Below are 115,343 nucleotides of genomic sequence, written 5' to 3' on the forward strand. Positions count from 1 at the left end.
GCTTAAGAAAATCTAAAACTACATGGGTACAAAGCTGACGGGAACGATATCTCTATCTCAAGCAGAGCAAGCTCTTGCTTACTAAACAGTACATCTGTATGGGGGAACTTCAGTTTAGAAAGCTTAACGCTAGCTAAACAATCAAATATTGTAATAAGCGGAAAGGTCGCCCTTTCCGCTTAAGTCAGTGAAGTCTCAACAAGGTGTTTGATTGCAGGAAGCGTTATGACGAGATCGCTAACACCTAGATGTTGTCGATTTGCTTTCGGAGTGCTTCCAATTCCGCATCAACGGCTGAATCTGAGGAGGTGGTTGTTTTCTCTTCAGAGGCTGGCAAAGCTTGCTGTGAAACGGAACCGCCTGACAACTGCGCTTTCATCGCTGTCAACTCATCATCAACATCGCTACCGGATTCTAGTTGGGCAAATTGTTGTTCTAAGTCATTTCCCGTCAATTCATAGGCTGCCTGAGAACGAGCTTCCAATTCCATGACTTTTTCTTCCATCCGCTCAAAGGCACCCATTGCGGTGCTGGTGCCTAAACGCCCAACAGCGTTTTGCAGCTGCTCGTTGGCTTTGGCAGCACTCGCCCGTGCCTTGAGCATATCTTTCTTGGTCTTGGCTTCGGAAATTTTGCTTTCAAGAGCAATTAGATTCCGCTTCAGGGTGTCCACCTGACCACTCTGCTGCTCCAACTGACCTTTGAGTGAACCCGCTGTTTCGGCATTCGCTTTCTTACGAGTCAGTGCTTCACGCGCCAGGTTTTCATCTCCTTTTTGGAGTGCTAGTTGAGCGCGTTGCTGCCAGTTGTTGGCTTCTGTTTGGTTTTTGTTGTATTGCTGTTCGGTACGCTTTTGAGTAGCAATTGCCCTAGCAACCGCTTGACGCAGTTGAATCAGGTCTTCTTGCATATCAATAATCGCTTGCTCCAGAATCTTTTCTGGATCTTCAGCCTTACTAACCACATCGTTTAAATTGGCTCTGACGACTCTGCTAAGGCGATCAAATAATCCCATGACGCTTGTCTATCCTCTCGGAATGTATAAAGTAGGTGTAAAGCAGACTCGCTTTGCGTCAGTCTGCTGTGGTTGGGCTGAGGTTTAAGCAATGGATGTCCCGTCTCAAGTCTAAAGCGCTTCTTTGAATCATTTAAAACACTCATACCCAAGCTATCAAAACAGGACGCTGTTTAATCCAGTTTAAAAACTTCTAGCTGAAAAGTGCCAGATACTAACCAATTTCTCAAAGTGTCAACCGCAAAGCACTAAGTGAGTTTGAGAAGATTCCCCCAACGGGAGATGCCATTATCTTTTCCTCCGGCTTCCCCTGCTTTCTTCATCAAGCCCCATCAGTTTCGGAACGCAGTTTTTCAAGTTCTCCATCAATTTCATGATTTTTAACGGATGATGCCTGATTAGACGGTAATTTTGCGGGTTCTGTGCCTGCCTTCAGGTTGGCTTTCAGTGCGGCTAGCTCATTATCAACCTCACTGCCAGCTTCTAGAGCGGCATATCGTTTTTCGAGTTCATTGCTTCCCAATTCTTCTAGTGCTTCGGACTGGGCTTCGAGCTGCATCACTTTTTCTTCCATCCGTTCAAAAGCAGTCAAGGCATTACCCGTTCCCACATTGCCCAGCATTTCGTTAATTTTTTGGGACGCTTGAGCGGAGCGTGCTCTGGCAATATATAAGTCTTTTTTGGTTTTTGCCTCGGAGATTTTACCTTCTAACGCCCGCATATTTTCCTTCAGCTTGGTGACAACATCCGCTTCTTGCAATAGCTGCGATCGCATTGCTTTTGCTGTCTCTTGGTAGGATTTCCGTCGCGTTAGAGCTTCCCGTGCCAGGTTTTCATCACTATTGGAGAGTGCTAGTTGAGCGCGGTTGTACCACTCCTGCGCTGTCGATTCAGCTTGAGAGGCTTGTCGTTCCGTGCGTTTTTGGGTAGCGATCGCCTGCGCCACAGCCTGCCGCAGCTGAATCAAATCCTGCTGCATATCTTCTACAGCTTGCTCCAGAACTTTCTCTGGATCTTCCGCTTGCCCAACTAGACTGTTGAGGTTGGCGCGAATCACTCGCATTATGCGATCGATCAATCCCATGGCAGATCTCCATTCACGTTGCGGGTCGGGGGAATCTTTAACATCATGGTATCTCAGGGTCAAGACCCCGTTTAACTTTTGGATGAATTACTCAAGTTGATAGCTTCAAACCCCTGAATTTCCCATGGATGCTCTGCTATAAGGGCTTGAGCTTGCCAAACCCCGGCGACCGAATCAGGCTGTCACTGATTAACGGCATAACTCCTATAGGACTTACACAGCGAATCTACTTGTGGGGTGCGTTAAATAACGCACCCTACTACATCTAGGGACGATAAATCGAGGCAGAAATTCCTTGCTGCTGGAGTTGAGCAATCAGACTTTTTGCCTCGGCTTCAACCTTAAAGGCTCCCATCTGTACACGAGTACCTTGTGGGAAGTCCCGCGTATAGGCATCTGGAACAATTGTCCGGGCTTGCTGTAGCGCACTCTCACTACCATCGTTGAGCAACACGTAGTAGTAATTATCCTTAGATGGTGTGGCGTTAGCTGCTACTTGTACTTGAGAAGGAGACGCTTCTGGCTGCTGCGTTACAGACGGTGATGCAGGTGCCACAGAACTTTGTGTTCTTGCTTGTGGTACAGATGTGGGTGATGTTGGTACGGGTACAACGGATAGTGGCGGCGGCACAACTCCCGACTGTGCAGCAGGTGGTAGCAGTGTTGAAGATAAATCTGAAGAACGTCGAGGAGGCACTGGGCTAGGAACAGCGCTAGGAGCAACTGGTGTCGTCACAGGACTAGGCAAATCGGGAAGTGGGGGAATCGGGGCTGCTGAAGGTGTTGGTGGCGGACTAGCTTCTAATTGACTGAGGTTACTGATATTCACGTCAACGAATTCATCAGAAGCCAAATCAGGACCCTTCACAACGGGTGTCTCTTTCGCTACTTCGCTGTTCGTTACTGTTGTCTGTGTTGGGCTTTGAGCTATGGTTGCTGTCTTTTTCTCGGCGGATTTATTGAAACCCAGAATACCGAGGGTAGAGGGATTTGTAATGATGTAGGCAACTGTAGCGCTTGAAAGCAGTAACAGCAACACTGAGCCAACCCCCAATGGAGTCAGCAACCTATCCGTAAAACGTTTTCTTGGCTGATGAATATCGGCTTCTTCTTCCCCCAGACTCCGCAGCAATTGTTCTGAGGATTCCAGATAATCTTCTGGCTGTGCTGGCTCAGCGGCAAAATTGGCTAAATCGCCTTCAATATCGGCTGGTTCCCTAGGAGGAGTAAGTTGCTCATTCGCGCTTCCCTCAGTTGTCAGGGATGAGGCATTTTGTGGCGTTGTCTGTTGTGAGTTGGCATTCTGTTGAGCTATTGGCTCGTCTTGTGTCTCCTTTGGAGGGGCAGCATCTGGTGTCTGATTACCTAATGTTAGGGGAAATGGCATCAATTGCGAGGGAGGAAGCCTCCTCGATGCTGGTAGCGGCGGAGTTTGCTCTCCTCCCTTATCAACCGGAATCAACTCAATGGGTTTACGGCTTTGGTTACGACCTAAACCACGAGTCGGTGTGATTGGACGCCCTGAGCGTTGACGTCGGTAACGTGCTAGTTCTTCTTCTAGCTGTACATCAAAACTGCCGAGAGCAGCTTGTAAGGTGGGATTGATTGAGGGGCGTGAGGATTCAACTGGGGTGTTTTGGCTCATTATGAGGTCTTTAGGGTTAAGTTTTTGATTCAAATCCTGCAAAGGAGTTTCTCTTGCGTGACGCTCGCTGTCAGTTTTTTAATGGCTTTTGGGTTGTGATGCAATGGAGATAAGAAGAAAACTGGCTTTTTGCTATTGGTCTAGGATTTAGTGTAGATGCGCTGCCATCATATGAGATTGCTCCAAACGATAAGGCTCCTGGATGAGTATAAACAGGATTTAGGCTGAAATCTCTCAATAATATATTAGGTTCGGTCGAAAATCAGCCGCAGTGGCAAGAACCAAAACAACTTCAATACTTAATTCGCGGCTGGCTGAAATCGCGGGTAATGCAGTGGCGCAGCAGAGGCGATCGCACTCGTTCTCTAGAGATGTTCTTTATGTTGTCACGTCTAGCTCGGCTTGGGCACAAAACCTGAAATTTAAGCATCGTTCAATTTTGAAGAAGCTGAATGCTCGGCTATCTAGCCCACTTTGCTCCCAATACCATTGCCCCATACCGCTTGGAGAACTCAGCGCTGGACGGTTTGTAGCCTTTGTTCAGTAAAGGTAAAGGATTGGTAAGGTTACGCTCCTGACTGATTTGGCAAGATGAAAGCAAGTTTCTCTAAGAATTGTTCGTACTCCAGTTTTTTTTACTAACCATTGGTTTTAACCCAATTACTTGCCAAAACTTTAGTAACTTGCTATACATATTTCCTTGTGTTTTAGCTTGATCCCCATAACGTTTACGGATAAAACAGCATCTTTCTTCAGAGGCATAGTTAAAATTGTGTCTTTTCTTAAACACAAATGTATCTCTGTATAACAGAAAAATAAAGAAAATCTAAAACTATTATTTACTTCGGGGATCACTCTAACCTAGACAGGCTCAATGTTTGCTAGCTCTAAACTCCTAAATTAGGAAGTAGGAGAATTGAATGTGAAGAGGAGATGAAGATAATTCCTGAGAATAACTCCAATGAAGACATTAAATTTTCCAACTTCTGCCTGCCGGTATTGCCGCCATTACGATGTCGAGGGACGACGTGGAGGGACGTGTCAGCAACTCGGTGTATCGGTTAGGGGAAACTGGAAAGCGTGTTCTTTAGCCTTACCCCTGTTTACACCATCTTGGGAAAGCATTGAAGAGATTTTACAGGATGAAAAGCTGATACTAAAAGAGGCGTTTTCTGTAAATTGCTCACTTGGTAGCACTGAGGTAGCAGTCTCTGACGAGCAAACTATTTCTGCTTCTGTAAAGCTGACGGCTGACGTAGTACTTGTATAAACTTCGCTTTAGAAGGGTGAATAGGCAGGCTATCACTCATTGATTACTGCCTTAATGGTGAAACGGTTGAGGGCGATTGATGAACAAGAGTTGAAATCTGAAGTAATCATTGTTTAGGGTTGTAAGTTAATTGAACCTTAATCTTTAAAAACAGAAAAATTTAATCCAACCATTTCACTAAATCTTCAATAATTCCTAATCGCACTTCTACTTCAAAGCAGGTGCGATTTTTAATAGTAGGGTTAGTAATGTCTCCTCGGAAATTCACTAAAACAAGGAAGTGTATTCCAAAAGACATGACATCGTATCTCTGAATTGCTAGAGTGCGAACAACGATGTGCCTTTTTTTTTGGAAGACAAGAAATGGTCAAACGTCCAATCAGTCGTTCTCTCCTCATTGCGGCTGTATGTCTTGTCTTCATTGCCCTTGCCCCAATTGTTGTACTACTTACCAGGCAGCCAACTATGACATCTGCGCCCCAGTTGCTAACTGACCCATTTTTGCAGCTGCCAACAGAGACTTCAGTACGAGTGGTATGGTTTACGGAATTTGAGGGTTCCCGCCATAGTGTTGCCTATGGACAGGGACTCACCCGTAGTGCGATCGCAACAACAACCAAACTCAGCCGCACTCGCGAAGATCAGTTATCAAAAGTAGGGGAACAGACACAAGAAGGTCAGATTTACAAACAGCCAACGATGCGGGACATCTGGCGTCATGAGGCAGAAGTGACAGATTTAAGTCCTGGCGATCGCGTTCCCTATCGAGTGACGAGTGTGCAAGATAATGGACAAAGTGTAAGCAGTCGCCAATTTACCCTTGCGCCTACACCAACCTCACAAACACCACTGAAAATTTTACTGACCTCTGATCATCAACTGATGCCGATGACAGCGGCAAATATCCAGAAAGTTGCTCAAACCATTGGGAAAGTTGATGCCATTTTCTTCGCAGGTGACTTGGTTAATGTTCCCGATCGCGCCTCAGAATGGTTTGATGATAATCGCGGTGGTGCTTTCTTTCCCACTCTTCAAGGTCGTGCGAACTACAAACTGGACAAAGATGGTGTCAAAGCCTCCTACACAGGCGGTGCGTTGATTCAATATGCGCCACTATTTACAGCAACTGGCAACCATGAAGTAATGGGACGTTTTGACAAGGTTAGCAACTTAAACGAACAGTTTAACGACCCCTACCCTCGTGCTGTGGCAGAAGCTATCTATCAGAAAAATGCCAAGGAGTGGAATACTAGCAACAACCCAAACTTGCGCGAATTTTGGCTGAAAAACAATTCCTTTAATACCGACACCTACAACGAGATTTTCTCGCTACCCCAAGATAATCCAAAGGGACAGAATTACTACGCCGTGACCTTTGGGGACATCCGCTTAGTTGTCCTGTACATCACTAATATTTGGAGAACACCCAGTTTAGATGCTGAGGCAAGAGGTAGGTTTCAGGAACGGCAAGAAGACTTAAACAACCCCCTGAACTGGGGATATGGACAGCATATCTTTGAACCAGTAGGTCAGGGTAGCGCCCAATATAACTGGCTAGCCGAAGAACTCAATAGCGAAGCCTTCCAGCAAGCCAAGTACAAAATCGTGATGTTTCACCATCCCCCACATTCTCTGGGTGACAACATTGTTCCAGCTTATACTGACCCCGTGCAGATCGTTGAGCGGAATCCAGACGGAACAGTCCAAGCAGTACGTTATGAGTACCCTAGGGTGGCGGATTACATTATTCGTGATGTGGTGCCACGGCTAGAGGCATCGGGTGTGCAACTGGTATTTTATGGACACTCGCACGTCTGGAACCGCTTTATCAGTCCGAATGGGACACACTTCTTGGAAGCGTCGAATGTTGGTAATACCTATGGTGCTTTCACTGGTAACAAAACGCGATCGCTACCCACTGACAATAAGGCAGATTATGCAGCAATAGGTGACCCAAATGGTCTTGAACCGGTGATGCCGACGCTTGCGCCACTTCTGGGAGAAGACAATCAGCCACTACCTTATATAGCGAGTAACGAAGTCTCAGCGTTTAGCCTCTTAGACACAGGCACGGGTACAGTAAGCAGTTATCGCTTCAACACACTCCAGCCAGAATCAGAGGTTGTGAAATTTGATGAATTTAGAGTCGCTCAACCTATCAAATCAAGGAAAACATTTAGCAACGCTGTAGCGCTTGTTGCAATTATCACACTGATTCTTCCAATTCTAATCATTGCCGCATGGCTAATCGGGATTGAGCCTAAAGCCTTGGCAGACTCGACGTTGCCGCGATGAAGATACTTAAAAAGTAATTAGGAGTCGAGAATTGGGGTTTAGATGGGGTGCTTGAAGCTGGAATATAGTTGTAGAGCGTAGGAGTTTTGACGACGGAGTAATCTTCATGTACGCTCTCATTTCACGCGACAAAATTCAACTGCCACCGGGAACAGTTGTGCGAATGCTCGGTTCCTGGCAAGACTATCGTACTTTATGCGAAAGTCGGGGAGATTCATCCATTCCTCGGCTCAAGTACCGTCCTGGAGAAATCTTGCTGATATCCCCTCTACCCAAACATGGACGTGATGCCCATTTGGTCGCTAATGTAGTCACGGCTCTACTTGATGCCTCTAACCGCAACTATGAAGCTTTCACTCCGATCACAATGGAGTTGCCAGAAGAAGGTGGCATAGAACCAGATTACTGCTTCTATATCGATAATTGGCAAGCAGTAGTTGGGCGCGATCGCTTGGAGTGGGGTACCGATCCGTCTCCTGATCTCGTGATTGAAATTGATGTCACTACCTACACCGATGCTAACGATTATGCCCTGTATCAAGTGCCAGAGGTCTGGTTGCTAAAACGAAACCAACTTGCCATCTACGGTTTACAGGACAGCAAATACCAACTACAAGCTACTAGTCGCTACTTTCCTGACGTTGATTTGCAGGCAATTGTAGCTCAATGTTTAGAAGCGGCAAAGGAGCGTGGCACTGGAGTTGCCATCCGAGAGTTGCGCCAACGCCTGTAAGCGCGATGTAAGGAAGACGTTTAGCAATACTGTTGCACTTGTTGCGATTGTCACACTGATTCTGCTGATTTTAATCATTACGGATTGGCTCATCGGTATTGAGCCGAAAAGCATGGCAGACTCAATGTTGCCGCGATGAAGAGACTTAGGGTTGCCTACAACTCTGACGCTAAGAGCCGCCCTTCAACTGGCTCATATTCATCCTCTAACAACCATGTTTGAGCTTCATCATAGGTTGTACTACTAAACACGACTTTATAATCCTCAGCCGGATCATGTACAAGGTACCTCCCAGATGAATTACCTACTAATAACAAGATGTAGGGAGGAGAAAGCATCGGGTCAATCCAGACTTCAACAAAATTCCAGTCACTCTTGGCTGGGTCGAGTGCGCGGGATGGCGTGGTATCGATTTTCTGCATCAATTTTCACCTCTCCACAGAATAACGGAGTGCTTGAACCATCTTCAGGGTTAATTCGATAACCAATTGCTTCAGCAAAGAATAAGCTGTAACGCTCATATCCTCGAATGACCTGTGTAAACTCTCCTTTCTCTATGATGGCTTGAGCAACTGTCTCCATTGTGGTTTCATTGTTGAAAACGTGAGCAGATCTACCTCGTCTCAGCAACCGTTGTACTTGTGGTATGCCAGGTAAATGCTTAGCGATGTGTCTAGAATCGAGGATAATCTCACGCTCAATGCCACTCATGAACCTGCCAAATTGACTTTTCTGAGCCTATCACGTTGATTCATCAGAGGCGGTGCGTTAAGCGCGTTTGAGTTGAAAACAAAAACGGTATTCTTAACCTAACTACCAACGCTTTCCTCACCCCCCTGCTAAACGATAGGATGAGTTATCCTGCCGTGAAGACAGATGAACTTTCTTGAGAAACTGAATTTAGCGATCGCCCAAAATCAAAGCTTACTATTTGTGGGACTCGATCCAAATCCAGAAATGATGCCGAGGCGCTACTGTGAATCAGGCAGTAAAATCAGCATCATTGATAGCTTGTGGGACTGGCTACAATACCAAATCGCTCAAACCGCTGATTTAGTCTGTGCTTATAAACCTACTCTCGGTTTTTATGAAGCATTGGGTTCCCCAGGACTGGAACTGCTGCACAAGACTCTAGAGGCTATCCCTTCCCATATCCCAATTATTTTGGATGCAAAGCACGGTGACCTCAACACTAGCACTGTCTTTGCTCGAACTGTTTTTGAAGATTGGCAAGTCGATGCAATTACCCTCAGTCCTTATCCAGGACAAGACCATGTTGCATCCTTTTTAGTTCACCCAAATAAAGCGGTATTTGTCCTGTGCTGTACTTCTAATCAGGCAGCGATCGCATTACAGCAGTATCCCACAATTGACTCTCCGTTTTACTTACAAGTGGTGAAGGAAGCCAAAACCTGGGGAACTCCTGAACAATTAGGGCTAGAAGTGGGAACCACTAATGTAGATGTCCTAGGACGGATTCGTGCTGAGGCTCCTGAACGAGTTATCTTAGCACGTAGCATCTGGGCAGAGGGCGGCAGCGACCTCAATCAAATCCTGACAGTAGGATTGAATACCAATGGTAACGGTCTACTTATCCCAGTCCCCTTGGATATGTTAGTTAGCGAACATCCAGCCGAACAAATTGACTCCCTACGCCAATCCGTTAACCAAACTAGAAACCAGATTATTCGAGAAGGGTCTACCTGTGACCTATGGATGCCTGATGTTTGTTTGCTCAATCAGCATCCTTATCAAGATTTGATTTTGCAACTGTATGATATCGGTTGCATCTTGTTTGGCGAATACGTCCAAGCCTCAGGGGCGACATTTCCCTACTACGTTGACCTGCGTAAAATCATCTCTAACCCCCAAATCTTCCATCAAATCTTAAGCGCCTACGCGGATATTCTCAAAACTCTCAACTTTGATCGCATCGCTGGTATTCCCTATGGTTCATTGCCAACAGCGACTGGTTTAGCGCTGCGCCTCAATCACCCAATGATTTTTCCTCGCAAGGAAGTCAAAGCGCACGGGACTCGCCGCGTGATTGAAGGCAACTTCCATCCAGGAGAAACGGTAGTGGTGGTTGATGACATTCTTATCAGTGGCAAAAGTGTAATGGAAGGTGCAGACAAGCTTAAATCAGCTGGATTAAAGGTCGAGGATATTGTGGTGTTTATGGATCATGAACAAGGAGTCAAGGATAGATTGAAAGCGAATGGCTATCAGGCGCATTCGGTATTAACCATTTCTGAAATTACCGAAACGTTGTATCAAGCGGGTCGGATTAATGAGGAGCAATTTAAGGCACTGGCGGAAAGCCATTAAGCGATCGCGTATTACTCCCCTGCGCTAAAGATCTGCTGTACTGTCAAGTTCAACTGTGGAAACGTGCGTGATTCAATTCGGTCATTTCCCCTAAACTGCTGACAAGAGTATTCGCCTTTGACTAACTGGTAAACACTCAAGGTAGGTTGTTTTTGGTTACCAATGTAACGCTTGCCGCCTAATCCTAGATAGTCTGCAATCCAATATTCTTGGATACCCATCGTCTCGTAATCTTCTAGCTTCCGGGCGTAGTCATTTTCCCAGTTAGTACTGACGACTTCCACTACCAAGGGTATAGATGTTCCTTGAGTGAGCGTTGCTGCTTTTTTCCACAGAGGCTCACTCTTAAGAGCATTGTGGTCTACGATAAGCACATCCGGTAGATAACCCGTCTCCCAACTCGGTGCTTTAACTAATGCCCGTGTGGGGAAGCGGTAGGGCAATCCCTCTCTTGTAGCTTCCAGAATCAGTTGTCTGGAGAGAAATTCAGTAACTTCCTCGTGTTTACCTGTTGGTTGCATTTCTACAACTTGCCCATCAATGAGTTCGTATCGCCCATCCTCTGGATACCAAGTAATGAACTCGTCAAATGTTACCTGTTTCGATATGGCTTGAATCATGGTCATCGCTCCTTTCCCCATTAAGCCAAGAGTAACTTATACGATTATCTACAGCAGATATAGCAGCAAACCCTCAGCTATCAGCTTTTTGGTTTTCCTTGCTTCTTTTGAGTTTCACACACCTGGCGTTGTACCTCATTCATCCAACTGAGAACCACTATAAGTTACTTAAGCACGAAGAGGTAAAACAGCAACAACCTCTCTATCTTCCATATACCACTGGCTTTCGTGAATGTATTTAACGTCACTGACTTCAAGTTCTCCATAAACCTCATTTTCTGAAGTCCGAACTAAATCTTTAAGTTCAGTAAAACACTGATAGCCAACTGGATCGAGAATGCGTCCTAAAGAGATATGCCCAAGATTCGATTGCTGCAACGATGCCCAAGGGAGTTTCTGGCGAAGGCGATCGCGCAATTCATCAAATTCTCCATAACCTTTGACGATGATTGTCCCATCGGTTGTGATTAAGAATCCTCGATAGGAGATTCTAAAACAAGGTTGATGACACACCACTTCTCTCAGAACATCTGGAGTTTTTCGCAGACAATCTTCTGTAACGTCTTCATCCGGTCGTTTGATAATGAAAAGTTCCCAATGATAATTTTGGGGGAGAACCTTGTAAAATCGTGTATTTGCTGTAAATCTTTCACTTATCTGCTGAGTAAGAGTTTGAAAATTTTGGGTTAACTGATTCGGGAGAGGTAGCCCAACAACAAGAGTCCAGACTTCAAATCTTCTTGGAATAACTTGTTTTGTTTCTAAATGGAAAAGATTACGAGAACGAGTCAGTGAATCAACAGAAAAATCTGAAAGTTCTTCAAGCTTGTTTTGAATTTGTTGATAGCGTCCCTCTAATTCCATATAAACTAGCAGTTTAGGCAAATGTGCATATTACTTGTCTATCCTACTTGGAACTATTGAGTTCATGGCTTTTTCAATTTCCCTCGAACAGGAACTCGCACGGTGGAACGAGGTCATCCGAAATTACCCGAATGACCCTAAAGCTTACATTCGACGAGGCATGGTCAACTTCAAACTCGCTAATGTTTCAGAATCCATTCAAGATTTTGACCAAGCAGAGAAGCTTGACCCAACTGTCTCACCTTATCTGTGGCAGCGCGGACTATCGTACTACTATGCCGAAAGATTTGAGGAAGGCGCAGCACAGTTTGAGTTGGATCTAAATGTAAATGCTCAAGATGTCGAGGAAACCGTCTGGCGATATCTCTGTATCGCTCAAGTTAAGGGTACGGTAGAAGCGCGACAAGCCTTGTTAGCCGTTAAGAATGACCCACGACCGATTATGAATAGCGTGTATGACCTGTATGGGGGAAATTGTACTCCAGAGGATGTCCTTGCTGCGGGAAAGAAATATGGCAGACATGGCAGGTTTTACAGTCATCTCTACATCGGTTTGTACTATGAAGCCGCGAAAGACTTAGGGCTAACTGATGAAAGCAGCAGCACTTTGCGATCGCGTTTTTATATCCTCAAAGCCGCTAACGAATACAAGCTTGATGATTATATGTGGTATCTAGCTTGCGTACACAAAAAATTACGAGGCTGGCACTAAAAACTATTAGTACTTATGAACATTAACCCAGATACGATTTGGGATGACCTTCAAACAATTCGACAAACTAATCCTCTCATCCACAACATCACTAACTACGTCGTGATGAATAATACGGCGAATGCCCTCTTAGCATTAGGCGCTTCACCCATCATGGCACACGCGATAGAAGAGGTAGGAGATTTAGTGAGGATTTCTAGCGCATTGGTCATCAATATAGGTACGTTGAGTGAAGCCTGGATAAAAGCGATGCAAAAGGCAATGCTTTTTGCTCAAAAACTCAACAAACCAATTGTTTTTGACCCAGTTGGTGTTGGTGCTACGAGTTATCGAACAGCAACAACTCAGAAACTTTTTGAACTAGTTCCACCAACTGTGATTCGGGGTAATGCTTCTGAAGTTTCTGCAATTTTGGGAACAGAAGCTGTCTCTAAAGGTGTCGATAGTACCCAAGAATCGGAAGCAGCTGTAGCGGCAGCAAAGAGGCTCTCTCAATCTTATAAATGTACGGTAGTAATTAGTGGAGCCAAAGATTATATCATCAAGGCTAACCAAGTCATAAAGCTAGAAAATGGTCATCCCCTGATGACAAAAGTGACAGGTATGGGTTGTACCTCAACAGCGATAATCGGAGCGTTTCTAGCCGTCAATTCAGATAGCTTAATCGCAGCAACTCATGCTATGGCAGTGATGGGAATCGCAGGTGAGCTGGCGGCAGAAAAAGCGGCTGGTCCTGGTAGCTTACAGATGCACTTTTTAGATGTACTCTACAGTTTGAAAAAATCTGATATTGAAGACAGATTACAGCTAAGCACAAATTGAAGCGTTACCTTTGAGAATACCAGTGAATCAACTACCCCCAAAAACTCAGTGAACTCGGTAAAGGTACCGAGTTCACGCTTAGACTTATTCAACAAAAAATCCAACTAAGGTTTACAGATGCTCACAGCTTCAACTAATCAGACTTGTGTATTCCTCCATTCCTAATTTTTAAGGGTGGTTTGGCTCTCTGTTTTAACAGTTTTGCTAGCCTCATTGCTGGGTCCAAGCTTTGGGAAATTTTCACCAATCTGTTAAAACACGCGCCGTCCGCTTCTAATCTCTACTACCAAGTTAAAGTAAGCTGTAAGAGGCTCAGGGTGGGAGGCACAGCCCTGAATACCGATTTCTTTATGTGCCTATCTTTAAGTTAGCAGGACTTTTGAAAGAAGGCGAGAGTTGTTTAAAGAAGTTTATTTAACTTAAGCTGTCCTTACAGATTGATTGAAGAGGAAGAAGATCGATCGCTTCTCTACAAATCGTTGGCTTGAGATCGTTCCATCTGTAGCACCTAGAATCAGTCCTGTAGTGAACAACCTGAAATCTTGAATTACAAGATTTCGACAATGCCTCGCTGACCATCAATCCGCACTCGCTGACCATCTCGTAGCAGTTGGGTCGCATTCTGGATATCCATCACGGCAGGGATGCCATACTCCCGCGCCACAATTGCACCATGAGAAAGCCGTCCACCCACTTCAGCGATTAAACCACCAGCACGCGCTAGTAGTGGTGCCCAACCAGAATCTGTGTAAGGCACGACAAGAATAGTTTGTCGGTCAATGTGGGTAACGGCTTGCAAGTTGGTCAGAACCTTTACCAAGCCCTCTACTTGCCCCGCACTGGCACCAATTCCTTGCAGTTGTTGAGCTGAGTGGGATGAGGCGGAGAAGGTAAGGGGAGAGGGAGGCTCATTGCCATAAAACAGAGAAGGTACACTGGCTAGTTGGTGGTGCTGTTCGAGTTGCGATCGCCTTTTTTCCACGATTTGAGGCAGTTTTTCTCGCAGTTCCTGGTCTGCATCGGCAATTAGACGACGAATTTCTGAGAACTCTAAGAAAAAAATATCTCCAGCTTCGGAGAGTAAACCCGATTGTTGCCAGCTTGTTTCTAACGCGACAAAGCTGTAGCGTAGGTGTGCCAACAACTGGGAATAAACCTCTGTGACTCGACCCTTAAGGTTTAGTCGTGCCTGTACTAACTGTGCCTTCCAACTCTGGTCAGTTGGTTGTGCTGACGGAGGTGGTGGATAAGAAAGAAGCTGAGTGAATAATTGCCGAACAGGTCGGGGGTCTTCTTTCCAGGTAGAAACAGCAATATCGGTTGCGACTTCGCTGAGGTAACCATAGTGGTCAAGAAACTGGTCAAACTGTTCCAAAATGCTTTGACCATCTGGGATTTCTGCCAGATTAGCAAAGAGAGCTGCCCCACTTTCATAAACATCGGGTGAATGGCGTAGTAAGTGGCGAGTATCCTCTGCTAGCCGTGTAAGTGATCGCAAACTGGCAACCTCCGGTGTCTGGCTATTATCCAATTCCGTATCCTGAACCCGTAATATTGCTTGCCGAAGTGAAAGACTCAGAGGAGCAAGAATACTGTAGTAGGTTGCTCGCTTCAACTGCTCCAAAATTCCGTCTACTCGTTCTAGGATTGCTGTTGGAGACAGGATAGATACAGGTTGAGTTGTTAGTTGGCTGAGGATAGGAGCAAATTGCTTTTGGTAATCCGACTCAAAATCCGTTTCTAAACTCCATTCTCGACCCAACAGCCGCAATAACCCTGGCAGATTTTGCAGAGTAGAACGGGTCGGTGGCTTGGAGAACTTTGCTCCCCTGGTCAAAAATTCCAGGCTTTCCGGTGGCAAACCCATGCGCCGAAAAATCTGCCCTAGTAGTGTGGCATTGAAGTAGGCACGGGAATAGTGCAGTGTCGCTGTTTCATTAAAATCCAATCCCTGCGCTCTTGTCCCTAAAACAACGGTAAAAATCTCTCCCCACACGCCACAAGTCAGGGGACGATTAATCGACCAAGTGAGAGGTCGAATCAAACCAGGAATGACCTCCGCCGCAATCTTGCGTGTCCAAATCGGTTGTAGGGTAGTTATCGGTCGTGCTTGCAGTAGCCACAACTGCTGACCGTCATAACTCCATTCAATATCTTGAGGAATGCCGTGGTAGCGGTCTTCCAACTGACGTGCTAGAACAGCTACTTCCTGAATTAATGCCGGGGGTAAATCACCACTCCCTTCAATTTGAGCAGTGGGTAGGGGGGAGTCGGGAGTAGTGGAGGAATCCCCATTAGTTTGGAGTTTTGATTCCTGGAGATACACTTGGTAGTGGTCTGGTGTGACTCGACCGGATACCACCCTTGTTGCGTCTCCTGGTAATCCCTCAATTACTACTGCGTCACCTTGTTGGGAAATTGGGTCACGGCTGAAGGCAACACCCGAAAAAACGCCTTGGACTTGTTTTTGAATCAGCACTGCCATTGAGTCTTCTGGCGATTTGCTTTGGACTCGCTTAGCTTTAGAGGGATTCCGCAGGAGCAAGTCACGCCGATACTGAACGGCGGTAGGGTCATGGTAGGAAGCCAGGACTTGAGTAATTGCTTCTTGCAATGCAGGTCTACTGGTAACATTCAAAATGCTTCGATATTGTCCTGCGGCTGATGCTTCCTCTGAGTCTTCCCCAATCGCTGAAGACCTCACAACCAAAGGTTCAAAGTCAGATACAGGAAGGTATTTGATTAATGGTTCCGGGTCATCTCCGGGTGGTAGTACCCATCCAGTCGCTACTGAGTAACCCCAGCCCTTAAGTTGAGATAGAGTAGCCGCTTTTTGTCCAACTTTGCTGGAATCTAGCTTAGAGTCAAGAGAAATAATTGCCCGTTCGCCTCGAAAAAAACGAAACATTTGTTGAGATTCTGCCTTTCCTTCCTTTGAGGGAAGGTCTAAATCATCAGGAATTTTTTGATAAATCCAAGCCAGTACTCCACCCAATGCGATCGCGGCAACAATTCGGGCAGGGTCTTGGGGGTGTAAGAGTGCCAAGATTAAGGGTAATAAAATAAGGACACCGAAACGTCCGCTAGTGCGATTGCGGAAAATAGTAAAGCCAACTCCACCCATTAAAAATACAAACAACGCCGCAACCCAGTCATGAGCTATGATGCCCCAGACAACATTAGTTGTACCTGCTCCTTTGCCAAGTTGGTAACGACCCATGACTAAAGCAATCAGAGCAATCAACTCCCATGCTGGTTCAGTGGGAAAGAAGTAACGCGCTAGTAAAACGGCGGCAATTCCTTTTGCTGCCTCCGATAAAACAGCCAAAATGCCAACCCAGCGTCCACCGTGGTAAAAGGCGGCTGAGACTGAAACATTGCCAGTACCCACTTGTGCTAGCCGTCGCCGGGTTAGAGCATAAGTAATCCAGGAAATCAGGGGGAGTCCACCAAGAAGCGGACAGACGGTAAAGATGAGCAGAGACCCCCAAACCTGTGTTAGCGTCATGGACTCCTCGAATTGCTTAATTTTTCTTTCATCCTACAACTGGCAAGTTAGGGTGAGGCTCATTATTGCCAACGTCGCCGTCAATATGATTAAGGTAAGAAGTAGCGGCTAGTGCGACGCGATCACTCTTTTGCTTGCAAGTGTGATCACTAGTTAAAAAGCAAATTAGAGGTAGACCATGACTCTAGAAACGGTTAGACTGCAAATTCCTTTTGAATCATTAGTAGACGCGATCTCATCACTAGGACTTGAAGAAAAGCGCAGACTTTGGCAACTGCTAGAGGAAGAAATTGCCCAAGCAGAAGAAGATTTATTAGAGGAAGATCCAACTATTCAAGCTGAAATCGAGGAAGCTCGAACTGCGTACCAGACAGGAGACTATCAAACTATTGAAGAGTACATGGCTAATCGGTCTGGGAAAACTCCATGAACTATACAGTAATTGTTCCCAAACCTGTACAAAAACAACTTGATAACCTACCAGATGATACGCGCGATCGCATTCTTGAGAAGATTGTGCTATTGGCTGAAAATCCGCGTCCGGAGGGAGTTGTCAAGCTAAAAGGCTATGACAATGAATATCGCATCCGCATTGGTGACTATAGGGTGCGATATGAAATTGACGATGAAGAGTCTATCGTTGTATTGCTTCACTGCAAACATCGGAAGGATGTTTATAGGAACTGATAGGGTGATCGCATTCATAATTGGCCGCTAAAAAGCGATCGCTCTTTACTCATAAGCTACCTCAATCACTTCTCATCTACGACCGACTCATCATTATTGCTGTCAATCGTTCCATCCAGAATACTTTTGAATAATTCATCAGGGCTAACACCCCGTTTTTTCGCTATATATTCCAGCATTTTTTCAATTTCAGCTTTTCGCTCTCTAATCCGAAAGCTGATTATTCCCGCCGCTTGAGTTGACTTGCTGCGATTGTTCAGCCAAGCCCAAACGCGAAGCCAATCATCATCGTGTTCACCTAATGGCGGTAGTGTGATTCTTTTTGGCATACTTCTATCGCATCGCTAATAATTCCTCTATACTGATGCTGTATAGATGCCAGTTAGATGCAAATTGCATAAACTGGTAAAATTCAGATAAAGCTAGAAGCCAGTGCGTCCCGTGGAAAGTTCTGCACTGGCTTTGGCTCCCATCTCAAAGGAGACAAGTTAATTATGCCTTACAAAGATCGCCTAAATGGGTGGTTGGTTGTTCGTTTGCTTACCAAAATGCAATGGGTCGTCGTTGGTCGCTTCCGTAGACATTCTGATGCAGAGGGACATTTGCAGGCTCTTCGTCGCCTCATGCCTGACGCTCAATTGGTGATTGTGTTTGACTGCGATGTGGATGAAACGCGATCGCAACATTTAGCGATTAGCAAAGCAAAATAGCATCTCTGTTTCCAAACCAATCACAAAAACAAAAAGCGCCCTCTTTTGGAGAGCGCTTTATTTGTTATCTAGGTGCTAAGAATTAGCCGTTGATAACTGGAGCTGTCAGAGCAACCGGAGTCGCTTCACCAGCAGCTAGGTCTAAGGGGAAGTTGTGAGCATTACGCTCGTGCATGACTTCCATACCCAGGTTGGCGCGGTTCAACACATCAGCCCAGGTGCCAATCACACGACCCTGTGAGTCGATGACTGACTGGTTGAAGTTGAATCCGTTCAGGTTGAACGCCATCGTGCTGATACCTAGAGCGGTGAACCAGATACCGATGACAGGCCAAGCCGCGAGGAAGAAGTGCAGTGAACGGCTGTTGTTGAACGAAGCGTATTGGAAGATGAGACGACCGAAGTAGCCGTGAGCCGCAACGATGTTGTAGGTCTCTTCTTCTTGTCCGAACTTGTAACCGTAGTTCTGGCTCTCGGTCTCGGTTGTTTCACGTACCAGTGAGCTGGTTACCAAGCTTCCGTGCATTGCACTGAAGAGTGAACCACCGAATACTCCAGCAACACCTAACTGGTGGAACGGGTGCATCAGGATGTTGTGCTCAGCCTGGAACACGAACATGAAGTTGAATGTTCCACTGATTCCCAAAGGCATTCCATCAGAGAAGGAACCTTGTCCGATTGGGTAGATGAGGAATACTGCTGTTGCTGCTGCTACAGGTGCGCTGTAAGCTACGGCAATCCAAGGACGCATCCCTAAGCGGTAGGAAAGTTCCCACTCACGTCCCATGTAGCAGAATACGCCGATGAGGAAGTGGAAGATTACGAGCTGGTAAGGACCACCGTTGTAGAGCCACTCGTCTAAAGAGGCAGCTTCCCAAATTGGGTAGAAGTGTAAGCCGATGGCGTTAGAAGAAGGAACAACTGCACCGGAGATGATGTTGTTTCCGTAGAGTAAGGAACCAGCAACAGGCTCGCGGATACCATCGATGTCTACGGGGGGAGCAGCGATGAAGGCGATGATGAAGCAAGTGGTAGCGGCTAGCAGTGTTGGAATCATCAACACGCCGAACCAGCCTACATAGAGGCGGTTGTCGGTGCTGGTTACCCAGTTGCAGAACCGTTCCCACACGGAGGCGCTGCGTTCGCGCTGTAATGTGGTTGTCATTGGTTTATTAGTGCTTTGTTTTGATGTTTTTGCAGAGGTTTGATGTCTGCGTATAAATACCTTAACTCCTTTATTTCGTTTTGTAAAGTTCTTAAAGGAAATTTCAGATTTTGGGCATTACCTTAACCGGGTGGCCATTTCATGTGGCGTCCACCCAAGATGTGTAAATGTAGATGGTCAACGGTTTGACCGCCATCGACACCATTGTTAATCACAACGCGATAGCCATCTTCCAGACCGACTTGCTCTGCAACACGCTTGACGGTTAAGAGGAGATGTCCCATCAAGGCGTGGTCTTCCGATTCGGCAGCCGCCAATTGAGGAATAGGCTTTTTGGGAATTACGAGAATGTGAATAGGTGCTTGCGGGGAGATGTCTTTGAAGGCAAGTACTAAGTCGTCCTCATAAACAATGTCCGCTGGAATTTCGTGACGGATAATTTTGCTAAAGATAGTTTCGCTCATGCTGCTCTTTCCAAATGGCATTGATTGCAGTTACTCAGGCTGCTAGGTGCAATTCTACGTGGTGAGCGTCTGGGAAGAAACTAAATACAGTAATTTCCCGGTTAAATTGCCAAGATTGCAAGCACTATACTCACAAGTCAAGTGTCAAGGGATATAGATATGCTTGCAAGGGTTTGGAGTGCTTCTATTGTAGGGATTGATGCCGTGAAGGTGGGTGTTGAAGTTGATGTTTCCGGGGGACTACCGGGAATCGTGGTTGTGGGTTTACCGGATACAGCCGTTCAAGAATCGCGAGAACGGGTGAAGGCGGCACTGAAGAATGCTGGCTTTGCCTTTCCGATGCGGAAGATTGTGATCAATTTGACACCTGCTGACTTACGGAAAGAGGGGCCAAGCTTTGACTTACCGATCAGTGTGGGAATTATGGCCGCATCCGAGCAAGTGAGTGCTGAGTTGCTAGGAGATTATTTATTTTTAGGAGAAGTCTCTCTGGATGGGAATTTGCGACCCGTTGCTGGGGTATTGCCCATTGCGGCAGCAGCAGCGCGGTTAGGGATTGCTGGTTTGGTTGTCCCTGTTGACAATGCGCGAGAAGCAGCCGTTGTCCAAGGGTTAGCCGTTTATGGGTTTAAGGATTTATCGCAGGTTGCTGACTTTTTGAATGAGCCAGAGCGTTACTCACCGATGCAGATTGATGGGTTGCAGGAGTTGGCTCATTCCACGTTGACTGGACCCGATTTAAAAGATGTTAAAGGTCAAGCTCACGCTCGACGCGCTTTAGAAATTGCGGCAGCTGGGGGACACAACTTGATTTTTGTTGGACCTCCTGGGAGTGGGAAAACAATGCTGGCGCGACGACTACCTGGGATTTTACCCCCGCTCTCCTTTGAAGAAGCCCTTGAAGTGACGCAAATCCACTCAGTTGCGGGGTTACTGAAAGATAAAGGAACATTAGTAAGCGATCGCCCTTATCGTAGTCCTCACCATTCGGCTTCTGGTCCCTCGCTCGTCGGTGGTGGTAGCTTTCCACGACCAGGGGAAATTTCCCTTGCTCATCGAGGGGTTCTGTTCCTTGACGAATTAACTGAGTTTAAGCGTGATGTATTAGAATTCTTGCGCCAACCTCTAGAAGATGGTCACGTCACGATTTCCCGCACCCGTCAATCAGTGCTATTTCCTGCTCAATTTACCCTAGTCGCCAGTACCAATCCCTGCCCCTGCGGTTATTTCGGCGATACGATTCAAGGCTGCACCTGTTCGCCTAGGGCTAGAGAGCAATACTGGGCAAAGCTTTCGGGTCCGTTGATGGATCGGATCGATCTGCAAGTGGCAGTGAATCGCTTGAAGCCGGAAGAGATTACGCGACAACCAACTGGGGAGGAGTCAGCACCTGTACGAGAACGAGTACAAGCTGCACGCGATCGCGCCCGAACTCGGTTCAAGAATGATTCAGTGGTGCGTTGCAATGCCCAGATGCAGAGTAATCACCTACGCCTTTGGTGTCAACTGGATGATACCTCTCGGAACTTACTCGAAGGAGCAATTCGCAAATTGGGGCTATCTGCCAGAGCAAGCGATCGCATTCTGAAAGTAGCGCGTACCATTGCTGATTTGGCAGGAGATGATGAACTCAAAACACATCACGTTGCAGAAGCAATTCAGTACCGCACAATTGACAGAATGCAATGATGGTAACGCGTAAAAGGGTTGAGCGAGGATGCATCTCAACTCCTGCGTTCTATCAAGTCTAAGGAATCCATGAGGCGTTAACCCGACCTACAGCCTTCTTTGGCATCCTCATTCGCTATATCAGGAGTATGAAGAAAAAGCAGGAAGAATTTATACTTCTACCTGTTGATAAGTGCCAAACTCAGATGTTTTTGCAATCGAAGAAGTACAGCTTTGAGTAAACTAGCCATACTTTTGGGATGTGCGATCGCCCAAACATTAAGACATACACAGGTACTTGCCAGCCAAAACAGGATGTAAGTCGGAGCCATGACTACTCCAATCATTAACCAAGTCCAGACATGCAGTACCATCACCAAAGCCGGGATACAGGCAAGTACAGCCGCTTGGCGCACCTGAGATTGAGGGCGGTGTAGTCCTGTGAAAACTACCGTCCGTATCGTAAAGAGCAAATTGGCAGGAACCAAAAATGCACAAATGGCGATACAGTTAGCGCGTGAAAACTCAGATAATGCGTTGAAGTCGAACATTCACCAATTTGGATGAGTACTTTTGCTAGTCTATCTCTATGATAGAAGTTCACAACATGGGACTTTTATCCAATTCGGCGGAAATCACTACCCTAAGCTGCTAGTTAGCGTGGAGAGTTAAGGGCTGTTCTTCAAAAGCGATCGCTGATGTCGAACTTAGACTGACAGTGAGTTGTACAATATGACGGTTGTATTCTGCGACACAGGCAGTGATCGAGCGCTACACCCTGCCCGAAATGGGCGAATTGTGGACGGAAACCTACAAGCTCAAAACCTGGCTTCAGGTAGAAATTGCCGTTTGCGAGGCACAAGCCGAACTGGGTGAAATTCCAGAGGCGGCAGTTGAGGAAATTAAACAGAAAGCGAACTTTGACCCCAAGCGGGTGCTAGAAATTGAGGCGGAAGTCCGCCACGATATGATCGCCTTTCTTACGAATGTTAATGAGTATGTCGGCGATGCGGGTCGTTACATCCACTTGGGTTTGACAAGTTCCGATGTTTTGGATACTGCTCTTGCTCTGCAACTTGTCGCAAGTTTAGACATTATCCTGGAACGATTGGAGCAACTTAGTCAAGCGATTCGCTTCCAAGCCCAGAAGCATCGCGATACGGTGATGATTGGTCGTTCTCATGGGATTCACGCTGAACCGATAACCTTTGGTTTTAAGTTGGCAGGTTGGTTAGCAGAAGTGTGTCGGAATCGCGATCGCCTTGTGCGTCTCCAGCAACAAATTGCGGTTGGTAAAATTTCGGGCGCAGTAGGAACCTACGCCAACATTGACCCGAAAATCGAAGCGATCGCGTGTCAGAAATTGGGGCTGCGACCTGATACGGCTTCAACACAGGTAATATCACGCGATCGCCATGCTGATTATGTACAGCAGTTTGCCCTTTTAGGAGCAACAATTGAACGCTTTGCTGTTGAAATTCGTAACCTGCAAAGAACAGATGTCCTAGAAGTCGAAGAATTCTTCTCCAAAGGACAAAAAGGCTCCTCAGCAATGCCTCACAAGCGCAACCCGATTCGTTCAGAACGACTCACCGGGATGGCGCGAATCCTACGGGGACACGCCGTTGCTGCGTTAGAAAATGTTGCTCTTTGGCACGAGCGAGATATTTCTCACAGTTCTGTTGAACGAGTCATCTTACCAGATGTTTGCATCTTGACTCACTTCATGTTGGTAGAAATCACCGATTTGGTGAAAAACCTGTTGGTTTATCCAGAAAACATGAAGCGGAATATGAATCTTTACGGTGGCGTTGTCTTCAGCCAACGGGTGTTACTCACTCTAGTAGCAAAGGGAATGAACCGGGAAGAAGCCTACAGCATCGTGCAGTCTTGCGCTCATGAAGCTTGGAATAAACCAGAAGGTGATTTTCACGCTCTCATTGCCAAAGATGCTCGTGTGACTAGTCAGTTAACGCCAGAAGAAATTGAGGCGTGTTTTGACCCGCAACACCACTTGAAGCACTTAGATGAGATTTATCAACGCTTAGGCATTTAGCAAACCAAGGCTTACTCACTTTGAAACTAAGGTGAGTAAGTCCTAAGTTAGGATTGCTAATTTAGCTGTAGCAGAAAGCGGTCAGCTATCAGCTTTTTTGTTTTCCTTGCTCTCTCTAGTTTTCACACATCTCCCGTCGTACCTCATCCAAGTGAAAACCGCTCTATAAATCCCAACTCACTAACAACCAACAACTATTAGTGTTCTAGGCAAAAATGAAGATGTTACTGTAGCCCATGTCAAGTCCCGCAGATAAGGTTGCTACCTGTACTTGTTCAATTGCGCCTGTACCATCTGCATCAAAGAAGAGCGCACCACTGTTGCTGTCATAAATAAAGCGAGTGCTTGCATCCCCAGCAGCTGAACCAAAGGTAAATTGCTCAGAACCTAGCAATGCACCAGCAGTGAGTTCCCCACCAAAACCACTAGCAGAGAAACAGAGTTTATCCTCAGTCACTTGGAAATCAGTGATGGTGTCTACTCCGGTTGTGCTGTACCAACGGAAGAAACGATCCGCCCCATCGCCGCCAGTTAGGAGATCGTTATCTAAACCGCCAACTATGCGATCGCTACCTGCATTCCCTAAGAGCGTATCACTTCCAGACTTACCTATTAGTGTATTGTTGGCATCATTCCCGGTAATAATGTTGTCGAGTTCATTGCCTATGCCATTGATATTATCGGTTCCCGTTAAAGTTAGATTTGCTTCACCTGCTGGCAGAGTGGTGCTAACAGAAGACAGCAAGGGATTAGTATCCCATTCAAAAGCGGCAAACCGGGTGAGGCTACCAAACGCTTCAAACTGACCGAAACTATTGTCGCTCATTAAAATAAGCGATCGCGTTCCATCAGGCAACGTTGGACCAAAGGTCATCCCTTCAAAATTGTCAGGGGTAAAACCTAAAGACGAGAATTCTGGAGAAAGTAAATTAGCAACTAAGGTTTTCTCTACAGGTATAATGCCAGGTGCATTACCAATATCGTCAAAAGCACTAATATCTGTTGCACCCTCTAAAGACACCTGATACAGCTTTAAGCTAGGTAAAACGTTGACGACAGAGCGCTCCATCACGAGCAGTGTGTTTTCATCTATCGCTAGGATTTCAGAAATGCCAGTAGCGTTGTCAGTGTTGTAAAGATATTCTGCTCCTGCTGAATTTGTCGTCAGGTCGTAGCTCAAGATGCGGCAAGCACTACCAGCATTGAATGTTGAAGCCGTACCATCCTGTTCGAGAGCATTTTCTGTTGCTGCAAAGAGAAATTGTTGGTCAGGGGTAATCGTTAGACCTTCAAACCCTCGATTATCCCGAATCCCAAATGTTGTGTCGGCTGAGGCGGTAAACTTCTCAGGAAGAGCCAGTGTCTGATTTTGTAGTCCTGTGTCTACGTTGAATTGATTCACAAATGGCTGAGCGATTGGCGAACCGAAAACACCTTCTGACGAGATGAAAACATTGCCGCCATTGGTGACGGCGATGCCCTCTGTATCAGAAACATTGGCAGCAAAGGGAGTACCGTTTGGGTTGGATAGGAATGTTACATCTGTGAAATTAACCGCTTGTGGAGTACCTGCACTTAAAGTACTTAGGTCAACTGTGAGGGAGTAGAAGCGGACGGGACCATTACCATTGTTGCGGCTATCGGAGACGGCGTAGTAAACGTTATTTGCTGCATCGTAGGTAATCCCGGATAACCCACCGACTGTGGTTCCGTCAAACGTTGTTGTTGAGTCAAAACTTGACTGACCGATAAATGTAAGTGCCATTCCTAACGTCCCTTATTAATATTGAAATTAGCTAACCTAAGTTATCTTGGTGTGATCGCCTAATAAATTCTAGTTTTTTCCTCTTTTCGGAGAACGGCAAGAATTTCTGTAAAAATTCACACAAAATTGTCCTGAACTTCACAATTGCTTTAAGGGCATCAGTCACAAAAAATAGGGGCACTGTAGAGTGTGTCCCTAGATGTGTCTTGCATTACTATGCAAGCTGTAAGTTTGAGGGGCTTGCTTAAGCGGTCACGCATTTAATTTGTATTATGCACTCTGGGCAAAGGGTTAAAGGGCAAGGGAAAAACCTTTTCCCCTTTAACCTTTCACCCTTCACCTTTTCCCTAACACCGATTAGTTAAATAGGTGATGCGAGATGCACAAGAGCTTAGTATCTACGGTTTCCCAACCACTTAGCGGCAATAGCACCCAGAATCGCTCCCACAAGAGAATTGCTGAGAAACTTGACAATTCCAGGTTTTTCAGCCACCACGTTCTGGAAAATTTCGGGATGATTGTGATAAGTGAACGTCGCAACTTGGCTAACATCATTCGCATTCATGCCGTTGGCATGACAGCTAGACAACTTCAGTTGCTCTTCTAAATCGCGATCGCTTATGCCTATTCCTTTTAGTTGCTTGAGAAATTCACTGGCAACATCATGGCGTTCGCTTGACTTAATTTGTGCGATCGCCTTTTTTAGTTCTGGCTCCATCTCACTGGCAGGAATATGATTTGGGTGTAGAGAACCTCCAAACGCTTGCGGTCGTTCATTTACTGAAGAACACTGAGTCAAATCATCAAAATTTTGATAGTCCTGTTCTGGAATGGCTGAAACCGTTTCCTCCAAAGACTCCGTATCACCACGAGCCAAATTACTCAAGATTTGGCGGTTATATTCTTCATCCTTTGTCATGATTTTTATCTCTGTGTACATTTTAAATTTTTTAAAAAGGTGTGATTATGAGCGAACTATTGAACTAAAAGGGGTTGAAATCTTTTCTTTTTTTATCCCGCGCTCACCACTACTTTAGTATTGGTAAGCACTAAAAAAGAGGCAAAGCTGTAAAGAATTGACAAATTTTCGGGGTAAAATTTACAGCAGCCTCCTGAAACTTCAGTATTTTCCTATTACCCAAGCCAAACAAGAAGAGGGTCTAGATAATTGAAAAACTATCTAGACCCTCCGACATTAGCTAGTAATACAACTATTCAAGTGCTTCTTTTGCTTTGTCTTTTAAGTCTTCAGCGGCATGACGGGCTTGGCTTTCAGCCTGCTTAGCTTTACCTTCTGCCTTATCTTCAGGGTCACCAGTGATATTACCTAAAGCTTCTTGAGCCTTGCCTTCAAGGTTTTTACCTGTAGCTTGCACTCTATCTTCAGTACTCATGTTTTTCTCCCTATTCTTTAAATTGAATACATTTTGAAAAAGGTGGGCAAAAGTTTTGCAACTTTGTTTGCCTTATGTATCGAATTTATCTGAAATTCTTTACCTCTTCGTCCATCCGTAGAAGTATTCGTCAAAAGCCTCTCTTCTTCCTAAAAGCGCAGATTTAGCCAAGCAACAATCAGCTTTCCGTGATGAAGCGTAACATTAACAAGTTTGTGACAGTTGCCTATTCAATCTTTACAAAAATTATAAATTCCACTTACAGATCGAGAGAGAGATAAGCTTACAACGGCTTAAAATTACACAAACAATTAAGCGTGCCTGTAACTCTACTTGGGTGCTATCTTGCTTATCTCCAAAGAGAAAAAGTTTTGACAACAAAGCAAGATGCTAGTGGAACAAGCACGCTGATTAATTAAAGTTAGTTGAATTTAATCTAAATAACCCATGATATCTTCAGCACCATCAAGGTAATTTGAAGCGATAGGACGATTCCCCATGATCATTGCTGTCTCGGAAAGTTGAAGACTACTGGTAGCGATTGGCCGCTCTCCGGAGAGGGTAATTGTATCCCATACCTTAATATGGCTAGCAACAATTGGGCGCTCTCCCATCGCTGAAATTGTTCCAAGAACCTGAATATTACTAGAATCAATGGGGCGGTTGCCCGGTAGAGGAGTTGTTAAAGCAGTCTGAGAGGATGTCTGTATAGCAGCTTCTTGTAAATTTGCTGGGACTGGCATGGCAATAACTTGTGCTCCGTTACTCGCGTTTACACTCGGCTTTTGTGAGGTTTCTACACTATCTACAGCTACTGGGCTTTTAAGGTTTACTTCCTGACTCTTTTTACTCCTACGACTACTCGTACTACTGGAGTTGTTGGCTTTGGCAGTAGCGCTATTGCTCATAAATCGATACCTGTAATCTCTAACAGACTTTCTTCAGGAGCGGGAGAATCACGAGTTTTTACTCTCGATTATTTTTTCCGCTCCGAATTGTTAGAAATATTATAAAGGTAAAGCTATCTTAAGTAAAATATACACAATCCTATAAGTCTGTAAATATTTGTAAATATAGACTTAACTCTACTATCTCTATCGACAAATTTCCCACCCACTTAGATGCTAATTCGCTTAGCTAGTGTCGCAAGGTCAAATCAAGACGCAAGAAGCATACGCCCAAGTTTATAGTTGGTGCAGCAGCCTCGTGCCGTTCTCAAACGTAAACTGGCTATCTGAATCCTCTTATTTGAGCGCCATTCTTCTTAAGTTGGTGCCATTCAATGTAAATGAGAGAGCAGCTAGTTACTGTTGGAACTGAGATTCCAGAGCCATCTGCATCGATAATTGTGTTGTTAATGTCGTTTCTGTCTTGCTATTTGGATCTTTAATGCTCATCTCATTATTGGAACTAATCGACACATTAGAGCGACTGGGCATAGCTGCATTCAATGGCATGATCATCTGTCCTTGACCTTGAGAGCTAAGGGATTTTAAGGTAAAGTCTGCACCTGCTGGTGTCCCTGGTAGAGTCAAGTTTTGAGTATTTGCGTTCTGTTCTAGGGTGACGTTAATCGTGGCAACATTATCTTGTAGATCCACCAACTCATAAACCGTAGTCTGGGATAAGTTGATTCCCGATAAGTTAAGTGATGAGGTAACCCGCCATTTAGCACCTTTCCCGATCGCTTCTGCGGGAACTGGTGAAGAAAATTGATCGAGGGAATTTGATAATTGCTCAAATAATTGTTCGGTGATTGGGTCACTTCCCTCTGGGAGATCAAAGTTGCCTGATTTGACTTGTCCTCGATTATCAGTAATGTAAGTGCCATTAAGACCGACTAGCTGTTGGATTGTCGATCGCATACTCTCAAGTAGCTCTGGTGGGACAGCGCTATCAGCGACAACATCAGCGTCGGTGTAGGCGAACTGTAAGTGAATATCCCCATTCGGATCGACCTGAGTGACTGTAACATCCATCTTCATCACACTTGTCGGGATTTTGAACTTGGGGACAGCTTGACCTCCTACGGAGCTTGCTGCGTCCATTGTTGTGGTGATGCTGACCGTTTGCTTGGTGTTAGCGGGTGGTGCAAAACGCAGTTCCTGTCTGGGTTCTGCCCCTGTACTCAAGAGTTCTACTTGTTGAGTTGGCGTAGCGGGGCTAGTTTGGGGATTGTTAGTTTGCGTCATTACAAACGGCGTTTGGGCGCTGACAGGTGCAGCGACAGGCTTGAGTGCGCCTCCGGTAAGGAAAAGACAAACAGAGCTTGCGAATAGTATCTTTTTCATGAGTTTAGTTTATGGAGAAAGCTCATTTATCGAGTGTTAGCGCTCACATTCTAGCTTTTGTACCTTTGGGTGTTGGCATTGGCAAATCTCAAGGAATGTGGATGCGATCGCGTTAACGCAACGTTCTTTTAACTGCTAATAACTGACCACTAACTGCTACATTGCAGAATGCTTAAGCAATAAAGTGCAATTACCGCAGTGATAAGAGTCACAGGGTTATGTTGAGAATTTTAAAACTCTAAGCGTTAGTGACAGGATACGATATTCTTGCTTTATTTGTTGCTCACAAACCTTCAAAGCCTGGATGAGCAGTGGTTCCCTGACTGAACCTTTTCTTTGGCTAAGGAAATATTACTAATATTTACGCTTGAAGATTGAAAGAATACCAGCGATAGAAGTTCTATACTCTGACGCGCCTGATAGTAATAGTGAAGTTTTTTGAGTTGCTAATTCCTTAGTTGACTTATTTTTACTGTATTACTTAGGATTAGTGTTACTAATAGTACACTCCTTTAGCCAGAGGAGATGTAGTAGAAATCCAAGTAATTTAGTTAAATGTGGAAATTTTTGAGTAAATTCCTTGGTTCCTTATTTATTAGTGGTAGATGTTTTAGGTGGAGATATGAAGCTCGACTTCTATAGATTCTCATTTGCCGAGGCAGGGGAATGAATTGTTGATATTACTTTTACGGAAAATAGTATAAGGTAATGCGAACTCAAAATTCTAACCACCAAACAAATAGTAGTCAGATCAGGGCTTTTTATGCTCAAAAGCCAGAGACGACTAGGGAAGATTCTCAATCTAATTCTAGCAACCAAAAAAGGTTTCCCTTAGGAACTCAAGAAACTATATGTAATTTTTTCTTATCACAGGTCAGAAAACAATCACCAGATTGGCTTTTGCAGCAATTTGATAACTTATTTATTTCCCAGGCTGAAAGAGTTCCAGCAGACATTCATCATGCGTTGTATGCAATTATTAGCTTAAATCAAAAAGATATCTTTAATAGTACGATAATTCGGTCTTGTTATATTTTAATCAACAACTGGAGTGCTGCTAGACATTATCAACACATACAGCAACTCGTTCAGCTTTTTGCACAAGTACCAGAAGTATCCAAAAATCAAATCTTATCTCCAACTCAGCAACGTATAAGAGGCTGGTTAAAGGATTTCTTTCACAGCCAGGATTATCAAGAACTTAATCTATTTGTTTCTAAATACACTAGTCGAGAAAAATCTCGTTGGAGTAACCGTTATGCTTCTTATTTACTAACTGCTCAGTATCAAGATACTAACAAGCCGATAGAACAACGAGAAGCCGCCAAACTAGTCGCTCATCAGCTAAAGGAGCAGTTCAAGCTTGATTTAGCGATGTACACCGCTTATACACCAAAGGTAGCCGCGTCTATTAAACGATACCAAAACCCAACGGTTTTAGGTGCAGATGTTCTGCGTTTAATGCAGACTATTCTAACTAAACGCGGGATGTTTAGTTATATCAATTTTGCCAATATTTTCAGAAAACAAGTTGAGGGAATTAGCTATAAAAACCTTAAGGAAAGCTTTCTCAAATATTTAGTATTTTCTATAGAAAAATGTGAATTATTAGAATTAGTGGAAATCTATCTTATAGAGCATTTAGAATTGCTTTATCAAAGGCATGAAAACCAAAATTGGGACTCTTATTTGCTTCTAAGAACTTGCAATCGAACCATTGAATTATTGACAACTCAAACCAAGGGAAAACCTTCTAAAATATTTAGTTTATTAGTAATTCAGGGTAAATCTTTAACCTTGTCTATTCTTCTTCTTAAAATAATTTTAGTTAGCAAGAACAGCTATATTCATTTAGAATCCTGCATTGGTTATTTAATTCAATATTATGAAGATGAATCAGAATCCGAATGTCAGTGGTTAATTAATTTTCTAGAAGTCTTAAAAATTACTTTGACTGTTTATGCTGAGAATATTCGCTACAACTTGGTAAGCGTTGAAACTGAGCAGCCCAAACAGGAGGCAGGTGATGATTTTAGTTCTTATCGGGTTTTTTCTCAGGTAAAGCCAGAACCGAAAAATAGGGAGGTAGGGAAGTAGGAAGGAGAGCATCCCAATTGTGCAAATACATTTTCTTGTGGGAGAGGCCGGAAAGCCTGTCAAAGCTAAAGGGCGGGCAGGATGCCCACCCCACAATAAATTATCTCTGCAAAAATGAGATGCATCCAAGTGAATGCATGTTATTCCACCAACTGTCTTAGTACATACGGTAGGATACCTCCATGACAGTAGTAATCAACCTCGATCGCAGTATCGAGCCTTAGAAGCACTGGCACCTCTTTCTTCTCTCCTGACGGGTACTCGATCAAGAGGGAGAGAGTCTGGCGGGGAGCGATGCTACTTTCCAAACCCTTGAGGGTAAATAGCTCCTCCCCGGTTAGCCCCAAACTAGCGGCGTTCGTTCCCTCCAAGAACTGGCAGGGCAAAACTCCCATGCCTATCAGGTTGCTCCGGTGAATTCGCTCAAAGCTTTGGGCGATAACTGCTTTCACTCCCAGGAGACTCGTTCCCTTCGCTGCCCAATCCCTGGAACTGCCAGTGCCGTATTCTTGTCCCGCAATGACTACAAGGGGAGTATTAGAGGCTTGATACTGCATTGAAGCTTCATAAATCCCCATCTGCTCACCGCTAGGATGATGGACGGTTACGCCTCCTTCAGTCCCAGGAACCATTAAATTTTTGATTCGCACATTCGCAAAGGTGCCACGAACCATCACATGATGATTGCCACGACGAGAACCGTAACTGTTGAAATCTTCGACAGCTACTCCATGCTCCTTGAGATAGGTTCCTGCTGAAGAACTCGGTTTAATTGCACCTGCGGGACTGATGTGATCGGTGGTAACTGAATCTCCAAATATCGCAAGAGGTCGGGCATTAATAATATCAACGACCTTCTCAGGCGACATACTGAACCCTTCAAAATAGGGAGGCTCCTGGATGTAGGTGGAGGCGGTGTCCCATTCGTACACTTCGCCGCCAATGGGACGAATTTCATCCCAAAGCTGATTCTTGTGTTCAACACCCTTGTAGAGGCTTTGATAAGTATCGGGGTCTAACGCTGATGCGGTATGTGCGCCGATTTCCTCTAAAGTCGGCCATATTTCCTTCAAATAAACGTCCTTCCCCTCCTTATCTTTTCCCAGAGGTTCGTTTAGCAAATCAACCAGCATACTTCCTGCGATCGCATAAGCGACCACAAGCGGAGGACTCATCAGGAAGTTGGCTTTGATATTCTGGTGTATCCGGGCTTCAAAGTTACGATTGCCTGAAAGCACACTAGCTGCAACAATATCCTTTTGCTGGAGAAGCGCCTCGATCGCAGGCTCAATTGGGCCGGAATTTCCAATACAGGTCGTGCAACCATACCCCACCAAATTGAAGCCCAATTCATTAAGATAGGGCTGCAATCCCGTTTTCTCCAAGTAATCCGTCACCACACGCGAACCTGGTGCCAGCGAGGTTTTCACCTTAGGATTCACATTCAGTCCCCGCTCTACTGCTTTCTTGGCAACCAAACCGGCCGCAAGCATTACACTGGGATTGGAGGTATTGGTACATGAAGTAATCGCCGCAATTAGTACATCTCCATGAGCAATTTCAAGCTCAGTTGTTGGAAACTCCTCCCGAATCGCCTGCTCTTGCTCGTCCGGCAGCATCTCCTCGATTCGGTCGGGAGTCGGACGATTGGTCATCATCTCGATCTCGGTGATGGCGCTTGTGTCTTTCGTACTTTGGTTTCCAGCACCCATCGGTACTGTCTCAGATGCCTGTTCGCCTCCACCCTGATGCGATCGCTCTATATCAATATCTTGGGTGTTGCTAAACTTTACGCCGATCTCGGAAGCGGGTTTACTATACCCTGTTGCTGTCTGGGATTGCAGCGTCTCAAGGAAACCCGGTTTGACATTTTCCAGAGCAATTCTATCCTGAGGACGTTTTGGGCCAGCGATCGAAGGAGTCACTTCAGCCAGATCGAGTTCCACTACCGTGCTGTACTGGCATTCACCCTCTTGAGGAATCCCAAACATTTTTTGAGCGGTGTAGTAGTTTCGTAACGCATCTACCTTCGCTTGGCTGCGTCCGGTTGCTGCCAGATAGTCACAGGTTTTTTCGTCAATCGGGAAGAAGCCAATTGTCGCGCCATACTCAGGAGACATATTGCCAATTGTTGCTCGGTCTGTCACGGACAAGGAAGACGCTCCCTCACCATGAAACTCTACAAATTTACCGACAACCTTCGTCTTGCGAAGCAGTTCAGTAATATGAAGCACGAGGTCAGTGGCTGTGACTCCCTCCCGAAGCTTACCCTTCATGCAAACGCCTACTACGTCAGGAGTAAGGATGTAAACTGGCTGTCCCAGCATGGCGGCTTCTGCTTCAATCCCCCCAACTCCCCAACCGACTACACCGAGTCCATTAATCATTGTTGTATGAGAATCTGTCCCAACAAGGGTGTCAGGGTAGTAAATTTCGTCCTTCTCAAGCACTCCTTGGGCGAGGTATTCCAGATTTACCTGATGACAGATTCCGATTCCCGGTGGTATGACATTGAAGCTCTTGAAAGACTGCTGGCACCACTTAAGGAACTCGTAGCGAGAGATATTCCGCTTGAATTCCATCTCCAAATTAAGGTTAAATGCATCAGCTAGACCTGCAAAATCGACCTGTACTGAGTGATCGATCACAAGGTCTACAGGCACAAGCGGTTCAATAATTTCGGCAGGTTGCCCCATTCGGGCTACAGCCGATCGCATCGCTGCCAGATCGACTCCCAGAGGAACTCCGGTAAAGTCTTGAAGCAACACCCTCGCAACGATAAACGGAATCTCGGCTGTGCGATCGGCGTTTGGCTGCCAGGAGGCTAAGGTCGTAATGTCTGACTCTTGAATTTTATTTCCGTCGTAATTCCTCAGCAGCGACTCAAGAATAATCCTCAAACAGACAGGGAGTCGGGAAACCTCTCCAATTCCTGCCTCTTCAAGCTGAGGGAGTGAGTAGAAACGTCCCTCTTTAGAGGAGGACACGGGAAACATTTGGAGAAATTCAGTACGATCGAATCCCATAGATGGAATCACAACTGGGCTTTTATTAGATGTCATGCTCATCGGTAGTCACGCGCTCTGGTAAATGTTGGATATCAAGGAATAAAAACTAAGCGTATTTTGTAAGTCGTCGCCATGTAATGAGCATCCTATCGAGAGTACTTTTTAAAATAAGTTCACAGAAAACAGACAAGAACTGGGAACAAAAACCCCTTACCTGTCCAGTTCAGTTGTTAGTGAAAACTTATCTTAACTAAAATGATTTTGTTTCTATCAATAGATAGTTTATCTTACTAAGTTTCTGTACCTTTTGGCAGATAACTCCTATGTTTTCATTTTCCCTATGAGTTGGGTAGATTCTCTTGCAACACTTTGCTGGTCTACTTCAGAGGCTCTTGGTCTGTACCTGTTGATTAGCGTAATCCACAAGCACTCTCCTTGAATGGAAGACCGATTAATCAGGGAATAGTAACAATTTAATTGACATTCCTATTATGTACTTGGGTACTTCGTCAGCATTCAGGCAATCGGTGATACCAATAATGTCTAGGTTTATTTATGTAATGCATGGATAAAGACATTTATGGTTCAATGCATCTTCTATCTTTTGAGATAATTTTTCCAAGTTATTGTGTTATTCGTAAGTGCGGTTAAAAATCGAAAAAGTTATCAAATATACGGATAGATTTATCTAAATTTTGATACAGATACAGATTAGTAGTAAATTCATGGCTCTAACTACAGGGTCAACCTCTTTTGTAAAAAAAGCCGTTAAAAAAGACCTTTAGAGAAATCTAATCAACCTCAATCAGTTGGCGAATCGCCTGTAAAAGACCCAGTTCTAGAGTCAATTCCACGTATTGGATTTGTCTTACTGCGCCTGGGTCAAATCCCTAAGTTTACTGGAGAAGTCTATGTCCAAAATCACTACTCAATTATTAAATCGTCTGGATGATTACTATCAACAAATCAAAACAATTATTCTTTCACGCCAGAATCCCATCACAGGTTTACTACCTGCTAGTACTGCCGTTACTGCTCACGGTGACTATAACGATGCCTGGGTGCGAGATAACGTCTACAGCATTTTATCGGTGTGGGGTTTGGCGCTAGCTTACCGCAAACTTGATGAAGATAGAGGACGTATCTATGAACTCGAACATAGCGTCATCAAGTTGATGCGTGGGTTGTTGTACGCGATGATGCGACAGGCTCATAAAGTTGAGCGATTTAAATATAACCAGGCGATAAAAGATTCCTTACACGCTAAGTACGATACCCATACAGGTGACATCGTTGTCGGTGATGGAGAATGGGGACATTTACAAGTTGATGCAACCTCGCTTTGGCTGCTGATGCTTGCCCAAATGACCGCTTCGGGGTTGGAGATTATCGATACCATTGACGAGGTGAACTTTGTCCAAAATCTAGTTCACTACATCGGACGTGCCTACCGAACTCCCGATTATGGCATTTGGGAGCGGGGCAACAAGATTAATAATGCCCATCCCGAACTGAATGCCAGTTCTATAGGCATGGCAAAAGCGGCACTGGAAGCAATCAATAAATTAGATTTGTTTGGTGTCCGTGGTTCTCAAGCTTCTGTTATCCACGTCCTACCTGATGAAATTGCTCGTGCCCGAATTACACTGCAAAACCTGTTGCCGAGAGAATCTAACTCTAAAGAAGTTGACGCGGCTTTGTTGAGCGCGATTAGTTTTCCTGCATTTGCGGTGGAAGATGAGGAGTTAGTGGAACGCACACGCTTGGAAATTATCAACAAACTGCAAGGACGATATGGTTGCAAACGTTTCTTGAGGGATGGACACCAAACAGTTTTGGAAAATTGCGATCGCTTGCACTACGAACCTTGGGAACTACAACAATTTGAACATATCGAGTGCGAGTGGCCATTGTTTTTCACCTACCTACTTCTGGATGGCATATTTCGGGGAGATGCAGCGCAAGTTAAAGAATACCAGGAGCGTTTGGAGTCAATAGTCGTTGAACGCGATGGTTTACGTCTCCTACCAGAGCTTTACTACGTTCCCCCTGAGAATGTAGAGGCAGAGAAAGCAAATCCTCACAGCCAACCCCGTTTGCCGAACGAAAATATCCCATTGGTTTGGGCGCAAGGGTTGTATCTGCTGGGTCAGATGCTGAGTGAGGAGTTATTGTCCGTTGGAGATATCGACCCACTGGGACGTTATTTACGTGTAGGGCGGCAACGGGAAGTCGTCGTCCAAATGGCGCTGCTGGCGGAAAATGAAGACTTGCAAGCCAAGCTGGAAGTCTACGGTATTGAGACACAAACACCTGAGCAGATAGAGCCGATTCAGGTGCGTCACGCAGGGGAGCTGTCAGCCGCTTATACCCAGGTTGGGCGCAACGACAAGCTGGGTATGAGTGGACGTCCGGCGCGGCGTTTGCGGAGTCTGACAACATCAAGAATCTATCGTCTTCGGGGCGAGACAATGGTGTTCCTGCCGTGCATTTTAAACCCGCAGCAGTTTTACCTAACGCTTGACTACCATTTCCTGGTGGAACAGATTAAAAGTGAACTGGCTTATATCCGGGATCATTGGAATCCACCGGGGCGTCCGACAATGACGCTGATGTTGACCCAGACGATGTTGGAGACGGGCAGCGAGGCGTTGTTGGCATTGATGCAGGAACTCAAAGACGGTCATTGTAATGGTGTAAAGGTCAAACTAGGGCGGCTAAATCAGCTAATGCTGAAAGCTGGAAGTGAACGAATTGATTTTCTGCACGACTTTGAATTTTCTAAGGAGTCGGTCAAAGATACCATGTCAAGACGGTATCATTTGGCTTGCGCGAGTGAGAAAAACTTGCCATTGAACTATACCCAAGAATTTCAGATCGAGTCTGAAACCGAGGCGGCAACCTTGCTTTCTCAGTTGCGTGAGTCTCTTAACCTGTATGAGCAAATTCAGTTGTTGCAGAGGTTAACCCGTCTGTGCGGTCTTGAGTTTGACACAGGTTTTGGTGGCTGGGGGCAATCGGTTACGGTGGCGGACTTGCTCGATGAAGTCTACACAAAGGCAGGTCATACCGGAGTTTGGGCAGTTATTCGTCAAGCTGCTGGGCTGCGGCAGATGGTCGATCTTTGTTTGTCTGACATGGTGACCAATCTGCTGGTGCGCGGCAAGCAGGTTTCTGTCGGCAGGTCTTACAGTGAGGCATCGCTGATTACCAGCCCGATGCCTAACAACCAAATTATGGAAAAAATCCAGGAGTTCTGTCGTGAGGATATTAGAGATCAGGTTCTGACTCAGGAAATTCTGATTTATCTCGGTATGTTAATTAGGTCGGAACCTTACCTGTTCAAAGGTCTACTGACGCTACGTGTAGGTTATTTAATTCTCTTGATTACCAGCGAACTGGCACGGGAGTTGGGTGTCACTCAGGATGAAGCCCATCAACTGTTGATGGAATTTACACCGTTTGAGGTAACTAGGCGGCTACGTTCCTGTTTAGCTGGGTATGCAGGGATGAGTCAGCTATTACGTCAGCAAGAATCGCTACAGCTTAAACAAAACGAGAGTGAAATTGATTGGGTGGTACAACCAGCAACACAAGATGAAACAGTGCCAGAAGGAGGCTGGTTGCGTTATCGGCAACAGCAGGGAAGTATGAACCGCCTGCCACCGGACTTTTTCAAATGTGTTTGGCGCTTGATGAAACACGGCAAAGGCGTGTTGATTGGCGATAAGCTAGAGCCTCGTAATCGTCTAGATAGTGACTTTTTGCTGGCACAGATGACACCTGGGGAAAAGAATTTTGCCCTGCGAGTGGAACATCTGCTCAATAAAATTCCAGCACCACAGTACAGACAAGTCAATGTTGAGACACTGATAACATTGGCTCAAGTATGCGATCGCAACCCCGACTTGCAAATTAAAGAATATATCGTGCTGGATGTGCTAATTGGTCATGCTGTGCGACTAGCATGGCTGGAACGCTATCCTGAACGAGCTAACTACTATGATGAGGACAAAGCCGCTGCATGGTCTTTGTTTTACGACACGTCTCCTCGCGAATGTGCAAGCTTTTACATCAAAGCGTTCCGCTTCCTCACCGAAGTTAGGCAAGTCAGTGCCGTGAAGAGTTGATACTAAACTGTTCATGGGCATTCACGCTCATGAACAGCTTGGTATTAAGAGTACTCAAGCCGCTTCAGGAAAAAGAGGTAACGGCAAAAGGATTTGCGCTCCTAGTTGACGGGGAGTGGCGCTTTCAGTTATTCATGGGCTTTTAGTCAAATGTCATCCTTCTAACAACCGTTGCACCGAAACCACAACGTCGGGAAATGCCAGGGGACGAATTTCTCCAGCCGTGAGGATCGATTCTGATGCGTAGTCCCCATTAACAGGGTCACGAAACACCTTGAGGTGTCTATTCTTTAAATTCATCACCCAATATTCAAGAATGGAGGCTGAAGCATATGCCTTGCGCTTGATATCTAGGTCTTTCGCTAGGCTGGTGTTAGAGAACTCAATCAGCCAGAAAATGTTTTCTGGGTAGGGATGGTGTTGCAAGTACTCCCTCCCTAGCGGTTGAACGATCGCAATATCCGGTTCGGGTTCGGAGGCGCTATCGGGTATCGTGATGGGAGCAGCTTCGCGGATTTTAACGCGAGTTCCTAACAACTCTTTCAAATAGTCTTTTGCTTGTGTCCGGTAATAAGCATGGGGTTCTCCCTCTGGGGGCATTTCTATGATTTCTCCGTTTAAAAGTTCGACGTGACGACTTTCTAAAAGACCGACTTCAATCATGCGGTGATAGTCGTGTAGTGTCCATTTGGCTGTCGTTACGGTCATCACAATGTCCTCCAGATACTGGGGATTTATTTAATTTTGACAGTTTTACTAAGTTCGCCGATATTTCTCAGTTAGAGTTTGCAACGAAAGGCACGTTGAAGAAGGGAAATGCTAACGCATCCAAATCTTTGCTAATCTCATCCTCTAGCATTCATCACCCGCTCACTCGTTAAATCCAAATTCGGCAGCATCGGCGAGACAATTCGTTCATTCCCCTGAAAAACCCGCTCCTCATACAATCCTTCAACCCACTCCAGCACAGTAAGCCACCCTTGCATCGGGTCAACAATCCAATACTCCGCAATCCCCCGCGCCGCATACTCAGAACGCTTATAACGATAGTCTCGGTCTACGTTTTCCTTGCCCGGTGACACCACCTCAACCACCAACAGAGGCGGCGGCATATCTATCATTACCGTAGACCGTCTCGCCCCTTCTAACTCCGTTGCCAGTTCCTCAGAAAGCACCATCAAATCCGGTAACCGCGTCGTTGCCCGTGAACCACTCACCACAAGTTCTGTCTTCATCGTCAATCGATAGGGAGGAATCCCCTGTTGCAGAAAACAGGCAAATAAGAATGCGGCAATCCGCCTATTGAGTTCACTTTCTGGAGGCATAACTAGCAACTCCCCATTCACCAACTCATAAAGGGTATCTATGCCGTCGTCATAGTTAAGATACTCCTCAAGCGTCATTTTCTGGGATGCAATAGTCATAATTGCCAAGCCTCCTGCAAAGACATAGCTGCTCTTACCATATGTTTGATAGAAGCTTAACTGCCAGCGTTTATTGTGGCTTAACAACATAGTCAGTACGAATCTCTTCCACCTTGCCAGCTTTTGCCATCGCTTGATGAATCAATGCCGCCGCTTCAGCACGAGTGATGAGGATGTTTGGGTTTAGTTGTTGGCGATTGGGATGATTGACCACAATCCCTGCTTGTGTCGCTGCTGCCACAGCATTGGTTGCATACTGAGGAATTTGAGCAGCATCTTGATAAACCTGCAAAACTTGGTTAGGAGCCGCAGGTGCAGGTAAATCCAGCCCACTATTGAGCGCTAGCAAGGCTTGCAGTTTGGAAATTTCTTGTTGAGGTCGAAACACCTCTCCAGGATAGCCGCGCATAAATCCTTTGGTGGTCGCTTGCCGAATTGCTGATGATGCCCAGAACTCGTTAGCAACATCCTTATAGTTTGCGGTGTATCTTGGAGTGCCTACAACGTTTCCTTCACTAAACGCTTTATCTAACTGAGCCGCGAATGCTGCCCTTGTTACTGGCTCGTCAGGGCGGAAGGTTCCATCAGTATACCCAGCAATGACTTCTCTCTGGGTTAGTGATTCAATGTATGGACGTGCCCAATAGTCTTGAGGAACATCTGAGAAACCCTTAACTGGAGTAGCTGGAGCTTCCGCTTCCTCTGCCTTTGCTGCTGGGGCGGCTCCCACTATTAAGGGACCCACTGCTCGCGCTCCTACTCTTCGTGGTCCTACTATTGTTGGTGACGGTGACGGTGTCTCTCTTGCTATTGGAGTGGGTAACGTTGCTTCTGGCGCAGGGCTAGGACTGATTAAAACTCCTGGACTGGTTGGAGTAGTTGTTGATGAAGGATCTAAGGCTTCAAAACCAAACCGATTGTCCTTTTGACCAAGCAACACAGCCAAAATTGTGCCAATCACACCGAAGGCGACAACAACACCAATTAACTCATCGAAACCTAGATTAGACGAACGAGGGTCACGAGGCGGTAAATTCGTCATCGGCACTTCACCTAATTAGCGGCAACAATGTCTCAATTCTAGTGACGGACTTGCATTCCGGCTCACTTGCTTCCGGTTTTAGTTTAGCGGTAAAGTGCTTCTTATTGAAGCTCTCCGTTCTAGCTAGCACTAGAGTACAAGAATTCTTGAGAGATGTTGCACTCACTCGGTTTGGATTAAGTCTACAAATCAGACAAATGGGTTACCCCAATCCAGCACCCTGAAGATTATGATTTTCGACCAGTCAGAGTTTGAGCTTCGGTGTGAGTGGGGTGAGCAAGGCGTGGCAAAACTTGCCGCGATTAGTGATGTTGTAGTTATTGTCGATATCCTCTCTTTTTCAACGTCTGTTGAAATTGCGACTAATCGGGGAGCAACAATATTTCCTTACCGATGGAAGGATGAATCTAGCGTTGATTATGCCCTATCTGTGAATGCCGAACTCGCAAGTCAGAAGCGTCAAGCTAACAATGGCTACTCCCTCTCTCCTGTCTCACTGGTTGATATTCCGGATGGAACCAGACTTGTCTTACCATCACCCAATGGTGCTTCTCTGACTTTACGCACCGGGCAAACACCGACACTAGCTGGCTGTCTGCGTAACTGCAAGGCTGTCGCAGATTTTGCCCGAAGCAATGGAACCAATATTGCTGTTATCCCTGCTGGCGAACGCTGGGAAGATGGAAGTTTACGTCCAGCTTGGGAAGATTTGATTGGGGCGGGTGCAATTCTCAGCTACTTAGATGGAAGACTCTCACCAGAAGCAGAAGTCGCTGTAGCAGCATTTCAGAATTTGAAAGGTAATCTTGTCACGGCTTTGGAACAATGTAGTTCAGGTAAAGAGTTGGTTGCGCGGGGATTTGCCAAAGACGTTGAACTTGCCGCCGCTATCAATATCAGTAGTTGTGTTCCGTCATTGGCTGATAACGCTTACCGCAAAAATGGGTCTAAAGCTTGCGTTGATGCTGCATAGTGATTAACTGTTAGATTACTTGCTCTCCACTAGCTAAGCGAGTCAGTTAACCTTGATGTCAAGTTTCACCAGCTCTTCCCGTCAGACCTACACGATGCATCCCTCGTCAGCTAAGCCTTCCATGTTTTGTTAAGAAAGATGCGATTAATGCATAGGGGCTAGGGGGGATCTAAGGGGCGAGAAAACACGCCCTAGCCTCTACCCTATGAAGAATGCGATCGCCACAAGCGGTAATGTGGGATTAAGGGAGTTAGCGATCGACAACGAAAACAGCACAATGGCTTCAAACGCATACGACTACGACGTAATCACAATCGGTGGCGGACACAATGCCCTGATTACCAGCGCCTACCTAGCTCAAGCTGGCTACAAAGTGGGAGTGTTTGAGCGCAGAGATATTATTGGGGGCGCTGTCTCTACCAAGGAAATTGTGCCAGGATACCGCTTCGATCTTGGTGGTAGCGCACACATTCTAATTCGCTTAACACCGATTGTGCAGGAATTGAAGCTAGAGGATTACGGGCTAGAGTATATCGAACTAGACCCGATGTTCTTTGCCCCGTTTCCCGACGGCGATGCGGTATTCTTCTACCGGGATGAAGCAAAAACTATTAATCATCTAGAAGCAAAATTTCCCGGACAAGGCGAAGCTTACGCCCGTTTCCTAAACGATTGGCGACCCTTGATGATCCAGATCAAAGACTACTTCTTGAGTAGTCCTAGCCCATTCGAGTTGGGCAAGAAGATGATTCGTGGTAAGTCTAAGCAGGTGGGTTGGTTCAATACGTTCCAAACGCTGTTTAGACCATTTGGTCAAGTCGTCGATGATTACTTCACTGAAGAGAAGATTAAGGCACCATTAGTCTGGATGGCTGCCCAATCTGGCCCACCACCGACTGAATCGCTGAGTGGCCCATTTGTGCTTTGGCAACCGCTTTACCATGAAGGCGGTGTCGCCCGACCGAAGGGTGGTTCGGGAATGCTAACGCAAGCGATCGCAAAACACATTACCGCTCATGGTGGAGAGGTACACTTAAATGCGCCTGTCGAGAAGATTCTTGTAGAAGACGGACGTGCAGTTGGCATCCAAGTTGAGGGACAGACTTACACTGCACGGGTAGTCATTGCTGGAACCCATGCGATCGAAACATTCGGTAAACTCTTACCTCCCGAACACCGACCCAGAGGTGCAAAAAGAATGCGGACAGGTAATGGCTTTGCCGTTATGCTACGTCTGGCACTAGATTCTCCGATCTCCTACATAGCCCATCCGGGTAAAGATGCACGGGTTGCCTTGCAACTACTTTGTCGCGATCGCCAGCAAATCAACACCGCTTTCAGTGACTACCAAAAAGGTGAACCCGCACAAGACCCGCCCATCTTTGCAATGAGCTTCAGCGGTGTCGATGATACACTAGCTCCACCGGATGGTGAAGTGTTATGGCTGTGGGGACAATATTTCCCTTACGAACTCGCCTCCGGAAACTGGGATGATCGGGCAGAGGAAGTGTCCAAGAATATTCTAGATACCTTTGAGAAGTATGCTCCTGGAACCCGTTCCAAGATAGTTGGGCAATTATTCCAGCATCCCTTATGGTTAGAGCGTGAACTTGGGTTGTACCGAGGTAATGTCATGCACTTGGAAATGAGCATGGATCAGATGTTTATGCTGCGCCCTTTCCTCGGTATGGCTAACTACAAAACGCACCTTAAGGGGCTGTACCTCACTGGGGCAAGCACACATCCAGGTGGCGGAATTATGGGCGCATCAGGTCGTAATGCTGCACGGGTGGTACTCAAAGACTTGGAGCGTAAGAAACTCTGAGCTTCAGGGGATGGCACACGCCATGCACGCCTACATGAAGGCGAGATTCCCGACTTCTCAAAGAAGTCGGGAATCTGAATCATTTCGAGTGTTATTAACTTGAAAAATTGAAGTTTTATTAAGTTTCATCTTCCTCAAGAGACAATCATTAGGAGTATTTCTAAATACTGAGACTTCATACCTCTTCCCTACTTCTAGATTTGAACTAAAGGAAGAGGCTTTAAATGATGCTTATAGGGAGTATGAAGCGATAAACGTCTAAGAGTATATACCTATGGTTTCTCAACCCTATGCGGTCTGTCGGCTTCTTCTTCTAGTTTTTTGTGCTGTTCTTGGCATCGGTTTAATTCATATAGTTTACCTTTTTGCCCTGTTCAACTATTTAACTTTTTAACAGCTTACGAATCATTGATATCTTCAGTTGTTCTACCCTCATCTTCGGTCGGGCTACCTACCTCTTTAATTGGGCTACGAGTACTACTCGCAGTAGTTTGCTCGTTTATGTAGTTTTGGGCGGCTTCGATTGCAGATTGAGTTTTATCGTAGCCTTCATTCCCAAAAAAAACATAGTTTTCTTCGTCGTTTGAATTAGAGCAGTGATAGCCAAAACTACCAAATTGATTTTGGTAAATTTCGATTTTCCAGTTTTTGTAAGAGTGAGTTCCAAGGGTGTTCAGGGTTTTCTATTTTTGTTAACTAAGGCTAACTTTTTTCAAGAAGAGTATCAGCTTCAAATGCTACAGGTTTTACAGAAACTATCTAGTTTATTATTTAAATTGAATATAACTTTTTAATATAACCAAGGATTTGAGATATGAATCAGAACACTGGCGAACCAAACCCTATCAACAAACTTGCGGCTAAGCTCAAAGCTGAAGTTGATGAGGTTGAAGCTAAACAAGAGGAGCTAGAAGCTAAACAAGAAACGCTCAAAGTTGAGCATAGTAAGATTCATCACGCAACAGAAGAAGTTAAAGCTGAACAGGCTAAGGTTCAGCGTAAACGTAGCGAGCTTGAATATAGGCTCCAAGAAGTTAGAAATGAAGTTTAAGACGAAGGGCACTCAGCTATCGTTGTTTTGAAAACTCCCCGTTAAACCTGGTGGGTTTAACGGGGAGATATTATCTAATAACTAACACCCATGCTCAGCAGAGCTTAAAGAAGGCAACCGCTAATGGTGGCAGGGTAATATTCAGCGAATAAGGTCGCCCATGATAGGGGATTTCCTCAGCTTGTACCCCACCTAAATTACCCAAGCCGCTACCACCGTATTCGGAGGCATCGCTGTTGAGCAATTCTTGCCAGAAGCCACCAGCAGGAACACCGACTCGGTAGTTGAAGCGAGGTAAGGGTGTAAAGTTGCAGATTATCAGCACTGTCCCTGTAGGATTTGGGTTCCAAGCTTCAGGTTCTAGGCGAGTTGGTGATATCTCACCTTTGACTCCCGACACCTGAATACTGCCTTTGCGAATTAAGCTGATGGTGCTGTTTTGTGAATCGTTGCAGTCAATCCACTCAAACCCGGAGGGGTCGAAGTCGAGTTCGTGAAGTGCGCTTTCTTGTCGATAAGTGCGATTCAGGTCAGCTACCCATTTTCGTAAACCTTCATGCATGGGATTCTCCAACAGATGCCAGTCTAAGCTACTGTCGTGTTTCCACTCCTGCCACTGCCCAAACTCGCCGCCCATAAATAGCAGCTTCTTCGCAGATTGAGCGTACATATAGCCAAAAAGCGATCGCAAATTGGCAAACTTCTGCCAGTAGTCTCCCGGCATTTTGTCAATCAATGAACCCTTACCATGCACCACTTCATCATGGGACAGCGGCAAGACAAAGTTTTCGTTGAATGCATAAAGCATCCGAAAAGTCAAGGAGTTGTGATGGTATTTCCGGTGAATTGGGTCATTGCTCATGTAGTTGAGCGTGTCATGCATCCAGCCCATGTCCCACTTCATCCCAAAGCCTAAACCGCCTAAGAAGGTTGGGCGAGATACCATCGACCAGGATGTAGACTCCTCAGCAATCGTCACCGTATCAGGGAAGCGCTGGTAAACGGCTTCATTGAAACGACGTAAGAATGCGATCGCTTCTAGATTTTCATTAGTGCCATGCTGATTCGGTATCCATTCCCCTTGCTTGCGGGAGTAGTCCAGGTAGAGCATAGAAGCCACCGCGTCCACCCGTAACCCATCAATATGGCACTTGTCTAACCAAAAGAAAGCACTACTGATGATAAAGCTGCTGACTTCATTGCGTCCGTAGTTAAAGATCGAGCTACCCCAGTCAGGATGGTAGCCTTGACGCGGATCGGCGTGTTCGTAAAGGTGTGTTCCGTCAAAGTATGAGAGTCCATGCTGATCCGTGGGGAAGTGAGACGGCACCCAATCCAAGATCACACCAATATCATGCTGGTGTAAGTAATCCACCAAATACATGAAATCTTGAGGCGTTCCGTAACGGCTAGTCGGCGCAAAGAATCCTGTCGTTTGGTAACCCCAAGAACCAAAGAAGGGATGTTCTGTAACAGGCAGAAACTCAACATGGGTATAGCCCATCTGCTGCACATACTCAGTCAGCTTCGGCGCAAGTTCTCGATAACTAAGAGAACGATTGCCGTCTTCAGGGACTCGCATCCATGAACCTGTATGCACTTCGTAAATTGCGATCGGAGCATCCAAAGCGTTATGCTTCTGACGCTTTTCCATCCACTCGGAATCCTTCCAGGTGTACTCGCTATCCCAAACTACCGAAGCCGTTTTGGGGGGTACTTCATACGCTAGTGCAACGGGGTCAGCTTTCTCTACCTCATAACCCCCTTGGGAAACGATGTGGTACTTGTAAATAACACCTTTGCTAATTCCAGGAATAAAACCTTCCCAAATTCCGGTGTAGCCTCTAGCCGTCAACGGGTGGCTATCCCGATTCCAGCCATTAAAGTCACCTTTGACAGAGACGTAAGCCGCATTGGGTGCCCAGACAGCAAAGTAAGTTCCTTCAACCCCATTGTGTGTTAGCTGGTGAGAACCTAGCTTTTCATACAAGTTAAAGTGAGACCCCTCATTAAATAGGTAGAGGTCGTCCTCGGTAAGCAGCGTCACATTAGTGCTAACTGCTGATTGAGTAGTAACCATGATTTATTTCCTCCTTGTTTTAGCGGTTAGCTATCAGAAGAGCGATAGTCTTTAAAAGCTGATAGCTGATAGCTTCTTAATCTGAAAATTCCAGTAATTGGAGAATCCGTTGAAGTGGGATTTCTGCCCAATCGGGGCGGTTATTGAGTTCGTAACCCAACTCATAAACAGCTTTTTCCAACAGATAAGCATCCAGCAGCACTTGCAGTTCTTGCGAAGACTTAGGTAAGAAAGTCGCTTCTGCGGCTGTGAGTAGATAGCTATTGAGGAAAGCACTGGCAACCCAGCCATACCAAAACTGCGCCCATTGCTCCATTGTTGGGAGACTTTCAGGGCGAATCATCCCACTATCGACTTCATTGCGGAGTGCTTGGTTGACCGCGTAGTTGAAGGATTGCAGCATCCCGGCGACATCTCGCAGAGGACTCCGCTTCATCCGTCGTTCACTCATCGGACGAGCAGGTTCTCCCTCAAAATCAATGATGATGAAGTCTTTACCTGTATAGAGAACTTGCCCCAGATGATAGTCTCCGTGATTACGGGTTCGTTGTCCTGTAATTTTTAGGTTCAAGATTGACCCAAACCGATCCATCAGTTGTTCCTGACGGTTAAGGACAGTCTGCCCCAAGTGTTGTGTTTCTGCTGGCAGTTGTGAAAGCCGCTTTTTCAGCAACAGTAAGCTGCGCCCTGCCAGGTTACGCATGTACTGATAGATCGATCGCTGGTAGAACGAGGTAAAGTCTTCAGGGGCAAAATCAGGATTCTCTAAATCAGACGCTAATGCCAAGTGCAGTTCAGCGGTGCGCTGACCTAAAAGTTCACTACTGGCTAAGTAAGAACCAATGATTTCCTTCGCAAGATCAGGAATCCCAACTGACAAATCAGAGACGAGGGCGTTGGATGGCAGTTCTACTTGATTGATATCAATTTGTCTGACCAACACTTGCTCGAAATAGTCTCGTAGACCATCCAGTGTATAAGACCAAGCATCTCTTGTATCTGGGACAAACTCTTGTAATATCCCAAGTGTAATCGGTTGGCTTCCTGGACGACGGTACTCCAATGCCCCAGCGACGGAGGCAAAGTGTTGGGTAAGTTTTTTCCCTGTCAAAAAGCGCCCAATTTCCAAGTCTGGGTTGAGACCTTCCTCAACTTTACGGAAGAGTTTGAGGATGAGCTTTTCGCCGTAAACTACTGATGTATTGCTTTGTTCTCCTTTGAGCAAGCGAGGTTCAAGCTCTAAGGCTTCTATGGGGAATTGCGCGATGACATCAGTGGTCGTTGCGAGTAGTTCACCAGCACTTCCCTTGTAGCGACGTGCTGATGCGATCGCTTCTAAGGGGAACGCCAAGAAGTCTTTGTCTGCTAAAGCGTCTACTAATAGCCCAACTTCATTTGTTCCCTGAACCTTAATTTGTGCGATCGCTTGATCGTAGTGGCTTCCATCACGCTCACTACCACCACTCTCTTGCTCTTTGGCGGAATCACTAACGCTAACATAGGCAATTGGCAGGATATACGTTTCAGGCAATCCTTCTGTATAGTCCACCTGTAGCCAAATGATATAAGCCTCACTGTCTCGGTACGGTACTGGCACTACCTCAGTGATTTGTGTCGTTTGAATTGTCCGGGCTTTCCCACCAAACCAACGACGGGTAGACAGGTATCCCGGCAAAACTCCAGCCAACGTTGTTCTTGATTCACTGGCAAACACATTCTGCCATTGACCACTGACAACCAGATTCGGCAGTTGGGCTTGTGGTCTGCGTAGCGGCGAAGCTTCCTCTTGCAACTCTAAGGTAAACCAGTAGAATGCATGAGGGCTAAGGCTGAGGAAGTATGGCGACTCACCAACAGGTGGGAACTCAGTGCGACCAAAAATTTCAATCGGCATCATCCCTCTGAATGCCGATAAGTCTAGTTCCACCGTTTGGACAAAGCGCGACAAATTCACTACGACTAGGATATTTTCACCATTGTAGGAACGAAGGAAAGCCAAGACTTTGCGGTTTTCTGGATAGAGAAACTCAAATGTCCCACGACCAAAGGCTTGGTAACGTTCCCTAGTTGCAATCAGGCGTTTCATCCACCACCAGAGGGACTGCGGGTTAGCGCGTTGGGTTTCAACGTTGATCGATTCGTAGTGATACTCTGGGTCAACAGTGGGGGGTGCGTATAGCTTTTGGGGATTCGTGCGACTAAAGCCTGCGTTGCGATCGCCACTCCACTGCATCGGGGTACGGACACCATTGCGATCGCCTAAATAAATGTTGTCTCCCATCCCGATCTCATCCCCGTAGTACAGCACCGGAGTACCAGGGAAAGAGAGCAATAAAGCATTCATCAATTCAATCCGGCGGCGGTTATTCCCCATCAACGGAGCCAAACGGCGACGGATACCCAAGTTAATTCTTGCCTGGAGATCTTGAGCATAAACCCGATACATATAGTCCCGGTCTTCATCGCTCACCATTTCCAGGGTCAATTCATCATGGTTGCGGAGGAACAATGCCCACTGACAGTTATCGGGAATTGCAGGAGTTTGTTGGAGAATATCAATAATTGGGAAGCTATCCTCCATCTGCAACGACATGAACAAACGCGGCATCAGGGGGAAATGAAAGTTCATGTGACATTCATCCCCAGCGGCATAATATTGAACCGCATCTTCTGGCCATTGATTCGCCTCAGCCAGAAGCATCCGATTTGGATATTTTTCGTCTACACGCTTGCGTAGCTGCTTCAAGAACGCATGAGTTGCTGGCAGGTTCTCGCAGTTTGTCCCCTCCTGTTCGTATAGATAAGGCACCGCATCCATGCGTAGCCCATCCACTCCCATCCCTAACCAAAAATCGAGGACATCAAATACTGCTTCCCGCACTGCTGCACTTTCATAATTCAAATCTGGCTGATGCGAGTAGAAGCGATGCCAATAATAGGCTTTGGCAAGCGGGTCCCAAGACCAGTTAGAGGTTTCAAAATCTTGGAAGATAATGCGTGCCTCTTGATATTTTTCGGGAGTGTCACTCCAGACATAAAAATCTCGCTCCTTACTACCCTTGGGTGCCCTACGTGCCCGTTGAAACCAAGGATGTTGGTCAGACGTGTGGTTAATAATTAACTCAATAATTACCCGAATCCCTCGTTGATGAGCCGCCTCTAAAAGCTCTTTGAAATCTTCTAAATTGCCATAGATCGGGTTAATACTCGTGTAATCAGCAATATCGTAACCATCATCTCGCAGCGGACTAGGAAAGAATGGCAACACCCAAATTGCAGTGATGCCTAAATCTTTCAGGTAATCAAGCTTTTCTGTCAGACCCCGAAAGTCGCCAATACCATCATCATTACTATCAGCAAAGGCACGAACTGGTACCTCATAAATGATGGCATCCTTGAACCATAAAGGGTCATCATTCAATATCGAGTGATGAGTTTGCATGGATACTTTTTAGATTTTAAGTTTTAGATTCAGGGGTATATTGCACTGGCTAGGTTCATTTGTCCAACTGTCAATAGAAGTAATTATTTAGACTGAGAACCTATCTGAAAATCATTTCAAGGGTAGTAACTCCACGTAGTTTCAAATACTGCCATCTATTTTTCAAAGTGTTATTCTGGCTTATTTCTATAAACTATCTGGCACTCGTAAAAATCAAAGCTTTCATCCTTAGTAAGTTAAGTTCTGAACCGAACTGGGAGGAATAGGTCTAAGTCTTAGCTACAAACCTATTCCTTTAGAAAGAGATAATTGCAATGAAAAAGCTAGTCGTTACTGTCTGACCACGAAGATATGAGCTGGAGTTACATGGGGATTGAGTTCCACATAGTTATACTCACCCCACCACGTATATTGGGCATCGTTGAGCAAATCGAACAAGTAATAGGGCTTGTCAGGCTTGAGACCCAATGACCCTAGGGACAAATGAATCCAACCGGACTGAGTATAGTGGGGATCGAGGTTCACAACCATCAGCATCAGATCCTTCAAATCCTCAGTCTGCTTGCTGTAGCCGATTATCTGCTCATTATTGACTGAGTGAAATCTCAGCCCCTTGTCACTCTGCAAAGCTGGATGATCTCGACGGATATGATTGATCCGTGAAATCCAACTTTTAATGCTGTAAGGACTGTCTAAGTCCCAATCCCGCATTTGGTATTTTTCCGAATCCAGGTATTCTTCACTTTTCTCCCGCAGGGGTCGGTTTTCACAAACCTCATAAGCGGGTCCGTAAATGCCGTAGTTGGCTCCTAATGTCGCGGCTAGAGCTAACCTCAGCTTAAAAGCAGGTTGTCCACCGTGTTGGAGAAACTCAGGGAGAATATCTGGGGTATTCGGCCACAGATTCGGTCGGAAGAACTCGCGCACTTCAGTTTGTGTCAATTCCTTGAAGTACTCGGTTAACTCCCACTGTGTATTGCGCCAGGTGAAATAAGTATAGGAGTGGGTAAAGCCTAGCTTCGCCAAGCGGTACATCACCTTGGGACGAGTAAAGGACTCCGAGAGGAAAATGATATCGGGATACTCTTGCTTGATTTCCCCAATCATCCACTCCCAAAAATTAAACGATTTAGTATGAGGATTGTCTACCCGGAAGATACGCACGCCCTGGTCAATCCAGAACAGTACAACGCTTTTTAGTTCTTCCCATAGGTTCTGCCAGTCTTCCGTTTCAAAGTCGATTGGGTAAATATCTTGATACTTTTTCGGCGGATTTTCCGCATACTGGATTGTCCCATCGGGTCTGTGCTTAAACCACTGGGGATGTTCCTTCACATAAGGGTGGTCGGGGGAGCATTGATAAGCTAAGTCTAAGGCGATTTCGATGCCATACTCAGCCGCTTTGGAGACAAACGAGCGGAAGTCCTCTAACGTTCCTAATTTTGGGTTGACTGCCTTGTGTCCGCCTTCTGGGCCACCGATTCCCCAAGGTACCCCGACATCCTCTAGCTCAGCTTTAGTTACGTTGTTTTTGCCTTTACGGAAGGTGATGCCAATTGGGTGGATTGGTGGGAGGTAGAGAACATCGAAGCCCATATAAGCGATGTAGGGCAGACGAGCTTCGCAGTCTGAGAAGGTGCCATGCTTGCCAGGTTCTCCACAGGAGCGCGGAAACATTTCGTACCAAGTGCTGAAGCGGGCTTTCTCTCGGTCAACGGTAATTTGGAGTGTTTTTTCGTAAGTTGTTGCGAGTTCTCGGTCGGGGTACTTGTCTACCAGGGCAACTAACTCCTGTGCCAGTGTATTGTCTGGCAGAAGTGCAGAGTTCTGTTTTTCTCCAGCCCGGAGTTTTTGTGCCCAAGCTTTCAACTGTTGGGCATCATTACCCGATGCTCGTTTACTCGCTTGTTCAACCAGTTCCGCTCCAATTAGCCAATCAACTGACACTTCCTGTCCTGCGTCCAATTTCTTTGCCATGTCTCGCCGCCAGGACTTAAAATGGTCAACCCAGCCCATGACAGTGTAGAGATAGCGTCCCTTCTCAGAAACGGTGAATTCTCCTTGCCAACGGTCATTGACTAAAGGAGACAAGGGTGTTTCTAGCCACTGTTCGGAGGATTCCGGACGGTACAAAATGACACCTGCGATCGCATCGTGACTATCACAGAACATATCGGCTTCAACATGGACTTTCTCACCGATAGTTCGCTTAATCGGAAAACGACCCCCATCAATTTCTGGGGAGACTCCTTCAATCTGAACTCTTCGTCTACCCTCGGTAGGCAGCATTTACAGCACCCTCCCCATCTAGTTGATTAAGTTTTTTGAAATTATAGGAATCAAGAAATCTATTTGACTCTTTCTATAGGTGGAATGAACCGTGATAGCCCAAAGGGCACCTTATTGCTTTACCAAACGCGATCGCATCACTCTAAAGGGAGGTTTAGAGTTTACGTTAAATGATCTAGCTACCCTAATTTTTCTTTTCTCAGATGAATTAGCTCTGCCCACAACGAGGGCAGGGTGCAATCCCCACACCGCCTGCACAAGGGTTTTTGAGTGGACATTCAAAATTACAAGCTTATAGCGAGAAATAGTTTATTGATGATTCCTACAATTTCTACGATTCCAATTCAGCATCTAGCTTCAGGCGATCGCCTTTCTATCCAAGTCTATAAGTTTATTGGCGCTCAACCTGGGAAAAAGGCATACCTACAAGCCAATCTCCATGGAGCAGAAATTGTTGGTAATGCAATTATTCATCAGCTAATTGAGTTTTTAATGGCTCTTGATGATACTCAGCTTACAGGAGAAATCTGGCTCGTTCCTGTTTGTAATCCTTTGAGTACCAATCAGCGAACTCATTTCTTCTCGACAGGACGTTATAACATCTATAACGGGAAAGACTGGAACCGAATTTTTTGGGATTATGAAAAGGAATGCGAAGATTTAGAAGACTTTGCTAAGTCTCAACTTTATCTTGAACCTGCTGAGATTAGACAAAACTATCTTGCACGAATTCAGTCTAGCTTTGAAAAGCACTTTGAGAAAATCCAATCTCCTGCTGGAGTGCCATTTAATCAGCGATATCGCTATCACTTACAGTCTCTATGTTTAGATGCTGACTATGTTATTGACATTCATAGTTCGAGTAACCAAGCACTAGACTACTTATATTGTTTCCAAAGTCGGGAGGAAAGTGCTAAAGCTTTTCTACTAGATTATGGAATTCTTATGAATGAATATGATGGAGATACCTTTGATGAAGCGTTTATGAAGCCTTGGTTAGCCCTGGAGAAGAAACTAGTAGAGTTTGGTAAAACTATTCAATTTGATATTGAGTCTTGGACACTGGAATGTGGTTCTGGGATGCAAATGAATCGAGAGTCAGTCAAACGAGGTGTTCAGGGCATAAAAAACTACCTAGCCCAAAAGGAAATATTAAAAATCCCAGAGTTTCCTATAGCAGAGACAGCCGAACATGCAATTAAGTTCACTATAAAAAGTCAAGTTAAACAATACTACGCTCCGTCAGGTGGGATGATTCAGTCAAGAGTCGAGTTGGGAAGTTTTATTCAAGCGGGACAACTACTATACCAAATACTGAGTTTTAATAAAAATGGAGAATTACCTATATTAATTGATATCTTCGCCGAAGCGGAGGGTTTAGTTTATGATGTTTCGACTAATTATGCTGCAAATGAAGGAGAGTATGTTCTCTCTGTACTGTAGTAATAGCGGTTTATAGATAGATGAGATACAGCGGGAGGTGTGTGGAACTTAGAGACAGCAAGGAAAGCCAAAAAGCTGAGACGGCTCTAAATTGCATACCTTGATGATGAGACAAAAACTCTTATTCGTAAAAGCTCTCTGCCTTCTGCCTTGTCTCCTCGATAATGCAATTTAAATGCAGATTAGCGTATTTCGTTTGTGCGATCGCATTTATTTTGCTGCTGAATAGGAATCTGAATTAAGATAGCAGCTCCCTGATTGGGTGCAGAAATACACTGTAGTTGACCCCCGTGTTTTTCCACAACAATCTTATAACTAACCGTCATTCCTAAACCTGTACCTGAGCCAATCGGTTTAGTGGTAAAAAATGGATCGAATAATTTACGATTAATATCTTCTGTCATTCCTAAGCCATTATCACCAATCAGAATTATTGCTTGATTGGAGTCTAAAACCTCGGTACAAATCAAAATCGTACCAGAGCGATTTTTAAGGTCTTTAAGAGAGCGCTGTTTATTGTATGCCTCAATCGACTCGATCGCATTCGTCAGGATATTCATAAATACCTGATTGAGTTGTCCGGGATAGCACTGGATTTTCGGAAGGTTGCCGTAGTCTTTGATGACTTGAATAGTGGGCTGTCCAGGGTGTTGAGAATTTAGACGATGCGAGAGAATAAGTAGGGTGTTATTCAGTCCTTCGTGAATATCCACCCGCTTCATCTCGGCTTCATCAAGTCGTGAGAAGTTACGCAGCGACAAGACAATCTGATGGATGCGTTCTGAGCCTGTTTTCATTGAGGATAGAATTTTGGGCAAGTCTTCCTTGATGAAATCGAGGTCAATTGTATCGAGCTTGGCTTGAATTTCTGGGGTCGGGCGAGGGTAAGAGTTTTGATAGAGTTGAATTAGACTGAACAAGTCTTCGGCATACTCTTTGATCGGGATAACATTGCAGGAGATGAAGCTAACAGGGTTGTTAATTTCATGAGCAATACCAGCAACTAGCTGCCCCAAAGAGGACATTTTTTCGCTTTGAACGAGTTGGGTTTGAGCTTGTTGGAGTTCACTGAGGGTAAGTTCTAGCTTTGTCGCTTGCTCAACGGCTGTAGCTGTAGCAAGGCGACTTTGTTGCAAAAGTTGGGCTTGGTCAATTGCGATCGCAATTTGATCACCAACCGCTTGCAGCATTTCTACTTCCGTATCACTCCAGAATCGGGGTTTACTGATATGGCTGCAACAAATCACCCCAATTTCACCTGACTGAGTATGAATCGGTATGAGCAAGACAGCGCTATAGCCCAGAGATAGGAAGAAGTTGCGTTCTATGGATTGTGTAAATTCCTGGTATTTCCTATGGTGATAATCTTAATTTCTGGATTGTTCGCTTTTGCCATCAACGTCTGAATCTCTGTAATAGGTACACAGTTGTTGATGAAGCTGGCTAAGTCAGGATTCTTGGCTTCCTGAACAACCTCCCAGTGTGGCGGACTCGTATCAGGTCTATGCCAGAAAAAGAAGCAACGATCAAGCTGCAACAGATTGCGAATCTCAAGTACTGCTGTCTCTAAGATTGTCTCTAGGTCGAGAGAGTTACGAATTTGGCTAGCCAGTCGGTTGAGGAGTGTTTCCCGATTCGCTAATTCTCGATATCTCGCTTCTGATTGTCGTAGTTCCTCTTCCTTCTGCTGACGTTCAGTGATATCAATTGTTGCAATCCGGTTGATCTGTTCGAGACTTGCGCTTAAATCATCTGGATGTAATAGATCGGGTAAGATATTTGCTCCCATTGTTGCTTTTAGCGCTACCCCTTGGGTAATCGCTTCTGGGATGTAACCTAGCGTTTCTGCGATTTGACGATTGCTGTAGATGTTACGCTGTTCAATCAGGTCGTAGGTGTACAAAATATTAGGTGTGGTTTGAGCAATTTCTTCCTGAAAATGCTTACTTTCTCGTAGAGACTCTAGGGCTTGTTTATGCTCAGTAATGTCATGAGCAACGGCATACATGAGTTTTTCTGGAGCAAATGGCACAACTGTCCAGGAGAGCCATTTATAGGAACCATCTTGGCAACGATAGCGGTTTTCAAAGCTACTTACCGTTACACCTGCTAGTAGTTTCCTCACGTTAGCCAATGTTGCAACACGCTCTTGAGGATGTACTAAATTGAGGAATGGCGTAGAAAGAAGTTCTGCCTGAGTATAGCCAAGTGTTGTTTCAAAGGCTGTGTTAAATCGCTTAAAATACCCGTCAAACCCAGCGATACAAAACAGAGCAAACGACAGGTTGAAGAAACGCTCAAATTCGGTTTGTGTCTGTTGAAGTTCCTGCGTGTCGTTTGCTACTCCTTGAACTAAGGGGTTCACAGACGTTGTCAATCCGCCAACTTTGACTGAAGGCAGAGGTTGGGAGGCAGAGGGCAGAAGGTTCTGTTCACAAGGGGATTGTGATTCCTTTTGTAGGGCAAGTTGGTTTTCCTCTGTAACCCGTCGGGCAACTTGGGTTGTTGATTTTAGAGGATAAGCGATCGCTCGACTTGCATTGGTAGTGATAGCCACAGCAATCATTACTGACAGCAATGTAGCAGTGCGAATAATTTGTAGTAGTAGCGCCTCTATCCGTTCTAATATGATCGCCGCTTCTTGCTGTTCCTGTTGGGAATGCTCAATAAGTTGGGTTAATTCCTTTGTCAAATTGCTAAATGCGATCGCCACCTGATTCTGATTAAACTCTAACAGCGACATCCGAGCCACTTGAGTTGTCTTCAGATTAACCTTGAAAGGATTAATGTCTAGCCAATTTGCTTCTAGCTTCTGTCTATCCCTATCTACTAAGCCCTCATATTTTTGTATCCAATACTTTAGAGCCGATGTTTCTAATAATGTTTTTTTTACGGTTTCTGATTGAGTCAAGTTAATTTGCAAATAATATTCATTTAACTGTTCTAATTCTTCTGCTACTTTTGACATTTTTGCATGAATCAGTTGAATATCAAACTGTTTTCTCTGATGTAATTTATTACTCAAATCTTGTTGAGCTATTCGAGTTTCTAGTACAGAAATCTGTAACTGTCTCAAGAGATGTTCTTCGGCTTGATCTTGGGTAAGCTTTGCTGCTGTCTGCTCTCGGTAGGACTCACAAAAGCTCAACCCAATTACTGTTGCCAAGAGAATGATGGCAACCACAAAAGTGTATCCATAGCTGATTCTCGGCTTGATGCCCAAGCGACTGAGCAACGGCTGTAATCTATTGTTCACAAACTTATTAAAAGGATGACTATAGTACCAGAGCAGACTAGGGAACCGGACTTCACCTTCTGTAGAAAAGCCTGAGTTAGGAAATATCATGAAACAATTTATTAGTTCTTTTAAAGATCATAAGCACTAGCATTTGTCAATATAACTACTGACAAAAGTTTTTAAGATAATTGTGTAATTCCGTAATTACACGTAAATTAAGGTAACCCTAGACTTTTTATTCTAATAATATCTAATCAAAATGGCGTGAAACTATCCGATAGAGCGGAGAACTTTACGATACCTTTAATCTTGATCAGCATTATCACAGAGATTACAAAGATTACCTAAAGTTTAAAGATTAAAGTAACGTTTTTATTCTCTCCAACTGGAAAAACTCAAGATATTAAGATTAATTACAACTAATATATTTAGGAAATATTTAGACTACTAACTGTTAGTAAATTGGTGTAGATTTAGGTTATATTTCGCTTTGAGTCACCAGAGAGAAAGAGCCAAGCTAAGACTTCTAAGATATCTTCCCTTGACCCATTTGCTTCGTCCTTTACTTACTGTGCTACTGCCAAACCATCAGCACGGGGTTCTGAACCCGCAACGAGAACTCCTTGATGACGCAAGATGATTTGACCTTTGCCAAACTGCCCACCGTCCGCACTAATCTGCAACTCATGACCCCGTTCAGCTAGTCCTAGAGCAACGTGATCAGGTACACTTTGCTCTAAGAGAACCCGTTTCCCAGAGATAAAGCGCCATCTGGGTGCATCAAGAGCAGTTTGAGGATTCATTGCGTAGTCTCCAAGGTTCACGACAACTTGCAAATGACCCTGAGGTTGCATTGGGCCTCCCATAACACCAAATGGCCCTAGTGGTTGACTATTTTGGGTGAGAAAACCAGGAATGATCGTGTGGTAGGCGCGTTTAGCAGGTGCAAATTGATTAGCATGACCTGCTTCTAACGTAAAACCAACGCCTCGGTTTTGTAGCGATATGCCTGTCCCAGGAACAAGAATGCCACTGCCAAAGCCTTCATAGTTGGACTGGATGAAGGAAACCATCAGTTCGCCATCAGCAGCAGCCATGTAAACAGTTCCACCTTTTGGTAAGCCAGGTTTAGCAAGGGGGATAGCCTGTTCCTTGATAAGCTGTTGACGTTCAGCAGCATAAGCTTTGTCTAGAAGCTGTTCAACTGAAACGGACATAAAACGAGGGTCAGTGACCTGTTGATGAGCATCAGCAAACGCTAGCTTCATGGCTTCAATTTGCAGATGGTAGCTTTCTACGGAGTCACGAGGATACTGGCTGAGGTCAAAGCCTTCTAAGATATTTAAAGCAATCAACGTGGCAATGCCTTGAGTGTTGGGAGGAATTTCCCAAACGGTGAGATCGCGATAGTTGGTTGAGATGGGTTCTACCCAATCAGCTTGGTGTGCAGCGAAGTCAGCCGTGGTCAAAAAGCCACCTGTATCAGCCGCAAAATTAGCGATCGCATCAGCGATTTCGCCTTGATAAAAGCTTTCACCACCACTTTGTGCGATCGCCTTTAAGGTCTTAGCATGAAGTACGCTGCCCCACACGCTTCCAGCTTCCGGTGCGCGATCGTCCGGAAAAAAGACTTCTTTAAATGCCTGAAACTCCGCCCCCTTGAGTGGTAAATAAACAGCCGCCGCACGCTGCCAAGCTGTTGCCGTAACAGGCGATACCGGGAAGCCTTCCTCTGCGTAGCGAATTGCTGGTTCAAATAGCTGCTCAAACGGCAGCTTGCCCCAACGTTTTGAAAGTGATGCCCAAGCTGATACCGCTCCTGGTACAGTAACGGGAAGCCAGCCAAGTGAGGGAACTCGATCCATCCCCACGAACGACTCAAGCATGAGGTTTTGGGGACTTTTACCAGAAGCATTGAGTCCATGAAGTTTCCCATCCCACACCAAGGCAAAAGCATCTGAACCAATGCCGTTAGACGTGGGTTCAACAACAGTTAATGCGATCGCCATTGCCAATGCCGCATCCACCGCATTTCCCCCAGCCCAGAACATCTCCATCCCTGCCAGAGTCGCTAGAGGTTGACTTGTTGTCACAGCATACCGCTGCCCCATAACCACCCGTCGTGCTGAAGGGTAGGGGTAGTTATTGAGATTTCTCACGTTCATTTAATCACCGTTGAGCAAGGGACTGGGGGATGAGCCAAATTTAGTGTGTCAACAAATCGAGTTTACTATCGGCGTAGTTGAAAGCCGCCTATAGACCTCGTCACCCCTTCAGCCTCGTTACTTTACAGAAACTTCATAAGGAATGTTTTCTGTATCACTTTACACGTTTTTTGACTCAGTGATAACGTCTAAAAGCGGTCAAAAGTCCATGAAAATACGTTAAATCCAGGTAAAGATTACGTAAATTTTAGGTAAAAACTGCATCCAGATTCAAGAAACTCCGAACTTGTACTGAAAAGCTCTTCACACATCACTCATGGCAGACTTTCAACTCCAAATTTTGCACGCCTCTGACATGGAAAGCGGAATTCCCGCTCTAGAGGATGCAGTCAATTTCTCAGCCGTTGTTAATGGTTTGAGAGACACGTATGACAACACCCTCATTCTGTCGTCGGGTGATAATTACATTCCTGGCCCCTTCTTTTCTGCAAGTAGCGATCGCGCCCTGCGGGATGTTCTAGGTCGTGAAGGTGTTGGACGCGCTGATATCCAGATTTTGAATGAAATTGGCTTCCAGGCATCTGCCTTTGGAAACCATGAATTTGACTTAGGCACATCAACCGTTGCCGACTTGATTGGTAGTAGCAATGGCTATGTCGGAACGCAGTTCCCCTATCTCAGCTCCAACCTGGACTTTACCACGGACAGCAATTTGGCTCGGTTTGTTGTTGAAGATGGACAAGCTCCCCAACCCAACAGCATTGCTAGTAGCGTTATCCTTACCGTGGGTTCAGAAGATACCAACGACAACGGTGTCCTGGATGATGGTGAAGACACTGATGGTGATGGCACTCTCGATCTAGGAGAACGGATTGGTGTTGTTGGTGCAACCACTCCCACACTGCGTTCTATCTCCTCTCCGGGTAATGTCGGAGTTTCTCCTGCTGATCCAACAGACTATGCTGCCTTAGCGGCTGAGATTCAGACGAGTGTTGATGAGCTAACAGGTACAGGCATCAACAAAGTTGTTCTGCTGGCTCACATGCAGCAAATTAACATCGAGCAGACTCTGGCAGGGCTTCTGCAAGATGTGGATGTAATTATTGCAGGTGGTTCCAACACCTTACTCGCTAACCCTGATGACCCCCTGAGGAGTGGAGACACTAGCGCAGGGACATACCCAATTGAGCTTACTTCTGCCATTGGTCAACCAACGTATGTGGTCAACACGGACGGGAACTGGCAGTATGTGGGTCGCTTGGTGCTGGACTTTGATGCGAACGGCATTATCACCAACATTAGTGAAGATAGTGGCGCTTACGCAACGGATGATTTAGGCGTTGATACGGTTTATGGTACCGATGTCAATCCTGAAGAGGTTGCTGACCCAGAGGTTGTTGCCATTACCAATGCTTTGAGCGAAGTGATCAATACCAAGGATGGCAACATCTTTGGTGAAACAGAGGTATTCCTCAATGGAACTCGGAACGATGTGCGGACTCAGGAAACCAACTTGGGGAACCTCACGGCTGACGCTAACCTTTTTGCTGCCCAACAAGTTGACTCCACTGTTCTCCTTTCCCTGAAAAATGGTGGTGGCATCCGGGACAATATTGGCGCAATTGAGGCGGCTCCCGGTTCCACAGATCCTAACGATTTTGACAGGCTCCCACCACCAGCGAATCCTCTGGCAGGTAAGGAGGAAGGAGATGTTTCTCAGCTAGATATTGAGAACTCGTTGCGCTTTAACAATGCCCTGAGTTTAGTAACCGTAACAGCGGAGCAACTCCTTGAGGTACTAGAGCATGGCGTTTCTGCGACAGAACCAGGGACAACACCTGGTCAGTTCCCTCAAGTGGGTGGTTTGGCTTTCAGCTTTGATGCAGCCTTGCCAGCAGGAGAGCGTGTTCAGACTGTGGCAATTAAGGATGCAGAGGGGAACCTAATTGAGACGGTTGTTGAGAATGGGGAAATCGTCGGCGACCCGACGCGCACGTTCCGGATGGTGACTTTGAGCTTTCTGGCTCAAGGTGGCGATGGCTATCCCTTCCCTGAGTTCGGCGATACGCTAAACCAAGTGGACTTGGTAGACCCAGGAGTACGGACAGGGACAGCGACGTTTGCTGACAATGGTACAGAGCAGGATGCTTTTGCGGAGTACATCAATCAGCTTGGCACCTTTGAGAGCGAAGATGTCGATCCGTCTCAAGACCTGCGGATTCAAAACCTTTCAGCGCGGGAAGATAACGTTCTGGAAGCTCCGAATATCCTCAACGGGACTACTAATAGTGAGACCTTGATTGGTTCTAGCGATCGCAACGATGTCATCAACGCAGGTGGTGGAAATGACCTCGTGGCGGGTGAATTAGGGGATGACCAGATTTTTGGTGAAGACGGTGATGATGTGCTGCGGGGCGACCTCAACAGCCGCGAACCTGGCGGTACTGTTGGGGGTGATGACCTAATCTATGGTGGCGCAGGTAATGACCGAATTGGTGGTAAGGCGGGTAATGATTCCCTCTACGGTGATGAAGGCGACGACCAAATCTATGGTGATGCTGGCGATGACCTGATTCGGGGTGGTTTAGGTAATGACATCCTTGTTGGCGATGACTTCTCCGGTGGCACAGGGAGCGATACCTTTGTGCTAGCGGCAGGTGAAGGCACTGACACAATTCAAGACTTCAAAGTTGGTGTGGACTTCTTAGAGTTGGTAGAGGGTTTGAGCTTTGGGCAATTAGCGATCGCGCAAGAGGAAAGCAATACCTTGATTCGCTTCAATGACGAAACTCTAGCAATCTTAACTGGAGTGAATGCTAGTGACTTATCAAATGCCACGTTCACAGTAGTTTAGTCAAGTTATTGAGTTCATAGATAAGAGCTAGGTGATCAAACTATCTCCTAGCTCTTTCTAGATGGTTATTCACAACAACTGAAAGCTGAGCCTGACAAAGCTTTCCTTCTGAATCAGTCCAGTACCAAAGCTGAGAGTACCTCGGCATCTGGTGCAAGGAATTGCACGCTCAAACTTATAGGTTATTTCACTCTCAAAAAGTATCTATGACAGAATCAATCAGACTCACATCAATTGGCACTTATGAAACCGGTATTTTTAACGAGAGTGCCGCTGAAATTCCTGCTTATGACCCGATTAGCCAACGCCTATTTGTTGTCAATGCCAACAGCGCTAGCGTTGAAGTTCTAGACCTCAGCAACCCTAGTAGTCCTACAAAAATTAATGAGATTGATGCCACTGACTACGGCGGTATAGCGAATAGTGTTGCGATTAAAAATGGTGTAGTTGCTGTAGCCATTGAGAGCGAAAATACACAGGAATCGGGTCAGGTTGTATTTTTCGACACGAATGGCAATTTTTTGAATTCTGTTACAGTTGGCGCACTACCCGATATGCTGACCTTCACTCCAGATGGTCAGAAGGTGCTAGTTGCTAATGAAGGAGAACCCAACGACGACTACACCGTTGACCCAGAAGGTTCCGTCAGCATCATTGACATCTCTGGAGGCGTTGCCAACGCTACGGTTACTACCGCTGACTTCTCGGACTTCAATGCACAAATTGATGCCTTGCGGGAATCCGGAGTGCGGATTTTTGGACTCGAAGCAACGGTGGCTCAAGACGTAGAACCAGAGTACATTGCCATCTCCGAAGATTCCACCACAGCTTGGGTCGCGTTGCAAGAGAATAATGCCTTGGCGGTGCTGGATATCAACAGTGGACAAATCACTGATATCTTGCCTCTGGGATTTAAAGACCACAACGCCTCTGGTAATGGTTTGGATGCCAGTAATCGCGACGATGAGATTAACATTCAAAACTTGCCTGTCTTGGGGATGTATCAGCCCGATGCGATCGCAACCTTTGAAGCCAACGGCGAAACCTTCATTGTCACAGCGAACGAAGGAGACAGCCGCGACTACGATGCTTTCAGTGAAGAAGCACGAGTAGGCGATTTAGACCTCGATCCAACTGCCTTCCCTAACGCCGATGCCTTGCAAAACGATGAAGCACTAGGTCGCTTGACTGTGACAACCGCCAATGGCGATACCGATGGCGACGGTGACTTCGACCAACTTTATGCCTTCGGTGGTCGTTCCTTCTCGATCAGGGATGCCCAAGGCAATCTCGTTTACGACAGTGGTGATGACTTCGAGCGCATCACTGCCCAACTCATCCCAGAAAACTTTAACTCGAACAATGATGAAAACGATTCCTTCGATAGTCGGAGTGATGACAAGGGACCAGAACCAGAAGGTGTAGTAACAGGGGTGATTGACGGACGCACCTATGCCTTTATTGGCTTAGAGCGTGTTGGGGGCATTATGGTTTATGACATTAGTAATCCCACAACTCCCAGCTTTGTGCAATACATTAATAACCGCGATTTCAGCGGCGATCCAGAAGCAGGAACGGCGGGAGACCTTGCACCAGAAGGCTTGACCTTTATCTCTGCCGAAGATAGCCCCAATGGTAAGCCGTTGTTGGTTACGGCGAATGAAGTCAGCGGTAGCACGAGTATTTACGAAATTAATGAGTTTACACCTATCTACAACATCCAAGGTGCGGCGCAGACTTCACCTTTAGAAGGCAACTCAGTGACAACGATTGGAATTGTCACGGCGGTAGATTCTAATGGATTTTACCTACAAGACCCAACTGGGGATGAGAATAATGCTACTTCTGATGGCATCTTTGTCTTCACAGGGTCAGCACCCACTGTCAGTATCGGTGACGAGTTGCAAGTTGAGGGTACAGTTAGTGAGTTCACTCCTAGCAATGCTGCCTCAGGGAGTCTTTCCACGACTCAGATTAGCAGCAACCCGACGATTACGACCCTATCAACTGATAACTCGCTACCCACTGCCGTCATCCTTGGTGCAGAGGGTCGGACACCACCAACTGAGATTATCGATAACGATAATTTAGAGGTATTTGACCCAGCCGAAGATGGCATTGACTTCTACGAAAGCTTGGAAGGAATGCGAGTTGAGGTTCAAGATGCTGTTGCCGTCAGTCCTACCAACCGCTTTGGCGAAATATTCACCTTAGCGGATAACGGTGTTGATGCGACAGGTGTCAATGACCGAGGCGGGATTACAATCAGCCCAGAGGATTTCAACCCAGAACGAATTCAGATTCAGCTCGATCGCGATCTGCTTCCAGATTTTTCTGCACCTGTTAATGTGGGAGCGGCGCTTGGTGATGTCACGGGTGTTGTTGGCTACAGCTTTGGGAACTTTGAAGTTCTGGCGACGGAGGAATTTAGCCCGACGGCTAGTGACCTGGAACCAGAGACGAGTAACTTAGTTGGTACAGACGATCAGCTTACAATTGCCAGCTACAACCTTTTAAACCTCGACCCCAAAGTGGAAGATCGAGCATTGGTGAACGGAAGTGGCGATATTGACGACGACCTTAGTGAAGGTCAGTTTGATGCGATCGCGTCTCAAATTGTCGAAAATCTCAACTCACCTGATATCATTGCCCTTCAGGAAATACAGGATAACGATGGCGCAGAACAAACGGATGTTGTTGATGCCAGCCTTACCTACCAAACTCTGATTGATGAGATTGTTGCAGCAGGTGGACCTCAGTACGAGTTCTTTGATATTCCCCCAGAGGACGACCAGAGTGGTGGTCAACCGGGGGGTAATATCCGCGTCGGGTACCTGTACAATCCTGATCGCGTTGACTTGATTGAAGGTTCCGGTGTACGCCTTGAAGACCCCAACCTTACCGATGGTGATGCCTTTGAGGATAGCCGTAATCCTCTAGCCACTCAGTTCTTGTTTAATGGTCAAGAAGTCTCAATTGTCAACAATCACTTCACCTCGAAAGGTGGCAGTAGTCCTCTGTTTGGTGATATTCAGCCTCCCATTAATAACGGTGAGGAACAACGGGAAGAGCAATCTCAGATTGTCAATGATTACGTTGACGAAATCCTGGCAGATGACCCCAATGCCAATGTAGTTGTGCTGGGCGACTTGAACGAGTTTCAGTTCTTCTCTCCCATACAAGTCCTCAAGGGTGGTGAAAATCCAGTTCTCACGAACTTGACTGAAACCATACCAGAGGAGGAGCGTTACTCCTACATCTTCGAGGGAAATTCTCAAGCACTTGACCATATTCTAGTTAGCGATAACCTTGCTGCTAGTGCTGAATACGACCCCGTTCATGTCAATAGCGAGTTCACTAACCAGGCAAGCGACCACGATCCAGTTCTCTCCCGCTTTGAACTAGCAGTTCCCGATGGTGTCCTCTGGGGAAGTACGGGTTCAGATGAACTCGTTGGCACTCAGGAGGATGAGACGCTTTATGGTCGTGCTGGTGATGATACCGTAGCTGGTGGTCTGGGTGACGATCTTATCTTTGGTGACGAAGGGGAAGATGTGCTACGCGGCGATCTCAATAGTCGTGACCCAGGCGGTACATTTGGCGGCGATGACACAATCTACGGTGGCGCTGGCAATGACCGGATTGGCGGGAAAGCAGGCGACGACTCCCTGTTTGGCGAAGCTGGCGACGACCAAATCTATGGTGATGCTGGTGATGACCTGATTCGGGGTGGTTTGGGTAATGACATCCTCGTTGGCGATGACTTCTCCGGTGGCACAGGCAGCGATACCTTTGTGCTAGCAGCGGGTGAAGCCACTGATACCATCCTCGACTTTCAAGTTGGTATTGACTTCATTGGCTTAGCAGATGGATTGAGCTTTGGTCAGTTAGCGATCGCGCAAGAGGAAAACAACACTTTGATTAGTTTCAATGACGAAGCTCTAGCGCGTCTAACTGGGATTCAAGCAAGTGCGCTGATTGACAGCGCTTCTACTACTTTCACGGTAGTCTAGTGGAGCTATCAGCATTGGCAGAGGTTTTCCTCTAGCACAAGAGTCTTTAGTCCGCAGTCTCTAGCCTCTTTGAATTGTGGTTGACTTTACGGTAGCTATTTGTACGTACAACGGAGAAAGTCGTTTGCCTAAGGTTTTAGAGCGATTGCGAATTGCCTTAGGTAACGTTACTTCTCCTTCTGCTTTTATCGCCTTGACTGATAGCGCGTTCTGCTTGGCTACTGAGGCATCAGGCAAAGTCAGCACTAATACAGCCGAGTTAACGGCTTGTGACTTGGCTACTGCTAGGCTAAGGCAAACGGCATTCGATAAAGGTCATTCTTTACAGCTTGACGCTCAAGAACAAACGCTAATACCGTCTCAAGACAAACATTTCTCCTGGGAAGTGATTGTTATCGATAACAACAGCAATGACAATACTGCAAAAGTTGTCCAAGACTATCAATCCAATTGGTCTAAAGAGTATCCCCTGAGATATTACTTTGAACCCACTCAAGGAATAGCTTTTGCTCGACGCCGCGCCATCAAAGAAGCTCAAGGGTCTTTAATTGGCTTTTTGGATGATGATAACTTACCAACTCCTAACTGGGTTTATGAAGCTTATTGTTTTGGTCAGTTGCATCCTCAATCTGGAGCTTATGGTAGTCAAGTTCACGGAGAGTATGAAAGCGAACCTCCAGAAGATTTTCAGAGAATATCGTGTTTTTTAGCAATTGTCGAACGCGGTCAAGAACCTTTTCGATATGACCTTCGCAACGGTCTACTTCCCGTGGGAGCAGGACTTGTCATTCGTAAGCAAGCCTGGATAGATTGTGTTCCTGATCGCCCTTTTTTCAAAGGAGTATGCACGACATCTCTCTTATCAAAAGGGGAAGATTTAGAAACGTTGTCTTACATCATTCAAGGAGGATGGGAGATTTGGCATAACCCTCAGATGTGTATTTATCACCACATACCCCATTGGCGGTTAGAAAAAAGGTATTTAGCGAAACTCCTGCAAGGAGTAGGTTTGAGCCGATATCCGATTCGGATGTTACGCTTTCGAGTCTGGCAGAAACCCTTGGCTTTGCTAGCCTACTGGGTCAACGATCTTAGAAAACTTATTCTTCATTTCATCAAGTATCGCAAAGCTTTAAAAACTAATACTGTTGCTGCTTGTGAAATGGAACTTCTCTTAAGCACTCTTGTGAGTCCTTTTTACTATTGGCAATTTTTTTTGGGTGAAAAGTAATTTAAAAATCATTTCTTCCTCTATGAGCGAGAGAGTACCACCCATTTACTTTTATATTCCTCAGCTTTATTGGCCTTCCACCATGCCAGTAAGTGCAGATGAAAACTGGAAATGCTTTGGTCTTGGTATCTACGCTTGGACTGTACAAACTTACCTTCGCTTAAAGGCAGATAGTTTTCCTTGCGAACTGGTAAGCGAGTTGCCTGCTGAAGGAATTGTTTTAGTGCATCGCAACGCCTTACGAGCACATAACGATAATCTCAAGCCAACGCCAAATATACTACTAATTTGCCTGAAGGCTGAGCTACCAGCGTATCCCTACGCTCAGCTCCATGTCGTACAAAATTCTCTAGAAAGTAAAACCCTTAAGAATAGTTACTATATACCTCACTGGTCTCAGCCAGCCTTGATTCCTCGCAATCTTGCAAGAGGCGATCGCTTTGAGAATATTGCTTTTTTCGGTCACGAAGTCAATCTAGCACCAGAGCTACGAGATTCTTCTTGGGAAAAACAGCTCAAGGCGATGGGGTTGAATTGGTATCCGATACTCAATCGCAACCACTGGAGCGACTACAGCCAGATTCATGATCGTTGGAATGACTATAGCGAGATTGATGCGATCGTGGCAGTACGTAGTTTCGATCGCCAACAACTCTATCTGAGTCGCAACTACATCAGCAAGCCTGCAACAAAACTGTACAATGCCTGGTTAGCTAACGTACCTGCGATTGTAGGTGCTGAATCTGCCTACCGTGCTGAACGCCAATCCTCCCTCGACTATCTAGAAGTGACTTCTCCTGCCGATGTCATTTCAGCCTTGCAACGACTGCAAAGCGATCGCCCTTTTCGCGGTGCCACAGACAATCGCACTTTACGTCTAGAAATGGTGAAAAATGGGCAACTTCGCGCTCAGTCCTTACTGCCTTCAAACATTACTGCTAGGTGGCGAAACTTTTTAGAAGCGATCGCTATTCCAGCCTATTACCATTGGAAAGCCAAACCTCACTGGTTTCAAAAAATAACCCTAGACCGTAACTATTTTACTTTCAATATTAATCGAATCCAACATAAAATGCACGTTGTGTTATTAAAATTATCAACATCAAAGCATAAGAATTAATGAAACTTTTTTACTACAGCCGACCTGATGGGATGAGTAATTTTGGTGATTCTTTAAATCCTTGGTTATGGAATCAACTACTTCCTGATGTATTTGATGAAGATGAAACAACAGTGTTTGTAGGTATTGGAACTCTGCTCAATAATCTATTACTCAAGCGATTATCAAATGTTCGCAAGATAGCAATCTTTAGTTCCGGAATTGGTTATGAAAAAGGTTTGCCTAACATTGATAATTCCTGGACTATTTACTGTGTGAGAGGTTTACTATCTGCTCAAAAGCTTGGTTTGCCAGCTAAATTTGCCGTCGCCGATGGAGCTATCCTCGTTAGACGCCTATTCAAACCCACTGGTGGCAAAACTAATCGTTTTGCCTTCATGCCTCACGTTCATCATGCCAATTATGGGAGCGAGTTTTGGAAATTAACCTGCGAGCAAATAGGATTTGGATATATCGATCCACGCTGGCCAATCGAGCAAGTATTATCTGCCATTAGCCAGACAGAGGTTCTTCTTGCCGAAGCGATGCATGGTGCCATTGTTGCCGATGCGCTTCGGGTTCCTTGGATTTCAATAGTTACCAGCTCCCGAATTTTAAGATTTAAATGGCTTGATTGGTGTTCTTCAATTAATGCAGAATATAAACCCAGCTACATTGCTCCCCTAAGTCATTTATACCCGCCAACAGCACGAGGCATCCGCTCCTCTCTCAAAGCAACCCGTCATTGGGTTAATTGGCTTAAACAGGATAAGTTCCGCTCTTTAAACAAGATTGGGAGCAGCCAGCAAACAATGATAGCAACGCAGTTAGTTAATATTGCCAAAACTGCCCATCCAACTTTAAGTAATGAGTACCACCTTAACCAACTCACTCTTGAACTAGAAGAAAGGCTAGACAAATTTAGGGATAATGTGATGGCGGGAAAGTATCATTAAGCTGGCTTATCGCAGTTCTCACTTGGGTGAAATACAAGCCTGATAGTTTTTTTGTTCATAGTTCATGACAATCAAGATGCCGTGATGCACGATGCGCCAGTCCCTCGATGCGATTTTCATCGGTGCTGGTGAGCGATCGCGCTCTTCAAGATTCTGACCCTTAAACATAGCTTTACGAAGCCTTTATCAAGACTTGTGAAAGTATTCCTATATTCACTTAAGGTCACTTATTTAGGATATTTTGCAGAAGTAGCTAATTCAGAACTGTAGCCGGGGTAACGTAAAGTCTCCTCAGAGACACCAAAGCCTGCATTACCTGATTTTCACTAAGCCATGAATTTTGGTTGCCAAAAGCCGCTAGAGGGAAAGGGCAACAGACCTAACGGCAAATGAGGCTTGCCTTAGAGCACTAATTAGGGCTTGCTGTTGCCAGTCCAGCGCCGAATTCGCGCTATGTCCTAGCACGGCATTCGTTTGTCTGTTTCCAAAGCTTGCTCAAACCTTATAGCAGATGGGCGATCGCAAATAGGAAATCTTTTCTCTTCAAAAAGCGCAAGCGTTGCATCCCGCTCTTGGTTATCGTCTGCGTTCAACACAATTATTAAACCTTTATTGTTCCAGGAACTCCCATGTCAGAGGTAGATTCGATTCGCTTTGCAACATTCAACGCCTCCCTCAATCGCAACAGCGAGGGGCAACTGATTACAGACCTATCCACTCCAGATAACACTCAGGCTCAGACAGTTGCCGAGATTATCCAGCGCAATAATCCAGATGTCTTGCTCGTCAATGAGTTTGACTTCGATGCAGGTGGTGAGGCAGCCCAACTCTTCCAGGACAACTATCTCTCTGTCAGTCAGAATGGCGCAAACCCTATTGAATATCCCTACTTCTATGTCGCTCCCTCAAATACAGGAATTGCATCGGGATTTGACTTGAACAACAATGCCACAGTCGTAACTACACCTGGAGCGCCTGGATATGGAGACGATGCCTTGGGGTTTGGCAACTTCCCAGGTCAGTATGGCATGGTCATCTACTCCAAGTATCCAATTAATACCGAGAACGTTCGCACCTTCCAAAATTTCCTGTGGCAGGATATGCCGGGTGCCCTACTGCCCGATAATCCGAATACACCAGAAGCCAACGACTGGTACTCCCCTGAAGAACTAGAAGTCTTTCGCCTTTCCTCCAAGAGCCACTGGGATATTCCCATTGAGGTCAATGGCGAAACCATCCACGTTCTGGCAAGCCACCCAACGCCGCCGACCTTTGACGGACCCGAAGACCGAAACGGTCAGCGCAATCACGATGAGATTCGCTTCTGGTCAGACTATATCACCCCCGGTGAAGGCAGCTACATCTATGATGATGCAGGTGACTATGGTGGACTCACACCTGGGTCAAGCTTTGTCATCATGGGCGACCAAAATGCTGACCCGAACGATGGAGACAGTGTTGATAATGCCATCCTACAACTGCTCGATAATCCTCTAATCAACACCAGCATCACCCCAAGCAGCGAGGGAGGAACCGAACAGGCAGCGTTGCAGGGAGGTGCCAACGCTAGCCACATCACCGACCCAGCTTTTGATACAGCAGACTTTGCTGATGGCGCTCCGGGAAATCTGCGAGTCGATTACGTTCTGCCCTCACAAAACCTGGAGATTATCGACGCAGCAGTGTTCTGGCCGGAAAGTACCGACCCTCAGTTCCCCCTAGTCGGCACATTCAACCCCAACGTTCCTGGCGGCTTCCCCAGTTCTGACCATCGCTTGGTGCGGGTCGATGTCACGCCTGAGGCTTCTACTTCCGATTTCAACCGCCAGAGTGTTAGTGATGTGGAATTTATCGGAGAAGTGACCTTCCCAACAGGGTTCACCTTTGAGGGTACTCAGGTAGGCGGTTTATCGGGCATTGCTTATGATCGCTTCAACAATGTCTTCTATAGCATCTCAGATGATCGGAGTCAGTTTAATCCAGCGCGGTTCTACACCCTCAACATCGATCTGAGTGACGGTAGCCTAGATGATGGGGATGTCACCTTTGAAGACGTGACCACCATCACGGATGAAAACGGTCAGCCATTCGCGCCAAACAGCCTCGACCCAGAGGGAATTGCTTTCACAGAGCGAGGGACGTTGTTTATCTCCTCCGAAGGGGAACGGTCTACCACTCAGTTGCTCGACCCCTTTGTTAACGAGTTTTCACTCCAAGGGCAGCAGTTTAACGAGTTGCCCGTACCGGATAGGTTCAATCCCGCAGGCATAGGCGCGAACGACCCTGGTATCCGCAACAATCTAGCCTTTGAAAGTCTGACAATTAGCCCCAATCAACGCTTTCTCTTTACCGCAACAGAGAATGCTCTAGTGCAAGATGGCCCTGCGGCAACGCTGACCAACGGCAGTCCGTCCCGAATCTTGCAGTACGACTTGCAAACTGGAGAAGCGGTTGGTGAATTCTTGTACATCACCGACCCCGTTGCCGATGTGCCTAATCCGGCAGGTAGCTTCAGTACCAATGGTTTAGTTGAGATACTAGCTCTGGATAATAGTGGTACGTTCCTCAGTCTAGAGCGATCGTTCTCCGTTGGCGTAGGCAACAGCGTCAAGCTATACCAGACCAGCATTTTGGGAGCTACAGATATCAGCGACCTGGATAACGTGAACCCAGCCGAAATCGATGCAGTCGCCCAGAAGAGCTTGCTGCTTGACTTCGCTGATTTGGGGATAACGTTAGATAATCTTGAGGGCATCGCCCTTGGTCCGACGTTGGAAGATGGGCGGCAATCCCTGATTGTGGTTGCTGACAACAATTTCAGTAACACTCAATTTACCCAAGTCTTAAGCTTTGCACTGGATATTGATACAATCGCTGGAGCTGAACCTATCCTTGGGAGTGACGCGAATGACAGCCTCTATGGGGATAACGCGAACGACACGATCCAGGGTCGTGGTGGCAATGACCAAATCTTCGGCAGCGAGGGTGTTAACACGCTCTTTGGTGACAATGGTGACGACCTGATTTACGGTGGTTCGCAAGCTGATACTGTTACTGGCGGAACGGGTAATGACACCATCTACACCAGCGAGGGCAACAATACTGTGTTCGGTAGCGCTGGTAACGACATCATCTACTCTGGCTCTGGCAGCGATCGCATTGATGGTGGCACTGGCAATGACACGATTTGGCTGGCGGGTGGTCAGGACACAATTGTCCTGGCAAGGGGTAATGGCGTTGATACGATCAACAATGTCCAACTGGGTCAGACTCAAATTGGTCTATCGGGTGGTTTGACTTTTAGTGATTTAGCGATCGCTCAAGCTGATGGTGCTACTCTCATCAGTGCAGGTAACGAACTTTTAGCCTCTTTGATCTGGGTACAAGCGAGTAGCCTTAGCGCTAGTAACTTCGTCACTGTTTAGTACGCTCTCAAGAACTAGACTAGGCATAGTGTTTAGACTTTACCCTAAGGAATGTATAAGCTATCTTACTTATCCATTGTTTGGGGTAATACTGTCTAGACGGCTTTCCGCTCAGACCGATTTGACCAACGACGCTGCAAAAAGGCGATCGCTTCGGGTTCGTGAAGATTAACCTGAGCCACACCATCAACTAGCAGTAACCATCTATCCCCATTCTGCTGCAATTTCCAGCTTGTAGTTCTCAGCTTTGGAACAATCTGCCAATTGTTGTGCAGATCACGTTCGCAGCTAAAACCCCAGGCTGAAGCTTGGTTTAATACACTCTGATCATTGATTACTTGCATGTAGGTAATGAATCCTAACTTCCCAGTTGTCTACATGACCTTAGATTGACCGTCATACATAGGTAATACTGTCTATCAGTAGAAGTGTATTTGAGGTATATCTAAAGCAATATCTTTAACTAACTGGATTCGCTGTAGCAGTTAGCGGTCAGCTCCCAACCATCAGCCTTTTTATTTTCCTAACTATAACGCTAGTTTCAAAGCCTTTAACTGCACCTCATTTAACAGGAAACGGTCATATCAGTCAGCTTTGGGAAGGGGAATCTCGATTATGAATTCTGCACCTTCTCCTAGCGTTGAGACACAGTGGAGTCTTCCTCCGTGTTTTTCTACCACAATTTGGTAACTAATTGCCAATCCTAAGCCTGTACCTTTACCAAAGGACTTGGTTGTAAAGAAAGGGTCAAATAACCTGTCGTATACTGTCTGGGTCATACCAGGCCCATTATCTGCAAAACGGATTGTCACCTTGTCATTTGTTGCTTCTGTACGAATCTCAATCTTAGGAATGTCTTTGTCTATTCTTTCTGTTCCCTCGTGATTGATTACTGACTCTTCCAACGCCTCAATTGCATTGCTGAGAATATTCATAAAGACTTGATTTAGTTGCCCTGGATAACACTCCACGAGTGGCAAATTACCGTACTCTTTGAGTATCTGGATACCTGGAAATTTCGAGGTTAGCTTCAGTCGATGCTGCAAAATTAACAGGGTATTGTCTAAACTTTGGTGCAAATCAACGGCTTTCTTTTCTGCTTGATCCAAATGGGAGAAGTTGCGTAAACTCCTGACAAGCGTGGCAATGCGCTCTGTTCCCACTTGCATCGAATTCAGTAGTTTCGGTAAGTCTCTCATCACGAAATCTAGATCAATTTTTTCCGCCTTCTCCTGAATTTCAGGTGCTGGATTTGGATAGTGCTTGATGTAAAGATGTAGCAACTCTAGCAAGTCGTCGATATAGTGAAGTGCATAAACGAGGTTGCCGTCGATAAAGCTCACCGGGTTGTTGAGTTCGTGGGCAATACCCGCTACCATCTTGCCCAAGCTGTACATTTTTTCGCTCTGAACCAAACGCATTTGAGCCTGCTGCAACTCAGATAAGGTTTGTTTTAGCTTGGCAGTACGTTCCTCTACTCGTTTTTCTAGGTCAACCGTAAGCTTTTGTAAGGCAGCTTCTGCTGCGGTACGCTGTTCAACTTCTTGCTTAAGTTGGGTATTTTGCCGTTCGAGAGTCTTTGTCAAGCTGTACAGTTTCAGTTGCACTCTGACTCTGGCGAGTACCTCTTCTTGCTGAAAGGGTTTGCTGACATAGTCTACTGCTCCCAAATTTAGACCTTTAATTTTATCAAGGGTGTCATCAAGGACAGTCAAAAAAATTATGGGAATTTCTTGCGTTAGCGGGTTCATCTTCAGGCGACGGCACGTTTCAAACCCGTCAATTCCTGGCAGTAGTACATCTAATAGGATGAGAGTTGGTAGCTCATAGCCTACCTGTTCCAACGCACTTTCACCATCAATTGCGATCGCAATTTCAAAACCTGCATCCGTAAGAGTTTTGGACAGCACTTCTAGATCAGCCGGACTGTCATCAACGATTAAAATCAGGTCAGTCTCTTGGGTTGGCGTCATTGCTACGTCCTGGTAGGAGACTTATGAGTTTTGAGAATTTGTTACAAATAGCAACTCAATAATCTCTCGCTAATATTCTAACTGGTACAGTTCGAGGAACTGGCGAATTTTCTTGACCTGAAAGCCTTTGGTTAGCTGGCGCAGATGTTGGGTAAAGGGAATAAACTTTTCATCAACTCGTTCGAGTTGTTCAAGATAGTTTAAAAGACTTGGTAATCGACCTTTTTTAACTAAGTCCAATAGGATAGCTAATTCTTCATGAGAAGGGGCTATTAAGTCATTTACGTTATCTTTTTCTTGCCCATTTTCTATTGGTTTTGTTGAATACGGATTACTGAACTTAGAGGAATTCTCGTAAATCCATTCCAAATTTAAATGCTTCTTGAGCTTTTGAAGAAGTTCATCAACCTGCACGGGTTTAGGAAGAAAATCATTTCCGCCTGCATCTAAACTTGTGTATTGGTCAATATCATACACGCTGGCTGATGAGACAATAATAACGACATTCTGTAAGAGCGCTGATTGTCGAATGTGCTTCATCAGCTCAAAGCCATCCATCACAGGCATCGCTAAGTCTGTGATCATCAGATCTGGGTTCAATTGTGCCGCTTTCTCTAATCCCTCCTGACCATTGCTAGCTTCCACCATTTCAAAGCCAATTGATTCCAACAAATTGACGATAACTGAGCGGTTTTCCCAGCGGTCATCTACCATCAAAATTTTAGGTTTTTTTCCAAGAATGCCGATGATTCTTCCCCAATTGAAACTAACGGCTGCCTGTGTCCAGTCGTCGGCTTGCGGTAACTCCAAATCAAAGAAAAACGTACTTCCTTTACTCGGTTGGCTCTTGACTTGGATAGCACTACCCATTATTTGAATAATTTTGCTACTGATTGCTAATCCCAGCCCTGTACCTTGTGCCTGAAGATTGCGATCGCCTACTTGCTCAAAGGGTAAAAATATCTTTTCGATCTGCTCCTGGCTCATGCCGATACCTGTATCTTCAATTTGAAAGTGAATTTTGACATTTTTTGTTGATTTGTTATTAGTTATTTGTTGCCTGTGATTATCTAGTGATAGCTGATGAACAAAACCGACCTTAAACGTTACACCACCCACGTCGGTAAATTTGATTGCATTATCCAGTAAGTTGATAAGTACTTGCCTCAAGCGTTTTTCATCGGCATGAATACCAATCGGTAAATCAGAAGTAGCCTGGTAAATAAAAGAAATTTCTTTTTGTTCAGCTCGAATCCGGCAGATTTCCACAACGCCCTGTAGGAGAGAAGGAAAATGAAAATCTTTGGGATGAAGCGCCATTTTTTGGGCTTCAATCTTTGATAAATCTAAAATTTCATTGATGAGGGTTAAGAGGTGAAAACCCGATTGAGAAATAACACTGATGCCATTTCGCTCACACTCGGTTAGCGTTTTTGAACGTTGCAGAATTTGGGCATAACCCAAGATGCCATTGAGAGGAGTTCGCAATTCGTGGCTCATATTAGCCAGGAATTCGCTTTTTGCTTGGTTAGCGGCATCAGCAGTAAGTTTTGCTTCCTTGAGTTCAACCGTTCGTTGCTCAACTCGGATTTCTAGCTCTGAAAAGGAGGTTTTGAGCTGTGCTGCCATGTGGTTGAACGATTGAGAGAGAACCTCCAACTCCGCCACACCTTTAACTTCTACGTTTTGGTCTAATGCACCAGCGGCAATTTTCCGAGACGCTTCACTCAATCGCAGAATCGGTTGGGTAATCCAGCGAGAGGTGAAGATTCCTAATCCTGTCGCCAGCACCAGCGCCAAAAAACACAAGCCAATAGTCCATTGGGTATTAGCGTTGATTTGTTCCATGAAGTCAGCTTCGGGAACAACCACAACGATTAGCCAATCCAGCCCGAAATCGCCAGAAAGGGGCGTTACCTGGAGAAATTGCCGTTTGCCATCGCATGTAAAGCTGAGTTGCTGGCTGCCTTTAATCTGGTTGAAGTCTTTGAACTGTTGGGATAAAAACTCAGCAGCCGATTGAATCAAAGCTTCATTGATTTGGTTGGCTTTAATTCTCTTGTTCTGGTTCCCAAAGGGCGGTTGACTGGATGAACTGGCAACAAGTGAACCATCCCGTTCGATGATAAAGGCTTCTCCTGATTTGCCAATTGACAACTGTCCTAGAAAATCACTGATTTGGGCGAGGCTTACATCAGCCGCTACTATCCCTTTCAGCGCACCTGTTTCGTCATAGTAGGGCTGACCCAGTGTGAGCGCCAGAACAGGAGGAGTTAAAATCTGGTAAATTTCGCTCCAAGTGCGTTGACCAGCTTGCTTTGGACGTATATACCAGGGTCGAAGGCGCGGATCGTAACTTGGGAGGGTATAAATTTTTTGAGTGGGATTGCCCCTAGCGTCGATTTTGTATTGCAGTGCTGCCCCAGCCGTGAAGCTATCCTTAATGTGATAGATAAAGCTGCCATCATCTCGCCTATCTACGCCAACAAATTCTCCTCGTTCGCTACCAAAAGAAATATAAACAACTGAGTCGAATAACTGTAGCTGCCGCCAGATGTGAGGCATCCAACTTCGCAAGTTGTTGATCTCTAAGTGACCAACCCGAATATCATCGATGTTAATTTGATTAACTAGGTATGGCGTCGATAGAAAATTGTCTAGTTCTTGCTGAATACGAGCGGTGACTTCGTTGCGTAACTGAGTGGTAACGTCGTTGACTGCTATTTGTCCATTCCGCAAAGAGAGCCACCCTGTCAGTCCCACAGCCGCGAAGATCTGGATAATGAATGGTACCACTAAGATCAATCGCAGTGGCAGTTTGGGTCGCCTTTTTGAGACCTGAGGACATGGTGCGATCTCCGTCATCAACTTATTGTCTTTAGATGTTAGGGCAGTTGGGATTGCCTAAGGCAACGTCCGAAGAGCGATCGCATCAACAACAGGGTATCATCATTGCTTTATCTACGACATATAAAAGTCACAATAGCCTTTCCTTTTTGACCTCATCCGTAAGGCATAATCAGTGATTCTTAACAAAAGCTTGATGAGTAGTTAAAGTCTGATTGTTAAGTTCATCTTGCACAAGTCAAAGTCACCTAAAAGACGAGTAGGTCAAGCCGATAGTCTTCTTGTTGGTTTAAAAATAAAGGTTTTACCTTTTCCCTAATTAGCGCTACTGGGTAATCAACTCGATTTTGCCTATCAAGGCGATTGGCAAGGAAATTGCTAACGATTGATTCAATCCAATCGAGCTTGTTACTGACTCTTGTTTAACTTTGTTGACTCTTGACTTATCGGTATCAATAAAATTTCAAGAGGGGTGCTTATGGAGCGCTTTCATTTTGAGCGCTTACTTTCAACTCGGCTGAGACGGCGAAACTTGCTGGTGAGCGCTGGAGCTTTAACAGGTATTGTACTCGCGTCTCAATGGCCTAGTCGTCGAGTTGTTGCTCAACCTAGATTTTCTGACTATCCCTTCAAACTCGGCGTAGCTTCAGGCGATCCGCTACCCGATAGCATCGTGTTGTGGACGCGGCTTGCACCTGAACCCTTAACTGGAAACGGTGGTATGCCAGGAGTGAACGTCCCGGTACAGTGGCAGCTTGCCACCGACCCGAATATGAGAAATGTCGTGCTGCGAGGGACGGCAATGGCAACCCCAGAACTCGCTCACTCAATCCGCGTCGTTCTTGGTGGACTCAAGTCGGCTCAATGGTACTGGTATCAATTCAAGGTAGGTAACGAAGTCAGCCCGATTGGGAGGACGCGCACCGCTCCAGCTTTAGGTACTCCGACAAACCAACTCAACTTTGCCTTTGCTTCATGCCAAATGTACGAACACGGGTATTTCACGGCGTACAAATACATGGCTCAGGAAAACCTCGATTTGGTCGTTCACTTGGGCGACTACATCTACGAGTATGGTCCTAATGAGTACCAATCAGAAGCGGGTAATATTCGCGTCCATAATAGTCCCGAAATCATTAGCCTGGACGATTACCGCAATCGCTACGCCCTGTACAAAACTGACCCAGATTTACAAGCGGCTCATGCGGCGTTCCCTTGGAGCGTCACCTGGGATGACCATGAAGTCGAGAACAACTACGCGAACTTGATTCCTGAGGAAAACCAAAGCCAGCAGGAGTTTACGCAGCGGCGAGCTAATGCTTACCAAGCTTACTACGAACACATGCCCTTGCGAAGTTTCGCGCTGCCTAATGGTCCCAATATGCAGCTCTATCGGCGTCTTGCTTTTGGCAACTTAGCGGATTTTCACATCCTCGACACCCGTCAGTACCGCAGCGATCAACCTTGTGATGACAACCTTCAGCCACGCTGCCCAGGAGCATTGGAGCCATCCCAAACTATGATGGGTTCCGAGCAGGAGCAGTGGTTGTTTCAGGGATTGGACAACTCTAATGCACGCTGGAATGTCATTGCACAGCAGACGATGATGGCGCAGTACGACTTTGATGCTCGCCCTGGTACGGAGGTGTTCAACATGGATCAATGGGATGGCTATGTGGCGGCACGCGATCGCCTTTTAGATTTCATCCAACAGCGACAACCCAGCAATCCAGTTGTGATCACAGGCGACATTCACTCTAATTGGGTACATGACCTAAAAGCCGACTTCGATAATCCTGCCTCGCCTACTGTCGCTACTGAGTTCGTGGGAACTTCAATAACCTCGGATTTTCCAACAGCATTTATTGAGCCAGTAACGGCAGCTTTACCTGACAATCCTCACACCAAGTTCTTTGATGGGGCATTTCGGGGTTACGTGCGCTGTCACCTCACTCGTGAGCGCTGGCAAAGTGATTACCGCGTGGTTTCAACCATCCTTGACCCCAATGCGACCATCAGCACTCTCGCTTCGTTTGTTGTTGAAAACGGGCAGCCGGGTGCTGAACAGCTCTAGCGATGTTCCTAGCTTGAACTTGTATGAGGAAATTATTCATGCCCAGAAACAAAAGCACCAAAAGCACAGTTAAACCTTCTCTCTACACCGGATTGTCTGTGCTGGGAGTTTTGTCTTCTGTAACGCTTGCTTCTCCCGCATTCGCCGCCATTGCGACCTTTGACAACTTCTCTGAGGGTTTTTCTGGAACGACGCTGACGGATGCCGGAGTGACTTTCTTTGATTTGGATCAGGGTCTTTCCGAGCTACTTCCTTACACGTTTTCTATCGACAGTACGACAGAAGATTACCTTGGTTCATCGTTTTCTCCTCCCAATTACCTCACCTTTGGCAGCTTTGCCTCTGGTGCTGACGCGGCATTTGGACGCTTTAGCTCAATGGGGATTACCACCGGGGATGTAGAAAGTTCGGTCAGTCTCGATTTGTTCAGCCAGCTTTTTTATCCCTCCAACACGATCCTGACCCTAGAAGCGTTGCAGGGAGGTAGTCTCGTTGCTAGCACTTCCGCCTCGCTCTCGGACTTTGAGGTAGTTGGAAGCAGCGATTTGCGACAGCAGACGCTTTCTATCAGAGGCTTGGAGTTTGACGAACTCCGGCTGTCTGCCTCTGGTACTGACGAAGATAGTGTTGCGTTTATTGGTGTTGATAATGTCCGCATCAGCGTTCCTGAACCGACTTCTGTATTTGGGGTCTTGGTTTTGGGAGCTTTGGGGGCAGGTTCAGCATTCAGGCGTAAACACAAATCCGTAGAGTAGGGGAAAAATAGCGATCGTAGAATTGGCAATCAGACACCCAAAAAAGCCTTAACTTGAAGGCTTTTCAGCCTTAGCGACCAAAATTTTTTCCGTTGCTATAACTAAGCTAAAAACTCGCCAAAGGTTGTCTTACTCTACTTGAGATTTAAACTTTTGGGTAAATTCTTAACCATTAGATTACTTAGTTTTAAGCCTGTACAGATAAACTCTTTTAACGTAGAAATACTATGTTTCCTAGTAGATATCGCGTTGAGCTGTAAATGCTTTTGCATCAAACTATGCCAACTTCTTTAAAAAAAAAGTAAGCTGTTCAGCATTTAAATTACTGATTCAGATTTGCTGTCAAGGCCCAGGTATAAAGCTTTTGTAATTGTGAGCATCAAATCATTGAGACAATCACGGCAACCAGAGGTGCTAAAAGTAGCTTTGGCAGAGAGGACGGGCAAGGGTTTGACTCGCTATTTTTTGATAGTAGCTGCGGCGTTTTTCTGGTTTTTTTGTGACAGTTATCGACCTGTACATGCAAAGGCTGAAAGCATCGTTGTTGATATGTCTGTTTATGGTCCAGTCGAGTCTGGAGACTTTTTCAGACGGGCAGAGGCGATGGTCAGCGACGAAATTAGTCATCAATTTAGTCAAAACCCCGATCTTTCTGAAATTGAGGTGGTGGTTGTAGGCGATCGCTACGGCGAAATTGTTCCAATTCTGACTACCACTGTTTCTCGTGATCAGTGGCAAGAAACTCCCCTTGTAAGTGTCTGGACTAAGTACTACAACGTCTCCTACGCGCTACTCCAGCGTCATGAAGGGCAGCCGACACAAACAGTAGCAAGAACTCCAGCTAGAGCGACTATAAGCGCTCAAAGTTCGATCTCAGAAATTGATCGAGCCTTTGATGAAGGTCGTCTGACTGGGACAGCGGCACAGGAATATTTAGACGAATTGGATTAGTGATTGTGATGTTTAGGTGGGATATCAAGTCGGGACAATTGCTCCTAATAAAAACATCTCCACGTCTCCTTATTACGGGCGTTCAAGCTGACTAGATATGACAGTTCACTGACACAAGAATGTCTTAAAAGTTTCCCCGATTCAGAAGTGTAGCTTCCTGTGAGGGAAAAGCCCCAGGTTTGAAACTGGGCTTACGTAACGTGGCTGAGTTCGAGCGTAAAGCAGTTTTCAGTTCACATCTATCGACAACAGAGTCAATATTGAGAGGAGAGTGCAAGTGATTCACGACAATAGAAGCAGCAATAGGTCGGGCAATCGTCCGTTTCAGGACGTGCTCCAAGCCAGAATGTCTCGGCGAAACGTACTTGCTCGTGGTGCGGCGCTGTCAGCTACTGGCTTCTTAGCAGCGCTAGCTGGCGATCGCTTTTTAGATCGAGGTGCGGCTGCGGCGACGGCTAAAGGTTCTAGATCTGCGGCAACTCAAGGCTCTGGCACAGCGATCGCCCAAGGTTCGGGCAGCAGTTTGATCAGTTTCACACCTGTTTCTGCGGCTAACGCTACAGGACCTGTACCCACCATTTCATCCGATTACCAGTTTGACGTGCTGATTCCTTGGGGAACCTCGCTTCAGCCTGGTGGTCCAGAATATAATGGTGACCCGAATACACGCCCAACGGCGGCCCAGCAAGCCGAACAGATCGGGATTGGTCACGACGGTATGTGGCTCTTCCCGATTGAGGAGAGTAATGACCGAGGTGTGTTGGCGATTAACCATGAGTTTGGCGACAATATGCATGTGCTGGGTAAGGAAGCACCGGAGAGTCTTGAAGATGTGCGCCTCTCTCAACATGCTCACGGCGTAGCCGTAGTTGAGATTCAAAAGATCAACGGCAAGTGGCAAAGGATTAACAGCCCTAAGAATCGTCGCATCCATGTCAACACACCAGTGACGTTCAGTGGACCCGTTGCTGGTCATCCACTGTTGCAAACACCAGCAGGCAATTCCCCGAAGGGTACTGTGAACAACTGCGCGAATGGTCACACTCCTTGGGGTACTTACCTGACTTGCGAGGAGAACTTCAACGGTTACTTCGGCGCTACAGGTACCTGGACACCAACGGCAGCACAAGAACGCTATGGCTTCAGTGCCGAAGGCGTTGGCTATGATTGGCACAAATTTGACCCGCGCTTTGACCTCTCGAACTCCAGTTACACCAAGGAAGAGAATCGCTTTGGCTGGGTAGTCGAGATTGATCCCATGAACGCTTCTCAGACTCCCGTTAAGCGGACTGCGCTGGGTCGCTGTAAGCACGAAAACGCCGAGGTAGTCGTTGGACAAGGCGGTCGTGCCGTGGTGTACATGGGCGATGACGAACGCTTTGACTATATCTACAAATTTGTTTCAGAAAGCAACTGGCGATCGATGCAGGCACGCGGCATCAGCCCCTTAGACCAAGGTAAGCTCTATGTTGCCAAGTTTAACGATGACGGCACAGGCAACTGGATTGAACTCACCATTAATAACCCAGCGCTTGCGGCTCAGTTTGCAGACCAAGCTGAGGTGCTGACCTATGCTCGTATGGCGGCTGATACCGTGGGTGCCACGCCGATGGATCGTCCTGAGTGGATCGCTGCTGCTCCCAATGGCGAGGTTTATTGCACCCTCACAAACAATACCCGCCGTACAACTCCTGATGCCCCTAACCCCCTAGCACCCAATCCCTTTGGTCACATCATCAAGTGGCGGGACAGTAACAACCATGTTGGCACCACCTTCACCTGGGACATCTTCGTTCGCGCTGTAGATACCCACGATACCGATAAGAGCGCCTTTGGTAGCCCAGACGGTCTCTGGTCTGATTCCGATGGCAGGCTATTCATTGAAACCGACGGCACTCAGCCTGAAATCAACGGTGTGACACTGAACGATCAGATGCTCGTCGCTGACACAAATACAGGTGAAATTCGCCGAATCTTTTCGGGTGTAACGGGCTGTGAGGTGACTGGCATTACTGTAACCCCCGATCGTCGGACGATGTTTGTAAACCTTCAGCATCCGGGTGATGGCGACCCAAGTCTGACAAACTTCCCGGCACAACCAGGTAGCGGCAGAATACCCCGTGATGCAACGGTTGTAATTACTCGCAAAGATGGCGGAATTGTTGGTTCCTAAGTTGGTGTAGTGTTGGGCTTTTTGTAAACAACGGAAGCCCAATACCAGAAACAGAATCAGCTCCTGCTTCGCCGTGAGCGATCAGAGACAGACTTTAGTTGTTCAACAGTATTCACGTAACGGTGGTTTTATGAAACACTTAGCTCTTGTTGCAACGGTGGCGTTAGGTTGGGCTACACTTACTGCACCCGCTAATGCCGCACTCTTTAGTTGGGATATTGAATATACCAACTGGTGGGAAGATGATGAAGGCGGCTCGATTTTTGGTACCATCATCGCTGATGAAAACGATGTGGCTGACGGCATTGTGTCGGCTGATGAGTTGAAGGACTGGCAATGGAACTGGAGTGGAAATGAGGTCGTATCGGCATTTTCCATTTCCTCTAAAGCGGGTGGAACAACGGATTTTGATCCGAGTTTTTACGTGAATGATACCCCCAACCTGCCCATCGGACTCGATTTTGTCGATCCAGACAATCTCGACCAAGGCTCCTTTGTCTCCGGTTCTGGCAATGAAATTCTAGATTTACAGGCTCTACTAGCTATTTCATTTACGGATGGCGTTGAGTCAGTCTCCGAAGGGAATCCCACTGCCACGCTCGGAACTGTTAGTGTTTCGGAGCCTACCGCCGTTCCCGAACCCGCTACCGTTCTGGGCTTACTGGCTCTAGCGGGTGTTAGTACGGCGACTCTCAAGCGTCAGAAGCAGGACGCTTGAATCGATAATGGCAAATGTTTTCGGAGATTGACAGAAGCTGTTCACGGACGCGATGGGCTAACGCCCCGCTTCGCTAACGCATCCGTTAGGTCATACAAGAAACCATTCTGTTTTCTTAGGAGAGGGATAATTCCCCATTTCCCAACTCTGTATCGACTCTCAAGTGCGTGCATCCCATTTTTGCAGAAATAATTTATTGTGGGGTGGGCAGGATGCCCACCCTTTATCTTTGACAGGCTTTCCAGCCTGTCCCACAAGAAAATGTATTTGTACAATTGGGAGGCTCCCCTCTCAAGCGGTATTCTTCTTGTTCAACCGCTGACTAGTTTTAATCAAGTTCTGTAGCTGCTGTCGTAGTTGTGGAATATTCGGCATCTGGGCACCATAACGCCAACGGACATAGGCTTGAGAGATTTCGTCAATCACCTGAGCAGAGTTTACTGGTTGGTGTTGATGCATTGTTTTTGCATATTCCAAGGGAGTCTGTGCAGGGTGCTTAGCGTAGCCTTGAGTGCCTAAAACTTTTAGCATTTGCTGATAGAGACTTTCCATTTGTGGTAGCCTCGCTAACCATCGTCGGTAGCGCCAGGTTCGCCATTGGTTCCAACCTAGCCAGCCAAGGAAGCCAAGAGCGATCGCTAAAATCAATCCCGTAAATGCGCCAACCCAACCATTTGAAACAATGCCCCACACAAACACAATTACCCTAGCAAGTAAACGAATGATCAGATTCCACACACTGCCAATCCAACTGGTAACGGGTGAAGGTAACCACCCTGCTACCCACTGCCAGAACTGACGCAAGACACCAAACGTTTGCGACTCCTCTACGCTTTGAGGAAACAGTTCATGCCCTGGAATCGGGTCAAAGGTATACCAGCCATATTTGGGGAAATACACCTCTGTCATGGCATAGGCATCGGTATTTTTAACAATGTAGAAGCCTGTAAACGGATTGAATTCACCTGTGGCAAACCCGGCTACCAATCGTGCTGGGATGCCAATGGAACGCAGCATAATGGTGAGAACGGTGGAGAAGTGGTCTGGGTAACCGCCGTTGTGTTTGAAGAGAAAGGCTTCTACCAAGTCTTCGTTTTCCGCTAGATAGGGTAAACCGAAGGGATCTTCTGGGATACTGTAGCGCTGCTTGAGAGCCTGAGTTAAGTACAGTGCTTTTTCATAAGGGGAGGTGATGGGTTTTGGCGAGGTAGCTAAAAGTTCTTCAGTCCGTTGCCGTACCTTATCAGCAATTTTTTGGGGAACATCCAAATAGTAACTGCTAATACTCTTGGGGTAGTCAGCGCTTGCTTTTTGCAGCACAGAGCGATTGCGGTAGGGAACTTCCGAAACTACTGTGTAAGTGAGGTCTTCAAGTAAGGCAGCAGGCGATCGCAAACTACCTTCCACGTCTACCTCGATCTCCGGTGATGGAAAATAAAGTTGCTGGGGATAAGCCAAAGCCGGAATCAGGTTCGGCAGTTCCGACACTACGGTGTAAGTTTGAATTACCTGTTTGGTTTCACCCCTGAAAGATGGCATCGAGAGAAAAAACCGATAAGACCATTCAGGTCGTCGTACATTCAATACCCTGTTTTCACGAGACATCTCCCATCCCTGACCTGTGTAGCGGTCAAACGCTAGCACACGCCAAAATCCTGGTGCTTGCGATCGCACCCGCATGACAACCTTGGGCTTGAGTTCTCCCCGGAGGTTTTGGTTCATCTGGCTGCTGAAGCCGTAGTAAAATGTGTCATCCATCTCACCAGAGCCTCTGCCACTGCCTTGTCCCGTACTGCCGCCGCCTCCGTTTTGGTTGCCCTCACGAACATACCCAGGATTGATGATGCCACGATTGTTGGGATCAAAATTCTGATTGGCAAAATTGCCAGGGTCACTGACTGGAAACGTCTGTAGCTGATAGCCGGGAAACCGAGGCATTAGAGCGAAAATCGTCAGCCCCAACCCTAGAACTACTATGAGAAAGAGGCTGAGGCGTCTCAGGGATAGTGGTGAGGAGCGAGGAGCAATCCCAGAGGCGTTTTTACGCTTTCGCGTTGTAGAGATACCCAGGCGCGACTGGTAGTCGAGGACAAGAACCGGAAGGGCGATCGCCAAGAATACCAGTAACAATGGCGCAAAGGCTAAGGTTTCGCTAAGAGTTGCCGCGACACCCAAAAGAATCAGTCCAATCACCATTGAATACCCCAAATCCTTCCGGCGAGGTAAATCAAAACTGTGAAGAACTTGGAGCTGAATTAAAAGTTCAGCCAAAATTAAACGTGTATCGTTAAGCTGCCCTAACAGGTTGCTGAAGAATACTCCCATTGATAGCAACATCCCAATCGCCAGCAAAAACTTAACGGGGATATTGCGATCGCGGCGGTGATACCAACTCCAAGCTGCCCCGATCAGACTCAATGGCACGGCCCAATAGCTCAGTTGGGTTTCGGCAGCAACATCCGTTGCGATAATCCCAACAATCACCAAACCTTGCACCAGCACCCGTAGCAAAATCGAGTTTTCTGGCTGTGGAGGTTCCGTCGCTTCAAGGCGCTGCCAAAGCTGGCTAAAAACGGGTAGACGCCGTAGTTGCCGAATCCCTAAGGAGTTAGACATAGCAAATCAGTCAGTGGTCATCAGTCATTGTCATTAGTCGTTAGTCAGTGGTCATCCTCAACAAGGGACTTAAGACCAAAAACTAGAGACTAAAGACAATATGCCAGGACTTCAATATGCTAGCCCAAATCACTTTTCGCTTACCGAGTTGGGCAAATCGCAAACACTAGAGGTGTTTGTTCCAAGTCATGGAACCGGATTTCTAAAGGATAAGTTTGATTTGGCTGCAAATCAAAGGATTCAACGCTCAGATAGCCGGGATAGATGCGCTGTGAGTTTGCAGATGCCTGAGGTGTCCGCAATGTCAAGCTGCCACCACGAGGTAAATGAGCCGTAACACGGAGCTTCGGTACTCCATCTTGCATCAGATACTCTGCCTGCACAGTCACAAGACCCGCAGCCGTCTCCCACTGCCGTTCAACAGGGGTATGAGTTGATGAAATTGGCACACTAAGAGCGCTAATAATCTCTTTGGCTGCCAGCAGCGCCAGCGTCATCTTTTGCTCAGTGGTCGAGTCTTCGTAAGACAAAGATTGCAGTTGCCTGAGCAAGGATTGTGTTGGCTCCGGGTCACCATCACGCGCTGGCTCAAGCGATCGCAGTACAAGGGATGCTACATTGTTGAGCAACTGGAACTGGTCGGGGAATAAGCTTTCCACCGCATTGACCAGTTTTGCCCCTAACTGATGCCGAGAAGACACTGCCTCAGAACAAGCATCTAGAAGTTGTGCTAGAACGCTTTCTGAGATCGAGACGGGTAGAGTTAGGTTAGATAGCTGTGGCATCCAGATACGGACAGGAGGAACCCAACTATCTGCGATAACGTCAGAAGAATCGGGTTCATAGTCAGACATCTCTGTCTCCCACGGGAAAAGCGGTGGGTGACGTTCAATCTCAACTTGTAGTCGGCGCTTTAATATCGCCTGAAAACGATTTTGCACGGTTGGCAATTCTCCCATTTTGTAGGGGCGGGTTTCACCGCCTGGTTCAGTTTCCTCGAAAGCAGGGGTATAGTTTGAGTCTGCTGGTATGCGGTCTTGAGCCGCTACGCCTGTGTTAAAAGATGCAATGTTCAATTCTTCTAAATCAAGAGGGTCTAAATGATCCAATTCAAAATCCGCTGCTCTTTGTTCGTCTGTATGGACAGGGTTTTGTGCCTGCCCGTCTGCCGGTAGAGAAGCAGCGGGAACGGACTCTTCTAGTAGCCAAGCAATTAAGCGGCTATACAGGGTGTCCGAGTTATTATCCATGTCACTATTCATCTTGAGATGCACCAGATCCGGATACTGAACTATTGCGAATATCCCAGGCAATTTCAAGTAACTTAAACCATCGCTTTTCGACCTGAGTGACCGTACAACCTAGAGCTTGAGCGATTTCAAAATGGGAATATCGTTTTTGCTTGAGTCCGAGTAATTCCCGCTGCCCAGAAGTAATTTTGTCCTGAAACAGTTGCCATTCCAAAGGCGTCAATCCAAGGTTTCTTTCTAAATCGGCTTCCAGCCATTGATGAACCAACTCCCAACGGTGAGAGAGGGCAAAGCGAATGAGATGATATTTAAAGCGTTGCTGTAAATAGTCTCGCTGCCGGGGGGTGAGTCCTAAAATCCCCTCGATCTCACTCGCTGGCAGGTCTTGCAAGCGCAGCGTAAAGTAATCAGCACAATCCTGTTGCTGACGCTCTTCTAGATACTTCAGTAGTTCCTCAACTACCGTGTCCCGGAGATTTGCTTCTAGGGGTTCCGGTTCAGAGGCAACCATCATCTCCCGTACCTGCTGTATGGCAGCATCATTCCAGGTCGTATCAGACTCTGGTGACCCTCCTTCCGCTGCTGTGTCCATATCGACAGACGTTTCGGGCGGCTGCTGTTGGGAAAAGGTTTGTGCTCTGAGGATGAGTAATTGTTGAGACCGACGACCGGGTAAGGGAATACGTCGCTTGCCGTAACGCTCAGTAAACGCCATGTATTCAGCTAGTTCCAAAAGCGCTCGCGGACGATAGCCTGCCTCAATCGTATTTTCCCGCCGGAAGGCATTTAAGGCTTCTACATAAAATCCCTGTAAGAAATCTTCAATCAGGGTCAACCGCGCCTGGTAACTTGCAGGTGCCTGAGGAGGCGTAATGTAGCGGTAGACAATCGCACTGAGAGTACTCTGGAGTTCTACCCGTCCCCGATGCGACCCTAGTTTGTAGTAGCTTAAAACTTGCTTGAGCCGCAGATTTGCGAGGGTATGCGCCCAGCTATCAACGTCTCCAGAAGTTTGAATCCGATTACTTTCGGTACAGATTCGCGTAACTTCATTGGCTAAACGTGCTGCGACATTGCGACAGGTCTGCTCGGAAGCACGAGTAGACTGCCGGAATTCGTTAAACAGCAGTTGAAATATTGCCTCCACGCCCTGGCAGACTTCCATCATAATGTTTGTTAATTAACAAAGACCCTAACACACACATTTTTCTTGACTGAATTGTCTAGGTTTAGACTCATACATAGCAGCAAATCATGCTCTATAGTTGAGTCTTTATGGATTTAGAACAACAAATTCAAGTCTTGGTTGATAATGCACCGCAAGATGGGACGACACCTAAAGCAATTAAGGCGATCGCACCCGTACTCACACTCGTTGCTAGCCAGCTAGAAAATTCGGACTACTACATTCTTCAAACCCTTGACCAGGGTTGGGTGTTAACGACTCTGAGTAATCGCGCCCAGCCTGAGATTGAGAAAAATGTAATTTATGCGTTTCCTACTCTTAAAGATGCGGCTGATTTTCAGTCGGTTTCAGACCCTGAAGTTCTTGCTGTTACGGTGCCAGTCACTCACATTTTGTTTCAGATGTTAGCGATCGAAACCCTTACTAGCATAGTTTTCTTTGATACACCTGGTAATCTAACGGCTGGTATAGAGGTGCGTCGAGATAACCTACAACAGTTGATTCAAACGCAGCTGCAACAAATCCGGTCAGTACCTAGGTCATATCCTAGCAATCTGCCTCCGGATATTGCTTGAGTCCGCTCTTGCCCAAACAGGCTTGAGTAAAGCACTTGAGGCAAGACTAACCCTTGTTCAGAGATTTCTCCAATATGAAGTTTTAGTAAATTTTAGACTGAACAATTCGTACTTACGCTGTAGTGATTCTCCGTAAGTTTTAGCACACTACTTTCCTCACGTCGCCTTTACCACTAAGGAGTGCTTCCTGCAAAGCTAGCTTAATATAGGCGACTCAGAACGTAGTCAGCTAAGTCAACTAACGCTTTAGACGACTCTGAGGGTTTGAGTTGAGTGATGCGTTGTACGGCAGTCTCGGCGTATTGTGCGGCTAAGGCACGGGAGCGCTCAATGCCTCTGCTTTCCATAACGAGTGCGATCGCTTGCTCAATATCCTCCGGTTGGGCAAACTCGCGCTCAATTAGCACCTCCAAGTAAGGCTTTTCTTCAAGAGCATATAAAACAGGGGCTGTGAGGTTGCCACTAATTAAATCCGAGCCAGCGGGCTTACCTAACGCTTCTGTCGAAGCCGTAAAGTCCAAAATATCATCGACAATCTGGAAGGCTAAGCCAATAAAACGCCCATAGTAGTACAAATCTGTAGCAATCTCCGCTGAGACACCACTCAGTAGTCCAGCCCCCTTAGCGCTGTTGGCAATCAATGAAGCTGTTTTGTTGTAGGTCTTCTCTAGATAGGCATCAATGGTGGTGGTTGTATCAAATCGATTCAGCCCTTGCTGAATTTCCCCTTCTGCCATGTCCTTGATAACTTCTGACAGCAACTTGACCACCTCTAGGTTGTCAAGATTAGCCAGATACCAAGCGGATTGACCAAACAAAAAATCTCCAGCCAGTACCGCAACACGGTTATTGAAAAGGCTATTCACTGTCGGGACATTCCGACGAACCTCTGACTCATCGACGACATCGTCATGCACCAGACTTGCTGTGTGGATCATTTCCGTAATTTCTGCTAGACGCCGATGGCGCGGGGTAATCTCCTGTCCCAGCATTGTTGCCCGCGAAATCAATAGGACAATTGCTGGTCTTACCCGCTTTCCTCCAGCCCCAAACAAGTGTTCGGCTGCGGCATACAGTATGGGATGACGGGCACCTACCAGGTTCTTTAGGTTTTCGGTGAGTATACACAAGTCTGTTTCAACAGGGGCAAAGAGGGAGGTAACTGAGGTCATGGATTAGCCGACTCAGAGATTAGGTTACGAAACTTTACATATTCTTTCCTTAATTCTAAGCTAAGCGTCCTCTTGAGGAAAGCTTGTTTCTCTAACAGCATGGCTGGAGAATCCTCAAAGTGATTATGTAGACTTGTTAAGTAGATAAAAAAATGGGTGCAGATCCCCAGGTTTCTTGTGTTAATCTAATAATTAAGGATTTCAAAAAATTCATAAATTTATTAATTCTGAAGTGACGGGTTAGGGTTATTCTTCCTAGGCTTCAGATTAGAAGAGATTGATAGGCAGAGATAGCCTGATGTTACAGGATGACAACTTAGTGTTTTCATTAAGGTAAGTCATTCGTCAGACATAGTATACAGCCTTCCCGCTTCCCTTTGGAGGAAAGCTTGGGTAGAGATTCTTGGTCAACAGCTTAGCTTGACTAGAGGGAATTAGGGAAGGGGATAGGGACAATGCTCTATCTCCCTAAAAACTCTTAATAACAACAGTATCCTAAACCTTGAACGGGTCTAAGAAGGCTGTTGTCAAAACTGCTATTGAAATCTTCATCATTCTTCTACCTCCTGTCCAGACTATGTTTAACACGGATATGCCTGTAATTATTCCTCTACTAGCGACTGGTTATTTATTAACAATTTATTTACTGTTGATGTTGGCGCAACGGACAACAAAAGGTTCTCGATATGTTGCCAACTCAGCCGTTGATGCTTATGCACCCTATGTGGCAACAGAGCAATCTTCTAAAACGGACGAGGTTGAACGCTGGGCTCTTCACACTAGTCAAGGTGCTTCGTTAGCTTATTTCCCTAAAGGAAAATCCTTAAAACGGAGCGCTAAGGAGGGTGAACCTAATAGCTCCGATCAACTCGAAGTTGCAGCCTCTAAAGAAACTGGTAATTGAGAGCGAATCAACCAGTCAGCTCCCGACGACGCTTATTAGAAACGGCAATAGAAGACTAGTTTACATGAGCTTGGAATTTTAATCTACTGGTTCTAGCGGAATCGGTGAGGGTGAAGCGGTTGAGAGCTGTATTTTTTCGACGGATGGCGTACACCCCAACCATTGTAGTGACAGTTTTGCAAACTGTTGCGGAGAGCCACTGACACAGAATCGAGTCGGTAGAGGGGACCAAGTATTTTTCAATCCAATCAAATCTAACTCTTGAGCCGCAGCCGACACAACATGTTCTGCTGGATCTACAAGCTTGACATGTGGGGGGAGAATCTCCCGCAGTATAGGTGATAAATGCGGATAGTGAGTACAACCATAAACGAGTGTATCAATTCGCTGCTGTAGCAAAGGAGCTAAGTACTGTTGGGCAACTTCGGCAGTATACGGGTCATACACGCGGTTTTGCTCAACCAATGGTACAAACTCTGGACAGCCAACTTGCCAGACTTGAGCCGTTGCTTCGACTTCCAATATTGCCCGTCGATAAGCATTGCTGGCTGCCGTCGCTGGGGTAGCAATCACCCCAATGCGACGACCTTGCTGAACAGCTGCACGCGCCCCCGGTAGAATTAGCCCCAGAATTGGGAGATTGAACTCACGGCGTAAAGCGTCTAAGGCTAAGGCATCGCTGGTATTACAGGCAAGGACAACCATTTTGACATCCTGTTGCACCATCCAGCTCAAGATCTCAAAGCAAAACTGCACAATTTCCCGACTTGACCTTGTCCCGTAGGGTAGCCGCGCTGTGTCAGCAAAGTAAAGAATCGATTCGTTCGGTAGCTGGCGATAGAGTTCTCTCAGAACAGTGAGACCACCAACGCCACTGTCAAAAACACCGATACGATGCCGTGTTGGTTCTTCTTTTGCCTCAAACAGAGGTTTCAAGCTTTCCTCAACGGAAGGTTTACCAGTGTAGGAGTCGGATGCATTCGCTCGAAGAGAGTCGCTGGGGTAGGAGGCGGGAAAGTTGGACACCGATGTTTGCTTATCTTTTGACGTTTAACTATTCTGCTGAATGTACTGGAGGATACCACGAGCGATCGCTTGTGCAACTTGAGAGCGATAATTAGGGTTTGCTAGTTTCGCGGAATCATCACGACCCGTAAGAAAACCAACTTCCACCAATACAGACGGCATTGAGGATTTTCTTAGCACATAAAACCGTGCCTGTCGAACTCTGCGATCGCCAACATCGACACTTTGTAAAATGCTGTTGTGGATTGTCTGGGCAAGACGCTGACCGCTGGAGTAGTAATACGTCTCTAATCCATTCACATCAGGTCGGCTCATACTGATGGCATTCGCGTGGATGCTAACAAATAAATTAGCATTGGCTCGGTCTGCCATTTGCACCCGTCCTTCAAGGCTGACAAAATAGTCAGATGTTCGGGTCAGCACAGCCTGGACACCCTGTTGCTCCAAAATCGCCGCCACCTCTTGGGAAATCGGCAAAATCACATTTTTCTCTTGTACACCGCCAATGCCAATAGTTCCAGGGTCTTTGCCACCATGTCCTGGATCAATCATGACAACCATACGACCGTTGGGAACACGAGGCATTGAAGCTGGCGGTGTCGCCCTGACTGGTGGTGTTGTCCTCTCTGGCGCTGGCACAGGAATCGCTCCAATCACTTGTGAGGAGCCAGAGCCTCTGCCTGGTTGCAGTTGCAGCGCCAGAAGTTCATCATTAAGCTGATTGAGTTCGCCAATTTGGGTACCTGCACCAGGCTGTACCAAAATCACAACCGTGCGCGGGTCTTGTTGGCGGATTTGAACCCGTGTTAAAGGGCTGTTGGAATCAAGCTCAGGGCCTCTGACTTTATCAGCCAGTTGAGCGCCTTGGATAGTGATTCGATAGGCATTGGCGGCTCGATCCCAAACACTCGTGGCTCTCACCCGTTGATTCGCTCGAATCACCAGTTGAGTCTGATTATTCGCCAGTTCAACCGACTGAATCGTCGCCAATCGACCAGAGGGAACTGTGGGAACCGGTCGATTGGGTGTTCCCGACGAAGGTGGTCTTTGTTGGGAGGATTGATTACCTGAGGAGTTAGTAGCTGGTGGCAGAGGTAATCGGCTTTGTGGTGGTTGGTTGGATGACGGTGCTATCCGCTCAGGTGTTGGTAATTGCACCGACCATTGACTCGATGTTATTCCCCGGAATTTTACCTGTGTTGGATCTAGGGTGTAACCTGGAGCTAATTCAATCACAATCCGAGTGGTCTGATTCTCAAATTGCCCGACTCGAACTTCCCGAATCGCGCCACCTACCCGTTGATTTGCCGTAGGGCGTCCCAGAGCAATCCCTGGTAAATCAATGACTACGCGCGTTGGGTTAGCAATCAGTTGCGCTCTGGGTTGAACCCCAGCATCCGTGGTAAACACCAATCGGTTTTGATTGCTCTCAAAGCGCCAAGTAAGAAGTTGACGTGCTTGTGCAGCAGCGGAAAAAAGAAAAACAGTCAAAAAGCTGGAGAGTATCAGTAGCCAGCGAAATCTCACAATTATTGCTCCTGTTGAAAGCGCGGTGCTGCATCGTTGAGCGGTTTGTCAATTGGCAATGCATCCTACTATCTAGAAGTTACAAGAGTGAAAATGTGACTTGCCACATTTTCTTCCGGTTGTTTGCACAAATCCAAAAGTCCCATTACGCTCTTGTTCCTACCCTGACTCAAGCTTTTTTGCTGCACCCAACAATGCATACCACTAGTTATCTGTCTACTTGGACAGTCAACCCTCTGGGACGTAGACTGGCAAATTTAAGTTTCAGGAAAAATAGTATACACGGGTTTTTCCAAATCAAGAATATCGCTCTAATGTCTGCTGGGTCGATGCAATCCGTTCAATTTGCTCAAAAAATCAGGATTTACAAATTTCTCTTTCGCTTTTTGAGTTGGTTCAACTTCTGCTAACTCTATTGAGTTTTAGCAGTTTGTCCCATCTCGCTCTGCGCTTGCTCCTTTCGAGCCGCTTCGCTAACTCCAAAGCTGCTGCGCTTCGCCCAATCGCATGAAGAACTCGCTGACACGATCAAACCGACTCTTCTGATGAGGTAGTATCCGACTCTGACTCCTGAAACACAAGCCGCAGCAAGGGAGGAGCAATAAAAGTGGTCAAAATGACCATCATAATAATCGCTGCCTCAGTGGATTCTGTTAGTGCCCCACTCGCTGAGCCGACACCCGCAAAAACCAACCCCACTTCGCCTCTAGGAATCATCCCAACTCCAATAGCTAGCCGATTGATTCCGGGTTGACCAAACACTGACAAACCAGTAACTACCTTACCGATGATCGCGACCACAATCAGGAAAATTGCTAAAATCAAGCCTTCCCGATTGCTAGGAATCGCTGGATTTAGAACACCCAAGTCAGTTTTTGCACCCACGGTTACAAAGAAAATCGGCACCAAAATATCGGCAACGGGAATCACCTGTTCTTCCAAATCACGGCGCTTATCTGTCTCTGCTAGAACAAGTCCCGCTGCAAAGGCTCCCAAAATTGCTTCTAATTGAATAGCCGCAGCAACATAAGACAGGAGAAAGGCAAAAATCAGTGCAGTCAGCAACAGCTGACCACGAGTCTTCATCTGATTGACTAACGCGACGAAATAAGGTCCTAAGAAGCGACCTATTAAAATTGAACCAACTAGGAAGACACTAGCGCTAATAATCAGATAGATAACGTTGCTGATGACGATTTCGCCTGTCTTGGCTAAACTCGCGACAACTGCCAAGACAATGATGCCTAAAACATCATCAAGAACGGCAGCGCCAATAATAATCTGACCTTCTTTGGAACTAAGACGCCCGATTTCTGCTAAGACTTTCGCTGTAATGCCGATACTTGTTGCCGTTAACGCTGCACCAGCAAAAATGGCAGGTACAACTGGAATGCCAAATAGATAAATTAAACCAGCAGTTCCAGCCGCAAAGGGGACAACTACGCCAACAACAGCAACAACTGCCGCTTGAGGACCAACACGAATGAGTTCTTGGAGATCGGACTCCAGACCAATTTCAAACAACAGAATTACTACACCCAGTTCAGCTAAGACTGAAATGACTTCGCTCTGAGCCTGAAATACTGATAGAGCTGAGTCTGGGCTGAGACCAGCGGTCGCTTGCAGAATATTTATAATTAGAGAGTCAGTACCGCCTGCGCCGCCTTCCGGAAAAACTAATAGGTGTAAGGCAGATACTCCAACAACGACACCGCCTACTAGTTCCCCTAATACAGGTGGTAGGTTAATCCGAGCGCAAAGTTCACCCCCTACTTTGCTCGCGAAGTAGATGACGACTAAACTCAGCAGCACTCCTGCCAATATTAGTGAACTGCTTTCTGCTTCGTTGGTAGCTGCCGCTGCAAGTAGCGACTGTGGAGTATACAAAGAGGGGAGCGAGTAGGTTGGGTCAAAAAAATTTACCCAGGCAGTTGCATCAGCCATTAGTTGCGAAGAAATCATTCTTTCTACTCTACAAGCTTCTTAATAGAATCAAGCCTTTATCGGGCTTGTTCTGTTTTCTGTTAAATTTGATACCAAAACTTCACTCCGCTGAGGTTTAAGAGTCGGGCAACAACCTATCCGAGCGGTCAAGAGTGCTAATGAGCGAACCTTGTGTTCATGTTTATTCGCCAGCAAGTTGTAAAATTTGCTGCCAATACTCAACAGGCACAGGGACAACCGAAAGCCGGGGCAAGCGGATGAGGTCAAAATCAGTCAAGTTATTATTTTGCTTGATCTGGGCTAGGGTAACGGGTTGGGGTAGCGATCGCACAGCTTGGATGTCCACGACGACGAGTTTAGGATTATTGCGTGCGGGATCAGGATAAGGCAGAGTCACAACTTCAGCAACCCCAACCACCTGCCGCTCTTTACCCGTGTGATAAATGAACGCTTTGTCTCTTGGTTGCATTGTGCGGAGATGTTTGAGAGCAAGGGGATTTTTGACCCCATTCCAAACGGCGCGTCCCTCTTGCTCTAAATTGGCGTAGGAATAATCTTGAGGTTCGCTTTTGAGTAGCCAGTAAGCCATCAGTTAAAGAGTAGTAGCGGTTAGATCACTCAGCCACAGTACCTCAGTTGCTAAAACTGTAACTACTTCAAATCTCAACTCACTACCGTGGCACAGTAGAAGCCTAAGTAGCTCTGCCTTGCAGAGTTATGTCATCTCTCAAGTGAGGAGAATCTATTCCTATGACTCAAGCGTTTCTATCTGGTTGCTGCTCTAAAGTTGCTGGGCGGTTACAGACGATTTCCCTATTGGTAGGGCTTTTGACTCTGTCGTTGAGCAATCCAGCGATCGCACAAGAAAGACTCTTACGCACCCTAACTGTTACAGGTCGAGGTGTTGAAACGATTCCAGCAACAGCAACACAAGTACAGTTAGGTGTTGAGGTTCAGGGAGAAACCGCTACTGGCGTTCAGCAGGAAGTGGCACGTCGATCTGCTTCGGTTGTCGAGTTATTGCGATCGCGTAATGTAGAAAAGTTACAAACAACTGGTGTTCGGCTCAACCCAATTTATAGCTACGAGAACAACGTGCAACGCCTCACCAGTTATTCGGCTGCCAATACAGTGAGCTTTCGCACGTCTACCGAGCAAGCGGGTACGCTCTTAGATGATGCCGTCAAAGCTGGGGCAACACGGATTGATAGCGTGAGCTTTACCGCCGCTGATGAAGCGATCGCAGCTGCTCAACAACAAGCCCTTCGCGAAGCTACTCAGGATGCTCAAAGGCAAGCCGATGCGGTTTTGAGTAGCTTAAATCTGAGTCGGAAGGAGGTTGTTAACATTCAAGTTAACGGAGCTACCCCACCCCCACCAATGCCTGTATTGGAAAGAGCGGCTTTTGCTAGCGATCAAGTAGCTAACACGCCAATCATTGGCGGTGAGCAAGAAGTACAAGCCTCAGTAACGCTGCAAATTAGCTACTAATCCAGGAGTGGGGAAATAAAGAAGAGAAAACTCTTCCTTAAAACTCTGCATCGTTGTAGCCATCCACAGCACTAGAATCTGTATCCCGCTTGGAGCCTAACAAATCTAGTCGATCTACTTTAATGATTGGCTTAGAGCGATTGGCTCCAGTTGCGCGATCGCTCCACGTCTCAATCTTCAGGGCACCTTGTACGCCAATTAAACTACCCTTGCGTACATAGTTAGCCGCTACTTCCGCCGTCTTACCCCATAGCTCTAAATTGAACCAATCCGGCTGATCGTTATTGCGACTACGACGGTTCACGGCTAGCGTTAGATTACACTTAACACTACCAGACTCAAAATACTTGACATCTGGGTCTCCACCCACGCGACCAACTAAATTGACAACATTAAGGCTCATATTTTTTAGTACAAGTGTACTGATAGTGTAAATAATATTTTAGCGAATCAGCGCAAATCTCAGGCAATCACTAACTTTCTTTGAGTTATCCAAACTTTTGGTAAGGAACGAATATACTCGATTTTACTTTCTCCGGATGACAGATTCTCGACGCTGAATGATACTTTCAACTTAGTTGTTGATGATTTGTGTGAATGAATTGCTCTACCTCACTAGACTCAGCTCAAGAAACGTAATAGAATCCACCTCGGTTACGGTTCAGTTACATTTTGGTCATACACAGCAACATTTGACTTTGGGGGCGTAGAAACGAGTGGGTCTTTTCAGTCGCTTTTCCCTATCACGGGACATGGGTATAGACCTGGGTACTGCTAACACTTTAGTATATGTATCCGGTAAAGGCATTGTGCTACAAGAGCCTTCCGTAGTCGCCATGGACCAAGACTTAAAAGTTCCGCTAGCCGTGGGTGAGGATGCGAAAAAAATGTTGGGCAGAACCCCAGGTAATGTGGTTGCCCTTCGTCCTCTCCGCGATGGCGTGATAGCCGACTTTGATACCGCAGAATTGATGCTTAAGCATTTTATTCGGCGAGTTCATGAAGGCAGAACTTTGGTTTCACCACGGATTGTCATTGGCATTCCCAGTGGTGTTACAGGTGTCGAACGACGGGCGGTAATGGAAGCAGCATCTCAAGCAGGGGCAAGAGATGTCTACTTGATTGATGAACCAGTAGCAGCAGCGATTGGTGCTGGGCTACCGGTAGCAGAGCCAACAGGCAACATGATCATTGATATTGGCGGCGGCACAACCGAAGTGGCGGTGCTTAGCTTACAAGGAACGGTCTTAAGTGAATCCGTCCGTGTTGCCGGAGATGAACTGAGTGAATCAATCACCCAGTACATGAAGAAGGTTCATAACTTGGTAATTGGGGAACGTACCTCTGAAGAAATCAAAATTCAGATTGGTTCAGCTTACCCAACTCATAACGATGATGATGTCAACTTAGAGGTGCGGGGCTTACACCTCCTCTCTGGTTTGCCACGAACAGTCACAATCAAAGGACCAGAAATCCGTGAAAGTATGTCCGAACCGCTTTCAGTGATTGTTGACGCAGTGAAACGCACGCTAGAGCGGACACCTCCGGAGCTAGCAGCAGACATTATCGACAGGGGCATTATGCTAGCCGGTGGTGGCGCATTGCTGAAGGGACTAGATACCCTCATCAGCCATGAAACCGGAATTGTGACTCATGTAGCTGCCGATCCTCTAAGTTGCGTGGTTTTGGGAACTGGTCGAGTTCTGGAGAATTTCAAACAACTAGAGCGGGTGTTCAGTGGACGTTCCCGCCATCTATAGTGGTCAGCGAGCAAATGTTAGCCTTGAGGAGTCTTGTTCTTAGCCAAATGAGTCGTCTACCTGCACGTTCGGAACTCACAAGTCAGCTAAATGCTGGCTATTGATAGATAAGCTATGTTTATACTACGTCGCTGGTGGGATCGACATGGGGTAGCCATTGTGCTGGGAGGACTAACGTTGAGTGCTGCCTGGTTGGTTCGCCAAACTCAAGGGGCAGCACTCTTTGAGGCTTACCAATTAATGACTCGTCCCTTCCAGTTAAGTCCAACACCAGAAGAGCGCCTCACCAACGCGCGAGTCTTGGAACTACAGCAGCAGTTAGTCGAACTTGAAAGCCAAAACCAGAAGCTAAAAGAGCTACTGGATTATGCAAAAACTCAGAAACAGCAAGGGATTGTTTCTCCAGTCATCGGACGTAGTGCTGATCATTGGTGGCAACAGGTAACTCTTGGTCGAGGGAGCGGGCATGGAATCAAGGTTGGCTTTATTGTGATGGGATCTGGCGGTTTAGTGGGTCGAGTTGTTAGTGTGACACCCAATAGCAGCCGTGTCTTACTAATCAGCGATGCTACGAGTCATGTAGGTGCAGTAGTTAGCCGCAGTCGCAGTATGGGTTTTCTACGAGGACAAGGGTCTAATCGGGCTGTACTACAGTTTTTTGATAAGGTGCCAGATGTTCGTCGTGGTGATGTTGTGTCAACCTCGCCTGTAAGCAAGCTTTTCCCCCCCGGCTTGCCGTTAGGGCGGGTAGAGTCTGTAAATCTTGACAAAAGTCCTGCTCCAGAGGCAGTAATTGAGCTAACTGCACCCGTTAGTTACCTGGAGTGGGTCGTTGTCTATCCTGAATGAACAGTCATTAATCATTAGTCCTTTACTAATGACTGGTGACTAACGACTAATGATTAACGACCAATGAACAACGTTTCTCAGTTTTCACCCTGGGCTCGTCAAATTATTAATTGGGCAGTGACTGCTGCTTCGGTCATCCTCTGCTTGATAGTCTTACCAGCACGCTTACCGGGGATGGAATTGCTGGGAATCGCTCCAAATTGGCTCTTGATTTGGGTTGTTGCTTGGAGCCTCAAACGGACAGCCCTTCAGGGTGCATTAGCAGGGCTAGTACTAGGGCTGATTCAAGATGGCATGACTTCACCCCACCCAACTCATGTTTTAAGTCTTGCGTTAGTAGGAATCTTGACGGGTCGAATTCAGAAGGAGCGCTATATTCAGGAAGATTTTATTTCGGTGGCATTAATTGTTTTTGGGATGGCGGTGGTTGGAGAGACTGTAACCGCGATTCAATACAGTCTTCTTGGTGATCGCACTCTTGCAGAAATTTGGACTGATCATCAGCGTATTGCCCTCTCCTCAGCGATTCTCAGTAGCCTCTGGGCACCTGTTGTTTACTATCCGCTCAATCGTTGGTGGGAGCAGATGAAGTTAGTTGAGCAACCGTAGGGATCGGATAAAACGTCTTTCGCGTTCAACGTTATTCTCTCGTTGTCAGTAGTCAGTGGTCGCTCGTGATTGGAGAGTGTTGACTACTGAAGTTTCTATCCTCGACCTGAGCGAACACTCTCTAAAATGTCATGGGCAGCCGCCAATAAGTCGCTATGGACGCGAGTCGGCTGAAATTGCTTGAGGTAGTAGTGGGAACGAATACCGCAGGTGAGCGCGATTGTAGGAATCCCAAGGGTTTGCCCTGCGATCAGGTCGGCTTCTGTATCGCCTACCATCCACGCTGATGTGGGATGACCAGCTAGTAGAGATTGTTCAGCGAGTGCTTGGCTTAGCAGTTGTGTTTTCCCATCAGCATAATTTTGATAAGCCGCATCGCGATCGCAGGTTCCGTAGATGCCGCTGAATAGCCGAGTCAAGCCATAATTTCTTAGGATTTGAGTGGCTTGTGCCTGACAACGTAACGTCACTAACACCAACCGCACACCTTGAGAATGCAGCAATGCTAACGCCCAACTTACTCCGGGCTGAAGCTTATCTTGACTCAACAAGGCAGGCTGATTCACAATCTCAATCACTCGCCCCAAAAAGAAATCAATTTGCTCTCCGTGTAAACCTGAGCGCATTGCAATTTCTACATCCGGCACACGATCTTGCTTCATCTGCCAGAACTGATGTTTAGTAAGCTGCTGGATGGGCAAGCTAATGCCTTGGACTTGATAGAACGCTTGGGTATCAGCTAACCCTAACTGATAGGTGGTGTAGTAGCGATTGGAAACGTCAATGATAGGACCATCAAAATCGCAGAATACCGTTAGCTGTTGCGATGAAGGAACAGGGTTCTGATGCTGATAGCATTGGGGTGGTTGCAAGTCTGAGGCAGCAACGCCGATCATAAATCTTTACTCAGCTAGGCTTTTTGAAATGGTTCTTTACAGATTAACAGTTTCAACATGAATTTTAGTGCAGTTTGTTCAACCTTTATGATTAGACAAACCTATGTTGAAAATAGGGATTAAGCATTAGGTACTAGAACGTTTGCTCAGTAACTAGTGCAAGAAGGCAGAAGATAGGAGGCAGAGAGCAGAAGGGAAGAAAGCTTGCACAGTAAGCTTTTCAAACTTTTTTAACGGGATAGTTATTTCCGCCGTGCTGCACTATTCACCCGTCCCTAGGCCCCCGAACGGGAAGTTATGTTAATTAGAGCCTACCCACTGAGTTAGGCGAAAATCTCTGAAGACGCAAAGCCTCAAAATTTGTAATATTTCCTACCGTAGATGATTAGCAAACCCCATCTTACTATTGGGATACAACCATTACCTGTAGGGTAGTAGCCATGAGCTACTGTATCAATCCTAGATGTCCTCAGCCTAGTGACCCAGGCAACCTTAACAATCGCGTTTGTCGCAACTGTGGGTCAGATTTATTACTGCAAGGGCGCTATCAAGTCATGCGTCTTTTGAGTGATAACAGTGGCTTTGGCAAAGTTTATGAAGCCTATAATGGCGCGATTCCCAAAATTCTAAAAGTCCTCAAACCAAAGCATAACGATAACCCCAGAGTTATCGAGCTATTCCAACAAGAGGCAGCCGTATTAAGCCAGCTCAATCATCCTGGTATCCCTAGAGTCGAGCCAGATGGGTACTTCCAGTTTCTGCCCAGAAATCACGATGAGCCAGTACACTGCATCATCATGGAAAAAATTGATGGTCCTGACTTAAGGCAGTGGATGAAACAGCAAGGCAATCATCCAATTACCGAGAAGCAAGCGCTTAACTGGCTCAAACAGATAGCACAGATTCTGCATCTCGTTCATCAAAAAAATTACTTCCATCGTGATATTAAACCAACGAACATCATGCTCCGCGCCTCTGGGCAACTGGTACTTATTGACTTTGGTACCGCTAGAGAATTGACAGCTACTTACCTAGCTGATGTTGGTGGTTCTGGTAATGTTACCAAAATTAGTTCTGCTGGCTACACACCTCCAGAACAAGAAATGGGTCATGCTGTACCGCAATCAGATTTCTATGCATTAGGACGTACTTTTGTCTATTTGCTCACAGGCAAAGAAGCAATAGATCAAATGATTTATGATCCTTTAACAGGTAAATTTAATTGGCGAAAATATGCTCTGGATGTTTCCCAACGATTAGCCGATTTTATTGATAAGCTAATGGCTCCGGCAGCAGCCGATCGACCGAAAAATACACAAGAGATTTTAGAGGAATTAGCTAATATTTCTCAAGAATTATCTCAGCCTCAGAACCTAACTAACCTAGATGAAACTACTACAAGTCAAGCATCTGTAGAGAACTTGCCTTCAAAAAGTAGAGAAAATCCTAACAAGTTTATAAATTTTCAAGGAAAATGGCTTCTTGGATGGGTAGTTGGTCTCTCTGTCGGATTAGGAGGATACGGAACTTGGCAAATTTACCAAAGCTATAATCCGAAAGCTCTCTCTCTCGTTACCACTATTGATGGGCATTCTAGCTATGTTAATTACCTCTTAATCAGTGCTGATGGTAAGGCATTAGTGAGTAGTAGCGCGGATAAGAAGATTAAGGTTTGGGATTTCATTAGTGGAAAAGAAATCCGAACTATTCTCGAATACTCTATACCAATTAATTACTTTGCAATCAGTCCGGATTGGGAAACTATTGTTACTGGTGGCACTAACCAGACCCTAAAAATATGGGACTTTAGCACAGGAAAAGAACTTCGCACCCTGACTGGACATTCTAGCTATGTTAATTACATTACTATTAGCCCGGATGGCAAGAAATTAGCAAGTGGTAGTGCGGATAAGACCCTAAAAATATGGGACTTTAGCACAGGAAAAGAACTTCGCACCCTGACTGGACATTCTAGCTATGTTAATTACGTTGTTATTAGCCCAGATGGTCAACGATTAGCGAGCGCTAGTGCTGACAATACCATCAAAATTTGGAATTTCGCTACGGGAAAAGAACTCTACACTCTCACTGGACATTCAGGCTCGGTTAATTGGCTAGCAATTAGCCCAGATGGTCATAAATTAGTCAGTTCCAGTGCTGACAATACAGTCAAAATCTGGGATTTCACGACTGGGAAAGAAGTTCGTACTCTTAGCGGGCATTCTAGCTCAGTTAGACCCCTTGCGATTAGTCCAGATGGCAAGAAACTCGTGAGTGCTAGTGCTGACAATATGATTAAAATTTGGGATTTCGCTACGGGAAAAGAAATCTATACCTTCATGGGTCATTCGAGTTCAGTAAATTCCTTGGCGATTAGTCCGGATGGCAAGAAGTTAGTGAGTGCTAGTGCTGACAATACGATTAAAGTTTGGCAAATGCCGAAGTAATAGTTATCGTGGTTTGGGGAAGCGGGGGGAGAGAAATGTATCTCTTTGGATTAAGTCTGTGTAAGGAGAGTTTTTACTTGATAGGCTGTCAGGTTTGAAGAAGCAAGGAATGCGATCGCGATTTTTGCCAACGCCTCTACCCAAAAAGCGACACTTCATATTCCACAACGCCGTTTGTGAGCAGCCAAGATTTCGCTAGGCTTGTAGTGAATAATAGCCAGGATAAAAGGTGGGGAATGGCGAGTACATCCAACGTTCAAGTAACGATCGCTCCGAAAGGTTCTGCTGAATTAGATGTCAGGCTTGATTTGAGTAATTCTGTTCCTGATTTCGATCCTGAAGAACTGGAAACACTCACTCAGCGTCTGTTTCAACAAATGGGTGAGTTGGATGAAGTCGAGCAAGTGTCTCGCGTACCCGATCCCAACCCACCCGCAGGCAGCAAGCCCCTAGATGCAGCATTTTTGGTCGGATTGCTCACGGCTGAAGTCAATGCCAAAAATATCAAGGCACTACTGGACTTTATCTGGGAACGGCTGTCTGGGAAGCCGATTGAGCTAAAAGTAGAAGACAATGGTAGAAAACTAGAGATTACAGCTTACTCTCAGCAAGAGTTAGCTGCCGCTGTTGAGGCAGCCAAGGATTTTTTAGCATCAAATTAGGACAGTTGTAGATGGCTAAATTGGCACTGCTGATTGGTGTCAGCCAGTATGGAGCGGGTTTCAACCAACTTCCTGCTGCTGTAAAAGATGTGGAAGCAATGCAGCGTGTTTTGCTGCATCCAGATCTGGGCGATTTTGATGAAGTCTCGCCACTTCTCGATCCTGAACCGCAGGAGATGGGGACAGCAATCGAGCATTTGTTTGGAGGTCGTAGACGGGATGACCTCTTATTGCTGTTTTTCTCTGGTCACGGTGTTAAGGATGAAAATGGCAACCTCTACTTGGCAAGTCGCGCTACTCGCAAAAATGAGTGGGGAGGATTAGTTCGGTCAAGTGCGATCGCAGCGAGGTTTGTCCAAGAGATAATGGCTGATAGCCGTGCAAATCGACAGGTAGTGATTCTCGACTGTTGCTTTAGTGGTGCATTTGCTGAAGGCTTGGTTGCCAAAGATGACAGTTCAGTCGATGTGAAAAGACAACTGGGTGGAGAAGGACGGGTTGTCCTTACCTCTTCAACATCTACTCAATACTCGTTTGAGCAGCAAGGCTCAGATCTCTCGGTTTACACCCGTTACTTAGTCGAGGGGATTGAGACAGGAGCAGCAGATTTAGATGAAGATGATGTGATTTCGGTAGATGAGCTGCATGAGTACGCAAATATCAAAGTCCAGAAAGCGGCTCCAGCAATGAAACCAGAAATTTATACCGTTAAGGAAGGGTATAAAATCATCATCGCCAAAGTCTCTACGGGCGACCCCAAGCTGAAGTATCGCAAAGAAGTAGAGCGTTATGTCCATGCTGGAAGAATTTCTCCGGTGGGTCGTAGAATCTTGAATGCAAGACGAGAAAGCTTTGGACTTTCACCTGAGGAAGCATCGATCATTGAAGCGGAAGTTATTAAGCCTTACCGAGAGTACAAGAAAAAATTGCACGAGTATGAGCAGGCGCTAATCGAGGCAATTCAGCATGAAAACCCACTAAGTGACTACACCCGCAATGAGTTGAAGGACTTACAGCAGGTTTTGAGTCTTAGGAATGAAGATGTAGCGCCGATTGAAATGCGGTTCAATGCTCTGGTAAGCTACCTTCCTGCTCAAGACTCAAACGTCACTGAATTGGCGCGTGTCGATCTTGATAATCAGTTAAAAAATCTAACGGATAACCTTGATTCTGAGCGGGAAGTAGACTACACACGACTACGTGATCTACTTGCCCAAGGAAAATGGCAGAAGGCTGACCGAGAAACTGAAGCGGCAATGCTCAAGGCATCCGGTCGTGAAGACGAAGGCTGGCTGCGAGAAGAAGACATGCAATCCTTCCCTTGTCAAGATCTGCGTACTATTGACCAACTATGGGTAAAGTACAGCAACGGACGCTTTGGCTTTAGTACCCAAAAGCGTATTTGGCAGACTATTGAGGAGACGACTCAGAACGCTGATGTAGAAACGTGGAAATATTTTGGCGACAATGTTGGCTGGCGTCTACAAGACTCCTGGGTTGGCTATAAAAACTTGATTTTTACACTTGATGCACCCGAAGGTCATTTGCCGGGATGGGTATTTGTGAGTGGGTTTGTCGCTGGTGGCTTCTTTGGGAGTGGTCTTTTTGATCGTGTAGAGAATTGTGGGTTGTAAGATAAGTGGCTGACAGGAAAGATGCCTATGATTTAATAGCTGAAAGCTGAAGGGTTACATTTATTGGCAAAAACTAGGCATTTATGGATGTATTCGCGAAAGCGCTGGAGTATGCGGCTAGCAATTCCGATAAACTGGCTGAGGCATTGTGGCAGCATTTGCTACTAGTGGCGGTACCGCTTGCGATTGGGTTGGGGCTAGGTTTACCACTAGGGCTTCTCAGTTCGCGATCGCGTACAGCCTCTACAGTATTAATTAATAGCTTTAATGCTTTGCGGGTCATTCCCAGCTTGGCAATTTTATTTGTCGCGATTCCTTATTTTGGTCTGACATTCACGTCTGCTGCGATCGCTCTTACGCTGCTAGTGATGCCCCCAATTCTCATTAGCACTGATGTTGCCTTTCGCAATATCGATCCAGCGATTCGAGAGGCAGCTAATGGGATGGGAATGTCACCCCAGCAAGTCTTGCAACAGGTGGAGATTCCCCTAGCCTTACCTGTAATCATTGCTGGTATCAAAACAGCGACAGTGGAAGTCATTGCCAGCGCTACACTCGCCGCTTTTATTGGTGCAGGAGGGTTAGGTAGCTTTATTGTGCTTGGCTTTTCGCTCTACGACAATGCCATTCTTCTCGTTGGGGCAATTCCTGTTGCCGTATTTGCACTGGTTGCTGAGGTAGGTTTGAGTGCAATACAACGTTCTCTAGAGCCTCCTGCGGCTAGAGCATAAGCATTTTCCTGAACTCCGGAAGCGCGATCGCCTTCTACCTCCTCAACTAGCAGAATCACCGTATCGCTGTCTTGTGAAACGCTGGGAAAGTCGGTCTTACTGATGCTCTAGTCTCTATTTTCTGGCGATGCAGTAACGCCTTCGGTGCCTTCTCTAACAAGAGTTCATTTTAGATTTCAATTTCAATTGCAAAACTCTAATTAGCCCTTACTACAAGGGCAACTGCATTAATAAGGAAAGAGATGTTCCTTCTCTGGTTTCACAGGCTGCGATCGCTTCCTCAATCCTTAAGGTAATCTCCCTTCAAATCAGAACCCACCTCAAGGAAGATGTCATGTTACTTAATATTTTTTTACTATTCACAGAGTTACTTAAAAAAGCCAGAAAATCGAAGCTAGCGTTAGCAAAACGCTGAGAGTCATTTAAAAAAACTTTTTAAGTACCGAAAAAGACAGTTAGTTTTAATTGTCTTTGACACCAAAAATAAGCAATGGAGAATTGATATGAATCGATTAATTTCTTGGGTTCAAAGTATCAAGCTAGGTCAGATAATCACTGTCTTCCTAGCAGCGATCGCCTTTTTCGTCATTCCTGCTTTCAGCTACAGTAGCTCTGTACAAGCTGGAACATTGATTGCTGAGGCAGATTCTTATACAGTAGACAAAGCTACTATCAAAAGGATTCAAGAGAGAGCTGAAGACCTCGGCGACCGTCCAGATAGACCAATTGGTGATACAGGATTAGAGAACATTAAAGAACTTGGCGAGAACATTCCAGAAACACTTGACCTGAATGCTCGCCAAGGATTCTTTGGTGGCGACCCCAATGACATGGACAAGAAAAACGCTGTAGATAAGGTTCAAGAGAGAGTTGGGGGAGCAGTCGAAGGTGCCAAGCGAGCTGTAAAAGACGCAGCGTCCTAATCGACAATAAACCTATTGCAATTCATACAGGCTCACAGATAGCCTTGGACTCAAGAGTCCAAGGCTATTGGTTTTTGTGGCTTAAGTTGAATATCACTGACTTTAAAGAATGAATTTAACCTCTGCTACCTCTCGATCAACCCTTGTGCAGGGGGTGTGGGGAGGCACTCCGTCCCCCACCGGAGATGAGAGTGAAGAGGGGGGGTTGGGGGAAAGCCACCCAAGCAGGGTTTTTCTACGAACGATTACTTTTCGCTTAAGTCAGTTTCAAAAGTTTACGCTTCTTAACACTATCCTCCAAAAATGTTTAACTTCATTGCAAAGCCATAAGTACCATAAGATAGCGTGATAACTTCTATGAGTGTTGATGACACCGTAGAGTTCGCAAAGGAGGACACCTTGGATTTGCATTCTGCTCAAGCCCCAAATAATTTCTTCCGTGAAGATATCAGTGAGTACGTGGCGCAGCTTCAGCTTCACATGGCGTTACAAGCCCGTAACTTAGTTCCTACCCTCACCAAAGCGGCAGATAGCCGAGAGCAGTTATTGGAGCAAACCCAAGCAACGATTGAAAAGCTTGTCTCACGGCAAGCCATCTAGGGAAACTAGAGATTAGGGATTAGAGATTAGGAAGAATCTGCATGAGTCCTAGTCACTAGTCCCCAATCCTTGAGCAATACCACCATTCCGATTTGCAACCATCACAGAGTCTGCATAGTTTAGCGCCTCTTGCCAAACCTGATAACCACGATGGCTCAAATGGATGCCATCTGTTGTTAAATCCTGTTGTAACTGACCTTGCTCATCGGCAAACAAGCTGTAGAGATTAAGAAAGCCTGTACCTTCTTGTTGAGCAATTGCAGCGATTTGTTGATTCAGGTTATAAATTCGCTGATTTGGAATAGCGCTTAAGCGTGTAGGAAGAATGGACTGTACAACGACTTGGGCTTGCGGGTGATTCGAGCGTAAGCGACGGACAATCTGACGTATGTTATCAAGAATTACGCGATCGCTAGCACCTTGACGCAAATCATTAGTCCCAGCCATCACATAAATTGTATTAGGACGAGTTTTAGCAAAGGCAGATAATCGCTTCAGGATTTGCCCAGAATTCTCGCCAGAGATACCTTGATTGAGCCATAGTTGACCGTAAGGCAGCGACTGTGAGGGAAACCACATCGAGAGCGAATCTCCCACCAAAATTGCGAGACGGTTGGAACCCTGCCCTTTGGCAACAGCTTTAGCTTCCTGTTCTAGTAGCAGTTTCCACTGTTCATGAGTGGGTTGTTGTAGTGGTGTCCCTGTACTTGTCCCCTTTGCCCACAAAGACTCAAAGCTATTAGAAGGCAAGCGAGTATAAAGCTTCCCGGCTTTCAGTGCCGCTACTCGTTGCAGATAGAGTTGACTCCCAGAGGTTGGAGTAATCATTGATTGAGGTGTTGATACAGCTTGCTGATTGCTTACCAGTGTTGTCGCCGCTTCAGCCGTGACAGGTTGTGAGGTAGCGCTTGTTCTAAGTATGGCTGGGCTTGGTCGTGACTGGCTGAATTCAGGAGAGTTTACTTCTACAATTGGGACAACTTTTTGAGCAGCAACAGCCTGCAATGTCTGAGTTGTGCTTGAGGCAAACAAGGCTGAGAGATTATCTAGCAAATTTGGAGGAAGCTTTATCGGCGGTGGGACTGTTATTGGCCCTGCTGTTAATAAACTTGCTGCCAGCAAACAAGGATCGCTCATTCTACCGCTCCATCACACTATCCTTTCCTTTTGACAGCGATTATTGGTAGCAGTCAGGAAACTTTGTACACAAAGTAGGTTTATTTAGACCAGCCTTTCCTAGAAAATCTGTAGGGTAATCGACTAGCTTGGCTTAGTTATCCTGTATGAGCAGAAAAATTGGATTTTGGTTACTTTGGCTTGGTGTTATCACTTATGCCTTTCTTCTTGCCCCTCCCAACCAACCTGAAACCCCAGAACTGATTAAAAATCTTTCCACAGGTAAGTGGGAAGGGATTAACCCGTTAATCATTGCCCTATTCAACATCATGGGTATCTGGCCGATGATTTATGGGGCATTGATGTTTATTGATGGCAGACAGCAGAAAATCCCTGCATGGCTCTTTGCCACAGTATCGTTTGGTGTAGGAGCGTTTGCCTTGTTGCCCTATCTGGCGCTACGCCAACCGAATCAGGAGTTTACTGGCTCTAAGGGCACCTTCCTAAAGGTGTTAGATTCTCGCTGGCTTGGTGTTGCCCTTACTTTAGGAACTTTGGGTTTGTTGAGCTTCGGGTTACTTAAAGGCAATTGGGGAGATTTTGCTCAGCAGTGGCAAACCAACCGCTTCATTCATGTCATGAGTTTGGATTTTTGCCTATTGTGCCTCTTGTTCCCAGCACTTCTAGGCGATGATATGGCACGACGTGGTTGGAAAAATTCCCAAGTATTTTGGGCGGTAGCGCTAGTACCTCTGGTTGGACCACTACTGTATCTTTGTCTACGCCCATCTCTCCCAGATTCTGGGGATGAGGTAGCGACTGGTAGTCAGCAGCCAGTTTAAGCACTGGAATAATTTCAATTTCAACTGGGGTGCTAGGATTCGAACCTAGGGAATGGCGGGACCAAAACCCGCTGCCTTACCACTTGGCTACACCCCATTGGCTTCACCTTGATGATTCTAGCAATTAATGCCCAAGGAATGTCAAGTTATTCGATGAGTTTTAGATAAATTTGGGTGAGCGGGAAGATTGGGAAGGGAAAAGTTCGTTAACTGTACAAATTGATATAGCGGTTTCCTGGCGAGATGAGGTACAGCTCAGGTGTCTGAAACCAAAAGAGAGCGAGGAAAACGAAAAAGCTGATAGCTGACGGCTTTCTGCTATAGAGGGCTTGCAACTTCAATTTCTGCAAGCCCTCTATTCAAAAACGTTACTTAGTTGTCTTATGTAGGGTTGAAGTGCCAAGCCAACTTAGGCAGGATAAATGCGTAAGCGCCGATTGGGTTCATCGCCGAAACTGTCAGACTTAAGGCGATAGTGTTCGACTAGCTCATGTTGCATCTTACGCACTTTTGGCGATCGCGGCAGCAATTCCACAGGTTGCCCTTTGGGAATCACGATTTGCTCAACCGCAAGACGGGCTTCCTCTAGTGCCTCAATTTCGTCTTCTGTGCCACTTTCGGTAAATAAGCGCAAGTCAGCCTCATCTGGCATACTAGGGTCGTCCATGTCCAACAGATGCCGCAAAGCGCGGGTAATCTGAGGGATGGTGCTGGCTTTTACCGCATGGATAGGTACCTGACGCGCTTTGGCAATTGAGCGAAGCTTGCCGTGATTTTTGACGTGCGATCGCAAACCCAGAACCGCATCTGCACTATCCATGTCTTTTGTCAAGACTACGGGCAAGTTTAGTACCCGGATGACTTGCTCCAATTGATGGCGGCTGACACCGTAAGGATAAACATGCAGTGGCAAATCCTCTCCATTTGGGCTTGGCATCCGCATCCCACTGCCCAACCCGTCTTGCTGTTGCCAAGATTGATCGAGCAACTGTTCAAAATAACGATTTTCAGAAGTCCGCTCTGGTGCCTGACGCGACAGTGGCTTCATCTGCCCGGATGAGCGCCAGCCATTTGGTCTTGTCATGGAAGAGGAGAGAACATTTCTGTTCGGTGGTGTTGCTACCGGAGCACTAGGAAACTCACGGGTAATCATCACCTTCCCAGTGTCATCTACCATTCTCACCTGTGGATTCGGTTGACGACTTCTGAGCAATTCATCAACAGTGTCAGAAACGCTCTCGTGGATTACCCAGCGCTGCCGCTCTAGCATTTCCACTGCAATTTCAAACGTTGGAGGTGCCTTACGCTCTAGAACGGTTTTCTGAGAGCCTCGGCGTCTCGCTTCATCATCTCCCAGCGTTACCGCCTGGATACCCCCAACTAAATCAGAGAGGGTAGGGTTTTTAATCAGGTTTTCAATTTGATTCCCGTGAGCCGTTCCCACTAACTGAACACCTCGCTCCGCAATGGTACGAGCAGCTAAGGCTTCGAGTTCTGTACCAATTTCATCAATCACGATGACTTCGGGCATATGGTTTTCCACCGCCTCAATCATCACCTGATGCTGAAGTTCCGGACGGGCGACTTGCATTCGTCTCGCTCTCCCAATCGCTGGGTGGGGAATGTCGCCATCACCCGCAATTTCATTGGAAGTATCAATAATCACGACTCGTTTGTGCAAATCATCAGCTAAGACTCTGGCAATTTCCCGCAAAGCCGTTGTTTTGCCAACACCCGGACGCCCCAGCATGAGAATTGACTGACCCGTTTCTACCAAGTCACGAATCATGCCAATCGTGCCAAAGATGGCTCGACCAACACGACAAGTTAAGCCAATAATTTCACCAGGGCGATTACGAATTGCACTAATCCGGTGCAGAGTTCGCTCAATTCCAGCCCGATTATCACCGCTGAAGTGTCCCACTCGCTCAACGCAATAATTCAACTGTTCCTGAGTGACGGGTATGTCGGAGAGATACTCCGCCTTGCCAGGAAAACGCACTTCTGGGAAGCGGCCAAGATCCATGACCACCTCAATCAAGCTGTCTCGCTGTGGGTGTTGCTCTACTGATGAGCGAATTTGCTCAGGCAAAATGTCTAGCAACTTTTGGAGGTCGTCTGTAATCTGCATCCTGTTTGAAATGAGGTTTTCGTCCACTACTGGCGCTTCTTGATTAGAAAACAGTTGTTGATCAGAGGGATTGATACTGTGGAAATTCACCATATGCTCGCATCAAAGACAGCGATCGCTGCTTTTGTCGGTGGGCTGGAAAATTTGTTTTTACTAAACTTTTTGGTTTAGTTAGGTAACGGTTGCGGCAGTTTTTTTCTGAACTTTAGCTGCGAAACGAGAGAATGGGCACTTGCCACCGCCTGCCAAAGCAATTCAGGTAAGGCTTCAAGGTGCCCGAAGGCAGGACTTTGATGTAAAACAAGATTTCTCTCAACGTCTTCGCCATTCAATTCTTCTAATTTGTCTAGAATCGGTGAAAGTAATACACGAGCGTAACTACCATAAGCAATACCTGCAACATAAGGTTGGCAGTGGGGAGCCGTGACTAAGGGCGAGGAAACCGTATCCGCCTTGAAGCAGGGAGAAACCGGGGAGAAGGGAATTTTTTCTGTTATGTCTCCCCATTCCCCATTCCCCATTCCCCACTCCTTAAGTAGTCCTGCTGCTTTGAGTTTTGCCACGGTATGGTTGTTGGTACCACCCGCTAGCTGTACATATCCCGGTAACCCCGCCGCAATGACTTTGTCAGAGAGTTTTACAGCGGCTCTTGTCGCGCCAGCACCAATATCGCCACTCATCGGACGACCATCAGTCTGCCAAACGAGGGCACAGGGTAGAGGTTTGATGAGTTCGTAAAGTGACCATAGGTACTCAATCAAACCGTCATCATCAGGACAGCTAATTGCTAAGAGCTTGAGCTTTTCGACCCACGGCGCGATCGCGTTCCACAGCCGTTGAAAATCTGCAAAATGCCCAACTTGTGTATGGATTTCCAGAGCATCAACACCACTTCGGAGAATTAGCGGTGCGATCGCTTCCGGAGCTGATACATAGGAGCGCGTATAAATTAGCTCACTAGGGCAAACGGGTAGGCAACGACCACAGCCGTAACACTGTTGGTCAATGACTCCAGAGAAATGCTGATCCGATTTTGGCTGTTGGATATCGGAAATTAGAGGGGTTTCCCTGTGAGCAATCTGTCTGCTGCCGATTTGGGGTTGAGACTTCGGGATTCGGGAACCCTCCTGTGCTCCCTTTTTCTCCTTCTTTCTCTCTGTGTGGTCACTAGCTTTTTGGAAAACGATAGCTTGTGCTGGGCAAATCTTTTCGCAGGGACGAGGGCAGTCTGCTGGACACAACTCTGGATTAAATTCAGCTTTGCGGAAATGTGGGTCTTCCCCATCATTCAAGCTCACCATTAGCCAGGGTCGGCTTCGGAATCCAAACCCTCGCACTTGAGCCACCTCACCTAGTTCACTGGCAACTTCTATGGCTTCTTTAGCCGCTGCAATTACCGCTGGGTCAGCTGCGACATCAATGCAATCAGCACCAGCGAGAGTGTAAGCCAAGGTGAGATTTCGGACAGCAGGGAGGTGTTGGAAGCTCGCTCCGCAGATGAGCTTAAACCAGTGACCCTCCCTTAGGGAATGCAAGGGATAGTACAGTTCAGTCACCCCTATATGCTAAATCGTTACTAAAAAAATTGGGAGGTAAATTTTACGACCTTAAGTGGCGAAAAGCCGTAGGGGTGACATCACTGGCTAGGTCTTTGATGAGTGCGATCGCCAATTTCCTTTACCCATATGTATAGATGTAGCGAATCCCCTCCAAGACTCACGCCAAATCTAGTGGTTGAGTCATTAAACATCTGCAAAAAAATAGCGAGAACATAGCGTCTCGCCAATGATTAAGTTTTTTTCATTTATCGACAAACTCGGATAAATTACCCCGTCTAATCGCTGATGGCATTGAGCAGCACTTCTGATAAGGTCACATCTGCCATGTCATCAATCGTGAGCGTGTCACAGATATCAAACTTTGCTCCAATACCTTGCAACTGATCATCCAATGCCTTGAGGAACTGACTTGCTGTAGCGTCGTTACCGACTTGAATCATTGAAATTGCCAGTTCTTCATCCCGTTCCATCTGACGTGATGCTTCAACAATCGCAACCATTACAGCTTTGCGGTCATCTGG

General features: G+C 46.2%; 89 protein-coding genes and 1 tRNA gene (1 of these 90 running past the window's edge). 42 read left to right on the forward strand and 48 right to left on the reverse strand.

Features of this window, described 5'->3' with window-relative positions:
• Window positions 1-244: 244 nt before the first annotated feature.
• The 3 genes from H6F98_RS27155 to H6F98_RS27165 form a co-directional block, all read right to left on the reverse strand.
• Complete coding sequence (locus H6F98_RS27155; RefSeq protein ID WP_192221855.1) at window positions 245-1,015, reverse strand: PspA/IM30 family protein; 771 nt, start codon at window positions 1,013-1,015, stop codon at window positions 245-247.
• A 322-nt stretch (window positions 1,016-1,337) separates the two neighbouring features.
• Window positions 1,338-2,099: a PspA/IM30 family protein gene (locus H6F98_RS27160; protein ID WP_192221856.1), complete on the reverse strand. Its 762-nt coding sequence runs from the start codon at window positions 2,097-2,099 to the stop codon at window positions 1,338-1,340.
• Window positions 2,100-2,364: 265 nt separating this feature from the next.
• On the reverse strand, window positions 2,365-3,744 hold the full coding sequence (locus H6F98_RS27165) for an SPOR domain-containing protein (protein WP_192221857.1): 1,380 nt from the start codon (window positions 3,742-3,744) through the stop codon (window positions 2,365-2,367).
• Between the two features lie 271 nt (window positions 3,745-4,015).
• Here H6F98_RS27165 and H6F98_RS27170 point away from each other — a divergent pair, with 271 nt between their 5' ends.
• Window positions 4,016-4,291: a DciA family protein gene (locus H6F98_RS27170; protein ID WP_199348981.1), complete on the forward strand. Its 276-nt coding sequence runs from the start codon at window positions 4,016-4,018 to the stop codon at window positions 4,289-4,291.
• Window positions 4,292-4,705: 414 nt separating this feature from the next.
• Window positions 4,706-5,014: a hypothetical protein gene (locus H6F98_RS27175; protein WP_192221858.1), complete on the forward strand. Its 309-nt coding sequence runs from the start codon at window positions 4,706-4,708 to the stop codon at window positions 5,012-5,014.
• 160 nt (window positions 5,015-5,174) lie between these two features.
• Here H6F98_RS27175 and H6F98_RS27180 read toward each other — a convergent pair whose 3' ends face one another.
• A complete protein-coding gene (locus tag H6F98_RS27180) occupies window positions 5,175-5,312 on the reverse strand; it encodes a hypothetical protein (RefSeq protein ID WP_192221859.1) in 138 nt (45 codons plus the stop codon).
• Window positions 5,313-5,377: 65 nt separating this feature from the next.
• Between H6F98_RS27180 and H6F98_RS27185 the strand changes: the two genes are divergently transcribed.
• Both H6F98_RS27185 and H6F98_RS27190 read left to right on the forward strand, forming a co-directional pair.
• Window positions 5,378-7,309: a metallophosphoesterase gene (locus H6F98_RS27185; protein WP_192221860.1), complete on the forward strand. Its 1,932-nt coding sequence runs from the start codon at window positions 5,378-5,380 to the stop codon at window positions 7,307-7,309.
• Window positions 7,310-7,415: 106 nt separating this feature from the next.
• Complete coding sequence (locus H6F98_RS27190) at window positions 7,416-8,042, forward strand: Uma2 family endonuclease (RefSeq protein WP_192221861.1); 627 nt, start codon at window positions 7,416-7,418, stop codon at window positions 8,040-8,042.
• Window positions 8,043-8,197: 155 nt separating this feature from the next.
• Here the strand turns inward: H6F98_RS27190 and H6F98_RS27195 are convergent, their stop codons facing one another.
• Both H6F98_RS27195 and H6F98_RS27200 read right to left on the reverse strand, forming a co-directional pair.
• Window positions 8,198-8,464, reverse strand: a complete 267-nt coding sequence (locus H6F98_RS27195; RefSeq protein ID WP_192221862.1) for a hypothetical protein — start codon at window positions 8,462-8,464, stop codon at window positions 8,198-8,200.
• Window positions 8,412-8,753 (reverse strand): DUF6972 family protein, encoded by a 342-nt coding sequence (locus H6F98_RS27200; RefSeq protein WP_192221863.1) that lies wholly within the window; start codon window positions 8,751-8,753, stop codon window positions 8,412-8,414. The genes H6F98_RS27195 and H6F98_RS27200 overlap by 53 nt, the downstream gene beginning before the upstream one ends.
• 165 nt (window positions 8,754-8,918) lie before the next feature.
• Here H6F98_RS27200 and H6F98_RS27205 point away from each other — a divergent pair, with 165 nt between their 5' ends.
• Window positions 8,919-10,370 (forward strand): bifunctional orotidine-5'-phosphate decarboxylase/orotate phosphoribosyltransferase, encoded by a 1,452-nt coding sequence (locus tag H6F98_RS27205; RefSeq protein ID WP_192221864.1) that lies wholly within the window; start codon window positions 8,919-8,921, stop codon window positions 10,368-10,370.
• An 11-nt stretch (window positions 10,371-10,381) separates the two neighbouring features.
• Here H6F98_RS27205 and H6F98_RS27210 read toward each other — a convergent pair whose 3' ends face one another.
• Both H6F98_RS27210 and H6F98_RS27215 read right to left on the reverse strand, forming a co-directional pair.
• Window positions 10,382-10,990: a Uma2 family endonuclease gene (locus tag H6F98_RS27210; RefSeq protein ID WP_192221865.1), complete on the reverse strand. Its 609-nt coding sequence runs from the start codon at window positions 10,988-10,990 to the stop codon at window positions 10,382-10,384.
• 168 nt (window positions 10,991-11,158) lie between these two features.
• Complete coding sequence (locus tag H6F98_RS27215; protein ID WP_242058721.1) at window positions 11,159-11,875, reverse strand: hypothetical protein; 717 nt, start codon at window positions 11,873-11,875, stop codon at window positions 11,159-11,161.
• A gap of 43 nt (window positions 11,876-11,918) precedes the next feature.
• Here H6F98_RS27215 and H6F98_RS27220 point away from each other — a divergent pair, with 43 nt between their 5' ends.
• A complete protein-coding gene (locus H6F98_RS27220; protein WP_192221866.1) occupies window positions 11,919-12,566 on the forward strand; it encodes a hypothetical protein in 648 nt (215 codons plus the stop codon).
• A gap of 15 nt (window positions 12,567-12,581) precedes the next feature.
• Window positions 12,582-13,388 (forward strand): hydroxyethylthiazole kinase, encoded by an 807-nt coding sequence (gene thiM / locus H6F98_RS27225; RefSeq protein ID WP_192221867.1) that lies wholly within the window; start codon window positions 12,582-12,584, stop codon window positions 13,386-13,388.
• Between the two features lie 547 nt (window positions 13,389-13,935).
• Here thiM and H6F98_RS27230 read toward each other — a convergent pair.
• Entirely contained in the window at window positions 13,936-16,896 is a 2,961-nt protein-coding gene (locus tag H6F98_RS27230) for a glycerol-3-phosphate acyltransferase (protein WP_192221868.1), read from the reverse strand.
• A 178-nt stretch (window positions 16,897-17,074) separates the two neighbouring features.
• Between H6F98_RS27230 and H6F98_RS27235 the strand changes: the two genes are divergently transcribed.
• Window positions 17,075-17,326 carry a hypothetical protein gene (locus H6F98_RS27235; RefSeq protein ID WP_192221869.1) on the forward strand — a complete coding sequence of 84 codons (252 nt, stop codon included), beginning with the start codon at window positions 17,075-17,077 and terminating at the stop codon, window positions 17,324-17,326.
• Window positions 17,323-17,583: a type II toxin-antitoxin system RelE/ParE family toxin gene (locus H6F98_RS27240; RefSeq protein ID WP_192221870.1), complete on the forward strand. Its 261-nt coding sequence runs from the start codon at window positions 17,323-17,325 to the stop codon at window positions 17,581-17,583. Before H6F98_RS27235 ends, H6F98_RS27240 begins: the two co-directional genes overlap by 4 nt.
• Before the next feature lie 65 nt (window positions 17,584-17,648).
• Here the strand turns inward: H6F98_RS27240 and H6F98_RS27245 are convergent, their stop codons facing one another.
• Window positions 17,649-17,912: a hypothetical protein gene (locus H6F98_RS27245; protein WP_192221871.1), complete on the reverse strand. Its 264-nt coding sequence runs from the start codon at window positions 17,910-17,912 to the stop codon at window positions 17,649-17,651.
• Window positions 17,913-18,077: 165 nt separating this feature from the next.
• Here H6F98_RS27245 and H6F98_RS27250 point away from each other — a divergent pair, with 165 nt between their 5' ends.
• Window positions 18,078-18,293, forward strand: coding sequence for a hypothetical protein (locus H6F98_RS27250; protein ID WP_192221872.1), 216 nt, complete (start codon window positions 18,078-18,080; stop codon window positions 18,291-18,293).
• Between the two features lie 82 nt (window positions 18,294-18,375).
• Here H6F98_RS27250 and psbA read toward each other — a convergent pair whose 3' ends face one another.
• Entirely contained in the window at window positions 18,376-19,458 is a 1,083-nt protein-coding gene (psbA, locus tag H6F98_RS27255) for a photosystem II q(b) protein (protein ID WP_192221405.1), read from the reverse strand.
• Between the two features lie 122 nt (window positions 19,459-19,580).
• Window positions 19,581-19,943 (reverse strand): histidine triad nucleotide-binding protein, encoded by a 363-nt coding sequence (locus tag H6F98_RS27260; RefSeq protein ID WP_396813626.1) that lies wholly within the window; start codon window positions 19,941-19,943, stop codon window positions 19,581-19,583.
• Window positions 19,944-20,081: 138 nt separating this feature from the next.
• On the opposite strand from H6F98_RS27260, the gene H6F98_RS27265 reads away from it, so the two are divergent.
• A complete protein-coding gene (locus H6F98_RS27265) occupies window positions 20,082-21,611 on the forward strand; it encodes a YifB family Mg chelatase-like AAA ATPase (protein ID WP_192221874.1) in 1,530 nt (509 codons plus the stop codon).
• A gap of 158 nt (window positions 21,612-21,769) precedes the next feature.
• On the opposite strand, the gene H6F98_RS27270 is transcribed toward H6F98_RS27265, so the two are convergent.
• Window positions 21,770-22,141: a hypothetical protein gene (locus H6F98_RS27270; RefSeq protein ID WP_192221875.1), complete on the reverse strand. Its 372-nt coding sequence runs from the start codon at window positions 22,139-22,141 to the stop codon at window positions 21,770-21,772.
• A 209-nt stretch (window positions 22,142-22,350) separates the two neighbouring features.
• Between H6F98_RS27270 and purB the strand changes: the two genes are divergently transcribed.
• Window positions 22,351-23,646, forward strand: coding sequence for an adenylosuccinate lyase (gene purB / locus H6F98_RS27275; RefSeq protein ID WP_192222028.1), 1,296 nt, complete (start codon window positions 22,351-22,353; stop codon window positions 23,644-23,646).
• 205 nt (window positions 23,647-23,851) lie between these two features.
• Here purB and H6F98_RS27280 read toward each other — a convergent pair whose 3' ends face one another.
• The 5 genes from H6F98_RS27280 to H6F98_RS27300 form a co-directional block, all read right to left on the reverse strand.
• Window positions 23,852-25,411, reverse strand: a complete 1,560-nt coding sequence (locus H6F98_RS27280) for an esterase-like activity of phytase family protein (protein WP_192221876.1) — start codon at window positions 25,409-25,411, stop codon at window positions 23,852-23,854.
• A gap of 391 nt (window positions 25,412-25,802) precedes the next feature.
• Complete coding sequence (locus H6F98_RS27285) at window positions 25,803-26,330, reverse strand: hypothetical protein (RefSeq protein ID WP_192221877.1); 528 nt, start codon at window positions 26,328-26,330, stop codon at window positions 25,803-25,805.
• A gap of 292 nt (window positions 26,331-26,622) precedes the next feature.
• A complete protein-coding gene (locus H6F98_RS27290; RefSeq protein WP_192221878.1) occupies window positions 26,623-26,805 on the reverse strand; it encodes a CsbD family protein in 183 nt (60 codons plus the stop codon).
• 431 nt (window positions 26,806-27,236) lie between these two features.
• The gene (locus H6F98_RS27295; RefSeq protein WP_199348986.1) at window positions 27,237-27,713 is read right to left on the reverse strand and encodes a hypothetical protein; all 477 of its coding nucleotides are present in this window, start codon (window positions 27,711-27,713) and stop codon (window positions 27,237-27,239) included.
• A 396-nt stretch (window positions 27,714-28,109) separates the two neighbouring features.
• A complete protein-coding gene (locus H6F98_RS27300; protein ID WP_192221879.1) occupies window positions 28,110-29,096 on the reverse strand; it encodes a DUF6263 family protein in 987 nt (328 codons plus the stop codon).
• A 708-nt stretch (window positions 29,097-29,804) separates the two neighbouring features.
• On the opposite strand from H6F98_RS27300, the gene H6F98_RS27305 reads away from it, so the two are divergent.
• Window positions 29,805-31,193, forward strand: a complete 1,389-nt coding sequence (locus tag H6F98_RS27305; RefSeq protein ID WP_192221880.1) for a hypothetical protein — start codon at window positions 29,805-29,807, stop codon at window positions 31,191-31,193.
• Window positions 31,194-31,333: 140 nt separating this feature from the next.
• Here H6F98_RS27305 and H6F98_RS27310 read toward each other — a convergent pair whose 3' ends face one another.
• On the reverse strand, window positions 31,334-34,255 hold the full coding sequence (locus H6F98_RS27310) for an aconitate hydratase (RefSeq protein ID WP_206759682.1): 2,922 nt from the start codon (window positions 34,253-34,255) through the stop codon (window positions 31,334-31,336).
• An 857-nt stretch (window positions 34,256-35,112) separates the two neighbouring features.
• Here H6F98_RS27310 and H6F98_RS27315 point away from each other — a divergent pair.
• Window positions 35,113-38,331, forward strand: coding sequence for a glycoside hydrolase family 15 protein (locus H6F98_RS27315; RefSeq protein ID WP_192221882.1), 3,219 nt, complete (start codon window positions 35,113-35,115; stop codon window positions 38,329-38,331).
• Between the two features lie 153 nt (window positions 38,332-38,484).
• On the opposite strand, the gene H6F98_RS27320 is transcribed toward H6F98_RS27315, so the two are convergent.
• The 3 genes from H6F98_RS27320 to H6F98_RS27330 form a co-directional block, all read right to left on the reverse strand.
• On the reverse strand, window positions 38,485-39,039 hold the full coding sequence (locus tag H6F98_RS27320; RefSeq protein WP_192221883.1) for a Uma2 family endonuclease: 555 nt from the start codon (window positions 39,037-39,039) through the stop codon (window positions 38,485-38,487).
• Window positions 39,040-39,176: 137 nt separating this feature from the next.
• Window positions 39,177-39,755, reverse strand: a complete 579-nt coding sequence (locus tag H6F98_RS27325; RefSeq protein WP_192221884.1) for a Uma2 family endonuclease — start codon at window positions 39,753-39,755, stop codon at window positions 39,177-39,179.
• 70 nt (window positions 39,756-39,825) lie between these two features.
• A complete protein-coding gene (locus H6F98_RS27330) occupies window positions 39,826-40,797 on the reverse strand; it encodes an S-layer homology domain-containing protein (protein WP_192221885.1) in 972 nt (323 codons plus the stop codon).
• 229 nt (window positions 40,798-41,026) lie between these two features.
• Here H6F98_RS27330 and H6F98_RS27335 point away from each other — a divergent pair, with 229 nt between their 5' ends.
• The 3 genes from H6F98_RS27335 (at window position 41,027) to H6F98_RS27345 (ending at window position 44,646) form a co-directional block, all read left to right on the forward strand.
• Window positions 41,027-41,770, forward strand: a complete 744-nt coding sequence (locus tag H6F98_RS27335) for a 2-phosphosulfolactate phosphatase (protein WP_192221886.1) — start codon at window positions 41,027-41,029, stop codon at window positions 41,768-41,770.
• A gap of 205 nt (window positions 41,771-41,975) precedes the next feature.
• Window positions 41,976-43,595 carry an NAD(P)/FAD-dependent oxidoreductase gene (locus H6F98_RS27340; protein ID WP_242058722.1) on the forward strand — a complete coding sequence of 540 codons (1,620 nt, stop codon included), beginning with the start codon at window positions 41,976-41,978 and terminating at the stop codon, window positions 43,593-43,595.
• 814 nt (window positions 43,596-44,409) lie between these two features.
• Window positions 44,410-44,646, forward strand: a complete 237-nt coding sequence (locus H6F98_RS27345; RefSeq protein WP_192221887.1) for a hypothetical protein — start codon at window positions 44,410-44,412, stop codon at window positions 44,644-44,646.
• Between the two features lie 94 nt (window positions 44,647-44,740).
• Here the strand turns inward: H6F98_RS27345 and glgB are convergent, their stop codons facing one another.
• From glgB to H6F98_RS27360, 3 genes are all read right to left on the reverse strand, one after another.
• A complete protein-coding gene (glgB, locus tag H6F98_RS27350; RefSeq protein WP_192221888.1) occupies window positions 44,741-46,726 on the reverse strand; it encodes a 1,4-alpha-glucan branching protein GlgB in 1,986 nt (661 codons plus the stop codon).
• A gap of 76 nt (window positions 46,727-46,802) precedes the next feature.
• Entirely contained in the window at window positions 46,803-50,168 is a 3,366-nt protein-coding gene (gene treS / locus H6F98_RS27355) for a maltose alpha-D-glucosyltransferase (RefSeq protein ID WP_192221889.1), read from the reverse strand.
• 330 nt (window positions 50,169-50,498) lie between these two features.
• Window positions 50,499-52,457 carry an alpha-1,4-glucan--maltose-1-phosphate maltosyltransferase gene (locus tag H6F98_RS27360; protein ID WP_192221890.1) on the reverse strand — a complete coding sequence of 653 codons (1,959 nt, stop codon included), beginning with the start codon at window positions 52,455-52,457 and terminating at the stop codon, window positions 50,499-50,501.
• Between the two features lie 315 nt (window positions 52,458-52,772).
• Between H6F98_RS27360 and H6F98_RS27365 the strand changes: the two genes are divergently transcribed.
• Window positions 52,773-53,900: a succinylglutamate desuccinylase/aspartoacylase family protein gene (locus tag H6F98_RS27365; protein WP_192221891.1), complete on the forward strand. Its 1,128-nt coding sequence runs from the start codon at window positions 52,773-52,775 to the stop codon at window positions 53,898-53,900.
• Between the two features lie 182 nt (window positions 53,901-54,082).
• Here the strand turns inward: H6F98_RS27365 and H6F98_RS27370 are convergent, their stop codons facing one another.
• The 3 genes from H6F98_RS27370 to H6F98_RS27380 form a co-directional block, all read right to left on the reverse strand.
• Window positions 54,083-55,186, reverse strand: coding sequence for an ATP-binding protein (locus tag H6F98_RS27370; protein ID WP_192221892.1), 1,104 nt, complete (start codon window positions 55,184-55,186; stop codon window positions 54,083-54,085).
• A gap of 38 nt (window positions 55,187-55,224) precedes the next feature.
• The gene (locus H6F98_RS34530; protein WP_192221893.1) at window positions 55,225-57,156 is read right to left on the reverse strand and encodes a PAS domain-containing protein; all 1,932 of its coding nucleotides are present in this window, start codon (window positions 57,154-57,156) and stop codon (window positions 55,225-55,227) included.
• A gap of 548 nt (window positions 57,157-57,704) precedes the next feature.
• Window positions 57,705-59,303 (reverse strand): gamma-glutamyltransferase family protein, encoded by a 1,599-nt coding sequence (locus tag H6F98_RS27380; protein ID WP_192221894.1) that lies wholly within the window; start codon window positions 59,301-59,303, stop codon window positions 57,705-57,707.
• A 316-nt stretch (window positions 59,304-59,619) separates the two neighbouring features.
• Between H6F98_RS27380 and H6F98_RS33765 the strand changes: the two genes are divergently transcribed.
• From H6F98_RS33765 to H6F98_RS27405, 5 genes are all read left to right on the forward strand, one after another.
• Complete coding sequence (locus tag H6F98_RS33765) at window positions 59,620-62,157, forward strand: 5'-nucleotidase C-terminal domain-containing protein (protein ID WP_192221895.1); 2,538 nt, start codon at window positions 59,620-59,622, stop codon at window positions 62,155-62,157.
• Between the two features lie 206 nt (window positions 62,158-62,363).
• Window positions 62,364-66,170: a choice-of-anchor I family protein gene (locus tag H6F98_RS33770; RefSeq protein WP_192221896.1), complete on the forward strand. Its 3,807-nt coding sequence runs from the start codon at window positions 62,364-62,366 to the stop codon at window positions 66,168-66,170.
• Window positions 66,171-66,294: 124 nt separating this feature from the next.
• On the forward strand, window positions 66,295-67,401 hold the full coding sequence (gene hpsE, locus H6F98_RS27395; protein ID WP_242058723.1) for a hormogonium polysaccharide biosynthesis glycosyltransferase HpsE: 1,107 nt from the start codon (window positions 66,295-66,297) through the stop codon (window positions 67,399-67,401).
• A 22-nt stretch (window positions 67,402-67,423) separates the two neighbouring features.
• Entirely contained in the window at window positions 67,424-68,521 is a 1,098-nt protein-coding gene (locus H6F98_RS27400) for a hypothetical protein (protein ID WP_192221897.1), read from the forward strand.
• On the forward strand, window positions 68,521-69,456 hold the full coding sequence (locus H6F98_RS27405) for a polysaccharide pyruvyl transferase family protein (RefSeq protein WP_192221898.1): 936 nt from the start codon (window positions 68,521-68,523) through the stop codon (window positions 69,454-69,456). The genes H6F98_RS27400 and H6F98_RS27405 overlap by 1 nt, the downstream gene beginning before the upstream one ends.
• Before the next feature lie 18 nt (window positions 69,457-69,474).
• Here H6F98_RS27405 and H6F98_RS27410 read toward each other — a convergent pair whose 3' ends face one another.
• Window positions 69,475-69,624 (reverse strand): hypothetical protein, encoded by a 150-nt coding sequence (locus tag H6F98_RS27410; RefSeq protein WP_192221899.1) that lies wholly within the window; start codon window positions 69,622-69,624, stop codon window positions 69,475-69,477.
• A 290-nt stretch (window positions 69,625-69,914) separates the two neighbouring features.
• Window positions 69,915-70,052 carry a hypothetical protein gene (locus tag H6F98_RS27415; protein ID WP_192221900.1) on the reverse strand — a complete coding sequence of 46 codons (138 nt, stop codon included), beginning with the start codon at window positions 70,050-70,052 and terminating at the stop codon, window positions 69,915-69,917.
• Window positions 70,053-70,085: 33 nt separating this feature from the next.
• Here H6F98_RS27415 and H6F98_RS27420 point away from each other — a divergent pair, with 33 nt between their 5' ends.
• Entirely contained in the window at window positions 70,086-72,881 is a 2,796-nt protein-coding gene (locus H6F98_RS27420; protein WP_192221901.1) for an esterase-like activity of phytase family protein, read from the forward strand.
• 95 nt (window positions 72,882-72,976) lie between these two features.
• Here the strand turns inward: H6F98_RS27420 and H6F98_RS27425 are convergent, their stop codons facing one another.
• From H6F98_RS27425 to H6F98_RS27435, 3 genes are all read right to left on the reverse strand, one after another.
• The gene (locus H6F98_RS27425) at window positions 72,977-73,225 is read right to left on the reverse strand and encodes a hypothetical protein (RefSeq protein ID WP_192221902.1); all 249 of its coding nucleotides are present in this window, start codon (window positions 73,223-73,225) and stop codon (window positions 72,977-72,979) included.
• 240 nt (window positions 73,226-73,465) lie between these two features.
• Window positions 73,466-74,854 (reverse strand): response regulator, encoded by a 1,389-nt coding sequence (locus H6F98_RS27430; protein WP_192221903.1) that lies wholly within the window; start codon window positions 74,852-74,854, stop codon window positions 73,466-73,468.
• 69 nt (window positions 74,855-74,923) lie between these two features.
• Complete coding sequence (locus tag H6F98_RS27435; RefSeq protein WP_313929953.1) at window positions 74,924-77,650, reverse strand: ATP-binding protein; 2,727 nt, start codon at window positions 77,648-77,650, stop codon at window positions 74,924-74,926.
• Between the two features lie 529 nt (window positions 77,651-78,179).
• Between H6F98_RS27435 and H6F98_RS27440 the strand changes: the two genes are divergently transcribed.
• From H6F98_RS27440 to H6F98_RS27460, 5 genes are all read left to right on the forward strand, one after another.
• Complete coding sequence (locus H6F98_RS27440; RefSeq protein ID WP_192221905.1) at window positions 78,180-79,775, forward strand: alkaline phosphatase; 1,596 nt, start codon at window positions 78,180-78,182, stop codon at window positions 79,773-79,775.
• Between the two features lie 38 nt (window positions 79,776-79,813).
• Window positions 79,814-80,530, forward strand: coding sequence for a PEP-CTERM sorting domain-containing protein (locus tag H6F98_RS27445; protein ID WP_192221906.1), 717 nt, complete (start codon window positions 79,814-79,816; stop codon window positions 80,528-80,530).
• Window positions 80,531-80,902: 372 nt separating this feature from the next.
• Window positions 80,903-81,481 (forward strand): hypothetical protein, encoded by a 579-nt coding sequence (locus H6F98_RS27450; protein ID WP_192221907.1) that lies wholly within the window; start codon window positions 80,903-80,905, stop codon window positions 81,479-81,481.
• 346 nt (window positions 81,482-81,827) lie between these two features.
• Window positions 81,828-83,654: a PhoX family phosphatase gene (locus H6F98_RS27455; RefSeq protein ID WP_199348990.1), complete on the forward strand. Its 1,827-nt coding sequence runs from the start codon at window positions 81,828-81,830 to the stop codon at window positions 83,652-83,654.
• A 130-nt stretch (window positions 83,655-83,784) separates the two neighbouring features.
• Window positions 83,785-84,372, forward strand: a complete 588-nt coding sequence (locus H6F98_RS27460) for a PEP-CTERM sorting domain-containing protein (protein ID WP_192221909.1) — start codon at window positions 83,785-83,787, stop codon at window positions 84,370-84,372.
• 291 nt (window positions 84,373-84,663) lie between these two features.
• Here the strand turns inward: H6F98_RS27460 and H6F98_RS27465 are convergent, their stop codons facing one another.
• The 3 genes from H6F98_RS27465 to hetZ form a co-directional block, all read right to left on the reverse strand.
• On the reverse strand, window positions 84,664-86,988 hold the full coding sequence (locus tag H6F98_RS27465; protein ID WP_192221910.1) for a transglutaminaseTgpA domain-containing protein: 2,325 nt from the start codon (window positions 86,986-86,988) through the stop codon (window positions 84,664-84,666).
• A gap of 140 nt (window positions 86,989-87,128) precedes the next feature.
• A complete protein-coding gene (locus H6F98_RS27470) occupies window positions 87,129-88,238 on the reverse strand; it encodes a hypothetical protein (RefSeq protein WP_242058724.1) in 1,110 nt (369 codons plus the stop codon).
• A gap of 4 nt (window positions 88,239-88,242) precedes the next feature.
• Window positions 88,243-89,406 carry a heterocyst differentiation protein HetZ gene (gene hetZ, locus H6F98_RS27475; protein ID WP_192221912.1) on the reverse strand — a complete coding sequence of 388 codons (1,164 nt, stop codon included), beginning with the start codon at window positions 89,404-89,406 and terminating at the stop codon, window positions 88,243-88,245.
• Between the two features lie 107 nt (window positions 89,407-89,513).
• On the opposite strand from hetZ, the gene H6F98_RS27480 reads away from it, so the two are divergent.
• Window positions 89,514-89,999 (forward strand): hypothetical protein, encoded by a 486-nt coding sequence (locus tag H6F98_RS27480; protein WP_192221913.1) that lies wholly within the window; start codon window positions 89,514-89,516, stop codon window positions 89,997-89,999.
• 200 nt (window positions 90,000-90,199) lie between these two features.
• Here H6F98_RS27480 and sds read toward each other — a convergent pair whose 3' ends face one another.
• On the reverse strand, window positions 90,200-91,171 hold the full coding sequence (sds, locus tag H6F98_RS27485; protein ID WP_192221914.1) for a solanesyl diphosphate synthase: 972 nt from the start codon (window positions 91,169-91,171) through the stop codon (window positions 90,200-90,202).
• A gap of 592 nt (window positions 91,172-91,763) precedes the next feature.
• Here sds and H6F98_RS27490 point away from each other — a divergent pair.
• Window positions 91,764-92,075 (forward strand): hypothetical protein, encoded by a 312-nt coding sequence (locus H6F98_RS27490; RefSeq protein WP_192222048.1) that lies wholly within the window; start codon window positions 91,764-91,766, stop codon window positions 92,073-92,075.
• A 78-nt stretch (window positions 92,076-92,153) separates the two neighbouring features.
• Here H6F98_RS27490 and murI read toward each other — a convergent pair whose 3' ends face one another.
• From murI to H6F98_RS27510, 4 genes are all read right to left on the reverse strand, one after another.
• Complete coding sequence (murI, locus tag H6F98_RS27495; protein WP_242058734.1) at window positions 92,154-93,002, reverse strand: glutamate racemase; 849 nt, start codon at window positions 93,000-93,002, stop codon at window positions 92,154-92,156.
• Window positions 93,003-93,125: 123 nt separating this feature from the next.
• Window positions 93,126-94,628 carry an N-acetylmuramoyl-L-alanine amidase gene (locus H6F98_RS27500; protein WP_192221915.1) on the reverse strand — a complete coding sequence of 501 codons (1,503 nt, stop codon included), beginning with the start codon at window positions 94,626-94,628 and terminating at the stop codon, window positions 93,126-93,128.
• Between the two features lie 528 nt (window positions 94,629-95,156).
• Complete coding sequence (locus H6F98_RS27505; RefSeq protein WP_199348992.1) at window positions 95,157-96,590, reverse strand: cation:proton antiporter; 1,434 nt, start codon at window positions 96,588-96,590, stop codon at window positions 95,157-95,159.
• Window positions 96,591-96,753: 163 nt separating this feature from the next.
• Window positions 96,754-97,161: an EVE domain-containing protein gene (locus H6F98_RS27510; RefSeq protein WP_192221916.1), complete on the reverse strand. Its 408-nt coding sequence runs from the start codon at window positions 97,159-97,161 to the stop codon at window positions 96,754-96,756.
• A 161-nt stretch (window positions 97,162-97,322) separates the two neighbouring features.
• On the opposite strand from H6F98_RS27510, the gene H6F98_RS27515 reads away from it, so the two are divergent.
• Window positions 97,323-98,063: an SIMPL domain-containing protein gene (locus H6F98_RS27515; protein ID WP_192221917.1), complete on the forward strand. Its 741-nt coding sequence runs from the start codon at window positions 97,323-97,325 to the stop codon at window positions 98,061-98,063.
• Window positions 98,064-98,100: 37 nt separating this feature from the next.
• Here H6F98_RS27515 and H6F98_RS27520 read toward each other — a convergent pair whose 3' ends face one another.
• Complete coding sequence (locus tag H6F98_RS27520) at window positions 98,101-98,466, reverse strand: single-stranded DNA-binding protein (protein WP_192221918.1); 366 nt, start codon at window positions 98,464-98,466, stop codon at window positions 98,101-98,103.
• A gap of 349 nt (window positions 98,467-98,815) precedes the next feature.
• Here H6F98_RS27520 and H6F98_RS27525 point away from each other — a divergent pair, with 349 nt between their 5' ends.
• The 3 genes from H6F98_RS27525 to mreD all read left to right on the forward strand — a co-directional run bounded on the left by H6F98_RS27525 (window position 98,816) and on the right by mreD (window position 101,281).
• Entirely contained in the window at window positions 98,816-99,823 is a 1,008-nt protein-coding gene (locus tag H6F98_RS27525) for a rod shape-determining protein (RefSeq protein ID WP_192222034.1), read from the forward strand.
• Between the two features lie 114 nt (window positions 99,824-99,937).
• Window positions 99,938-100,672, forward strand: a complete 735-nt coding sequence (gene mreC / locus H6F98_RS27530) for a rod shape-determining protein MreC (RefSeq protein ID WP_192221919.1) — start codon at window positions 99,938-99,940, stop codon at window positions 100,670-100,672.
• A 63-nt stretch (window positions 100,673-100,735) separates the two neighbouring features.
• Window positions 100,736-101,281: a rod shape-determining protein MreD gene (gene mreD / locus H6F98_RS27535; RefSeq protein WP_192221920.1), complete on the forward strand. Its 546-nt coding sequence runs from the start codon at window positions 100,736-100,738 to the stop codon at window positions 101,279-101,281.
• Window positions 101,282-101,376: 95 nt separating this feature from the next.
• On the opposite strand, the gene H6F98_RS27540 is transcribed toward mreD, so the two are convergent.
• Window positions 101,377-102,177 (reverse strand): HAD family hydrolase, encoded by an 801-nt coding sequence (locus H6F98_RS27540; RefSeq protein ID WP_192221921.1) that lies wholly within the window; start codon window positions 102,175-102,177, stop codon window positions 101,377-101,379.
• A 440-nt stretch (window positions 102,178-102,617) separates the two neighbouring features.
• Between H6F98_RS27540 and H6F98_RS27545 the strand changes: the two genes are divergently transcribed.
• The 6 genes from H6F98_RS27545 (at window position 102,618) to H6F98_RS27575 (ending at window position 109,174) form a co-directional block, all read left to right on the forward strand.
• The gene (locus H6F98_RS27545; protein ID WP_192221922.1) at window positions 102,618-104,624 is read left to right on the forward strand and encodes a serine/threonine-protein kinase; all 2,007 of its coding nucleotides are present in this window, start codon (window positions 102,618-102,620) and stop codon (window positions 104,622-104,624) included.
• Between the two features lie 236 nt (window positions 104,625-104,860).
• Complete coding sequence (locus tag H6F98_RS27555; protein ID WP_192221924.1) at window positions 104,861-105,286, forward strand: hypothetical protein; 426 nt, start codon at window positions 104,861-104,863, stop codon at window positions 105,284-105,286.
• Between the two features lie 11 nt (window positions 105,287-105,297).
• Window positions 105,298-106,920: a caspase, EACC1-associated type gene (locus H6F98_RS27560; RefSeq protein ID WP_192221925.1), complete on the forward strand. Its 1,623-nt coding sequence runs from the start codon at window positions 105,298-105,300 to the stop codon at window positions 106,918-106,920.
• 83 nt (window positions 106,921-107,003) lie between these two features.
• Entirely contained in the window at window positions 107,004-107,651 is a 648-nt protein-coding gene (locus tag H6F98_RS27565) for an ABC transporter permease (RefSeq protein WP_192221926.1), read from the forward strand.
• Window positions 107,652-108,154: 503 nt separating this feature from the next.
• A complete protein-coding gene (locus H6F98_RS27570) occupies window positions 108,155-108,574 on the forward strand; it encodes a hypothetical protein (protein ID WP_192221927.1) in 420 nt (139 codons plus the stop codon).
• Between the two features lie 357 nt (window positions 108,575-108,931).
• Window positions 108,932-109,174: a hypothetical protein gene (locus H6F98_RS27575; protein WP_242058725.1), complete on the forward strand. Its 243-nt coding sequence runs from the start codon at window positions 108,932-108,934 to the stop codon at window positions 109,172-109,174.
• A gap of 48 nt (window positions 109,175-109,222) precedes the next feature.
• Here the strand turns inward: H6F98_RS27575 and H6F98_RS27580 are convergent, their stop codons facing one another.
• Window positions 109,223-110,311 (reverse strand): GDSL-type esterase/lipase family protein, encoded by a 1,089-nt coding sequence (locus H6F98_RS27580; RefSeq protein WP_192221928.1) that lies wholly within the window; start codon window positions 110,309-110,311, stop codon window positions 109,223-109,225.
• Between the two features lie 146 nt (window positions 110,312-110,457).
• Between H6F98_RS27580 and H6F98_RS27585 the strand changes: the two genes are divergently transcribed.
• Complete coding sequence (locus tag H6F98_RS27585) at window positions 110,458-111,132, forward strand: DUF2834 domain-containing protein (protein ID WP_192221929.1); 675 nt, start codon at window positions 110,458-110,460, stop codon at window positions 111,130-111,132.
• A gap of 24 nt (window positions 111,133-111,156) precedes the next feature.
• Here H6F98_RS27585 and H6F98_RS27590 read toward each other — a convergent pair.
• The 4 genes from H6F98_RS27590 to H6F98_RS27605 form a co-directional block, all read right to left on the reverse strand.
• Window positions 111,157-111,229: transfer RNA gene (locus tag H6F98_RS27590), tRNA-Gln, on the reverse strand.
• Window positions 111,230-111,541: 312 nt separating this feature from the next.
• Complete coding sequence (locus H6F98_RS27595; RefSeq protein WP_242058726.1) at window positions 111,542-113,263, reverse strand: R3H domain-containing nucleic acid-binding protein; 1,722 nt, start codon at window positions 113,261-113,263, stop codon at window positions 111,542-111,544.
• A gap of 167 nt (window positions 113,264-113,430) precedes the next feature.
• Complete coding sequence (locus tag H6F98_RS27600) at window positions 113,431-114,819, reverse strand: LdpA C-terminal domain-containing domain (protein ID WP_192221931.1); 1,389 nt, start codon at window positions 114,817-114,819, stop codon at window positions 113,431-113,433.
• A 278-nt stretch (window positions 114,820-115,097) separates the two neighbouring features.
• On the reverse strand, window positions 115,098-115,343 hold the final stretch of the coding sequence (locus H6F98_RS27605) for a VWA domain-containing protein (RefSeq protein ID WP_192221932.1). The gene runs 357 nt beyond the window's last position; 246 of the gene's 603 nt are visible here — the last part of the coding sequence; its start codon lies off the right edge, out of view — the gene reads right to left on this strand; it ends in the stop codon at window positions 115,098-115,100.

Source organism: Microcoleus sp. FACHB-SPT15 (assembly GCF_014849525.1).
Classification (GTDB): Bacteria; Cyanobacteriota; Cyanobacteriia; order Cyanobacteriales; family Coleofasciculaceae; genus Symplocastrum; species Symplocastrum torsivum.

What these genes read in the sequence shown, in the direction of transcription:
- H6F98_RS27430 (WP_192221903.1), bottom strand. Translation starts at nt 74,854, where the DNA reads ATGACGCCAACCCAAGAGACTGACCTGATTTTAATCGTTGATGACAGT.
- H6F98_RS27405 (WP_192221898.1), top strand. Translation starts at nt 68,521, where the DNA reads ATGAAACTTTTTTACTACAGCCGACCTGATGGGATGAGTAATTTTGGT.
- H6F98_RS27360 (WP_192221890.1), bottom strand. Translation starts at nt 52,457, where the DNA reads ATGCTGCCTACCGAGGGTAGACGAAGAGTTCAGATTGAAGGAGTCTCC.
- H6F98_RS27570 (WP_192221927.1), top strand. Translation starts at nt 108,155, where the DNA reads ATGAATCGATTAATTTCTTGGGTTCAAAGTATCAAGCTAGGTCAGATA.
- H6F98_RS27400 (WP_192221897.1), top strand. Translation starts at nt 67,424, where the DNA reads ATGAGCGAGAGAGTACCACCCATTTACTTTTATATTCCTCAGCTTTAT.
- H6F98_RS27445 (WP_192221906.1), top strand. Translation starts at nt 79,814, where the DNA reads ATGCCCAGAAACAAAAGCACCAAAAGCACAGTTAAACCTTCTCTCTAC.
- H6F98_RS27455 (WP_199348990.1), top strand. Translation starts at nt 81,828, where the DNA reads ATGTCTCGGCGAAACGTACTTGCTCGTGGTGCGGCGCTGTCAGCTACT.
- H6F98_RS27555 (WP_192221924.1), top strand. Translation starts at nt 104,861, where the DNA reads ATGGCGAGTACATCCAACGTTCAAGTAACGATCGCTCCGAAAGGTTCT.
- H6F98_RS27575 (WP_242058725.1), top strand. Translation starts at nt 108,932, where the DNA reads ATGAGTGTTGATGACACCGTAGAGTTCGCAAAGGAGGACACCTTGGAT.
- H6F98_RS27470 (WP_242058724.1), bottom strand. Translation starts at nt 88,238, where the DNA reads ATGGATAATAACTCGGACACCCTGTATAGCCGCTTAATTGCTTGGCTA.
- H6F98_RS27440 (WP_192221905.1), top strand. Translation starts at nt 78,180, where the DNA reads ATGGAGCGCTTTCATTTTGAGCGCTTACTTTCAACTCGGCTGAGACGG.
- H6F98_RS27580 (WP_192221928.1), bottom strand. Translation starts at nt 110,311, where the DNA reads ATGAGCGATCCTTGTTTGCTGGCAGCAAGTTTATTAACAGCAGGGCCA.
- H6F98_RS27270 (WP_192221875.1), bottom strand. Translation starts at nt 22,141, where the DNA reads ATGTTCGACTTCAACGCATTATCTGAGTTTTCACGCGCTAACTGTATC.
- H6F98_RS27365 (WP_192221891.1), top strand. Translation starts at nt 52,773, where the DNA reads ATGATTCCTACAATTTCTACGATTCCAATTCAGCATCTAGCTTCAGGC.
- mreD (WP_192221920.1), top strand. Translation starts at nt 100,736, where the DNA reads ATGAACAACGTTTCTCAGTTTTCACCCTGGGCTCGTCAAATTATTAAT.
- H6F98_RS27250 (WP_192221872.1), top strand. Translation starts at nt 18,078, where the DNA reads ATGCCTTACAAAGATCGCCTAAATGGGTGGTTGGTTGTTCGTTTGCTT.
- H6F98_RS27165 (WP_192221857.1), bottom strand. Translation starts at nt 3,744, where the DNA reads ATGAGCCAAAACACCCCAGTTGAATCCTCACGCCCCTCAATCAATCCC.
- H6F98_RS27540 (WP_192221921.1), bottom strand. Translation starts at nt 102,177, where the DNA reads ATGATCGGCGTTGCTGCCTCAGACTTGCAACCACCCCAATGCTATCAG.
- H6F98_RS27505 (WP_199348992.1), bottom strand. Translation starts at nt 96,590, where the DNA reads ATGATTTCTTCGCAACTAATGGCTGATGCAACTGCCTGGGTAAATTTT.
- H6F98_RS27280 (WP_192221876.1), bottom strand. Translation starts at nt 25,411, where the DNA reads ATGGCACTTACATTTATCGGTCAGTCAAGTTTTGACTCAACAACAACG.
- H6F98_RS27305 (WP_192221880.1), top strand. Translation starts at nt 29,805, where the DNA reads ATGCGAACTCAAAATTCTAACCACCAAACAAATAGTAGTCAGATCAGG.
- H6F98_RS27345 (WP_192221887.1), top strand. Translation starts at nt 44,410, where the DNA reads ATGAATCAGAACACTGGCGAACCAAACCCTATCAACAAACTTGCGGCT.
- H6F98_RS27490 (WP_192222048.1), top strand. Translation starts at nt 91,764, where the DNA reads ATGCCTGTAATTATTCCTCTACTAGCGACTGGTTATTTATTAACAATT.
- H6F98_RS27545 (WP_192221922.1), top strand. Translation starts at nt 102,618, where the DNA reads ATGAGCTACTGTATCAATCCTAGATGTCCTCAGCCTAGTGACCCAGGC.
- hetZ (WP_192221912.1), bottom strand. Translation starts at nt 89,406, where the DNA reads ATGATGGAAGTCTGCCAGGGCGTGGAGGCAATATTTCAACTGCTGTTT.
- H6F98_RS27335 (WP_192221886.1), top strand. Translation starts at nt 41,027, where the DNA reads ATGATTTTCGACCAGTCAGAGTTTGAGCTTCGGTGTGAGTGGGGTGAG.
- H6F98_RS27285 (WP_192221877.1), bottom strand. Translation starts at nt 26,330, where the DNA reads ATGACAAAGGATGAAGAATATAACCGCCAAATCTTGAGTAATTTGGCT.
- H6F98_RS33770 (WP_192221896.1), top strand. Translation starts at nt 62,364, where the DNA reads ATGACAGAATCAATCAGACTCACATCAATTGGCACTTATGAAACCGGT.
- H6F98_RS27585 (WP_192221929.1), top strand. Translation starts at nt 110,458, where the DNA reads ATGAGCAGAAAAATTGGATTTTGGTTACTTTGGCTTGGTGTTATCACT.
- H6F98_RS27260 (WP_396813626.1), bottom strand. Translation starts at nt 19,943, where the DNA reads ATGCCATTTGGAAAGAGCAGCATGAGCGAAACTATCTTTAGCAAAATT.
- H6F98_RS27565 (WP_192221926.1), top strand. Translation starts at nt 107,004, where the DNA reads ATGGATGTATTCGCGAAAGCGCTGGAGTATGCGGCTAGCAATTCCGAT.
- H6F98_RS27195 (WP_192221862.1), bottom strand. Translation starts at nt 8,464, where the DNA reads ATGCAGAAAATCGATACCACGCCATCCCGCGCACTCGACCCAGCCAAG.
- mreC (WP_192221919.1), top strand. Translation starts at nt 99,938, where the DNA reads ATGTTTATACTACGTCGCTGGTGGGATCGACATGGGGTAGCCATTGTG.
- sds (WP_192221914.1), bottom strand. Translation starts at nt 91,171, where the DNA reads ATGACCTCAGTTACCTCCCTCTTTGCCCCTGTTGAAACAGACTTGTGT.
- H6F98_RS27160 (WP_192221856.1), bottom strand. Translation starts at nt 2,099, where the DNA reads ATGGGATTGATCGATCGCATAATGCGAGTGATTCGCGCCAACCTCAAC.
- H6F98_RS27245 (WP_192221871.1), bottom strand. Translation starts at nt 17,912, where the DNA reads ATGCCAAAAAGAATCACACTACCGCCATTAGGTGAACACGATGATGAT.
- H6F98_RS27380 (WP_192221894.1), bottom strand. Translation starts at nt 59,303, where the DNA reads ATGAACGTGAGAAATCTCAATAACTACCCCTACCCTTCAGCACGACGG.
- H6F98_RS27315 (WP_192221882.1), top strand. Translation starts at nt 35,113, where the DNA reads ATGTCCAAAATCACTACTCAATTATTAAATCGTCTGGATGATTACTAT.
- H6F98_RS27290 (WP_192221878.1), bottom strand. Translation starts at nt 26,805, where the DNA reads ATGAGTACTGAAGATAGAGTGCAAGCTACAGGTAAAAACCTTGAAGGC.
- H6F98_RS27220 (WP_192221866.1), top strand. Translation starts at nt 11,919, where the DNA reads ATGGCTTTTTCAATTTCCCTCGAACAGGAACTCGCACGGTGGAACGAG.
- H6F98_RS27325 (WP_192221884.1), bottom strand. Translation starts at nt 39,755, where the DNA reads ATGACTATTGCATCCCAGAAAATGACGCTTGAGGAGTATCTTAACTAT.
- H6F98_RS27595 (WP_242058726.1), bottom strand. Translation starts at nt 113,263, where the DNA reads ATGCAGATTACAGACGACCTCCAAAAGTTGCTAGACATTTTGCCTGAG.
- H6F98_RS27460 (WP_192221909.1), top strand. Translation starts at nt 83,785, where the DNA reads ATGAAACACTTAGCTCTTGTTGCAACGGTGGCGTTAGGTTGGGCTACA.
- H6F98_RS27425 (WP_192221902.1), bottom strand. Translation starts at nt 73,225, where the DNA reads ATGCAAGTAATCAATGATCAGAGTGTATTAAACCAAGCTTCAGCCTGG.
- thiM (WP_192221867.1), top strand. Translation starts at nt 12,582, where the DNA reads ATGAACATTAACCCAGATACGATTTGGGATGACCTTCAAACAATTCGA.
- H6F98_RS27420 (WP_192221901.1), top strand. Translation starts at nt 70,086, where the DNA reads ATGTCAGAGGTAGATTCGATTCGCTTTGCAACATTCAACGCCTCCCTC.
- H6F98_RS27180 (WP_192221859.1), bottom strand. Translation starts at nt 5,312, where the DNA reads ATGTCTTTTGGAATACACTTCCTTGTTTTAGTGAATTTCCGAGGAGAC.
- H6F98_RS27295 (WP_199348986.1), bottom strand. Translation starts at nt 27,713, where the DNA reads ATGAGCAATAGCGCTACTGCCAAAGCCAACAACTCCAGTAGTACGAGT.
- H6F98_RS27310 (WP_206759682.1), bottom strand. Translation starts at nt 34,255, where the DNA reads ATGACATCTAATAAAAGCCCAGTTGTGATTCCATCTATGGGATTCGAT.
- H6F98_RS27480 (WP_192221913.1), top strand. Translation starts at nt 89,514, where the DNA reads ATGGATTTAGAACAACAAATTCAAGTCTTGGTTGATAATGCACCGCAA.
- H6F98_RS27200 (WP_192221863.1), bottom strand. Translation starts at nt 8,753, where the DNA reads ATGAGTGGCATTGAGCGTGAGATTATCCTCGATTCTAGACACATCGCT.
- H6F98_RS27320 (WP_192221883.1), bottom strand. Translation starts at nt 39,039, where the DNA reads ATGACCGTAACGACAGCCAAATGGACACTACACGACTATCACCGCATG.
- H6F98_RS27340 (WP_242058722.1), top strand. Translation starts at nt 41,976, where the DNA reads ATGAAGAATGCGATCGCCACAAGCGGTAATGTGGGATTAAGGGAGTTA.
- H6F98_RS33765 (WP_192221895.1), top strand. Translation starts at nt 59,620, where the DNA reads ATGGCAGACTTTCAACTCCAAATTTTGCACGCCTCTGACATGGAAAGC.
- H6F98_RS27155 (WP_192221855.1), bottom strand. Translation starts at nt 1,015, where the DNA reads ATGGGATTATTTGATCGCCTTAGCAGAGTCGTCAGAGCCAATTTAAAC.
- H6F98_RS27465 (WP_192221910.1), bottom strand. Translation starts at nt 86,988, where the DNA reads ATGTCTAACTCCTTAGGGATTCGGCAACTACGGCGTCTACCCGTTTTT.
- H6F98_RS27330 (WP_192221885.1), bottom strand. Translation starts at nt 40,797, where the DNA reads ATGACGAATTTACCGCCTCGTGACCCTCGTTCGTCTAATCTAGGTTTC.
- psbA (WP_192221405.1), bottom strand. Translation starts at nt 19,458, where the DNA reads ATGACAACCACATTACAGCGCGAACGCAGCGCCTCCGTGTGGGAACGG.
- H6F98_RS27235 (WP_192221869.1), top strand. Translation starts at nt 17,075, where the DNA reads ATGACTCTAGAAACGGTTAGACTGCAAATTCCTTTTGAATCATTAGTA.
- H6F98_RS27515 (WP_192221917.1), top strand. Translation starts at nt 97,323, where the DNA reads ATGACTCAAGCGTTTCTATCTGGTTGCTGCTCTAAAGTTGCTGGGCGG.
- H6F98_RS27520 (WP_192221918.1), bottom strand. Translation starts at nt 98,466, where the DNA reads ATGAGCCTTAATGTTGTCAATTTAGTTGGTCGCGTGGGTGGAGACCCA.
- H6F98_RS27510 (WP_192221916.1), bottom strand. Translation starts at nt 97,161, where the DNA reads ATGGCTTACTGGCTACTCAAAAGCGAACCTCAAGATTATTCCTACGCC.
- H6F98_RS27265 (WP_192221874.1), top strand. Translation starts at nt 20,082, where the DNA reads ATGCTTGCAAGGGTTTGGAGTGCTTCTATTGTAGGGATTGATGCCGTG.
- H6F98_RS27300 (WP_192221879.1), bottom strand. Translation starts at nt 29,096, where the DNA reads ATGAAAAAGATACTATTCGCAAGCTCTGTTTGTCTTTTCCTTACCGGA.
- H6F98_RS27210 (WP_192221865.1), bottom strand. Translation starts at nt 10,990, where the DNA reads ATGATTCAAGCCATATCGAAACAGGTAACATTTGACGAGTTCATTACT.
- treS (WP_192221889.1), bottom strand. Translation starts at nt 50,168, where the DNA reads ATGCAAACTCATCACTCGATATTGAATGATGACCCTTTATGGTTCAAG.
- glgB (WP_192221888.1), bottom strand. Translation starts at nt 46,726, where the DNA reads ATGGTTACTACTCAATCAGCAGTTAGCACTAATGTGACGCTGCTTACC.
- H6F98_RS27525 (WP_192222034.1), top strand. Translation starts at nt 98,816, where the DNA reads ATGGGTATAGACCTGGGTACTGCTAACACTTTAGTATATGTATCCGGT.
- H6F98_RS27560 (WP_192221925.1), top strand. Translation starts at nt 105,298, where the DNA reads ATGGCTAAATTGGCACTGCTGATTGGTGTCAGCCAGTATGGAGCGGGT.
- H6F98_RS27190 (WP_192221861.1), top strand. Translation starts at nt 7,416, where the DNA reads ATGTACGCTCTCATTTCACGCGACAAAATTCAACTGCCACCGGGAACA.
- H6F98_RS27175 (WP_192221858.1), top strand. Translation starts at nt 4,706, where the DNA reads ATGAAGACATTAAATTTTCCAACTTCTGCCTGCCGGTATTGCCGCCAT.
- H6F98_RS27205 (WP_192221864.1), top strand. Translation starts at nt 8,919, where the DNA reads ATGAACTTTCTTGAGAAACTGAATTTAGCGATCGCCCAAAATCAAAGC.
- H6F98_RS27230 (WP_192221868.1), bottom strand. Translation starts at nt 16,896, where the DNA reads ATGACGCTAACACAGGTTTGGGGGTCTCTGCTCATCTTTACCGTCTGT.
- H6F98_RS27240 (WP_192221870.1), top strand. Translation starts at nt 17,323, where the DNA reads ATGAACTATACAGTAATTGTTCCCAAACCTGTACAAAAACAACTTGAT.
- H6F98_RS27410 (WP_192221899.1), bottom strand. Translation starts at nt 69,624, where the DNA reads ATGTTTAAGGGTCAGAATCTTGAAGAGCGCGATCGCTCACCAGCACCG.
- H6F98_RS27185 (WP_192221860.1), top strand. Translation starts at nt 5,378, where the DNA reads ATGGTCAAACGTCCAATCAGTCGTTCTCTCCTCATTGCGGCTGTATGT.